We start from the raw sequence: 115,343 nt of genomic DNA, 5'->3' as shown, positions 1-115,343 counted from the left end.
TCTGCGGGGCGACCTCGGTCTCGGCCGCGGGGTCGGACTCGTAACTGCTGTAGTGGTACGGCGTCTTGGCCTCGAACTCCGCCGCGCAGGTGTCCACGGTCTTGTAGACCGGGTGGATGCCGAGGCGCCGCCGCAGGGCGCGCACCCCCTCCTCGCCGGCGAGTTCGGGTCGCAGCGCGGCGATCTGGCGATCGGACAGACCGCTGTGCTTGGCCGTGCGCAGCAGTTCCTCGTCGAGCACGGGTGCTTCGCGCAGCTCGGCCCACAGCGACACCAGCCCACCGATCTGGTCGACGAACCACGGGTCGACGCCGGAGGCCTCGGCCACCTGCTCGACCGTGGCGCCCTGCCGCAGCGCCTGTTCGATGTCGTAGATGCGGCCGTCGGTCGCCGTCCTCAGCCGCGTCAGGAGCTCGTCGACGGTGAGGTCGGGATCCTCGCCGGTCCAGAATCCGGCGCGGCCCGGGGTCTCCAGCGAGCGCATCACCTTGCCGAGCGCCTCGATGAAGTTGCGGCCCAACGACATTGCCTCACCGACGGACTTCATCGTGGTGGTCAGCGTCGGGTCGGCGCCGGGGAACTTCTCGAACGCGAACCGCGGCGCCTTGACCACCACGTAGTCCAGCGTGGGCTCGAAGCAGGCCGGGGTCTCCTTGGTGATGTCGTTGACGATCTCGTCGAGCGTGTATCCGATCGCCAACTTGGCGGCGATCTTGGCGATCGGAAAGCCGGTGGCCTTGGACGCCAGCGCGCTGGATCGCGAGACGCGCGGATTCATCTCGATGACGATGAGCCTGCCGTCGTGCGGGTTGATCGCGAACTGGATGTTGCAGCCGCCGGTGTCGACGCCGACCTCGCGCAGGATCGCGATGCCGAGATCGCGCATCGTCTGGTACTCGCGGTCGGTCAGCGTCATCGCGGGCGCGACGGTCACCGAGTCACCCGTGTGCACGCCCATCGGGTCGAAGTTCTCGATCGAACAGACCACCACCACGTTGTCGCGGTGGTCGCGCATCAGCTCGAGCTCGAATTCCTTCCAGCCGTAGATGGATTCCTCGATCAGCACGTTCGCACTCGGCGAGGCGGCCAGGCCGTCACCGGCCATCCGTTCGACGTCCTCGGCGCTGTAGGCCATGCCGGAGCCGAGCCCACCCATCGTGAACGACGGCCGGACCACGACGGGCAGGCCGAGGTCCTGCACGGTCTCCCGCACCTCGTCCATCGTGAAGCAGACCCGCGACTTCGCCGACTCGCCACCGACCTTGGCGACGATGTCCTTGAACTTCTGGCGGTCCTCGCCGCGCTGGATGGCCTCGAAGTCGGCGCCGATCATCTCGACGCCGTACTTCTCGAGCACACCGCCCTCGTACAGGGCGACCGCGGTGTTGAGCGCGGTCTGCCCGCCGAGGGTGGCCAGCACGGCGTCGATCTTGTTGCCGCGCTCGGCCTGCTGGGCGAAGATCTTCTCGACGAAGGCCGCGGTGATGGGCTCGACGTAGGTGTTGTCGGCGTATTCCGGGTCGGTCATGATGGTCGCCGGGTTGGAGTTCACCAGGCTCACCTGCAGGCCCTCGGCCCGCAGCACCCGGCAGGCCTGGGTCCCGGAATAGTCGAATTCGCAGGCCTGTCCGATCACGATCGGTCCCGACCCGATGACCAAGACGTGGTTGAGGTCTTCCCGACGCGGCATTACTTCCCCTCCCCCATCAGGTCGACGAACTGATCGAACAGATAGTTGGCGTCGTGCGGCCCCGCCGCCGCCTCGGGGTGGTACTGCACGGAGAACGCCCTTCCATCACGCAGTGCGATGCCCTCGACGACGCCGTCGTTGGCACAGGTGTGGCTGACGACGGCGCGGCCGAACGGCGTGTCGAACTCCTCGCCCGCTTCGCCCTCGAGCGCGAACCCGTGGTTCTGGGCCGTGATCGCGACGCGACGCGTGACGTGGTCGATGACCGGCACGTTGATGCCGCGGTGGCCGAAGGTCATCTTGTAGGTCGAGCGGCCCAGCGCACGCCCGAGGATCTGATTGCCGAAGCAGATGCCGAACAGCGGGATGCCCGCCGCGAGGACCTCCTGGGTCACCGCGACGACGTGGTCGGCGGTCGCCGGGTCACCGGGGCCGTTGGAGAGGAACACTCCGTCGGGCTGGAGTTCGGCGACCTGGTCGAACGTCGCGCTCGACGGCAACACGTGACTGCGGATGCCCCGCAGCGCGAAGTTCCTCGGCGTGTTGGTCTTGATGCCCAGATCCAGCGCCGCGACCGTGAAGCGTTGCTCGCCAACGGGTTCCACGACGTAGGCGGCCGTGGTGCTCACCTCGCCGGCGAGGTCGGCACCCAGCATCGAGGGCTGGGCGCGCACCCTGGCCAGCAGTTCGTCGACCTCGGCCAGCGCGTCACCGGAGAACACCCCGGCCTTCATCGACCCCACCGTGCGCAGGTGCCGCACGACGGCGCGGGTGTCGATGCCCGCGATGCCGACGATGCCCTGCCGGACCAGCTCGTCTTCCAGGCTGCCGGTGGAGCGCCAGTTCGAGGCGCGCGGCGACGGGTCGCGCACGGCGTACCCGGCGACCCAGATCTTGTCGCTGCGGCTCTCGCCGTCCTCACCGTTCCAGCCGGTGTTGCCGATCTGCGGCGCCGTCGCGACGACGATCTGCCCGTGGTAGCTCGGATCGGTGAGCGTCTCCTGGTAGCCGGACATGCCGGTGGAGAACACCGCCTCGCCCAGCGTCTGCCCCACCGCACCGAACGCGGTGCCGGTGAACACCCGTCCGTCGTCGAGGACCAGGACCGCCTTCTGCCCGCTCATACGGCCTCCTCCACCCAGTTGGCGAGTTCGCGACGATCGTCGCCGCGGAACCCGGTGTCGATCTCCGTGCCCGACGGCAGCCTCCAGCGGATCGCCAGGATGCCGTCGTGGGTCAGTGCCTTGCCGGCGATGCCGCGCTCCGTGCGGATCGCGGTGATGGACTCGTCGGGAATCCAGATGGGCCCAGCCCCGCTGCGCTGCAGCATGATTCCCTCGGGATAGCGGGTGAGCACCGCCTTGCACCGGAAGCCGAGGTCACCGACCGCGATGCGGTCCTGCCAGCTCGGCGCGAGCGTACTGCCCACGTAGAGGCCCTTGGTGGCCCCGACGATGGCCGGTCCGACGGTGTCCGGCAGCGGGGGCAGCGCGCCGATCAACGACGCCTGGCGCTGAGCCCGGTGCAGCCAGCCGCGCATCATCTGGCGGATGAAGAACGCGATCAGCAGGGCCACCACGGCCGCCATGACGAACGACGCGATCAGCGTGGGGGTGTTCACGAGTCCCCCCGGGTGGCCGCGCCCGCGCGCGCCGGTGAGATGCCGTCGCGCGCAGTGACCTTGCCGCGCAGCATCGTCAACGTCACGACGGCGGGCAGGGTCATCGCCTCGTAGGGCGTGTTGTCCGATCGGCTGGCGAGGTCGGCCCCGCTCACCGTCCACGTCCCATCGGGGTCGACGACGGTGAGGTTGGCCGGTTCGCCGACCTCGAGCGGCCTGCCGTGGTCGGGCAGTCCGACGATGCGGGCGGGCGCCTCGCTCATGACGCGGGCGACGTCGCGCCACGTCATCGCACCCGGCCGCACCATGGTCTCGACGACGACCGACAGCGCCGTCTGCAGGCCCAGCATGCCCGGCCGCGCGACGGCGAACTCGCAGGTCTTCTCGTGCGCGGCGTGGGGGGCGTGATCCGTGGCGACGCAGTCGATCACGCCGTCGGCGAGGGCCTGCCGCAGGGCCACCGCGTCACTGGCCTCGCGCAGCGGCGGGTTGACGCGGTTGCGTCCGTCGTAGGAGGAGAGCCGGGCGTCGTCGAGCAGCAGATGGTGCGGTGTCACTTCCGCGGTGATCGAAATGCCTTGCTCCTTGGCCCATCTGACGAGTTCGACGGTACCTGCGGTGGAGGCATGGCAGATGTGCACGCGCGCCCCGGCGTCGCGGGCGAGGATCGCGTCACGCGCGACGATCGACTCCTCGGCCGACCGCGGCCACCCCGCCAGTCCTAGCTTCGCCGCGTTCGGACCTTCGTGCGCAACGGCATTCACCGTGAGCCGGGGCTCCTCGGCGTGCTGGGCGATGAGGACGCCGAGGCCGCTCGCGTACTCCAGCGCCCGGCGCATGATCAGCGGATCGTCGACGCAGACCCCGTCGTCGGAGAACATCCGCACCCTGCCGACACCGGCGGCCATCAGGCCCATCTCGGTGAGCTGAGTGCCCTTGAGCCCCACGGTGACGGCGCCGACCGGATGCACGTCGACCAGCCCGACCTGCTGGCCGCGGTGCCACACGTGGTCGGTGACGACGGGGCTGTCGGCGACGGGGTCGGTGTTGGCCATCGCGAACACCGCGGTGTACCCGCCGAGAGCCGCTGCCGCAGAACCGGTTTCGATGTCCTCGGCGTATTCGCGGCCGGGCTCGCGCAGATGGGTGTGCAGGTCGACGAAGCCGGGCAGCAGGATCTTGCCGCGGGCGTCGATGGTCTCGGCGTCGTCCGGGCCGTCGAGATCGGGGCCGATGGCGGCGATCTGGCCGTCGTCGACCACCACGTCGACCGCGTCGCCCTCCCCGTAGAGCCGCACTCCCCTGATCAGGACCGTCACGCGTTCACCTCTGCACCCGAGCCGACGAGCAGATGGAACAGCACGGCCATCCGCACGTGGACACCATTGGAAACCTGTTGCAGCACAGCCGATTGCGGGGAGTCCGCGACCGACGACGCGATCTCCATGCCGCGGAGCATCGGCCCCGGATGCAGCACCACCCCGTGCGACGGCAGCAGCGCCGACCTCTTCTCGGAGAGCCCGTAGAGCACCGAGTACTCCCGCGCCGACGGAAAGAACCCGCCGTTCATGCGTTCGGCCTGCACGCGCAGCATCAGCACGGCGTCGGCGCCGGGGAGTTCGGCGTCGAGGTCGTGAGAGACCGTCACCGGCCAGTCGGCCACGCCCACGGGCAGCAGCGTCGGCGGCGCCACCAGCACCACCTCGGCGCCGAGGGTGGCCAGCAGCAGCACGTTGGAGCGTGCGACGCGGCTGTGCAGGACGTCGCCGACGATCAGCACGCGTCTGCCCTCGACCGAGCCGAGTCGCTGACGGATGGTCAGCGCGTCGAGCAACGCCTGCGTCGGGTGCTCGTGCGTGCCGTCACCGGCGTTGATCACGCTGGGCCCGCCGCCGCCGTCGACGCCCTCCCGCGTCCACTCCGCAAGCTGTTGTGCCGCACCGGAAGCCGGGTGCCGAATGATCAGCGCGTCGGCGCCGGCGGCGCGCAGGGTCAGCGCGGTGTCGCGCAGGGACTCCCCCTTCGCCACCGAGGAACCCGACGAGCTGACGTTGATGACGTCGGCGCTCATCCACTTGCCCGCCACCTCGAACGACACCCGGGTGCGGGTCGAGTTCTCGTAGAACATCGTGATGACGGTGCGTCCGCGCAGGGTGGGGAGCTTCTTGACCTCGCGGCCGAGCAGGGCCTGGCTGAATCTGTCCGCGTCGTCGAGGATCGCCGTCGCCTCGTCACGGGAGAGGTCGGCGGCGGACAGGAGGTGTCGGCTCATCGCTTCGGCCCCCCGTGGGAGGCGATCAAGACCCCGTCGCGGCCGTCGTGCTCGGTCAGCAGCACCTTGATGTTGTCGGTGCGCGAGGTGGGCACGTTCTTGCCCACGTAGTCGGCACGGAACGGCAGTTCGCGATGACCCCGGTCCACCAGCGCGGCCAGCTGCACGGCCCGCGGCCTGCCCTCGTCGCGGAGCGCGTCCAGGGCGGCGCGCACGGTGCGGCCCGAGTACAGCACGTCGTCGACGAGGACGACGATCGCGTCGTCGACGCCGCCCTCGGGGATCGACGTGTCGGCGAGCGGTCGGGGTGGCTTGAAGTTGAGGTCGTCGCGGTAGAGCGTGACGTCGAGGGCTCCGGCGAGCACGGGCACCGATGAGAACTCGGTGACGTGGCGGGCCAACCGCGCGGCCAGCGTGACCCCGCGGGTGGGGATGCCGAGCAGGACGACGCGCGGCGCATCGGCGCCGTCGAGCGCGGTCTTCTCGATGATCTGATGAGCGATGCGGGAGATGGTCCGGCTCACGTCTGCGGCGGACATCAATTCCCGGTCGGGGCTGGGAGCAGCCACGATTGATCCGGACCTCCTTCTCCGCCTCTCGGGACGGATCGTTAAAGGACGTCGAAACTTCCGCGGCAGCTTAGCACCCCGCGTCGGTCGTCGACCGCGCTGACTAGGCTGGCCCGGTGAACCTCGACGGCAATCAGGCGTCCATTCGCGAGGCCATCGACGCGGGCCTGCTGGCGGGCGCGGTGACGATGGTGTGGCAGGACGGCAAAGTCCTGCAGGTCAACGAACTCGGCCACCGCGACGTCCACGCCGGCCTGCCGATGCAGCGCGACACGATCTTCCGGATCGCGTCGATGACCAAGCCGGTGACCGTGGCCGCGGCGATGTCGATGGTCGAGGAGGGCGCGTTCGCGCTGACCGATCCGGTCACGCGGTGGCTGCCCGAGCTGGCCGACGTCCGCGTCCTGGCCGACCCGTCGGGGCCGCTGGACGCCACCGTGCCGCTGCGCAGGCCGATCACGTTCGACGATCTGATGACCCACCGCAGCGGGTTGGCGTACGCGTTCTCGGTGGGCCAACCGCTGAGCCGCGCGTACGGCGCGCTGAGATTCCGCCAGGACCAGGACCAGTGGCTGGCCGACGTGGCGAAGTTACCGCTGGCCCATCAGCCCGGCGAGCGGCTGACCTACAGCCACTCGACCGACGTCCTGGGCATCGCGCTGTCCAGGATCGCGGGCCAACCGCTGGCCGACGTGCTGGCGCAGCGCGTGCTCGGCCCACTGGGCATGTCCGACACCGGTTTCGCGGTGAGCCAGGAGGGTCGCCGACGCACGGCGACGATGTATCAGATCGACGAGACCGGCACGCTGCGCGACGACGTGATGGGTCCCGCCCCGGTGACGCTGCCGACGTTCTGCACGGGCGGGGCCGGGCTGTGGTCGACCGCCGACGACTACCTCGCCTTCGCCAGGATGCTGCTCGCCGGTGGCACGCTCGACGGCGTGCGGGTGCTGTCCGAGGAATCGGTGCGGCTGATGCGCACCGACCGGCTGACCCCCGAGCAGAAGACGTTCCCCTTCCTGGGCATGCCGTTCTGGCGGGGTCGCGGCTTCGGCCTGAACCTGTCGGTGGTGACTGAACCGGCGCAGTCGCGTCAGCTGTACGGCCCCGGCGGACTCGGCACGTTCAGCTGGCCCGGCGCCTACGGCACCTGGTGGCAGGCCGACCCGTCGGCCGACCTCGTCATGCTCTACCTCATCCAGAATCTGCCCGACCTCAGCTCGGACGCGGCCGCCGCGGCGGTGGCGGGCAACACGTCGCTGGCGAAGTTGCAGGCCGCGCAGCCCCGGTTCGTCCGTCGGACGTATCAGGCGCTCGATCTCTAGGCCGGCAGGCGCAGAGCCGCGTCCTGCGCCCGCACCACGGTGTCGATGCGCCCGAACCGGTCCCGCACGCGCTCGGTGACGCGGCTCCACTGCGCGCGGTCGTCGGCGTCGGCGGCGATCACCATGACGCGGTCGTAGGACTGCCCGTGCAGCACCGCGACCCCGTCGGCGGCATGCCGCACCACGACGGCGACGCGGCGTCCCTCGGCGAGCAGGCGCCGGGCGAGCGACTGGCCCGCCTCGGTGTCCCCGTCGAGCACGATGACGACATTGCCTGCGCTGGAAGCGGTTCCGTGGTTCATGACCACAGTCAACGCCGGTCACCTTGGTGCCCGATGTGCGCAGCCTTTCGAACGGCGAAGAATGCGCGACCCGACGGTCCCTGGGTCAGACGTCCTCGCCCGTGCCCCGGACGGCGGCCGCGGCCGCGCGGATCTGCGGCGTCACCAGCATGACCTGACCGAGCACGCCGTTGACGAAGCCCGGCGACTCGTCGGTCGACAGACTCTTGGCCAGTTCCACGGCCTCGTCGACGGCGACGGGTTCGGGGACGTCCTCGGCGTAGAGCAACTCCCACACCGCAACCCGCAGCACCGCACGGTCGACGGCGGGCAGGCGGTCCAGCGTCCACCCCTGCAGATGGGTGGAGATCAGGTCGTCGACATGGGCGGCGTGCTCGGTGACGCCGCGCGCAACGGTGACCGTGTACGGGTTGAGGGTCGACACCTCGGAGTCGCCCTGCGCCAACGTCGATCGGCCGTCGGCCACCTCGGCGGGGGTCAGCCCGCGCGCCTCGGCCTCGAACAGCAGGTCGACGGCCCGCTTGCGGGCCTGGTGGCGGCCCCGGTCGCCGCGACGGTCACTCATCCCGTCGCTCCGCTCGCCCCGGCACGTTCAGGCATTGACGCGACCGAGGTAACTCCCGTCGCGAGAGTCCACCTTCAGTTTGTCGCCGGTGTTGATGAACAGCGGCACGTTGATCTGCGCGCCCGTCTCCATGGTGGCGGGCTTGGTGCCCGCGCTTGAGCGATCGCCCTGCAGGCCCGGTTCGGTGCTGGCGACGAGCAATTCGACGGTGACGGGAAGCTCGATGTAGAGCGGCGCCCCGTCGTGGAACGCCACCTGGACCGGCATGCCCTCGAGCAGGAAGTTCGCCGCATCGCCGACGAGCGACTCGGGCAGCGCATGCTGCTCGTAGTCCTCGGCGTCCATGAACACGAAGTCGCTGCCGTCGCGGTACAGGTAGGTGGTGTCGCGGCGGTCGACGGTGGCGGTCTCCACCTTCACCCCGGCGTTGTAGGTCTTGTCGACGACCTTGCCGGACAGCACGTTCTTGAGCTTGGTGCGCACGAACGCGGGGCCCTTGCCCGGCTTGACGTGCTGGAATTCGGTGATCTGCCACAGTTGGCCGTCGATCTGCAGGACGAGCCCATTCTTGAAGTCGGCGGTCGATGCCACGGGGGTACTACTCCTAGCGTTCTAGAGAATCGCCAGTTCCTTCGGGAACCGGGTCAGCAACTCGGGTGCGGGTGCATCGTCACTGCCGACGACCAGCGTGTCCTCGATACGGACACCGCCGCGGCCGGGCAGATAGACACCGGGCTCCACGGTCACCGCAGAGCCAGCAAGCAGTGTACCGGCGGAGGACGCGCTGATCCCCGGCGCTTCGTGGATCTGCAGACCGACCCCGTGCCCAAGGCCGTGCCCGAAGTTCTCGGCCAGGCCCGCATCAGCGATGACCTGGCGCGACGCCCCGTCCACCCCGGACAGCGACACCCCCGGTGCGAGGGCTTCGCGGCCCAGCCGCTGGGCGGTCGCGACCAGGTCGTAGACGTCGCGCTGCCAGTCGGCGATGGGCGACAGCACGAACGTGCGCGTCATGTCGGAGTGGTATCCCGCGACCAGCGCCCCGAAGTCGATCTTGACGAAGTCCCCGGCGGCGAGCACGGCGTCGGTCGGGCGGTGATGCGGTATCGCGGAATGGGCGCCGGCGGCCACGATCGTCTCGAACGACACCCCGTCCGCGCCGTGGTCGAGCATCCTGGACTCCAGGTCGCGGCCGACCTCCCGCTCGGTCCGGCCCGGCCGCAGTCCGCCTGCGGCGACCAGGTCGGCCAGTGCGGCGTCGGCGGCCTCGCACGCCAGCCGCAGCAGGGCGATCTCACCGGCATCCTTGACCTCGCGCAGCGCCTCCACCAGCCCGGGTGCGGCGACCAGCTCGACGCCCTCGGCGGCCGCCACCAGACGGGCGTGACCGTCGACCGTCACGACGTGGCTCTCGAACCCCAGGCGCCGGACCCCGACGGCGGCCGCGGTGGCCGCCAGGTGCGGCCCGCAGGCGCGTTCAATGAGGAGCTCGGCGTCGGGCGACTGCTGCGCGGCCTGGGTCAGGTACCGACTGTCGGTCGCGAGCACCGGTGTGTCGTCGTCGGCGCGAATCAGCAGTGCGGCGTTCGAGCCGGTGAAACCGACGAGATAACGCACGTTGACCAGGTCCGTTATCAGGAGGGCGTCGAGCCCGGCCGCGACGAGTCTGCGACGCAGGCGCGCTCTACGCTGGGAAATCGTCACAGCGCATGACGGTACTCGCTACGCTGTGCCCCCATGAGCAAGTGGTTGCTGCGCGGACTGGTGTTCGCGGTGCTGATGGTCATCGTCCGGCTGCTGCAGGGGGCGTTGATCAACCTCTGGGAGAGCGGCGCCCTCGTGGTCAGCATCGTGCTCGTGGCGGTGTTCGCCATCGCGGCGTTCGTGTGGGGCCTGACCGACGGCCGCGCCGACGCCCGCGCCAATCCCGATCCGGACCGGCGCGGAGACCTCGCGATGACGTGGCTGCTCGGCGGTCTGTTCGCCGGCATCGTCAGCGGCTTCGTCGCGTGGTTCATCTCGCTGTTCTACGAGAACCTCTACGCCCAGGGCCTGCTCAACGAGGTGACGACGTTCGCGGCGTTCACCGCGCTCCTGATGTTCATCTTCGCCCTGGCCGGTGTCGCGCTGGGTCGCGCGCTGGTCGACCGCAAGGCCCCGCCCGTGCAGCGCCGCGGCGCGGAGGACGACGAGCGGGCCGACACCGACGTGTTCGCCGCCGTCGGCGGCCGGGACCGCACCGAGGACGAGCGTTCGGAGTCCGCGGAGGGCGCCGAGGCCGTCCGCAGCGAGTCCTTCACCTCGACGCCGACCCAGCCCCGCGAGGCCGAATCGGCCGGCTCGGAGCCCGCGACCGACCGGGGTCGCGAGCAGTCCTAGCCGCCGCCGGCGAGGTAGCGCAGCGCCAGCAGGTAGCCCTGCACGCCGAGCCCGACGATCACGCCGGTCGCCACTCCACTCAGATACGAGTGGTGCCGAAACTCTTCGCGCACATGGACGTTCGAGATGTGCACCTCGATCAACGGCGCGGTCAGTTCGGCGCAGGCATCGCGCAGGGCGACCGACGTGTGGGTCAGCGCGCCCGCGTTCAGCACCACCGGCTCCTTGGCGTCGGCGGCATCGTGCACCCACCCCAGCAGCTCCGCCTCGCTGTCGGTCTGGCGCACCACCACCGACAACCCCAGCTCCTTGGCCTCCCGCTCGATGAGCGTCACGAGGTCGTCGTGGGTGGTGCTCCCGTACACCTCGGGCTGACGTTTGCCGAGCCGACCGAGGTTGGGGCCGTTGAGGACGTTGACGGTGGTGCTCATCGCGTTCCGATCTCCGAGTAGGCGGCCATCAGCAGCGCCGGATCGGGGCCCTCCAGCCGGGCCGGCTTGGCCAGCCCGTCGAGCACCACGAACCGCAGCACGCCGGAGCGGGTCTTCTTGTCTCCGGCCATGTACTCGAGCAGCTGGGGCAGCGCGTCGGCGTCGTAGCTCACCGGCAGCCCGAGTGAGGTGAGGACGCTGCGGTGCCGGTCGGCGGTCTCGTCGTCGAGACGTCCGGCCAGCCTGCCCAGTTCGGCGGCGAAGACCAGGCCCACCGACACCGCCGCGCCGTGGCGCCAGCGGTAGCGCTCGCGGCGCTCGATGGCGTGGGCGAGCGTGTGGCCGTAGTTGAGGATCTCGCGCAGCTGCGATTCCTTCTCGTCGGCGGCGACGACCTCGGCCTTGACGACGACGGCGCGCCGGATCAGTTCGGGCAGCACCGCACCGGTGGGATCCAGCGCGGCCTGCGGGTCGGCCTCGATCATGTCCAGGATCATCGGGTCGGCGATGAAGCCCGCCTTCACGATCTCGGCCATGCCCGCCACGATCTCGTTGCGCGGCAACGACTCCAGCGTGGCGAGGTCGACGAACACGGCCAACGGCTGGTGGAACGCGCCGACGAGGTTCTTGCCGGCGTCGGTGTTGATGCCGGTCTTGCCGCCGACCGCGGCGTCCACCATGCCGAGCAGCGTCGTCGGCACGTGCACGACGTCGACGCCGCGCAGCCAGGTGGCGGCGGCGAACCCGGCGACGTCGGTGGCCGCTCCCCCGCCCAGACTCACCACGGCGTCCTGCCGACCGATTCCGATGCGGCCCAACACGTCCCAGATGAAGCCGACGACGGGCAGTTCCTTGCCGGCCTCGGCATCCGGGATCTCGATGCGGTGGGCGTCGATTCCCTTGTCCGCCAGGTGACTTCGGATCGCCTCGGCGGTCTGGTTGAGCACCGGCTGGTGCAGAATGGCCACGCGGTGACGGCCGTCGAGCACGCGGCCCAGGTCGTCGAGCAGACCCCGCCCGATGACCACCGGATAGGGCCGGTCGACGAGGACGTCGACGGTGACGGGTTCAGTCATTGCGGGCCTCCGCTCGCCGGGCCAGCGTCGCCGGGCTCGGCGGCGCGGCCGTGGTGGGTGCTGGGTTGAGGATGGTGGGCCCCCGGCGCCACGCCGGACGCCGACGGCGCCGCGCCGCGTGCCGGTCGGCGCTGCCGTTCTCCAGCCGCGCGACGATGTGGCGCACCACGGCACCGGGATTGCGGCGGTTGGTGTTGATGCGCACCGTCGCCACCTTCCGGTAGAGCGGAACGCGCTGCGTCATCAGCTCGCGATAGCGCTCCCCGGGATCGCCGCCGGCGAGCAGGGGCCGGGTGGTGTTGCCCGAGGTGCGCCGAATGCCTTCGGCGGCAGAGATTTCCAGGTAGACGACGGTGTGACCGGCCAGCGCCTCGCGCACCTCGGGGGTGGTGATGGCGCCGCCGCCGAGGGACACCACGCCGTCGTGTTCGGCGAGGGCCGCGCGCACCACCTCGGCCTCGATGCGGCGGAACTCCGCCTCACCGTCGACGAAGATGTCGGCGATGGTGCGGCCCGTGGTCTCGACGATCTTGGCGTCGGTGTCCAGGAGCGGCACGCCGAGAGCCTTGGCCAGGCGCCGCCCGATGGTGGACTTGCCCGATCCGGGCATCCCCACCAGCACGGCCCGCGGCGCCATCAGCCCGACGCCTGCCCGCCGGAACGCTTCGCGATGCCCGCCAGGTAGCCCTCGACGTTGGCCTTCGTCTCACCGAGGGAGTCGCCGCCGAACTTCTCCAGCGCTGCGCGCGCCAGCACCAGCGCCACCATGGTCTCGACGACCACGCCCGCGGCGGGCACGGCACAGACGTCCGAGCGCTGGTGGATGGCGACGGCCTCGGCACCGGTGCTCATGTCGACGGTCGCCAGCGCCCGCGGCACCGTCGAGATCGGCTTCATCGCGGCGCGCACGCGCAGCGCCTGACCGTTGGTCATGCCGCCTTCCAGACCGCCGGCGCGATTGGTCGAGCGCACGACGCCGTCCGGGCCGGGGTAGATCTCGTCGTGGGCGACGCTACCGCGGCGGCGCGCGGTCTCGAACCCGTCGCCGATCTCCACGCCCTTGATGGCCTGGATGCCCATGACCGCGGCCGCGAGCTGGCTGTCCAGCCGGTTGTCACCGCTGGTGAAGGAGCCCAGGCCGATGGGAAGGCCGTCGACGACGACCTCGACGATCCCGCCGAGGGTGTCGCCGTCCTTCTTGGCGGCCTCGATCTCGTCGATCATGAGCTGCTCGGTGTGCGCGTCGAAGGCGCGCACCGGGCTGTCGTCGATGCGGGCCAGATCACCCGGGCCCGGCGGCGGGCCGTCGTAGGGCGCGGAGGCCCCGATCGAGATGACGTGGGAGAGCACCTCGACGCCGAGCGCCTGGCGCAGGAACTCCCTGGCGACGGTCCCCGCCGCGACCCGGGCCGCGGTCTCGCGGGCACTGGCCCGCTCGAGCACCGGCCTCGCGTCGTCGAAGTCGTACTTGAGCATGCCGGCGTAGTCGGCGTGGCCCGGTCGGGGTCGGGTCAGGGGGGCGTTGCGGGCGCCGTCCAGTTCGGCCGGGTCGACCGGGTCGGCGGCCATCACCGTCTCCCACTTGGGCCACTCGGTGTTGCCGATCTCGATGGCGATGGGACCGCCGAGGGTGACGCCGTGGCGCACCCCCGCCAGCACGGTGACCTCGTCGGCCTCGAACTTCATCCTGGCGCCCCGGCCGTAGCCGAGCCGCCGGCGCCGCAACTGGTCGGCGATGTCGGCAGAGGTGATCTCGACGCCGGCCACCATGCCCTCGAGCATGGCCACCAGGGCGCGACCGTGGGATTCACCAGCTGTGGTCCATCGCAACACGCGTCCCATCTTCCCATGCGGCCCTCCACCTGACGTAATCCGTCGGGCGCGGCCACGCTAGGGCGCGGCGACGGCCAGGGCGACCGCGGCGACGGTTGCCGCGCACATCGACGGGCCGTGCGCGACCGGGCCGCGCCACCGGCACGTCGCGATGCCCCATAGCGCCGTCAGCAGCGGCGCCGCGACCGCGGCCAGCAGCCAGACCTCCACCCCGAAGGCGCCCGTCAGTCCGCCGACTCCGAGTGCCAGCTTGACGTCCCCGGCGCCCATGGCGGTCGGCGCGGCGAGGTGTACGACGAGGTAGGCGGCGGTCAGCGCGAGGGCTCCGAGCAACGCTTCGCCACCGCGTCCGACACTCGCGGCGATGATGAGCACCGCCAGCGCGCCCGGCAGGGTCAGCGCATTGGGCAGCCGCCGGTGCCTGACGTCGAAGACGGTGAGGGCGGCCAGCCAGCACAGCGCGCATGCCAGTGCCGCAGCCATGGCCGGAGTCTAGGTGCCGGCCAGCGCCGCGCTCATCACCTCTTTGGGCGCCGGGCACCCCGTGAACAGCTCGACCTGCGAGAAGGCCTGGTTCAGCAGCATCTGCAGACCGCCGATCACCCGGCCACCCGCGGCGACGACCGCGTCGGCGAGCGGCGTCGGCCAGGGATCGTAGATCGCGTCGAGCAGAACCGGTGCGGCGGTGAGGGTTTCGACGTGTCGGGCCGCCACGTCGGCCGGCAGCGTGCTGACGACGACGGCGACGCGCGGCACCGGCGTGCCCAATTCGACGAACCGCGTGCCGACGCCCAGGCGCGTGCCCAGCGCCAGCAGCGGCGCGGCCTTCGCCGCGTCTCGGGCGACGACGCAGACGTCCCGCACGCCCAGCTCGGCCAGCCCGGCGAGCGCGGCGGGGGCGGTACCGCCGGCGCCCAGCACCGCCGCGTCGTCCCCGGCGGTCACGACCGAGGCGAGCGCACCCGTCACCCCGTCGACGTCGGTGTTGTCGGCCAGCCAGCCCGTCGGCGTCCGCACCAGGGTGTTCGCCGACCCCACCTGCTCGGCCCTGGTGGTCCGCTCGTCGGCGACCTGCAGGGCGGCGAACTTGCCGGGCATCGTCACCGACAGTCCGACCCACTCGGGCCCCAAACCGCGTACCAGCGTGGGCAGTGCGGCGGCCTGGCACTCGATGCGCTCATAGGTCCAGTCGGTGAGCCCCAGTGCGCGGTAGGCCGCGAGATGCAGCTGGGGCGACCTCGAATGCGCGATGGGCGAACCGAGGACCGCGGCTTTGCGGAGCGTCATCGTGCGCTGTCGAGCACACCGTTTTTCCTGGCCAGATCGATGTTGGCCAGGTGCTGCTGATAGTCCCGGGTGAACAGCGTCGTGCCCTGCATGTCGACGGTGACGAAGAACAGCCAGTCCCCCGGCTCGGGATTCTCCGCGGCCACCATCGCGGGCTGACCGGGCGAGCAGATCGGTGTCGCCGGAAGCCCTTCGCGCAAATAGGTATTCCACGGGGTGTCGCGGCCACGGTCGGCGTCGGTGGTCGCGACCTCCTGGCGGTCCAGGGAGTAGTTGACCGTGGAGTCGAACTCCAGCTTGCGGTGATCGGGTGCGACGAGCCGGTTGTAGATGACCCTGCTCACCTTGCCGAAGTCCTGCGGCTTGGATTCGCGCTGGACCAGCGAGGCGACCACCAGCACCTGGTAGGGCGACAGGTTCTCGACGTTGCCCGTGGTCAACAGGCCGTTCTGCTCGTACTGCGTGGCACTGGCGCCGATGAGCGTGGAGAGGATGTCCTGCGCCGGCGCCGACGGGTCGACGTTCCAGGTGCCGGGGGCGATCAGACCCTCGAGGCGCCGATGGTCGGCGCCGAGCGCGGTGACCGGACCCAGCGCCCACGTCGGGACGGCGAGCGCCCGTGCGTCGGCCGCGCCTGCCGCCGCCTTGAGTTCGGCCGCGGTGACGCCGCACTGGCGGTGGTCGTCGAGGTCGACGCACGTCGCGTCGGCGATCAGCGAGAAGATGCCCTTCGTGACCGCGTTGGTCTTGACGTCGGCGATGTCGTCGAGCTGTCGGCCCTCCGGGATCACCAGCTTGCCAACGCGGTTCTGCGGGTCGGCGAGCCGGGACACGGCGTTGGCCGCCGAGATCTCGGTGCGGACGCGGTAGAAGCCGGGCTGAATCTGCGAGATCGCCGAGTTGCCCGCGGCCGCGGCGACGAAGGCCTGGGCCGTGGCGACCACGCCGCCGTTCTTCAGCGTGTCGCCGATGGCCGTCGTCGAGTCGCCACTGTGCACCTGGACGACGACGTCCTTGACCCCGTCGCCGTCGTAGTCATTCGGGTTGCCGAACATGCCGTGCAGCATGCGCGAGCCGAGGAACACCGCGCCCACCACCACCACGACGAGCGCCAGCACCGACAGGATGGTGAGGTTGCGACGTCGGCGGCGGTTGCGCCTGGCGCGGGCCCGCTGCGTGCGGCTCATGGTCCGGCGCGGCAGCCCGACCGCCTCCGGTTCGGTGCGCTCACGACCCCAGTTCTCAGCCATCGGCCGCTCCGCCGGTGTCGGCCAGCGCAGCCCGGCGCCGATCGAGCCACGTCTGCAGGATCCCGACCGCGGCGACCTGGTCCACCATCGCGCGCTGTCCCCTCGCCCGCACCCCCGCCTCGCGCAGCGAACGTTGCGCGGTCACCGTGGTCAACCGTTCGTCGGCGAGTCGCACCGGGACGGGAGCCAGGCGCGCGGACAGTGCGTCGGCGACGGCGATGGCGTCGATGGCGGAGGGACCGGTCCGGTCGGCCAGGGTCCTCGGCAGGCCGACCACCACCTCGACGACGTCCAGCTCGCCGGCGATCTGCGCTAGGCGCCGAATGTGCTTGCCGTTGACGCTCTTTCGATCTCTGGCCACCGTCTCGACGGGGGTGGCGAGAATGCCGTCGGGGTCACTCGTCGCCACGCCGATGCGCACGCTGCCGACGTCGACACCGAGCCGACGACCGCGCCCGGGATCGTCTCCGCCGGGCCGGTCCGGCTGACGGTCGTCGGTAGCGGACAACCGGGTCAGCCCTTGGCAATCTCGGCCAGCAACGCCGACAGTGCGGCGTCGACGTGGGCCGCCCCGCTGCCGGACCCCTGAGCGAGATCGGCCTTGCCCCCGCCCCGTCCGTGCAGCGTCGCGCCGAGCACCTTCACCAGATCGTTGGCGCTGAAGCCGAGATCCTGCGCCGCCGGGTTGACCGCGACGACGTAGGGCACCGCGTCGCTGCCCTCGACCGGGTCGGCGACGAGCGCGACGACGCCGGGTTCGGACCCGAGCTTGCCCTTGACGTCACCCACCAGGCTGCGGAGGTCTCCGGCCGAGACTCCCCCCGCCATGCGCTGCGCCACGACACGGACCCTACCGACCAGCTCGGCCCCGGCGGCGGCATTCGCCGCGGCGGCGCGCGCGTTCGCCAGCCGCGAGCGGTCCAGTTCCTTCTCGGCGACCCTGAGCCGCTCCACCAGGTTCGCCACCCGGGCGGGCACCTCGTCGGAGGGCACCTTGAGCGACGACGCGAGGCCGGCGAGCAGCGCACGTTCCTTGGCCAGGTACTTGAACGAGTCGAGGCCGACGTACGCCTCGACGCGGCGCACGCCCGAGCCGACCGAGGATTCGCCGAGGAGGGTCACCGGGCCGATCTGCGCCGAGTTGTGCACGTGCGTACCACCGCACAGCTCCAGCGAGAACGGCCCGCCGATCTCCACCAACCGGACGTCCTCCGGGTAGGCCTCGCCGAAGAGCGCCATCGCGCCCATCGCCTTGGCCTTCTCGAGCTTGGTGTACATGGTGTTCACCGCGTAGTCGGCCTGCACGGCCTCGTTGGTGACCACTTCGATCTGCTCGCGCTGCGCGTCGCTGAGCGCGCCCTGCCAGTTGAAGTCGAACCTCAGGTATCCGGGACGGTTCAGCGAGCCGGCCTGAACGGCGTTGGGGCCTAGCACCTGTCGCAGTGCGGCGTGCACCATGTGCGTCCCGGAGTGGCCCTGGGTGGCGCCGTGGCGCCAGGTGGGATCGACCGCCGCGACGACGGTGTCGCCCTCGACGAACTCACCGGACTCGACGGTGACGCGGTGCACGAACAGCGTCTTGGCGATCTTCTGGACGTCGGTGACGGCCGCCCGCGCCGCGCCGCTGGACCCGGTGCCGGTGATGGCGCCGACGTCGGCGATCTGGCCACCGGACTCCGCGTAGAGGGGGGTGCGGTCCAGCACCAGCTCGACGCGCTCCGCGGAGATGCCGGCGTCGTGCGCCACGACGGGTACCCGCTTGCCGTCGACGAAGATCCCGAGAATCGTTGCCTCGGAGGTCAATTCGTCGAACCCGGTGAACTCCGTGGGGCCCGCGTCGACCAGCTCGCGGTAGGCGGACAGATCGGCGTGGGCGTGCTTGCGCGCCGCGGCGTCGGCCTTGGCCCGCTGGCGCTGCTCGGCCATCAGGCCGCGGAAGCCCTCCTCGTCGACGGTCAGGCCGGTCTCCGCGGCCATCTCGAGGGTGAGCTCGATGGGGAAGCCGTAGGTGTCGTGCAGGGTGAACGCGTCGGTGCCCGACAGCACCGACGCCCCAGATGCCTTGGTGGCGTTGGCCGCATCGTCGAACAGGCGCGAGCCCGAGGCGAGCGTCCGGTTGAACGCCGTCTCCTCGGCGACCGCGATGCGGTTGATCCGGTCGAAGTCCGTCGCCAGCTCGGGGTAGGACGGCGCCATCGAGTCGCGAACGCTGGCCATCAGGTCACCGACGATGGGCGTGTCGATGCCCAGCAGCTTGGCCGAGCGGATGACGCGGCGCAGCAGCCGGCGTAGCACGTAACCGCGGCCGTCGTTGCCGGGGCTGACGCCATCGCCGATGATGATCGCCGCGGTGCGGCTGTGGTCGGCGATGATGCGGTAGCGGACGTCGTCAGCATGATTGCCGACGCCGTAGCCGCGCGGCGCGATGCCTGCGACCAGGTCGATGACGGGGCGCATCAGGTCGGTCTCGTAGACGTTGTCGACGCCCTGCAGCAGGCAGGCCACCCGCTCGACGCCCATGCCGGTGTCGATGTTCTGCCGGGGCAGCGGGCCGAGGATCTCGAAGTCGGACTTGCCGGTGCCCTCACCCCGTTCGTTCTGCATGAAGACGAGGTTCCAGATCTCGATGTAGCGGTCCTCGTTGGCCTCGGGCCCGCCGTCGACGCCGTACTCCGGACCGCGGTCGACGTAGATCTCCGAGGACGGGCCGCAGGGTCCGGGGATGCCCATCGACCAGTAGTTGTCGGCCATGCCGCGGCGCTGGATGCGCTCCAGCGGCAGCCCGGCCACCTCCTGCCACAGCGTGATGGCCTCGTCGTCGTCGAGATAGACCGTCGCCCAAAGCTTTTCGGGATCGAAGCCATAGCCGCCCTGATCCTGCGGGTTGGTCAGCAGCGTCCAGGCGAACTCGATGGCGCCCTTCTTGAAGTAGTCGCCGAAGGAGAAGTTGCCCGCCATCTGGAAGAAGGTGTTGTGCCGGGTGGTGATGCCGACTTCGTCGATGTCCGGGGTGCGAATGCACTTCTGCACGCTGGTCGCGCGGTCCCACGGCGGCTTCTGCTGGCCCAGGAAGTAGGGGACGAACTGGACCATGCCCGCGTTGACGAACAGCAGGTTCGGGTCGTCGAGGATGACCGATGCGCTGGGCACCTCGGCGTGGCCCGCCGTCACGAAGTGATCGAGGAAGCGCTTCCTGATCTCGTGTGTTTGCACGTGCTGTCGTCCTTAGGTGGTGTCGCGGGTCGCGTCGGGTGCTTTCTCGACCGCATAACAGTACCGGCCCGTCCCGCTGGCGCCGCATCGGCGCGGTGTCACCCGTCGAGGAAGCTGATGCGCACCGACCGCCGGGGGTTGTCCCTGTTCAGGTCGACCAACACGACGCTCTGCCAGGTGCCGAGCAGCGGCTCGCCGGCCATCACCGGGATGCTGACCGAGGGGGCCACCAGGCCGGGCAGGACGTGGTCGGCGCCATGCCCGGGCGACCCGTGCGCGTGCCGGTAACGGTCGTCGCGCGGCAGCAGGCGCTCCAGGGCGTCGACGAAGTCGGCGTCGGATCCGGCGCCCGTCTCGAGGATCGCCACCCCCGCCGTGGCGTGCGGCACGAAGACGTTGCACAACCCGTCCCCGCGGGAGGCGCAGAACTCGCGCACGGCGTCGGTGAGATCCACCGTGCGGCGTCGAGAGGTGTCCACGTCGATGAGCTCGGAGTTCATCCGACGAGGGTACGTCGCGAACGCCCGCAACCACTTTCGGCGGCGTTTAATTGACGGCCGCGTGGGTATTGCCATCGCAGCTCGAATGCATCTCCCACCTCGGATGAAAAGAGACACGGCAATGACTCCCACCGGCATCATCACCGCCATCATCGTCGGCGCCATCATCGGCCTGCTCGGGCGCCTCCTCGTGCCCGGCAAGCAGCCGATCGGTGCGCTCCTGACGATCCTGGTCGGCATCGTCTCGGCCTTCATCGGCACGTGGCTGGCCCACCAGCTGCACATCCCCACCGCCACCAAGGGCGTCGACTGGATGGAATTGCTCGTCCAGGTCGTCGTGGCCGCGCTCGGCGTCGCTCTCGTCGCGGGCGTGACCGGACGCCGCAGGACCGGAGCGCTGCGCCGCTAGCCGCAGCCCCACCGCACGCCCCCAGACTGCGGGCAGATCGCCTTTCTCGTCGAGATCGCGATCTGCCCGCAGTCTCGTCGTGGGGGGCTAGCGCTTCCTGCGCACGATCGCCCGCAACCGGTCCAGCCGGCCGGCTACCTCTCGCTCCGCCCCGTGGGTCGTCGGCCGGTAGTAGTCGACGCCGACGAGTTCGTCGGGCGCGTACTGCTGGGCCACGATGCCGTCGGGATCGTCGTGCGGATAGGAGTAGCCCTGCGCGTTGCCCAGCGCCGCCGCCCCCGAGTAGTGCCCGTCGCGCAGATGCGGCGGCACCAGACCCGCCTTGCCCGCCCTGATGTCCGCCATGGCGGCGCCCAGGGCGGTCGTCACCGCGTTGGACTTCGGCGCGGTCGCCAGGTGCACCGTCGCGTGGGCCAGCGTCAGCTGCCCCTCCGGCATGCCGATGAGTTGCACGGTCTGGGCGGCGGCCACCGCCGTCGGCAACGCCGTCGGGTCGGCCATGCCGACGTCCTCGCTCGCCAGGATGACGAGGCGGCGGGCGATGAACCTGGGGTCCTCCCCCGCGGTCAGCATGCGGGCCAGGTAGTGCAGGGCGGCGTCGACGTCGGAACCGCGGACGGACTTGATGAACGCGCTGACGACGTCGTAGTGCTGGTCGCCGTCGCGGTCGTAGCGCACCGCCGCCTTGTCCAGCGACTGCTCGATCACCCCGACGGTGACGTGCTCACCCGCCTCGGCCGCGACCTCCAGCGCGGTCAGCGCCCGCCGGGCATCGCCGGCGGCGAGTTGCACCAGCAGCTCGACGGCGTCGGGGTCGACGGTGACCGCGCCGTCGAGCCCGCGCGGGTCGGCGATCGCGCGCTCGACGACCGTGCGCACCGCATCAGCGCCGAGCGGTTGCAGCTGCAGGATCAGCGACCGCGACAGCAGCGGCGCGACGACCGAGAACGACGGGTTCTCCGTGGTCGCCGCGACCAGCAGGACGACGCGGTTCTCCACGGCCGCGAGGAGCGCGTCCTGCTGGGTCTTGGAGAACCGGTGCACCTCGTCGATGAACAGCACGGTCTGCTTGCCGTGCACCGCCGCCCGACGCGCCACGTCGATCACGGCGCGGACGTCCTTGACCCCCGCGGACAGCGCCGAGAGCGCCTCGAACCGGCGGCCGGTCGCCTGCGAGATGAGTGAGGCCAGCGTCGTCTTTCCGGTGCCGGGCGGGCCGTAGAGGATGACCGAGGCCGCGCCGGAACCGTCGACGAGGCGACGCAGCGGCGACCCGTCGCGCAAGAGGTGGTCCTGCCCGACGACTTCGTCCAGGCTTGCCGGGCGCATCCGGACGGCCAGCGGTGACGACGGACCGCCGCCGGGAATGCCTGCGCCGTCACCCGGTTCCGGAGTCATGTCGAACAGACCATCGGCCACGCGACAGGCATACCACGCGGCGGCGGCGTTCCTCGACTCTGCGCGCAGGGCGGCGATGGTCCACGGCTTCTCGCACTTTCGCGCCCTGGCCGCAGAGTCGAGGGCTAACCCGTCGTGACGAAGTCGATCAACTCCTCGACGCGACCGATGAGCGCGGGCTCGAGGTCGTTCCAGTCGCGCACCGTGCGTCGAATGCGTTGCCACGCCCTGGCGATGTCGGCCTGGTCGGCGTGCGGCCAGCCGAGCGCGGCGCAGATGCCATGCTTCCATTCGACGGTGCGCGGAATGACCGGCCACTGCGCGAGCCCGAGGCGTTCGGGCTTCACCGCCTGCCAGACGTCGACGAAGGGATGACCCACCACGAGGGTGTGCGCACCGCCGGGCCCCTTGGCGACCGCATCGGCGATCCGCGACTCCTTGGACCCGGTGACCAGATGGTCGACGAGGACGCCGAGCCGACGCTTCGGCCCAGGATCGAAGTCGGCCACGATCGCCGCGAGATCGTCGATGCCGCCGAGGTATTCGACGACGACGCCTTCGATGCGGAGGTCGGCGCCCCACACCTGCTCGACGAGCTCGGCGTCGTGGCGGCCCTCGACGTAGATGCGGCTCGCGCGTGCCGTCCTGGCGCGCGCACCCGTGACGGCGACCGATCCCGAGGCGGTGCGCGTCGCGGCCCTCGGCGCCTTCGCCTTCGGCGGTGTGAGGATCACCGGCTTGCCGTCCACCAGGTAGCCGGGGCCGACCGGGAACGGGCGGCGGTGACCGTCGAAGTCCTCGAGCTCCATGCGGCCGTATTCGACCCGCACGATCGCCCCGACGTATCCGGTCTGCACGTCCTCGACGACGAGGCCGAGGTCGGCGACCAGCTCGGTGGAACGAACGCGCCTGGCGGCGTGGGGGTCTCGGGCGAGGACGTCGGAGCCGTAGCGATCTTTCACGCCGACGAGCCTAGGAACGCCGGGCGCCGGACTCCACCGCCGCGCCGGGTCCGTGACCGATCGGTGACCCGACGGCGTCGACGTCCCTAGCCGCTGCCGCTGGCCGCCGCGAGTTTCGCCGGGTCGGAGGTGACCTCGTCGATGACGGTGTGGATGAACCGCATCTTCTCCAGCACCTTGGTGGGCAGCACGAACGGATACAGGTCGTCGTGGCCCATCGACCTGTTGACCATGTTGAGCGCCCAGGACAGCGGCAGCCACATCTCGATGATGGAGTCGAATCCGCTGGGCCCCAGGTTCCTTCGCTCGAAGGTCGCTGCCGCCGGGGCGAAGCTGAACGCCGCCGCGGTGTCGAGGGTGTCGCGGATGTGCAGGTAGTGGGCGAACGTCTCGGCCCAGTCCTCGGCGGGATGCATCGTGGCGTAGGAGGACACGTAGTCGCGCTCCCAGCCGGGGGGCGCACCCTCGCTGTAGTGCCGGTCCAGCGCCGCCTGGTAGTCGGCCTCGGCGTCGCCGAACAGCTCCTGCGCGCGCTCCTGGTACGCGGGGGCGGCGCCGACGAGACGGTAGTAGTAGTAATGCCCGATCTCGTGCCGGAAGTGGCCGAGCAGGGTGCGGTACGGCTCGGACATCGCGACCCGCAGCTGTTCGCGGTGGACGTCGTCGCCCTCGGCGAGGTCGAGGGTGATGACACCGTTCTCGTGGCCGGTGAAGACCTTCTCGTTCTCACTGGAGAGCAGGTCGAAGGCCAACCCGAAGTCGGGGTCCTCGTCGCGGCCCACGATCGGCAGCTTGAGGTCGACGAGCTCGACGATCAGCCGGCGCTTCGCCATCTCCGCGACCGCGAAGGCCGCCATGGCCGTCTTGTCCGCGTCGTTGGGCCGCGTCCGCGTCAGCGCGCACGACACGCACAGCTGCCGCACGGGCGCAACCTTGACCAGCCAATTGCATTCGGCCGCATGCAGATTGGCGCACAACTGGTATTCGCTGGCGTCGACGGCGCCGCCGTGTTCGCTCTCGGCGCCCTCGGCGATCACCAGGAACGCCATCGCCTCGAGGGAGAACCCGAGTTTGCTCTTGCAGCTCAGGCACACCGAGTTCTCGAACGCCAGGTGCTGGCCGCAGTTGGGGCAGATGAAGTCACGCACGGATCAGACCGCCTCGCAGCGGCGCGACGTCGACGGAGACGTCGATGGTGCTGCTCTCGGAGTCGGTGTAGATGATGCCGCGCAGCGGGGGGACGTCGGCGTAGTCGCGCCCGAAACCGACGACGACGTACCGCTCGTCGACGAGCGCGTCGTTGGTGGGATCGAAACCGAACCACTGATTCTGCGGCGTCCACACCGATGCCCAGGCGTGTGTCGCGTCAACCCCGACCATGCGTTCCCTTCCAGGAGGTGGGTCCGTCGCGAGGTAGCCCGAGACGTAGCTCGCGGCAAGACCGTTGGCACGCAGGCAGGCGATCGCCAGCCGCGCGAAATCCTGGCATACCCCCTCGCCTGCCGCCAAAACCTCGCTCACCTGCGTCGACACCGTCGTCGAGCCGGACCGGTAGGTGAAGTCGTGATGGATGCGGCGGTTCAGGTCGCGCAGCACCTCGATGAGCGGACGTTCCGGCGCGAAGCTGGGCGCCGCGTAGTCGCGCAGCGCGTCGGTGATCTCCGGTGGCTGCAGGTCGAGGGTGAACTCGACGGCGAGCGCGCCGTCGGTGCCGACGGGCCGCGAGATCTCCCACGGCGCCAGCGCGGACCCGCTGGCGTACCGGCTCGGCGGCGGCGGGTCGACCTCGACGATCGAATGGCTGGTGATGACGAGCTCCCTGTGCCGTTCCACGACGTGGAAGTAGGAGCTGACGTTGCCGTAGCCGTCGCGGCTCGTCGAGCTGTCCGCCGCCTCCGGCGAGATCACCAGCTCGTGGGACAGACACCTCTGCCTGGCGGAGTTGCGCGGCACGAGGAAGCCGCGGCCATAGGAGCTGGTGACGTCGTCGGAGTAGCGGTAGGTGGTCCGGTGGGTGATCTCGTAGGACCGCATGCCCGCCGCGGGGTCGTCGCTCACGACACCACCCGGCGCTCGTCGGGACCCCACAGCGGCTGCATGCCGCCGGGCAGTGACAGGTGGGTCGCGGTGATGACGCGGGACAGCTCCCGCAGGTCGGCGTGGATGCTGGTCAGCAGACCCTCGAGCTCGGCACGCCTGCCGTCGGTGACCTCCTCGAGGTCGGCGGGGTCGAGCCTGCGCAGCCGGGCGCCGACCTCCTCGATCAGGCGTTCGGGCCGCGTCGATCCCGACGACGACGGCAGCGTCTTGATGGCCACCCGCAGCCGCTCGAACTGATAGGCCAACGAACGTGGGTTCTCCTCGTCGAACAGCACCAGGTCGGCGACGGCGGCGACGCTCACCTTGCCCAGCGTGCGCCTGCGGTAGATCACCGACGATTCGCACGCCACCAGCGTCGACTCGGTGATGGTCTGCTCGGCGCCGGGGCTGCGGACCGCGGTGAGCGTCGCCCGCATCAGCGCCGTCAGCCAGATCCCCCGCTCGATGCGCTTGCCGATGTCCATGAGCGTCCAGCCGACGTCGCGCACCATCGACTCGGCGGCCACCCCCGACAGCGCCAGCATGCCGGCGAGCGTCTGACTGTGCGCGGCCGCCAGATAACCCTCACCCTCGGCGTTGGACTCCGGCGGCACGCCCGAGAAGTGCATCACCGCGCGGTCCACCCCTGCGAGCACCATCCAGGTGTCGTTGGACATCTGGTCGCGCACCGAGCGGGCGGCCAGCCCCAGCCGCTCCACCGACTGGGCGAGCGAGCCGGCGCGGTGCCGGTCGGCCGTCAGGGCCCACATCGTGGTGGGCGCTATCGCGATCATCTCCGCGTCGTCGCCTGCAGCGCCGGTGTCGGTTCCGGTGATGCGCCCCAGCGCGGCGAGCAGCACCGGCACGCACTCGCTGCCGGGCATGTCCTGGCGGTACCGGAATTCGTGATAGCGCTCCCTGGTGACGGTGAGCAACCGGGCCATGCTCTCCGCGCGTTCGGAGTAGCGACCGAGCCAGAACAGGTCGGACAGCACGCGCGGCGAACTGACCGCCCGCGTCGGACTGGGCGTGATCGCCGGGGGCAGGTCGACCGCGGGGGCAGGGGTCCGCTCGGCGACGGCCCGGCTCGGGGTGCGCACCCAAACGTCCTTGGCGGCAACGGTATTCATCTGATACGCGGCGTTGCCGGGGGCGAGGACGTAGCCGAGTCCGCCGACCATCGGCGCGTAGCCGCCGCGCTGGGCGACGGTGAACAGCCGCATGCCCGTGCTTCCCGGGGACAGGGCGGTGGACCCGTGACCCGTTGGCGCCGAGGCGAATTGGGGCAGATCCTGACCGATCCACTGCCAGGGATTGGCCCCGATGCGTCCCGCCAGCTCGTCGAGCTGGGCGGTGGACAGCGCCGGGCCCACCAGCGGATCGCCACCGCCGACCGGCCTGACGAGCAGCGAGTCGAGATGGGCGAGCAGGTGCGACCGTTCGACGTCGATGCCGCCCCAGTACATCGGCGCAGCGTTCAGCTGGAGTGTCTCACCGAGCAGTCGTTCGGCCAGCTCCGGCAGGAACCGTTGCACGCCAGGGCTTTCCAGGATTCCGCTGCCGAGGGTATTCACGACCGACACCGCGCCGCGGCGCAGCACCTCGACCAGGCCGACGACGCCGAGCCGCGAGTCGGCACGCAGGTCGAGGGGGTCGGCGAACGCGGCGTCGACCCGGCGCAGCACCACGTCGACGCGCTTGAGGGTGCCGAGCGAGCGCATCCACAGCGTGCCGTCTCGCACCACGAGGTCGGCGCTCTCGACGAGCGGGAAGCCCAGCACACTCGCGAGATAGGCCTGGTCGAACGCCGTCTCGGAGTGGATTCCCGGGCTGAGCACCACGACGACGGGCTGCTCGGCCGACTCGGGTGCGGCATCGATCAGCGCCAACCGCAGGGCTTGTGCCCACGGCGAGGCGGGTCGCGGGCTGATCCGCTCGTAGAGATCGGGGAACGCGTGCGCGACCACCCGGCGGTCGGCGAGCGCATAGCCCGCACCGGACGGCGCCTGCGTCCAGTCCCCGTTGACGAGGAACTCCCCGGAGGGGGCTCGACTCACGTCGCAGCCGTGCATGAACAGTTGGTGGCGGCCCGGCACCTGGATGCCGCGGGCCGCGCGGACGTAGCCGGGGTGGGCGAACACCAGCTGAGGGGGCAGCACCCCGCTGGTGATCGACTGGCGCGCGCCGTACAGGTCGGCGAGGACGGCGTCGAGGACCCGGGAGCGTTGCACCAGGCCGGATTCCAGGGTGTCCCAGTCCGCGGCGGAGATGAGCAGCGGCAGCGCATCGAGGTGCCATGGACCGGGCACCTGGGTGCCGTCGCGATGGGTGACGGCGTCATCGCTGCGCTGGCCGGGGACCGTGCGGCTGCTCGGCGGTTCGACCTGGACGAAGGAGATGCCGTCGTTGTCGACAAGGCCCCGGACCACCGAGCGCAGCCGCTCCAGCCCGTAACCGCCACGCTCCCCGACGCATTCGGCCAACTCCCGCCAGGCGGGCCTGACGTGGCCTGAGGGGTCCACGAACTCGTCGTAGTCGCTACCCCCAGCACCGCGCACGTCGAACAGCGGTGCCTGCGCGCGGGCGGCCCGGTACTGGGCCAGCAGGTCCTCGGCGCCGGGGCTGCCGATGGCGTCGGAGGGTTGGGCGGGAATGGGCTCCGGCGGGCCATTGACACGAAGGACCATCAGCGCAGGACGGTACGCACCCGGCGGAGATCCAGGATGCCCGGGGCACCGACGTCGGTCGACTGACGGGCCTGCTTCTCGCGGATGTCGGACATGTCCACCCGGCCCGGGGTGAATCCCGTTGCCTCGAACCGTCGTCCGCGCCGCGACTCCGCCTCGACGGCGTTGACCGGAGGGTGGTCGTAGGAGCGGCCGCCGGGGTGGGTCACGTGATAGGTGCACCCGCCGCGCGAGGTGCCGGTCGCGGTGTCGATCAACTCGAAGCGCAGTGGGCCGTCGACGGTGATGGAGGGGTGCAGCGCGCTCGGCGGCTGCCAGGCCCGGTAGCGCACGCCGCCGACCTGGACGTCGGGATTGTCGGTCGCCAGCAGCGGGATCGGGAAGCCGTTGGCCGTCACGACGTAGCGGTGCCGGTCGGCGCCGATGAGGCGCACCTGCAGCCGCTCCACCGAGGAGTCGACGTAGCGGGCGGTCCCGCCGGCCGTGGACTCCTCGCCGAGGACGTTCCACGGTTCGATGGCCCCGCGCAGTTCGATCTCGACCCCGTCGAACACCGCGGTGCCGATCCGCGGGAACCGGAATTCGGTGAACGGGTCGAGCCAGCTGGTCTCGAATCGCAGGCCGTGCGCCCGCAGATCGGCCGCGACGTCGGCGATGTCGTGAATGATGAAGTGCGGCAGCAGGTATCGGCCGTGCAGGTTCGCACCGTGGCGGATCAGTGGCGCCCGCAGGGGCTCGTCCCAGAACCGCGCGACCAGACAGCGCACCAGCAGGGACTGCACCATCGCCATCTGGTGGTGCGGCGGCATCTCGAAACCGCGCAGCTCCAGCAGGCCGAGGCGCCCGCGCGGGGCGTCCGGGTCGAACAGCTTGTCGATGCAGAACTCCGCACGGTGGGTGTTGCCGGTGATGTCGGTGAGGAGGTGCCGCAGGGCGCGGTCCACGATCCACGGCCGGGACGGGTCGGGCGTCGTGGAGGGCGCGCCCTCGTGCACGAGGCGGTCGATCTCGGCGAAGGCGATCTCCAGCTCGTAGAGCGCGTCGGTGCGGCCCTCGTCGACGCGCGGCGCCTGCGAGGTGGTGCCGATGAACCGGCCGGAGAACAGGTAGGACAGCGACGGGTGACGCTGCCAGTACGTGAGCATCGACACCAGCAGGTCGGGCCTGCGCAGCAGCGGCGACTCGGCCGCGGTGACGCCGCCGAGGGTGATGTGGTTGCCGCCGCCGGTGCCGCCGTGGGTGCCGTCGACGTCGAACGACTCGGTGGACAGCCGCGAGAGTCTGGCTTGCTCGTAGAGGGTTTCGAGTTGCGCGCGCTGTTCGGCGAAGCTCGTGGTGGGTGCGACGTTGACCTCGATCACCCCCGGGTCGGGGGTGACCGACATCGACACGAGGCGGGGGTCGGGCGGCGGGCCGTAGCCCTCGACGACGACCGGGCAGTCGGCCTTCGCCGCTGCCGCCTCGAGGCGGGCGACGAGATCGACGAAGTGATCGAGTTCCTCTGCCGGAGGCAGGAATACGTAGAGCAGCCCGTCGCGGACCTCGGCGACCATCGCGGTGATGGGCGCGCCCTCGGCGTCCTCGACGGCGGCGTCCCCCGGCTCGACGCCGGTGTCGAGTTCGCCGCGCGGCGCCAGCGGGTCGGCGGGATGCGACGGGCGCGGCGGCCGCCAGCTGATCGAGTCGAGCGGCAACCGCAGACCGGCCGGAGAGTCGCCGTCCAACAACACGATTCGACCCCGGCGCAGTCGCCAGTCGGCGCTCGCCCACCCGGCGTCGTCCTCGCGCCGGTGCAGCGGGAGGACGTAGGCCGCGGGCTCGACGACGGTGGCGTCGAGCCGGGCCAGCAGGGCGGCCCTGGCGTCGGGTCCGTCGGCCGCGAGGTCGTCCCCCTCGGCGACGGCGTGGCCGGCGGGCTGGCGGACGGCCGCGGCCAGTCGGCTGAGCGGATCCTCGTAGGCGGGCCGCACCTGCGTCGCGGGGAGTCCGAGCCCCGCGGCGAGCGCGCCGAGCACCTGCTGGGCGGCCTCCGGCGCGGCAGGCGCGGCCGGTGGGGCGGCCCAAGGATCGGCGAGCAGCGCGTCGTTGGTCCAGAGCGGCTGGCCGTCAGCCCGCCAGTGCAGCCCAATCTGCCAGCGCGGCAACGGTTCTCCGGGATACCACTTGCCCTGGTTGCGTTGCACCAGGCCCTGCGGTGCCCAGACCGCCTTGAGGCGCGCCGCCAGCACCGACGCGCGTTCGCGCTTGTGCGGTCCGTCGGCGTCGGTCGTCCACTCGGGATCGACCTGGTTGTCGATGGAGACGAACGTGGGCTCGCCGCCCATCGTCAAACGCACGTCACCGGCGGCCATCCTGGCGTCGACGGAGGCGCCGAGCTCGACGATGGAGTTCCACGCGGCCGGCGTGTAGGGCAGCGTGACCCGCGGATCCTCGTGGACGCGCGTGACGACGTTCGAGAACTCCAGCGTCGTCTCGCAGGGTTCGGTCGCGCCGGTGATCGGGGCCGCCGACGCCGGGTGCGGTGTCGCCGAGAGGGGAATGTGCCCCTCGCCCGCGAACAGCGCCGAGGTGGGGTCCAGACCGATCCAGCCCGCGCCGGGGATGTAGACCTCGGTCCAGGCGTGCAGGTCGGTGAAGTCGGCGATGGGCCCGGACGGCCCGCCGTCGAGGGCCTTGACGTCGGAGGTCAATTGGACGAGGTAACCCGAGACGAATCGGGCGGCCAGACCCAGCTGGCGCAGGATCGAGACCAGGAGCCACGCCGAGTCGCGGCAGGACCCGATCGCGGTTCGCAGGGTGTGGTCGGGGCTCTGCACACCGGGTTCCATGCGCACGCTGTACCCGACGTCGGCGTTGACGGCGCCGTTGAGCGCGACGAGGAAGTCGATGGTGCGGGTGCCGGGACGGACGAAGAAGTTCTGGACCCAGTCCGTGGTGAGCTCACCGGGGCCGCTGCCCTCACCGTCCTCGTCGACCGGGCGCAGATACGGCTTGAGGTCCTCCAACAGTGCCGTCGGGTACGTGAAGGGCCACGTCTCGGCGAAGTCCTCGATGAAGAAGTCGAAGGGGTTGATGACCTTCAGGTCGGCGATCAGCCCGACGGTGACGGTCAACTCGCGGGTGCGGTTGGGGAACACCAGCCGCGCCAGGAAGTTGCCGAAGGCGTCCTGCTGCCAGTTGACGAAGTGGTCGGCGGGCTCGACCTGCAGTGAGTAGGCCTCGATGGGAGTCCGCGAGTGCGGGGCCGGGCGCAGCCGTACGACGTGGGGGAACACCTTCACCAGTCGGTCGAACGTGTAACTGGTGCGATGCTCCAGCGCCACCTTGATGCCCATAGGCGTTGATCCCACCACACGGGACACCCACCCGCATGGGGCGGCAGGCCCGGTTGACCGCTACCGGGACGACCCGATCGGACGGATTCGACGCAAATGTGGGCGCTCCACACGAACCTGTTGTAAATTCACACCACCGATCCGAGTTCTCGGTGATGAGCTGGGAACCGACAGCTCGGTACTGTGAATTTTCCACACGACGAGAGGACCTGAGCGTGGACGCGAAGGCTCGTCGTCAGCGCATCGAGGAACGAGTGCGCGTGGACCGCGAGGTCGGCTACGCCGATCTGGCCGCCGAATACGACGTCTCGGAGATGACGATCCGGCGGGACGTGGAGGCACTGGAGGCGCTCGGCGTCGTGCGCCGGGTCGTGGGCGGCGCCATCGCCCTCACGGGCAAGGACGCCGAACCGTCGTTCGCGACGAGGGTCGCCGACGCCGCCGAGGAGAAGCGCCACATCGCCGACGCGGTCGCCGACCTCATCGGACCCGGCGAGACCCTCATCCTCGACTCGGGCAGCACCGCCCTCGCGGTCGCGCAGTCGCTGCGGGGTCGTCGGCTCGGCCTGACCGTCCTGACCCCCAGCGTGCTCGCCGCCCTCGAGCTGATCGACGAGGCCGACACCACCGTCGTCCTCACGGGCGGGGAGCTGCGGCCCGGCGAGCTCAGCCTCATCGGCCCCGCCGCCGAGGACACCCTCGCCCACTACAACTGCGACACGTTCGTGATGGGCGTGGCGGGCATCGACGGCAACCGCGGCATCTCGGACTACCACCAGGCCGACAGCCGGGTGAAACGCGCGGCCAGCCAGCGGGCCGACCGCGTCATCGTCGCCGCGGACCGCAGCAAGCTCGGCCGCGTCACCTTCACCAGCATCGCCGAGCTCGAGCAGATCCAGGTGATCGTCACCGACGGCGATCCGCAGCACCCGACGCTCGTCGCCGCGCGCGATGCGGGTGTCGACGTGGTGTGCGTGGCGGGCATCGAGACGACCCGCCGGGAGCAATCCCGATGAGCGCCCACACGATCGGCGTCGACGTCGGCACCACGGGAACCAAGACCGTGCTGTTCGACACCGATCGCGGCATCGTCGCCCAGGCATCGCGTGAGACCACCCTGCACTCCCCCGGCCCTGGCTTCGCCGAGGCCGACACCGGACAGTGGCACCGCAACGTGACGGAGTCGATTCGAGAAGTGTTGGGCACCAGCGGTATCGACGCCGGCTCGGTCGTCGCCGTGGCCGTGTCCGGCATGGTGCCCGCCGTCGTGCCGCTCGATGACCGCGGCCGCCCGCTGCGGCGCGCGATCCTGCAGAACGACGCCAGGGCGCACCTGGAGGTGTCCGAGCTGGCCGCGGCGCTGGCCGACGTCGACCTCGTCGCGATGACGGGTTCGGCGCTGACGCAGCAGTCCGTCGCACCCACCGCGGCGTGGCTGCGCACCCACGAGCCCGACGTCCACGCGCGCACCGCGCACTACGTCGGCTCCTATGACTGGGTGCTCACCGCGCTGGGCGCCGACGTCCACGTCGAGCACAACTGGGCGCTCGAGTCGGGGCTCTTCACCATCGACGGCGACGTCGCGGCGCCGGTCCTCGCGGCCGCGTCGCTGGATTCGGCCACCCTGGCCCCCGTGCACCGGCCCGGCACGCCGGTTGGCGAGATCAGTTCCGCCGCAGCCGAATCGACCGGGCTGCGGGCGGGCACCGCGCTCGTCGTGGGCGGCGCCGACCACGTCCTGTCGGCGTACGCGGCGGGGGTCAACGCACCGGGTGACGCGTTGGTCAAACTCGGCGGTGCCGGAGACATCCTGGTCGCCAGCGACGCCCGCGTCGTCGACGAACGGCTCTACCTCGACGCGCATCCCGTGCCGGGGCGCTGGCTGCCCAACGGCTGCATGGCGACCAGCGGCAGCCTGATCCGCTGGTTTCAGGCGCTCATCGGTGGCGTCGCGCTCACCGAGCTCGACGCCGAGGCCGCGACGTCGTCTCCTGCCGAGGTGTTGTGCCTGCCGTACTTCCTCGGCGAGAAGAGTCCCCTGCACGATCCCGACCTGCGCGGCGTGTTCGCCGGCATGCATCTCGGGCATGGCCGCGCCGATCTCTACCGGTCCGTGCTGGAGGCCATCGCCTTCGGCTTCCGGCATCACGTCGACGTCTTCACCGACATCGGCATCGCCCCCCGACGGGTGATGATCACCAACGGCGGATCGACGTCGACGCTGTGGAAGCAGATCCACGCCGACGTCCTCGGCATCGAGATGCGGCCCGTCCTCGGCCATCCCGGCGCCTCCCTCGGAGCAGCCGTGATCGCTGCGATAGGGGTTGGCGCACTGGACGATTGGTCCGACGCGACCCGGTTCGTGACCCTCGACCGGCCGGTCGTGCCCGACGCCGCCGCCCACGCGGTCTACGACGACGCCTACCGCGACTGGCAGGACCTGGCCCGCGCGGTGACGCCGACGTCGCACGCGATGGCGAGAAGGAACCGAGAAGGATCGACACGAGTGAAGGGAACTGTGCCGCAATGAAGTCGACACGAGAAGCGACGTCCCGGCGACGGCGGCCGTTCATCGCCGCGCCGATGATCGCGCTCCTGGCCGTCCTCGCACTGATCGTCAGTGCGTGCGCGGGTAGCGGCGGCCCCGAGCAGCCGACCGCGACGGGCAGCGGCAACGTCGCAAAGGACGTCTCGGGAACCGTCCGCATCCTGATGGAGAACGTCCCCGACTCCGACGTCGTGAAGTCCATGGTGCCGGACTTCAACAAGGACTACCCGAACGTCAAGGTCGACATCCAGACGCTGACCTACGACCAGATGCGCGACAAGTTGGTGTCCTCGTTTCAGTCGTCGTCACCGACCTACGACCTGGTGATCGTCGACAACCCCTGGATGGTGGACTTCGCGAAGGCAAAGTTCCTGCAGCCCTTGGACTCCCGCATCGACAGCACGCCGGACTACGACTACGCCGACTTCTTCAAGCCGCTGACCGACATCGCGACCGTCGACGGCGTGCGCTATGGCGTGCCGTTCTACAACTACGCCCTCGGATACCTCTACAACGCCGACGATCTCGCCGCGGCCAAGCTGGGGGTGCCGCAGAACCTCGATCAACTGGTCAGCACCTCCAAGGCGCTCAAGACCGGTGACCGCGCGGGCATCGCGATGCAGCCGCAGCGCGGATACAAGATCTTCGAGGAGTGGGGCAACTGGCTGTTCGCCGCGGGCGGCTCCATCTACGGCCCCGACGGCAAGCCGACGCTGAACACGCCGCAGGCCAAGCAGGCGTTGAACGCCTACATCGACACCTATCGGAGTGCCGCACCGTCCAACAGCCTGGACTGGGCGTTCGACGAGGCGTTCCGTTCGGTGTCCAGCGACCAGGCCGCGTCGATGATCAGCTACAACTGGAACCTGCCCGCACTCAACGCGCCCGGGTCGGGCCCGTCGGCGGGGAAGTATGAGCTGGCCCCCATTCCCGGCGGCAAGCAGGTGCTCGGTTCGTGGAGCTGGTCCATCCCGGCTAACTCCGGATCATCGGACGCCGCATGGGCATTCGCGTCCTGGCTGACGTCCAAGGCACATGACGTGCAGCGCGTGGAGAAGGGTGGCGCCGCGATCCGGCAGAGCACGCTCCAGAACCCCGCGGTGCTCGGCGGCCCCCTCGGCGCCGCCTACTACCGGACCGTCGAGCAGATGCTCGGCAACGCGGCGCCGCTGAGCCAGGGACCCAGTGGCGAGGAGATGATCCAGGCCGTCGGCACCGAGCTCAACGAGGCGGTCGCCGGCACCAAGAGCGTCGACGACGCCCTGGCCGCCGCCCAGGCCGCCGCCGAGAAGATCCAGGGCTAGCCCGTCCCCCCGGGGCTAGCCCCCACGAAGCCGACCACCCCACGAAAGGAGCGATGAGACCATGACGTTCAAGTACGGCATGGTCGCCCCCCTCGTCGCGCTGTTCGTCGGGGTGGTCGGCTTCCCCCTCGGCTACGCGTTCTACCTCAGCGTCACCGACTACCGGCTCACCAGCCGCGGCACGCCCAAGCTGGTGGGCGCGGACAACTACGTCGCCACGTTCGGCGACGCGGCGTTCTGGGAGGCGTTCGGCACGACCGCGCTGTTCGTCGGCGTCGCCGTCGGGTTGGAGCTGGTGATCGGGCTGGCCATCGCGCTGTCGCTCCAAAGACAACGCTGGGCAAGCGATCTCACGCGCTCCATGCTGCTGGCGCCGATGTTCATCACCCCGATCGCGGTGGGTCTGATCTTCCGGTTCCTGCTCAACGACCAGATCGGCGCCATCCCGCACGTCCTGCACGCTCTGGGCGTCGACTACGACTTCTTCGGGCCGGGCCGGGCGTTGTTCACCCTCGCCTTCATCGACGTGTGGCAGTGGACTCCGTTCATGGTGCTGCTGCTGCTCGCCGGTTTGGAGTCCATCCCGAAGGAACCGCTGGAGGCGGCGAAGGTCGACGGGGCGGGCGGCCTCTACGTGCTGCGGCGGGTGACGCTGCCCCTGCTGGCACCGGTGCTGGTGGTGGCCATCCTGCTGCGGTGTCTGGATGCGATGAAGGTGTTCGAGTACGTCTTCGCGACCACGCGAGGCGGCCCGGGCACCGAGACCCAGACCCTGCAGTACTTCGTGTACCAGACCGGGATTCAGTTCTTCCGGCTCGGCTCGGCGTCGTCGATGGCCTTCGTCGTCCTGCTGGTGGTGCTGACGATCATCGTCGTCGCATTCCGGCGGATGGACCGGGCGAGGCGGTCATGAGGAGCGCGAGGCTGCTGACGGCCTGCCGGGTGGCCCTGCTGTGGGCCGCGGCGATCTCGGTGCTGTTCCCGGTCGGCTGGATCGCGCTGGCCAGCTTCAAGCGGCCCGACCAGTTGAACGAGCCCTTCCTGCTGGTCTTCTCGCCCACGTTGGCGGCGTGGCGCAACGTGCTGTCCTCGGGAATCCTCGAGGCGGCCGGCCGCAGCGCGGTCGTCGCGCTCACGACCGTCGCCATCAGCGTGGTGGTGGGCAGCATGGGCGCCTACGCCATCGCCCGGTTCCGGGCCGGTGGCACGCTCACGCGGTTCGGCATGCTGGCCGCGCAGGTGTTGCCGCCCGCGGTGCTGGTGTTTCCGTTCCTGACGATGGCCTACGCCCTTCGCCTCAACGACACCCTGGTGCCCGTGATCTTCGCGCACCTGAGTTTCGTGCTGCCCGTGGTCACGTGGTTCCTGATCGGATTCTTCGAGGCCGTGCCCCGGTCGTTGGAGGAGCAGGCCCAGGTCGACGGGTTCACGCGCTTTCAGGCATTCCGGCTGGTCGTCCTACCCCAGGTGTACCCGGGGATGGGCGCGGCGGCCATCTTTGGGTTCACGCTGTCGTGGAACGATCTGTTCTACGGCCTGATCCTGGCTCCGGGCAAGGCGGCCATCCTCCCGGTCGCCATCGCCGGGTTCAACACGTTCCGCGGCGTGCAGATCGGCTCGATGAGCGCCGCCATCCTGATCGCCGTCGTCCCCGTCGTCGTCGCGAGCTTCTTCATCCAGCGCAAGCTGGTGCAGGGCATCAGCGGTGGCGCGGTGAAGTTCTAGAAGGTAGGTCACCAGACACTCATGGCCACAGTCAGATTCGCACACGTCACCAAGTCCTACGGGGCGACGTCGGTGGTGAGCGACCTCGATCTCGAACTGCCCGACGGGTCGTTCACCGTCCTCGTCGGACCGTCCGGATGCGGCAAGTCGACCTCGCTGCGCATGCTCGCGGGTCTGGAATCCGTCACCTCCGGGACGATCACGATCGGCGACCGCGACGTGACCGCCCTGCAGCCGCGCGATCGCGACGTGGCGATGGTCTTCCAGAACTACGCCCTGTACCCCCATCTCACCGTGCGGGAGAACATCGCCTTCCCGCTGCGCGCGGCCAAGGTGCCGCGCCACGAGGCACTCTCGCGCGCGGACGCCATCGCCGACTCCCTCGGCCTGTCGACGTTGGTGGCGCGCAAGCCGAAGGACCTCAGCGGCGGTCAGCAGCAGCGGGTCGCGATCGGACGGGCGATCATCCGCGAGCCGTCGGTCTTCCTGTTCGACGAACCGCTGAGCAACCTCGACGCCAAACTGCGCGTGGAGACGCGCACCGAGCTGCTGCAGATTCAGCGCCGGCTTGGCATCACCTGCCTCTACGTGACCCACGATCAGGAGGAGGCGATGACGCTGTCGGACCGCATGGTGGTGATGCGCGACGGGCGCCCCGCACAGGTCGGCACGCCGGTCGAGGTGTACGACGCCCCGGTCGACACCTTCGTCGCGTCGTTCGTGGGCAGCCCCAAGATGAACCTGCTCGACGCGGAGGTGCAGGGCGGAACCTGTACGCTGCCCAACGGTTTCGCGATCGACGTCGGACCCGTTGCGGCCAGGGGCAGCGTGACGCTCGGCGTGCGGCCCGACGATCTGGTGCCGACGCCGGCCGACGATGCCCGCGCCACCGTCACGCTCGTCGAGCTCCTCGGTCCGCGGGCGATCGTGACCGTCGACGCCGGCGGGACCGAGGTGACGAGCGTCGTCGAAGCCTCCCGCATGTCGGGCATCGCCGAGGGCGCCCGGGTCGCGCTGTCGGCCCGGCCCGGTGCCGCGCACCTCTTCGACGCACGAACGGGCCTTCGGCTCGACGGCCCCCAGCAGAGCATCGACGTTCAGAACGGAGTTCAGGCATGACGAAGACGGTCGTGGTCACCGGTGCGGGATCGGGCATCGGGCGGGCCATCGCAACCACGCTCGCCGAACGCGGGTGGCAGGTCGTGGTCACCGACATCGACGCTGCCGCAGCAGATCTCGTCGCTGCGGCGCTGCCGGCAGGCGACGGAGTCCGGCACGAGGCCACGGTGCTCGACGTCACCTCGGCCAGCGATGCGGCGACGGTCGCCTACGGCGTCACCGACCGGCTCGGCCTCGACGCGTGGGTCAGCAATGCCGGCATCTCCTTCATGCACCGCTTCCTCGACGCACCCATCGCGAAGTTCGACCAGACGATGGACGTCAACCTGAAGGGTGTGTTCGTCTGCGGGCAGGCCGCCGCGCGGGCGATGGTGCGCAGCAATACGGCCGGCGCGATCGTCAACACGGCGTCGATGGCGGGCAAGCAGGGTCGGGTGCCGTTCCTCGCCGACTACGTGGCGTCCAAGTTCGGCGTCGTCGGACTCACCCAGGCGATGGCCTACGAACTCGGCGAGCACGGCATCACCGTCAACTGCGTCTGCCCCGGGTACGTCGAAACCCCCATGCAGTCACGGGAACTGGAGTGGGAGGCGCAGCTGCGCGGCATCACCACCGAGGGCGTGCGGGCGATGATGCTCGACGACACCCCGCTGCGACGCCTCGAACGCCCCGAGGACGTCGCGAGGTCGGTGGCGTTCCTGCTGTCGGACGACGCCCGGTTCATCACCGGTGAGGCCCTGGCCGTCAATGGTGGCGCGTACATGGACTGACCGCCCGATCACCCTGCACCACAACGATCTTAGAAAGGCAATCACGTGACCACCACCTGGCTCGACGAGGTCTTCGCCGTCAGAAAACCCGTCATCGCCATGCTGCACCTGTCCGCCCTGCCGGGGGATCCCGGTTACGACAGCGCGGGCGGCATCGCCGCCGTCGTCGCCCGGGCCCGCGAGGAGCTCGACGAACTGCAGGCCGGTGGCGTCGACGGCGTGATGGTGTCCAACGAGTTCAGCCTGCCGTATCTCACCAAGACCGAACCGATCACGGCGATCACGATGGCCAGGATCATCGGTGAACTGCTGCCGGCGTTCGAGGTGCCCTACGGCGTGAACGTGCTGTGGGATGGGCGGGCGTCGATCGATCTGGCCGTCGCCACCGGCGCCTCCTTCGTGCGCGAGATCTTCACGGGCGTCTACGCCAGTGACTTCGGCTTGTGGGACACCAACATCGGCGAGGTGGCGCGCCACCGTGCGCGGGTCGGCGGCGCCGGTGTCAAGCTGTTCTTCAACGTCGTCCCGGAGTCGGCCACCTACCTTGCGGCGCGGGACCTCGCGGCCCTGACCCGCACGACGGTGTTCGCGACGCTGCCCGACGCGATCTGCGTCTCCGGCGCGACCGCCGGCGCCCCGACCGATGCCGAGGCGCTGCGCGTGGTGAAGTCCGCAGCGGGCGCGGTGCCCGTGTTCGTCAACACCGGGGTGCGTGCCGAGAACGTCGCCGCCCAGCTCGAGGTCGCCGACGGCGCAATCGTCGGCACCTACTTCAAGAAGGACGGCGTCTTCGAGAACCGGGCGGAGCGCTCCCGCGTGGCCGAGCTGATGGCGCAGGCGCGCGCGTTCCGCGAACGGCTCGGCTAGCGGCGTCGCGCGAGCCGCACCGCCAGCTCGTCGGGGCCGACCTCGTGGCCGTCGGCGCAGCGGATCTCGACGGTCGCCTCGGCGCCGCAGCCGAGGTGTGACAGCCGCAGCCGACTGTCGTCGAAATACCTTCTGCCCCATTCGAACATCGCCCACACGACGGGCATGAACGCCGTGCCCTCGTCGGTCAGCACGTACTCGTCGCGGCTGCGTTGTCCCGGCTCCTGGTAGGGCTGCTTGGCGAGCAGCCCGGCCTCGACGAGTTCGGACAGTCGCGCCGAGGTGGCCGCCTTGGTGATGCCCACCCGGCGGGCGAAGTCGTCGAACCGCGTCGTCCCGTAGTAGGCCTCGCGCATTATCAGCATCGCCGACTTCGTCCCGACGAGGCCCATCGTCTTCTCCACCGGGCAGTGCCCGACCGCGGACCAGGCGTCGCGGTCGGCGAGCGGTCCCTGCAGGACTGTCATGTACATCACTCCGCTGCTGGGTTGTTGGTAGTGAACCTAGGTGTTACATCTAAGTATAGATCGCAGTACTCAGCGACGAGTCACCGAGGAGAACATCATGTCCGTTTCCAAGGCCGCCTACGACGACCGCGACGCCGTCATCGTCAGCGCCGTCCGCACACCGGTCGGCAAGGGCAAGGCCAACGGTGCCCTGCACGACGTCCTGCCCGCCGACCTGCTGGCGCACAGCCTGCGCGAGGTCGTCGGCCGCGTCGGCGTGGATCCCAGCCAGGTCGACGACGTCATCGCCGGCGCCGTCAGCCAGGTGGGCGATCAGTCCGTCAACATCGCCCGCAACGCGCTGCTGGGCGCGGGCTACCCCGAGACCGTGCCGGGCACGACGGTGGATCGGCAGTGCGGTAGCAGCCAGCAGGCCATCAGCTTCGCCGCCCAGGGCGTCCTCGCCGGGTCCTACGACATCGTGGTGGCCGCCGGCGTCGAGTCGATGTCGCGGGTGCCGATGGGCTCCAACGTGCTGCCCGGCAGCGACCCCTTCGGCCGCGGCATGGCCGACCGCTACCCCGACGGCCTGGTGCCCCAGGGCATCAGCGCCGAGCTCATCGCCGCGAAGTGGGGACTGTCGCGCACCGAGCTCGACGAGTTCTCCGCCAACAGCCACGAGAAGGCCGCGCGTGCCACCAAGGAGGGTCTGTTCGACCACGAGCTGGCGCCCATCGCGGGCCTGACGCAGGACGAGATCATCCGCCCCGGAACGACCGTCGACACGCTGGCCGGCCTGCGGCCCGCGTTCTTCAACGAGGCGTACTCCGCGCGGTTCCCCCAGATCAACTGGGAGATCACGCCGGGCAACTCCTCCCCGCTGTCCGACGGTAGCGCCGCGGTCCTCATCACCAGCGGAGCCGCCGCGCGCAAGCTCGGTCTGCGACCGCTGGCGCGAATCCACACCATGACCGTCGTCGGCTCCGATCCGCTCTACATGCTGACCGGTGTCATCCCCGCCACCGAGAAGGTCCTGGCCCGTGCGGGTCTCAAGCTGTCGGACATCGACCTGTTCGAGGTCAACGAGGCGTTCGCCCCGGTCGTGCTGGCCTGGGCCCGCGACACCGGAGCCGATCTCGCCAAGACCAACGTCCACGGCGGCGCGATCGCCATCGGCCACCCGCTCGGCGCCTCGGGCGCCCGGATCATGACGACCATGGTCAACGCGCTCGAGCAGCGTGACGGCCGGTTCGCCCTGCAGACGATGTGCGAGGGCGGCGGCATGGCCAACGCCACGATCATCGAGCGCCTGTAGCGAGGCGCTTCGGGTACGGGCCGTGGGGCGGTAGTACGCACTTGGCTGTCGGCGATGGGTGTCCACGCCGGCCGTCATCATCTGATGACGCTCGTCAACAGATGATGACGGTGCCCGCGGTGAGCACGTCAGCCTCGGCTAGCGCTTCGTCAGCTCGAACAGCGGGATCGTCCGCGTGGTCTTGGCCTGATACTCGGCGAACACCGGCACCATTGCGGTGATCCTCGGGTACAGGGCGTCGCGCTCGTCGTCGGGCAACTCGGTGGCGGTGACGTCATAGGCCTCGGTGCCCACCTCGATGCGCGCGGCCGGGTGGGCTCGCAGGTTGTGCACCCACGCCGGATCCTTGGGGGCGCCCGCATAGGACCCGACGATCAGCATCCGGCCGTCGACGGTGAGGTACGCCAGCGGGGACAGCCGCGGCAGCCCCGACTTCGCGCCCGTGGTGTGGAGCAGGAGTAGCTTGCCGCCTTCGAAGGGCCCGCCGACGACGCCGCCGTTGGCGCGGAACTCCTCGACGATGCCGCGGTTGAAGTCGTCGAGAGCAGCCGTGTCGGACACCAGCTCGTCCTTGTCGATGTCTGTCATGTCCGTCACAAGTCGGCGCGCTCCGTGGAAATTCCGGCCGCGACGTCGGCGACCCGGCGCAGCTCGTCACGACCCGTCTGCACGGGCATGAGCAACAGGTCGGTCGCGCCGGCGTCGCGGTAGCGGGCCAGCCCCCGCGCAACGTGCTCCTCGCTGCCGATCAACGCGAGGTCGACGACGCTGCGCACACCCTCGCGGGCGTTGATGCGCTGGTAGGACGGCACCTGGTCATACATCGCCATGGTCTGCGCGGCCACGGCCCTGGCGCCGTCGACGTCGTCGGTGACGGCCACGCTCACCAACCCGAACACCCGCGGCGCCGGCCGGCCCGCCTCGTCGGCGGCCGTCGCGATCGTCGGCACGATGAACTCCTCCAGCGTGCGCGGACCCGCGTAGGGCAGCGTCCCGTCGGCGAGTTCGCCGGTCACCCGAAGGGTCTGCGGCCCCATCGCGGCCACGTACAGCGGGTAGGACGGCGCTGACGGCAGCGCGACCGGCATGACGTGGGGATCCACGGCGGTGACGTAGGTGGCGTGGACGTCCACGGTGCCGGTGTCGCGGACCCCGCGCAGGACGGTCAGGTACTCCCGAAGCCGTTGTGCCGCATGGTCGGTCGCGATGCCGAACGCGAGCTGCTCCAGCATCGCCACGCCTAGGCCGAGGCCGAGGCTGAAGCGCCCGCGGGCGGCGGACTGCGCGGTCTGGGCGGCCGCCGCGATGGTCAGCGGGTGGCGGGGGTTGATCGGCACCACCGACGTCCCGACCGCCAGGCCGGGCACCGCCGCCCCGATCACGGCTGCGACAGCGATCGCGTCGAGGTCGAGTTGCTGGCCGAGCCAGACCTGACGGACGCCCGCGTCGTAGGCCAGCGTGGCCTGCTCGACGGCATCGGCGACGACGTGCTCGGCGGAACGGTCGGGGGTGAGGAGGACTCCGGTGCTCATGGGTCCACCGTGCCCGCGCGAGGGCCGCCCGGTCCAAGGCCCGTTTCGCAACGGCACATGCCCGTCGGGCATCACGGCACGTCAACGGCTAGGCTGACGCCATGACCGAGCCCGTCGACACGGCCGTCGACCTCGACCTCCGGGTGGTCCGCTACTTCGTCGCCGTCGCGCAGCGGGGTCACTTCGGCCGCGCCGCCGCGGCGCTGCACATCACCCAGCCCTCGCTGAGCCGACAGATCCGCGGACTGGAGAAACGGCTCGGCACGCCGCTGCTGCTGCGCACGCCGCAGGGCAGCCACCTCACCGAGGCGGGCCGGACCTTTCTCACCCACGCCGAGTCGCTGCTCGGCATGGCGGCCACCGCGGCGGCGCACACCCGGGCCGCCGGCGCCCCGACGCGCATCACGGTCGGCTACACCACGAACCTCGTCGTCGCCGCCGCCGTCCGGGAGTTGCGCAGGCGCCGTCCCGACGCCGAGGTCTACGTGCGGCACCTGACGTGGAACGGCGCCCACCCGGCGCTCGTCGAGCACCTCGTCGACGTCGCGGTGACGCGCCTGCCGATTCCCACCGACGGCGTCGACGTCACGGTGCTGTACCGCGAACCCCGCGCGCTGCTGGTGTCCCGTCGGCACCGACTGGCCACCCGCGACGCCGTCGTGCTGGAGGACGTCGCCGGGGAGACCATGCCGCGGGTGAGCGACCCGGTGTGGGACAGCTACTGGCGCACCGGACCTCGGCCGCAGGGGTGGCAGGCGCCCGACGGTCCCGTCCTCGACGACGCCGCCGAGATGTTCGACTACATCGCCGAGAACGACGCGGTGCTCATCGTGCCCGCCGACAGCCGGGTCCCCGACCTGCAACCGGAGCTGACGACGGTCCCGCTGCACGGCGTCGAGCCGAGCGAGGTGGCGTTGGTCCGTCGCCACGGCGAGTCCACCGACCTGCTGACCGAATTCGCTTCCTGCGCTTCGGAATTCGTGAAGGCCGGCACGCCGAGCCCGCGACGTCGCTAGTCGGTCTTCGGCGTGGCGTCGATGCCGGACTCCTTGCGCTGCAGCGCGGTGATCGGCGCGGGCGCCTCGGTCAGCGGGTCGATGCCGCCGCCCGACTTCGGGAAGGCGATGACCTCGCGGATGGAGTCGACACCGGCGAGCAGCGCCGTGATGCGGTCCCAGCCGAACGCGATGCCGCCGTGCGGGGGTGCGCCAAAGGTGAACGCGTCCAACAGGAATCCGAACTTGTCCTGGGCTTCGTCGTGGTCGATGCCCATCATCGCGAACACCCGCTCCTGCACGTCGCGACGATAGATGCGCAGCGAGCCGCCCCCGATCTCGTTGCCGTTGCACACGATGTCGTAGGCGTTGGCCAGCGCGCTGCCCGGATCGGTGTCGAACGTGGCCTCCGACTCGGGCTGCGGCGCGGTGAACGCGTGGTGCACGGCCGTCCAGGCGCCCGACCCCACCGCGACGTCACCCGAGGCGGTCGCCTCGTCGGCCGGTTCGAACAGCGGCCAGTCCACGACCCAGGTGAACGCCCATGCGGTCGGGTCGATCATGTCCAGGCGCTTGGCGATCTCGATGCGCGTCGCCCCGAGCAGTGCCCGCGCGCCCTTCGCCGGTCCGGCGGCGAAGAACACGCAGTCCCCCGGTTTCGCACCCACGTGGGCGGCCAGGCCGTCGCGTTCGGCGTCCGACAGGTTCTTGGCGACGGGACCGCCGAGCGTGCCGTCCTCGGCGAGCAGCACGTAGGCCAGCCCCTTGTGGCCGCGCTGCTTGGCGAATTCCTGCCAACCGTCCAGCGTGCGACGCGGCTGCGACGCCCCGCCCGGCATGACGACGGCGCCCACGTGCGGCGCCTGAAACACGCGAAAGGTGGTGTCGGAGAAGTACTCCGTGCAGTCGACGAGCTCGAGGCCGAACCGCAGGTCGGGCTTGTCGGAACCGAACCGTCGCATCGCCTCGGCGTAGCTGATCCGCGGGATGGGGGTGGGCAGGTCGTAACCGACGAGCGCCCACACGGCCTTGAGCACCTCCTCGGACACCGACATGACGTCGTCGGCGTCGACAAAGCTCATCTCCATGTCGAGCTGGGTGAACTCGGGCTGGCGGTCCGCGCGGAAGTCCTCGTCGCGGTAGCAGCGAGCGATCTGGTAGTACCGCTCCATGCCCGCGACCATGAGCAGCTGCTTGAACAGCTGCGGGCTCTGCGGCAGCGCGTAGAACGAGCCGGGCCGAAGCCGCGCGGGCACCAGGAAGTCGCGCGCCCCCTCCGGCGTCGAGCGGGTCAGCGTGGGCGTCTCGATCTCCACGAAGTCGTGCGCGGCCAACACGCCCCTGGCGGCTGCATTGACCTTGGAGCGCAAGCGAATTGCGTGCCCGGGCCCTTCGCGGCGCAGGTCGAGGTAGCGGTACTTCAGGCGCGCCTCCTCCCCCGCGGTCTCGTCCAGCTGGAACGGCAGCGGTGCGCTCTCGCTCAGCACCGTCAGCGTCGTGGCGTCGACTTCGACGTCGCCCGTGGGGATGTCGGCGTTGGCGTTGCCCTCGGGCCGTGCCTCCACGACACCGGTGACGACGACGCAGAACTCGGCGCGCAGCCGGTGCGCCTGCGCCAGCACGTCGGCGTCGCGGAACACCACCTGCGAGACGCCGGACGCGTCGCGCAGGTCGATGAAGATCACCCCGCCGTGGTCGCGCCGACGGGCCACCCACCCTGCCAACGTGACCGTCTGGCCGGCATCGGTGGACCGCAACGAACCGGCGGCATGACTGCGCAACACGAAGACTCCCTGGGAATGGCCTGACGAGAGGACTGCCACAGTGTAGAGGTGGGGGTCCTGGCACTACGTTGGCGTCGGTGAGCGTCTCCATCGCGGTGGTCGGACCGGGTGCCATCGGGTCCACGACGGCCGCCCTCCTGCATGCCGCCGGTCATCGGGTCACCGTGTGCGGCGCACCCCTCGCGCGTCGACCGAGGTCAGGCCCGACCCCGACATCCTCGACGGCGAGCCGATCGTGCTGCCCGACCCGGTGCGCACCGACCCGGCGACGGTGCAGGGACCGGTCGACGTCGTGCTGCTCGCGGTCAAGGACACCCAGAACGAGGGTGCGGCGGCCTGGTTGGACCGGCTGTGCGACGCGGACACGATCGTCGGCGTGCTGCAGAACGGCGTCGAGCAGGTGCGACGCGTCGGTGCGTACTGCCCGAAGGCGACCGTGGTGCCATCGGCAGTCTGGTTCTCGGCGCAGTCGCAGCCCGAGGGATGGGTGCGGTTGCGGACGCCCGTGCGCCTCGTCGTGCCCGACGACGACGCCGCGCACCGGCTGGCCGACGTGCTGAGCGGTCCGTCGCTCACGGTGGAGTGCTCGCCGTCCTTCGTCGACGATGCGTGGCGCAAGCTGCTGACCAACGCCGTGGCCGGCCTCATGGTGCTGACGGGCCGCACGTCCGGCATGTTCCGCCGTGACGACGTCGCGGGCCTCGCGCGCGCCTATGCGGCGGAGGGCCTGGCCGTCGCCCGGGCCGAGGGCGCCCACCTCGCCGACGGCGTGGTCGACGACATCGTCGGCATGTTCGCCGGCATGCCCGAGGACCTGACGACCTCGATCCTGACCGACCGCCAACAGGGCAGGCCGCTGGAGTGGGACGTCCGCAACGGCGTCATCGCCCGCAAGGGCGCCGAGCACGGCGTTCCGACGCCGATCAGCGACCTGCTGGTGCCACTGCTCGCCGCGGCCAGCGACGGACCCGGCTGACCGCCCCGCTCAGTACAGCCCCTGCCAGGCCGAGCGCCTGACGCGGTCGGGGTCTGCCACGGTGTCGTCGCGCGCCGAACGGATCACGCGGGTGCGCCGGCGCTGCGCGTCGTACCGCGGCCACTCCTCGCCGAGCTGGTCGGTCGCGAAGTCGAGCCAGGTCCGCTGCATGCGCCTGCCGACCGCCGGCTGCACGCGCCTGCCCAGCGGGTGGATCTTGCGCCCCAGGTAGGACCCGTAGCTGTGCTGCACGTGGACGATCTCGCTGCCGTGCGTGGCGCCGAGGCCGAGCAGCCGCAGGCTCCACGCGGCGTGGTCGAAGCGGTAGGCGTACGTCGGCGCGTGCGCGGCATAGGCGTCGGTGAACGCCCACGTCGGCGCACCGAACATCGCGTCGGACCCAATGGCGACGAGCGCCCGCCTGCGGGGGAAGTCCGGGTAGGCGGCCAGCACCCGGTCCTTGGCGTCGGGGGCCGTCCTGGCGAAGAACGCGTCCACCCCCGGTTGCGTCGTGGGCAGCATCGGCGGCTTGCCCCATGCGAACATCGACGCCTCGTGGGTGTTGGTGCCGATGATCAACGGCGTCGGCGACACCGCCGCGACCCGGGCCGCATCGATCGGATGCCTCGGCAGCGAGTCGACGCCGTGGGTGAGTCCGTAGGCCAGCGTCGGCGTCTGCGCCGCGCTCTCGGCCTGGAGCTGACCGGCCGCGCGACGAAGTCGCCTCTGCGGCAACGACTTCAGATCACCGACGGGCACGCCGAGCCGGGCGACGAACTCGTGGGCCTGCCGCGCGCGGGTCTCGCGGTCGGCGATGAGGGGCAGCGCCGGGCTCTGCGCGATCGCGCGGGTGAACAGGCCGCGCGCCAGCGGGCTCGCCAGGAGTGCCAATACCGATGTGGCACCGGCAGATTCGCCGAAGACGGTGACGCGCTCGGGGTCTCCTCCGAAGGCACCGATGTTGTCGCGCACCCACTGCAGCGCCGCGATCTGGTCGCGCAGCGCGAGGTTGTCGTCGAACCCGGAGCCGAGGTCACCGAGTTCGAAGCCACCGAACACGCCCAGCCGGTAGGTCACGTTGACGACGACGACGTCACCGTTGCGTGCGAGCCTGCTGCCGTTGTAGAGCTGCAGCTGACCCGCGCCGTAGACGAAGGCGCCACCGGGAATCCACACCATCACCGGCAAAGCGGCCGTGGGATCCGGGGACCACACGGTGAGCGTCAGACAGGCCTCGTCGCGAATCTTGGGATCGTCGCGGCCGCCCCCGACGAACGACCGGCCCTGCGGTGGCAGCGGTCCGTGCTCGATCGCCTCCCGCACTCCCGGCCACGGCACCGGCGGGGAGGGCGCCAGGAAGCGCCGGTCGCCCAGAGGTTGCTCGGCGTAGGCGATCCCGCGCCAGACGGCGACGCCGCCCTCGGTGGTGCCCCGCACCGTTCCGTACCGGGTGTCCGCGACGGTGGGGTCGTCGACGGTTTCGCGCTGGGCGGCCACCGCACGAATCGTAGTGTGGAAAGCTGAACCCCGGCTTGCGCGGAGCCATCGGCGATGTCACGGACGGGGTGATGATGACCTTCAACGAAGGTATGCAGATCGACACGAGCACCACGTCGTCCAGCGGTGGTGGCGGAGGTGGCGGCCGGCTCGCGATCGGCGGTGGCGTCGGCGGTTTGCTCATCGTGGTCGTCGCCCTGTTCCTCGGCGTCGACCCGGGGACGGTGCTGCCCCAGGGCGGCACCGGCGCCGGCACCGGCCAGTACGGCGACCAGGGCACCAGCGCACCGGGATTCGACCTCAGCCGATGCAAGACCGGCGCGGACGCCAACGACATCGTCGAGTGCCGCGTGGTGGCGACGGGCAACTCGGTCGACGGCGTCTGGACGCAGCTGCTGCAGGGCTACACCCGGCCGCACGTGCGACTGTTCAAGGAGTCGGTGCAGACCGCCTGCGGTCCGGCCACCACCGACGTCGGACCCTTCTACTGCCCCGGTGACAAGACCGCCTACTTCGACACGTCGTTCTTCCAGGAGCTGGTCGACAAGTTCGGTTCCAGCGGTGGGCCACTGGCCCAGGAGTACGTCGTCGCGCACGAATTCGGCCACCACGTCCAGGACGTGCAGGGCACCATCGGGCGCGCCCAGCAGGGGCCCGGCGGCGCCGAGGGCAACAGCGTGCGCACCGAACTGCAGGCCGACTGCTATGCCGGAATCTGGGCGCACTACGCGTCGATCACCAAGCAGCAGGGCACCGACGTGACGTTCCTCAAGCCGCTGACCGATCAGGACATCGACGACGCGCTGTCGGCGGCGGCGTCGGTCGGCGACGACCGCATCCAGAAGTCGGCGACCGGCCGGGTCAACCCCGAGTCATGGACCCACGGCTCCTCCGCCGCCCGGCAGTACTGGTTCACCGAGGGCTACAAGACCGGTGACGTGAACCAGTGCGACACGTTCTCCGCACCCGACCTGCACGAGTAGCCCCGCCCGCGACCCCGAGCTACAGGCGGGACTGCTCGGCGATGGACGTGTCGGTGGTCCGCAGCGGCCGGATCAGCGCGTCCTGCGCGAACGAGGCCAGCAGCGCGCCATCCTCGGCGTGCACCGCGCCGCGGACGTAGGACATGCCCGCGCCCACCTGTGTGCTCTCGTGGCTGTAGAGCAGCCAGCCGGTCCAGCCGAACGGTTCGTGGAAGCTCACCGAGATGGTCATCGGGGCCGTCGACACGGTCAGGTGGGACTGCGCGGTGCCGATGCCCTCGTGCGCGCGCATGGTCGTCGAAATGCCAAGGTGCCCGGTGAAATACGCGACGAGCGCCTTGGCGACCTCGGGACGCTCGGGGATGGGGTCGTAGTGCAGCCACGCGTAGAGCTCGGGCGGCCCGACCTCGTCGGGACTGTTCACGTCGTGGACGTCGACGAGGCGCAGTTGGCGTCCGACCATCGGCATGTCCGCGGCGATCGCCTCGTCGGGCCCCGCCACGTCGGGCCGGGGCACGTGGTGGCGGATGACGTCGGCCGAGGGGACGTCGCACAGCACCGTCACGGTGATGCACCGCTTGCCGTTCTGCGTCGCGGAGATGACGGCCGTCGCGGTGGTCCGCCCCTCGGCGACGACGTCGACGGTCAGCTCGACCGGCGGCCCGACGACCACGGCGCGGGCGAACACGGCATGCGCCGACCGCACCGACTTGTCCGGAAAGCGCTTGCCCGCCGCGACGATCGCCTGCGCCAGCACCTGGGTGCCCTCGACGACCTGACGTTCGTCGGCGCCGGCGATGCCGGTGCGCCCGACGAAACCGTCTCCCTCGGGGCGCACGTCGAATAGGTCAAGGAGGTCCTCGACGGTCCACTCGGCCTGCTCGGATTCGATGGACACGAGCTCCCTCACTTCCATTGCTCGTCATGGATGACGTCTCGCGCGAACTCGGCGAGGGTGGTCGGTGGTGCGAAGTCGGAGAACCAGACGTAGAAGCGTTCGACGCCCTGGGCGGACAGCGCGCCGAAGTGTTCGACGAGTTCGGCGGCGTCGCCGCAGACCAGTCCGCTGCCCAGGTGGCCGAACCGACGGCTGGCCGTCTCCTGCACCGCGGCGCGGTCGGCCCCGTGCGCGACGAAGGCGACCATCTGCTGCAGCGATACCCGGACGCCGCCCACCGTCGGCAGCAGCGCGGGCAGCCGGTCGAGTTGGTGTGACGGCACGTTCCACCAGTCGGCGTGTCGGCGCACCAGTTCCATCGTCGTGCGCCCGGTTCCGCCCAGCGTCAACGGAATTGGGTGGGTGGGCCGCGGTTCCTGCACCACGCCGTCGGGGTTGCCGTGGCCCCAGTACTGACGGATCGACTCGATGCTGGTGGCGAGCCGGGCGGCCCGCGCCGCGGGTGCGTCACCGTCGGGCACGTCGAAACGGGCGAACTCCGCGGGCCAGGATCCCCAGCCGAGACCGAGCTCGAAGCGGCCGCCCGAGGCCGCCGACAGCGTGACGGCCTCCTTGGCGAGCACCGCCGGATGGCGAAACGCATCGCAGAGCACGAGATGACCGATGCGCAGCCGCTCGGTGTGGGCGGCGACCCAGGTGGCCACGGTCATGGCCGCCCAGATTCCCTGGTGCACGGCGCCCGGCGGTTCGAGGTGGTCGATGAAGGCGATGCCGTCGAATCCGGCGTCCTCCGCGGTGCGGGCGCGCTCCACGACGTCGGGAATCGCCAGGCGCACCTGCGGCAGGAACAGGAACCATTCGACCATCGACGCGAACCCTAACCGATGGTTCTACCCAAACGGTAATGGCGTTCTCATACGCACGCCGGTTCCGGCCCGCGGGAACGCTGCGGGCGGCGGGCCGCGGTCGCCGGTGAGCCGCGTCCGCGCTGTTCAGCGCCGGAGTGTTGCGGGCGCGGACCGACTGGTAACGTCATTACCACTTTCGATAATGCGACTCTCAGGAGCGGCCATGCCAGCACGCGGACTGACGTCCCACGGTCACCCGCACGTGATCTCGTGACCGCCGCCGCCAATCCCGAACAGGTCCTCTTCGCCTCCACCGCGTCGGCCTTCCTGGAGAAGGAGGCGTCGCTGCGCCGGGTTCGCGAATTGCACGCTGCCGCAACGTCGTTCGACGCCGACTGGTGGCAACGGGCGGCCGAGCTGGGCTGGGCCGGCCTGCTGGTGCCCGAGGAGCTCGGGGGCGGCAGTGTCTCCGGCGACGGCGTCGCCGACCTCGCGCTCGTCGCCGAACAGATCGGCAGGACCGTCGCACCGGGTCCCCTGCACCCGGTCAACACCGTACTGGCGGGCCTCGTCGACGCCGACGACGCCGAAACCCATTGCGCCACCATCGAAGCCATGGTGGCCGGTGAACTCGTCGCCTCGTGGGCGGTCTACGAACCCGGTCGAGTGTGGGCACCGGGGCACACGACCGTCATGGCCACCGCGACCGACGCGGGCTATCGCATCGACGGGGTCAAGGACCGCGTCGAGGCGGGCGCCCAGAGTGGCCTGTTCCTGGTCGTCGCCTCCTGCGAGGGGACCGTCCGACAGTTCCTGATCCCCGCCGATGCGCCCGGTGTCACCGTCGTCGAGCAGACGTCGATCGACCTGGTGAAGCGTTACGCCACAGTCACGTTCGACGGGGTTCGGGTCGACGCGGACGCCCTCGTCGGTTCCGCCGAACAGACGCCGGGGCTGATCGCACGGCAGAGTCAGATCGCGCAGATCCTGCAGTGCGCCGAGGTCGTCGGCATCCTCGACACCGTCCTGGCCATGACGATTCAGTGGGGGCGCGACCGGCACTCGTTCGGCCGGCCGCTGGGGTCCTACCAGGCGCTCAAGCACCGGTACGCGGACATGAAGATCTGGTTCGAGGCCTGCCGCGCGACGACCCGCGCAGCGGTCGCCGACGTGGCCGCGCGGGCACCGTCGGCCGAGATGTCGGTCAGCGTCGCGAAGTCCTACCTCGGCGAGCACGCGGCACCCATGGTGCAGCAGTGCATCCAACTGCACGGCGGCATCGGCGTCACGTGGGAGCACGACCTGCACCTGTTCCTGCGACGGGTCACGCTGTACCGCTCCATGTTCGGCACCCCCGAGGAACACAACCTGCGCGTCTACGACCTGAGCAACGAGGAGGCGGCCTCGTGACGAGCACGACGTCGGTACCGACCGGCACGCCGACCGAGACGGTGGCCGAGTTCGCCGCCCGCGCCCGCGCCTGGCTCGCGGAGAACATGCCGCGCATCGATCCCGCTCATCCCCCGCTCGCCGACCGCGGTGCGGAGGCCCCGTGGCTGCGCGCGCGCGAACTGCAGCAGAAGCTCTACGCCGGCGGGTTTGCCGGCATCTGCTTCCCGCGCGAGTACGGGGGGCTCGGGCTCCCCTACGCCTATCAGAAGGCGTTCGACCAGGAATCGCGCAATTACGAGATGCCGATCATCCTCAACACGCCCACCTTCACCATCTGTGCGGCGACGATCCTGGACACCGGGTCCGAGGACCAGAAGCGCCGGCACATCGCGGGCGCGATCCGCGGCGACGAGGTGCTGGTACAACTCCTCTCCGAGCCCAGCGGTGGATCCGACCTGGCCGGCGTCATCACCCGCGCCGAGCGTCGCGGGGACCGGTGGATCATCAACGGCGCCAAGACCTGGAGCACCAGCGCGTTCGCCGCCGACTACGGCCTGCTGCTCGCCAGGACCTCGTGGGACGTACCGAAGCACGAGGGCCTGACGATGTTCCTGGTGCCCATCGCGAGCCCCGGCATCACCATGCGGCGCATCCTGCAGGTCGACGGCGGCAACGAATTCTGCGAGGAGTTCTTCGACGACCTCGAACTCGGCGACGACGCCGTCGTGGGCGAGGTGAACGACGGCTGGGCAGTGGCGTCGCGGCAGATGTATCACGAACGCCGGGCCGTCGGCGGCGGCTCTGAATTCGCCAGCGGCCTGGGCGCCGAGGGCGACACCGACCAGGACGTCGACTATGCGGCGATCCTGGCGGCGACCGGCCAGGCCGACGACGTTCGCGCCAAGGAGATGGCCGGCCGCGCGCTGGTGCACCGGGCCGTTCAGGAGCAACTCGTCGACCACGTCTATCACGGCGTGCTCGACGGCTCGCTGCCCGCGGCGGCCGGGTCGATCATCCGGATCTCCCACGCCGAGACCATCCAGTTCGAGATCGACACGGTGGTGGCGCTCATCGGCAGCGCCGGTGTCGTCGACGACGGGTCGGGGCTGTCCCGCTACGGGGACCGCTTCCTGTCCCGGCAGACCGCGTCGCTGGGCGGCGGCACCAACGAGATCGCCCGCAACATCATCGGCGAACGCATCCTCGGGTTCCCCCGCGAATACGCCGCCGACCGCGGGGTGCCGTTCAACCAGGTGAAGCGCTAACCGGCTGCACCGTCGAGCTCGAAAGCCACAGTCTCAGAACAACGTTGGCTCCGACACGGCCGGCACCGAAGGTGGCGGCGCCGGTTGCAGTCCCCGGAACGACCGATGTTCACCGCTGAGACCGTGCCGCCTGAGCAGGGGCGCCGCCCGATCCCGCAACGCGTCCCGATAGCTCTCCGGCAGGTACGCCCCGCGCCGGTACAGCTGCCGGTACTCGCCCAGCAGTTCCGGATGCGACCGCGCCAGCCATCCCATGAACCAGCCGCGGGTGCTCCCGCGCAGGTGCAGACCGAACACCGTGGCACTGGTGGCGCCGGATGCCGCGATCTGCCCGAGTAGGTGGTCGAGATGTTCGACCGAGTCGGTCAGCATGGGCAGGATCGGGGCCACCATCACGTGACACTCCAGGCCCACGTCGCGGATCGCCCGGATCAGCTCGAGCCGGGCTCGCGGGGTCGGCGTGCCCGGCTCCACGTCCGCGTGCAGGTCCGGATCCCCCACCGCCAGCGACACCGCCACGCTGACGTCCACGGTGCGGCGGGCGTCACCGAGTAGGGCGAGATCGCGTCGCAGCAGCGTGCCCTTCGTGAGGATCGAGAACGGCGTTCCCGAATCGGCAAGGGCGCCAATGATTCCCGGCATCAGGGCGTAGCGACCCTCGGCGCGTTGATAGGGGTCGGTGTTGGTCCCGAGCGCTACGGCCTCGCGCGTCCACGATCGGCGGGCCACCTCACGGCGCAGCACGTCGACGACGTTGGTCTTCACCACCACCTGGGTGTCGAAGTCGGCACCGCTGTCGAAGTCGAGGTACTCGTGCGTCGGGCGCGCGAAGCAGTACCGGCACGCGTGACTACATCCGCGATATCCGTTGACGGTGAACCGAAATGGCAGCCGCGACGCGTCCGGCACCCGGTTCAGCGCCGACTTGCACAGGACTTCGTGGAACGTGATGCCCTCGAACTGCGGCGTGCGCACCGAGCGGACGAAACCGATGCGCTGCAGACCCGGGAGCGCCCCGTCGTCGACCCCGATGCCCTGACCGTCCCACCGCATGACCCATGCGAACATACGTTCGATTGATTTGTCAATCCTCGAGACTCGACGATCTTTAGTGAGATCGGTGAGCGTTTGTGCAGTAGACTTCCGGGCGGGTGTAAGACACATCCGCTCCTGATGAAAGAAGTAAAAAGGTATGGCACAGGGAACTGTGAAATGGTTCAACAGCGAAAAGGGCTTCGGCTTCATCGCCCCCGACGACGGCTCCCCGGATGTCTTCGTCCACTACTCTGAGATCCAAGGCGGCGGCTACCGCTCGCTGGAAGAGGCTCAGCGGGTTCAGTTCGATGTCGGACAAGGTGCGAAGGGCCCCCAGGCCACTGGCGTTACCGCGATCTAAGAACTTCACGAGCTATGGGCTGGCACGGTGAAAACCGTGCCAGCCCATAGTTCTTTCTAGGCCTGGATACGAGCGGGGCGTCGCCTCGGCCGTATTCGCCGTCAGCTCAACCGAATTGGCCGCCCTAGCCCGCCGTCACCACTGACCGAGCTGGCACTGCAGGTTGTAGGGCGCGTCCTGCTGCGTGGCGATCTGACCGTCGACGGTGATGTCGCAGTGCGGGTTCGGCGCCGCGCGCATGCCGTGCGTCGTGCTACTCACGGTCAGGATCGCCCACTGCGGATCGGCGAGCGTGGTGTCGAACGTCCACGGCACGCCCCCGGCCAACGTGATCGACTCCTTCTTGAGATAGGCGTACGAGTCGGCGTTGTAGGCCTCCTTGTTGGGAGGCTGATTCACCAGGTAGTAGAGGTCGAAGTCGGCGTCACCCTGCGAGACGAGCGTGTATCGCACCTGATGAGCGGGGGCGGGGGCGGGATCGGCATGGGACGTGGCCGGGCCGGCCAGCCCTGCAGCGCACACCAGCGCCGCCACTCCGAGAGACGCCCCGATCTTGTTGGTCGCATGTCGCATGAAGGTCACATCGTCGCACGGTACCCGAACGTTACGCGGCGCCCAGGTCCACCGAGAGCGGTCTAGAGCTCCAGCAGCACCGTGACGGGCCCGTCGTTGACGAGTTCGACCGACATGTCGGCACCGAAGACACCGGTCTGCACGTGTGCGCCCAACCCGCGCAGCGCGTCGCCGAAGGCCGTGACCAGAGGCTCGGCCACGGCTCGGGGCGCGGCCGCATTCCACGACGGTCGCCTGCCCTTCGCGGTGTTGGCATACAGCGTGAATTGACTGACGACCAGGATGGGCGCGGCGACGTCGGCCGCGGCGAGTTCACCGTCGAGAATCCGCAGCTGCCAGAGCTTTTCGGCCATCCGCCGAGCGGTGTCGGCATCGTCGTCGTGGGTCACGCCGACGAGCGCCAGCAGGCCCTGCCCGGCGGGCGCGATCTGACCAACGACGTCGCCGTCGACGACGACCCGCGCCGACGTCACCCGCTGTACGAGTACCCGCATGCTCAGACGAGGCGGGCGAGGACGTCCGCGACGACCGCGTCGGCCGCCACGTCGACCTGCTCCCCCGTGCCGAGCTCCTTGACCCCGACGGTCCCCGCCTCGACGTCGCGGTCACCGGCGACCAGCGCGATCCGCGCACCCGAGCGGTCGGCCGCCCGCATGGCGCCCTTGAGCCCGCGGTCGCCGTAGGCGAGGTCGACGCGCACGCCCGCCGCCCGCAGCGCGCCCGCCAGCGGCAGCAGCGCCGCCTTGGCCAGATCACCCAGCGGCACGCAGAACACGTCGACGCGCGCGGCCTCGCCGACCTGTTTGCCCTCGGCCCGCAGCGCGAGCACCGTCCGGTCGACACCGAGGCCGAACCCGATGCCCGACAGATCCTGGCCGCCCAGTTGCTTCATGAGTCCGTCGTAGCGGCCACCGCCGCCGATCCCCGACTGCGCACCGAGACCGTCGTGCACGAACTCGAACGTGGTCTTGGTGTAGTAGTCCAGCCCGCGCACCATGCGCGGGTTGATCACGTAGGGCACCCCGAGGGCGTCGAGGTTCGCCAACACGGTGTCGAAGTGTTCCTTCGCACCCTCGGACAGGTGGTCGAGCATCAGCGGCGCGTCGGCGGTCATCTCGCGCACGTGCGGACGCTTGTCGTCGAGCACCCGCAGCGGGTTGATCTCGGCCCGCCGGCGGGTGTCCTCGTCGAGATCGAGCCCGAAGAGGAACTCCTGCAACAACTCTCGGTACTGCGGTCGGCTCGTCTCGTCGCCGAGGGACGTGAGCTCCAGGCGGAAGCCGGTCAGTCCCAGCGACCGGAAGCCCTCGTCGGCGATCGCGATGACCTCGGCGTCCAGCGCCGGGTCGTCGACACCGATCGCCTCGACGCCGACCTGCTGTAGCTGCCGGTAGCGGCCGGCCTGCGGGCGCTCGTAGCGGAAGAATGGACCCGAGTAGCGCAACTTCACCGGCAGGGCGCCGCGGTCCAGCCCGTGCTCGATGACCGCGCGCATAACGCCCGCCGTGCCCTCCGGCCGCAGCGTCACCGACCGCTCGCCGCGATCGGCGAAGGTGTACATCTCCTTGCTGACGACGTCGGTCGACTCGCCGACGCCGCGGGCGAACAAGGCGGTGTCCTCGAATATCGGCAACTCGATGTGGGAGTAGCCGGCCCGGGCGACGGCGTCGAGCAGGCCGTCGCGGACGGCAACGAACTGCGCCGAGTCCGGCGGCAGGTAGTCGGGGACGCCCTTGGGCGCCTGAAAGTCACTCACGACAGTCCTTCGAGGAATGGGTTGGTACGGCGTTCGGCGCCGATCGTGGTCTTCGGGCCGTGCCCAGGAAGTACCACGGTGTCGTCGTCGAGCACCAACAGTTTGTTCACGATCGAGGTGAGCAGGTCGCGCCCACTGCCGCCGAACAGATCGGTCCGGCCGATCGACTGCTTGAACAGGGTGTCACCGGTGAAGGCCAACTCGCTGGTCTCTCCCGTCGCTTCGCCCGCCCAGTCCGGACCGGGGCTCACCCGGAAGACGACCGAACCCTTGGTGTGCCCGGGGGTGTGGTCGACGGTCACCGTGACGCCGCCGAGTTCCACCTTGTCACCGTCGCGATCCAGCTCGACCACCTGACGCGGTTCCCGGAACATGGCCCCGACCGCGAGCTGGGCGAGCCGGGGGCCCAGGCCCACGATGGGGTCGGTCAGCATGAAGCGGTCCTCGGGATGGATGAAGGTGGGGCAGCCGTAGGTGTCGGCGACCTTCTGCGCCGACCACATGTGGTCGATGTGACCGTGGGTCAGCAACACCGCGGCCGGAGTGAGGCGATGCTCGTCGAGAATTCGGCGCAGCGGGGCCAGGGCGCGCTGGCCGGGATCGACGACGATCGCGTCGGCGCCCTGCTTGGTAGCGAGCACGTAGCAGTTGCACTGCAGCACGCCCGCCGGAAACCCCGTGATCAACACGTCGACCAGTTTCCCATCCACGCCATTCGCGGGTCGCGGCACCTCGTCTCAGCCGCTGCTGGCACACTCGGTGCCGATCGACGAATACGAGGAGGACCACGCGGTGCCGACCAACGAACAGCGGCGAGAGACGGCCAAGCGGAAACTGGAGCGCCAGCTGGAGCGTCGCGCCGCCCAGGAGCGCAAGCGTCGGCTCCTCACCATCATCGGGTCCGTCGTGGGCGTCGTGGTGGTCATCGGCGCCGTCGTCGCGACGGTCGTCCTGACCAACAAGACCCCCGGTCCGAACGCCGCGGCCGACACCCCGACCTCCTCGGCCGAGGCGTCACCGTCCTCCCCGCCGGCCGGTGGCGGCCTGCCGCCGTTCGTCGCCCCCGCCGACCTTGGCGCGAATTGCCAGTACCCCGCCGCCGAGCCCGCGAGCAAGAAGAACAACCCGCCGCGCACCGGGAAGGTGCCGACGACGCCCGGCGAGATCAGCGCCAGCATGTCGACGTCCGCGGGCAACATCGGGCTGCAGCTCGACAACGCGAAGGCGCCGTGCACGGTCAACAGCTTCGCCAGCCTCGCCCAGCAGGGCTACTTCAACGACACCCCCTGCCACCGCCTGACGACGTCGCCGGGCCTGGCCGTCCTGCAGTGCGGTGACCCGACCGGCAAGGGCACCGGCGGCCCCGGCTACGGCTTCGCCAACGAGTACCCGACCAACCAGTACCGGCCCGACGACCCGGCCCTGCAGCAGCCCGTGGTGTACCCGCGCGGCACGCTGGCCATGGCCAACACCGGCGCCCCCGGCTCCAACGGCAGCCAATTCTTCCTGGTGTACAAGGACTCTCAGCTGCCGCCGAACTACACGGCCTTCGGCAAGATCGACGCGACGGGCCTGGCGACGCTGGACAAGATCGCCGCGGCCGGGGTCGTCCCCAGCGACCGCGGCACCGACGACGGCGCACCCAAGATGCCGGTCCAGATCAAGTCCATCCAGCTGGACTGATCGCCGGACCCGCCGCCGTCTCGTGAGCATGCCCCCGCCGCCCTACGGGCAATACCCGCCGGGCCCGCCGGGGTACCCGCCCTATCCCGCGCCGCCACCGGCCAGGAACGGTCTGGCCATCGCGTCGCTGGTGTGCGCGTTCCTGTTCTTCCCGCTGGGCATCGTGCTCGGTCACCTGTCGCTGTCGCGGAACCGGGGCAACCGCACCAGCGGCGACGGCCTCGCGATTGCGGGGCTGGTGGTCGGCTATGCGATCGCCACGCTGACGGCCATCGCGGTGATCGTCACCGTCGGCCTCGGCGCGTTGGGGATCGCCATGGACGCTGACGCCGGTCGATCGAACTCGGCGGCACCCGACACTGCCGTGCCCCGGACCACCACCCCGCTGCCGGCGTTCGCGCCGCCCGCCGGTCTCGGCGCGAACTGCCAGTACCCCGCGTCGACGGAACCGGCCAGCAAGTCGGTCAACCCCCCGCGCACCGGACGCGTTCCGACCACGCCTGCCACGGTCGACGCGACGATCGACACCGCCGCGGGCGCCGTCGGCCTCACCCTCGCCAACGGGATGTCGCCGTGCACCGTCAACAACTTCGTCAGCCTCGCTCAGCAGGGCTTCTACGATGCGACCCGGTGTCACCGGCTGACGACGTCGAGCACGCTGCGGGTGTTGCAGTGCGGCGATCCCACCGGGCTGGGCACCGGCGGACCCGGCTACCGCTTCCCCAACGAGTACCCGACGAATCAGTACCGCCTCGCCGACCCCGGCCTGGAGGCGCCGGTAGTGTACCCGCGAGGCACGCTGGCCATGGCGAACGGCGGCCCCGGCACCAACGGCAGTCAGTTCTTCGTGGTCTACGGCGACTCGCAGCTACCGCCGACGTACACCGTCTTCGGCACGGTCGACGAGACGGGCCTCGCCGTGGTGGACGCGATCGCCAGGGCGGGCGTCAAGGACGGCAGCGACGACGGCGCACCCGCGACCGACGCGACGATCACGTCGGTCCGCCTCGACTGAGCATCGTGGCGACGGACGCTAGATCACGCGGCCGACGTCACCCGGTAGACGTCGTAGACGCCTTCGACGTTGCGCACCACGTTCAGCACGTGGCCGAGGTGCTTGGGGTCGCCCATCTCAAAGGTGAAGCGGCTGATCGCCACCCGGTCGTTGGAGGTCGCGACCGACGCGGACAGGATGTTGACCTTCTCGTCGGCCAGCACGCGCGTCACGTCCGACAGCAGCCGGTGCCGGTCGAGGGCCTCCACCTGGATCGCCACCAGGAACACCGATGACGGCGACGGTGCCCACTTCACGTCGATGATGCGTTCGGACTGTTCCTGCAGCGACGTGGCATTCGTGCAGTCGGTGCGGTGCACGCTGACTCCCCCGCCGCGCGTGACGAAGCCCATGATGATGTCGCCGGGCACCGGCGTGCAGCACTTGGCGAGCTTGCACAGCACCCCGGGCGCACCGGGCACCGCGACGCCGACGTCGTCACTGGTGCGCTGGCGCACCGGCATGGTCGCCGGCGTCGACCGCTCGGCGATCTCGTTCTCGGCCTCGTCGTCGCCACCGAGTTGCGCGACCAGGCGCTGTACGACGTGGCGCGCCGAGACGTGTCCCTCACCCACCGCGGTGTACAGCGACGACACGTCGACGTAGCGCAGCTCGCGCGCCAGCGCCGCCATGGACTCGCCATTCATCAAGCGCTGCAAGGGAAGTCCGCCACGCCGCACCTCGCGGGCGATCGAGTCCTTGCCCGACTCGAGGGCTTCCTCGCGCCGCTCCTTCGCGAACCACTGCCGGATCTTGGCCTTCGCGCGCGGAGACACGACGAACGTCTGCCAGTCCCGCGACGGGCCCGCGTTGATGGCCTTGGAGGTGAACACCTCGACGACTTCACCGTTTTCGAGCTTGCGCTCCAGCGCGACCAACCGGCCGTTGACCCGGGCCCCGATGCAGCGGTGCCCGACCTCGGTGTGCACGGCGTAGGCGAAGTCGACGGGCGTAGACCCCGTCGGCAGGGTCACGACGTCACCCTTGGGCGTGAAGACGAAGATCTCCTGCACCGCGAGGTCGTAGCGCAGCGACTCGAGGAACTCACCGGGGTCGGCGGCCTCCCGCTGCCAGTCCAGCAGCTGCCGCATCCAGGCCATGTCGTCGAGTTCGGCGGCGGCGTTGTTGGCGGGAATCCCGTTGCGGCCCTTGGACTCCTTGTAGCGCCAGTGCGCCGCGATGCCGTACTCGGCGGTGCGGTGCATCTCGCGGGTCCGGATCTGGACCTCCAGCGGCTTGCCCTCGGGACCGACGACGGTGGTGTGCAGCGACTGGTAGACCCCGTACCGAGGCTGGGCGATGTAGTCCTTGAACCGGCCCGCCATCGGCTGCCACAGCGAGTGCACCGCACCGACCGCGGCGTAGCAGTCCCGAATCTCGTCGCACAGGATGCGCACGCCCACCAGGTCGTGAATCTCGTCGAAGTCGCGGCCCTTGACGATCATCTTCTGGTAGATCGACCAGTAGTGCTTGGGCCGTCCCTCGACGGTCGCGTTGATCTTCGACGCGGTCACCGTATTGGCGATCTCGGCGCGCACCTTGGCGAGGTAGGTGTCGCGCGACGGCGCCCGGTCGGCGACCAACCGCACGATCTCCTCGTACTTCTTGGGGTGCAGAATCGCGAACGACAGGTCCTCGAGCTCCCACTTGACCGTCGCCATGCCGAGGCGGTGGGCAAGGGGCGCAATGACTTCCAGCGTCTCGCGGGCCTTGCGCGCCTGCTTCTCCGGCGGCAGGAAGCGCATCGTGCGCATGTTGTGCAACCGGTCGGCCACCTTGATGACCAGCACCCGGGGATCGCGCGCCATCGCGATGATCATCTTGCGGATGGTCTCGCCCTCCGCGGCGTTGCCGAGCACGACCTTGTCGAGCTTGGTGACGCCGTCGACCAGATGGCCCACCTCGACGCCGAAGTCGGCGGTCAGCGCCTCCAGCGTGTAGCCGGTGTCCTCGACGGTGTCGTGCAGCAGCGCGGCCACCAGGGTGGTGGTGTCCATGCCGAGTTCGGCGAGGATGTTCGCCACCGCCAGCGGATGGGTGATGTACGGGTCACCGGAGCGGCGCATCTGATCGGCATGGCGCGTCTCGGCCACCTCGTACGCGCGCTGCAGGATGGCCAGGTCGGCCTTCGGATAGACCTCGCGGTGCACCGCCACCAGCGGTTCGAGGACGGGGTTGACGGCGCTGCGCTGCGACGTCATCCGCCGGGCGAGGCGGGCGCGGACGCGGCGCGACGCACTGGAGGACGTCTTGACGGTCTCGGGTGCGGCCTGATCGGGGGTGATGACCGGCATCGGCTGTGTCTGCGTCAGCGCCTGGTCGTCGGCCACGACCCCACCTCCTCGCCCACTCGGTATCCGTCGAGGATATCCCTCAGACCACGTACAGGGTGCTGACCGGCAGGTCCGGCAGCTTCGCCCGGCCGCCCAGCGCCGCCAGCTCCAACACGACGGCCGCTGCCGTCACCGTCGCACCGCCGATGCGCAGCAGCTTGGCCGCGGCGGCCATCGTTCCTCCCGTGGCCAAGACGTCGTCGACCAGCAGAACGCGCAACCCCGCCAGATCCATTCCGTCGGCCGGGATCTCGAGGGTCGCGGTGCCGTACTCCAGCGCATAGGTCTCGGCGTGCACGGGTGGCGGCAGCTTCCCGCCCTTGCGCACCGCCAGCACCCCGGTGCCCAGCCGCGTCGCGACCGCGGCGCCGAGCAGGAAGCCGCGGGCGTCGATGCCGGCCACCAGGTCCACGTGGTCGGCGACCGCGGCGAGGGCGTCCGTCACGACCGCCAACCCGCGCGCGTCGGCGAGTACCGGCGTGAGGTCCTTGAATTGGATGCCGGGTTCGGGGAAGTCGGGCACCTCGCGCATGAGCGACCGAATGATCGCGGCGACGTCGGGTGCGTCGCTGGACGGCCCGCTCATCTGGCCAGCGTCCAACGGTCCATGTTCCAGCCCGCGCCCCAGCGGGTGGGGTTACTACTCACCGCGGACATCTTGGTCGACGTGATGAGCGTGCGCTGCTGACGGTAGAGCGGAAGGGTGGGCATGTCGCCCCACAGTACGGGGGCGCCCTCACCGAGCAACCGGGCGAGCTCCTTGGGGTCCGACGTCACGGCCAGCGCGCCGATGACACCGTCGATCTCCTCGTTCGCATACCCGGACAGGTTGTTGCCATTGCCGCTGAACAGGTCGTAGGCATCCATCGCGGACGACCCCGAGGAGCCGCTGCCCGCCGCTCCCCCCGTGCTGGCCAGCAGGGCGTCGATCTGGTTGTCGCGCAACGCCTGTGGGCCCGTCTGCTCGGTCGCCACGTCCTGCACGGTGATGCCCGCGGGCTGGCACGCCTTGGCGATGGCGCCCACCGTCGCGGCGAGCCGCGCATTGGGACTTTGGTAGCCCACCCGTACGGTCAGCGGCTTGGCGCCGATCGCGTCGCGCGCCGCGGCCGGATTGGACGTGCTGAACTGGCCGCCCTCGGCGGCGCTCTCGGCGGCGGTGATCGAATCCTCGACGGTCGCGTTGAGCCGACCGTTGGCGATCGGCACGCCGACGTTCTGCGCGATGAGGTCACGCGGCGTGCACAGCGCCACCGCCCGGCGGGCCGCAGGGTTCAGCAGCGGCCCACTCGGCGCGAAGATGAGTTGCTCGACGCCCGCCGACGGGCTGTCGGAGCGGGTGTAGCCATCGGGCAGGGTCAGCGGCCCCGACGAGCCTGCCGAGATGTCGACGACGTCGTAGGTGCCCGCCCGCACGCGGTCCTGCACGTCGGCGCTGCGGGGCCAGACGACGATCTTGGCGGTCACGGGTTTGGCGCCCCACCACCTGTCGTTGGCGACGAGGACCACGCCGCCGTCGCCGCGCACCGAGTCGAGCTTGTACGGGCCCGACGACGGGAAGTGCTTGAGGTCCACGTTCGGGGCGAGGTCCCACGTCGTGTTCCACAGCTGCGCGATCCGCGCGATCGTCGGCAGGTCACCCGCCTGCAGCGCCGTCGTCACCGCGGCGTCGCCGGCGCCGAGTTCGTCGGCGATGACGTGCGACGGCATCATCGCCGTGGCGGCGAACAGCTGTCCGAAGTCGACGAAACCCCGGTCCTGGGCGAACGAGACCCTGGCCTTCTTCTGGCCCGGCGCACAGTCGACCGACGCGATGTCGCCGTACCCGGCGCGGCTCGCCGCGTCGAAGCCCGGGAAGCGACCCGACTGCGCGGCCCACGCCAGCACCATGTCGTCGCACGTCACCGGCTTGCCGTCGGAGTACACCGCGGCGTCGCTGATCTGATAGTCGAGCACCAGCGGCGCGCGGCCGACCACGGCGATGGTGCCGAAGTCGTGGTCGCCGACGACCTGCCCCTCCGGACCGTGGTAGTCGAACCCCGTCAGCACCCGGGCGAACGCCTGCGGACCGGCCGACGCCGCCCCGACCACCGTGTTGACGTTGTAGGTGACCAGCGGCCCGTCGACGGCGTAGTCGATCTCGTCGGCGGGCCCGCGCGAACACCCGGCCAGCGCGATCACTCCGACCAGACAGCTCGTGACCGCGACGAGGGCGGCCCGCCAGGGCGGGGCTGTCATCCGGCCTACCGCCTGGTGTTCCGCTTACCCGACGGTCTCCCGGTGGGACGGATCGGCTTGGCGCCGGGGATCGGCTTCTCCGGTGCGGGGGTGGACGCCAGCGGCCGCGCCACGCTCGCCGTCGCCGCTACCTTCTCCGGCTCGACCTCGCCCTCGGTGACCACCTCGGCACCGGCCTTGGCCGTCGCGCCCTTGCGCCGGTTGGTGACGCGACGGGTGTGCGCGCGCACCAGGTCGGTGCGTTCCCGCATGGCGACGAGCAGGGGCGTCGCGAAGAAGATCGACGAGTACGTCCCGACGATGACGCCGACGAGCTGCACCAGCGCCAGGTCCTGCAGCGTGCCGACCCCGAGCAGCCACACCGCGACGACGATCAGCGCGAGGATCGGCAGCACCGAGATGAGGCTGGTGTTGATGGATCGCATGAACGTCTGGTTGATCGCGAGGTTGGCCTGCTCGGCGAACGTCCGCCGGGCGGTGTGCTCGAACCCGTGCACGTTCTCCTCGACCTTGTCGAACACGATGACCGTGTCGTAGAGCGAGAAGCCCAGGATCGTCAGCAGACCGATGACGGTCGCGGGAGTGACCTCGAAGCCGACGACCGAGTAGACGCCCGCGGTGGTCAACAGGTCGAACACCAGGGCGGCCAACGCCGCCGCCGCCATGTACCGCTCGTAGCGAATGGCGATGTAGGCGACGACCAGCACCAGGAACACGACCAGCGCGATGAGGGCCTTCTGGGTGATCTGCCCACCCCAGGTCTGCGACACCGCCGAGTCACTGATGGCCTGGGCGCTCGGCTGGCCGTCGGCGCCCTTCGGCTGGAACGCGTCGAACAGCGCCGTCCGCAACTTCTCGGTATCGGGGTTGCTCAGCGTCTCGGCACGGATCTGGATGGTCGCCGAACCGCCGTTGCCGACCTGGACCACCGACTCGGGAGCCTTGCCGAGGGTCTTCGAGAAGACGTCCTCCACCTGGCGGGTCGAGACCTGCCCGTGGGCGCCCGACGCGGGCAGGGCCACCTGGGTGCCGCCGGCGAAGTCGATGCCGAAGGTGAAGCCGCGCAGCAGGATGCTGACGAGCGCGATCAGGATGATCGCACCGCTGATGCCGAACCACAGCTTGCGCTTGCCGACGACGTCGAATGCTCCGGTACCGGTGTACAGCCGGACGAAGAAGCCGTGTCGCGGCGCATTCGCCGTCGACGTGCCCATCTCCTCGGCGGTCGTCGCGTCGTCGAGTTCGACTGCGCCAGAACTGACTTCGTCGGCAGCGTTCGATTCATGCTTGGCCATGTCCTACCTCGCTCCCGGTGACGTGGCGGCGGCCCGGCGTTCGCGCGCGATCTGCTGCACGGCGCCGAGACCGTTGAACCTGGGCTTGGACAGCGTGGCCGACTTCGACGACAGGTACACCAGTGGCCACGTCACCAGGAACACCACGACGACGTCGAGGATGGTCGTGAGTCCGAGCGTGAACGCGAAGCCCTTCACCTGACCGATGGCAAGCACGTAGAGCACCGCCGCGGCGAGGAAGCTGACCGCGTTGCCCGACAGGATCGTCTTGCGGGCCCGCGCCCAGCCGCGTGGCACCGCCGACCGGAAGGAGCGGCCCTCCCGGATCTCGTCCTTGATGCGTTCGAAGAACACCACGAACGAGTCGGCCGTGGTGCCGATGCCGATGATCAGACCCGCGATGCCCGCCAGGTCCAGGGTGTAGCCGATGTACCTGCCGAGCAGCACCAGGATCGCGAAGACCATGGCGCCGGAGGCCACCAGGGACAGCGCGGTCAGCAGACCGAGCACCCGGTAGTAGAGCAGTGAGTACAGCAGCACCAGCGCCAGACCGATGCCACCGGCGATCAGGCCCGCCTTCAGCGACGCCAATCCCAGTGTCGCCGAGACGGTTTGGGCTTCAGACGACTCGAACGACAGCGGCAGCGAGCCGTACTTCAGGACGTTGGCGAGCTGGCGCGCCGACTCCTGGGTGAAGTTGCCGGTGATCTGCGTGCGACCGCCGGGGATGGCTTCGTTGATCTGCGGGGCGCTGACCACCTGCGAGTCGAGGGTGAACGCCGTCTGCGTGCCGACGTTGGCGGCGGTGAAGTTCGCCCAGACGTCCGCGCCCTGGCTCTTGAACTCCAGATCGACGACGTACTGACCGCGCTGTTGGTCCAGCCCGGAGGAGGCGCTCTTGATCTGCTCGCCGCTGATGATCGACTTGTCGAGCAGGTAGACCGTCTTGTGGTCCTGCGAGCAGGTCACCAGCGGCAGGTTCGGGTCGTCGTTGCCGGCGAGGACGTCCTCGTCGTTGCACCGCGTCGCCTGGAACTGCAGGGCGAGCAGCTGAATCTGCTGATCGGTGCTCTGGCGCAGGGCCTTCTCGTCGGCGATGCGCTGCGCCAGATCGGCGCGCTTGTTCGGCGGTCCCGGCGCGGGCGTTGGCGCGGGCGCAGGTGGCGCACCGGGAGCCGGAGCGGGTGCGGGACCGGGCGTCGGCGCCGGCTCCTGCGGGAAGGGCCGTGGCTGCGGCGCCGGTTCTCCGGCAGGCGGTGCGGGTGCTCCCGCGGGCGGCGCGGGTTCTCCGGCGGGCGGCGCCGCGGGGGCGGGCCCACCGGGGGCCGGGGCCTCACCGGGCACGCCCGGCGCGATCGGCGCCTGCGGTTCCGCGGGGGCGATGGGCGGCAGGCCGGGCGCGCCGGCGGCACCACCCGGTGCGCCGCCGGGCTGTTGACCGGCCTGGCCCTGGGCGCCCGCGGGGATGGCGTGAATCACCGGCCGGATGTACAGCCGCGCGGTCTGTCCGAGGTTGCGGGCCTCGTTTCCGTCGTTGCCCGGCACGGTGATGACGAGGTTGTCGCCGTCGACGACCACTTCGGAGCCCGAGACGCCGAGACCGTCGACGCGGGAGCTGATGATCTCCTGCGCCTGGGCCAGTGCTTCACGCGACGGCGGCGAGCCGTCCGGGGTGCGGGCGGTCAGGGTGACCCGGGTGCCGCCCTGGAGATCGATTCCCAGCTTGGGCTTGGCGTGCCCGTCCCCCGTCAGGAACACCAGCAGATAGGCACCGATGAGCAGAACGAGGAATAGCGTCAGATAGCGGTAGGGATGCACCGGCGCCGAAGGCGATGCCACGTTCTTGGTTCTCCTCAGATTGGTACGTCAACCCGCAAAGAGTACGTGGTTGCGATGGGTGTTCGGCCGTCAGTCTTTGGTGAGCCGGTTCGGATCGCTCCGGACCTCGGTCCCCAGGCTGGGCTGCTCGAGCTCGTGGGCCGACGTGCCCTGCTCGACGTCGTCGTCCTCGTACTCGTCGTCGTCCTCGTCGTCGTCGAGGTCGTCGGACACCTTCTCCTTGACCGCCAGCTTGAGCATGCTGACGACGACGCCGGGGGCGATCTCGACGTCCACCCTGGAGTTCGAGACGCCGGTGATGGTGCCGAAGAGCCCGGCGGTCGTCATGATCTCGTCGCCGACGGTCAGCGATTCGTGCAGGTCGATGGTCGCCTGCATGGCCTTCTTCTGGCGGCGCGAGGAGAAGAACATGAACGCGCCCATGATGATGATGAGGGGGAGGAACAACGACAATTGGCCCATGTCAAAACGCTGTCTTTCGTGTCGGTGGTGCGGTCTGTGCGCCCGGACGGTGCGATCACGCGGCGGACTCGTCTGCGACCAGTGTGCCATCCGCCCCGCCGGACTCCGACCTCCCTCGTCCCAGGTCCCGGCCGTTAGCGCGACTAATGGTCCGCGAACGACCGCCCAGTGGAGCGGCTGAACAGTACATCCCCGGTTGCACGTCGATGCTCCCGAGGTTTCCCCGGGCGTCGTCGGCCGCGGCGACTAGGCTGACCCGCGAAGCCGTCGCAGGAACGGACCGGCGTCCCCAGCCATCCCCGTGCAGGAGTCATGACGTGACCACCATCGAACAGAGCCGCCACCTCGCCACCGCCATCCCCGGCCCCAAGTCCACGGCCCTGATGGACCGCAAGACCGGCGCGGTCGCCCGCGGCGTCGGCACCACCATGCCGGTGTTCGCGGCGCGGGCCGGCGGCGGCATCGTCGAGGACGTCGACGGCAACCGCCTCATCGACCTCGGTTCCGGCATCGCTGTCACCACGATCGGCAACGCCTCCCCCCGCGTCGTGCTGGCCGTCGGCGCCCAGGCCGCCGAGTTCACCCACACCTGTTTCACCGTCACCCCCTACGAGGGGTATGTCGCCGTCTGCGAGCACCTCAACCGACTGACCCCGGTGCTCGGCGAGAAGCGGTCCGCCCTGTTCAACTCCGGCGCCGAAGCGGTCGAGAACTCCGTCAAGATCGCCCGCGCCCACACCGGCAAGCAGGCCGTGGTCGCGTTCGACCACGGCTACCACGGGCGCACCAATCTGACGATGGCGCTGACCGCGAAGTCGATGCCCTACAAGCACGGTTTCGGCCCCTTCGCCCCCGAGATCTACCGCGCGCCGATGTCCTACCCGTTCCGCGACGCGGAGTTCGGCAAGGAACTCGCCACCGACGGCGAGCTGGCCGCCCAGCGCGCGCTCACGGTCATCGACAAGCAGATCGGTGCGGCCAACCTGGCGGCACTCGTCATCGAGCCGATCCAGGGCGAGGGCGGGTTCATCGTCCCCGCCGAGGGCTTCCTGCCGACGCTGCTGGACTGGTGCCGCAAGAACGACGTGGTGTTCATCGCCGACGAGGTGCAGACCGGCTTCGCGAGGACCGGCGCCATGTTCGCCTGCGAGCACGAGGGCATCGATCCCGACCTCATCGTCACGGCCAAGGGCATCGCCGACGGACTGCCGCTGGCCGCCGTCACCGGACGCGCGGACATCATGGACTCCCCGCACGTGGGCGGGCTCGGCGGAACGTACGGCGGCAACCCGGTCGCCTGCGCCGCGGCACTGGCGACGATCGAGACCATCGAATCCGAGGGCATGGTCGCCCGCGCCCGCGAGATCGAAACGCTCATGAAGGGGCGGCTGGGCCGCATGCAGGCCGACGACGATCGCATCGGCGACGTTCGCGGTCGGGGTGCGATGATCGCCGTCGAACTGGTCAAGTCGGGGACGACCGAACCCGACGGCGAGCTGACCAAGGCACTGTCGGCGGGCGCTCACGCCGCCGGCGTCATCGTCCTGACGTGCGGCACGTTCGGCAACGTCCTGCGCTTCCTGCCGCCGCTGACGTCGACCGACGAGTTGCTCGAAGAAGGTCTCGACGTATTGGCGCTGGTCCTCAAGGACCTCTGACTAGCGGGCCGCCGGCGTCGGATCCTCGTGCCTGCGACCCAGCCGCTGGTGCCACGGACGCTTCGGGCGCTCGGGTTCGCCGACGGCGGTCGTGTCGAGGCGGCGCGTCGGCCCCGTGGCGGGTTCGGACACCGCGGCTGTTTGCACGGTCGCGCCCTCGATCCGGTCGTCGCGCCGTTCCTCGGCCACCCGCTGCGCGTAACCGACGTCGCGGATGCTGCGCACCGAGAGGCGGCCGAGCGCCATCGCGCCGAAGAACACGATGAGCGCGCCGAGTCCGTAGAAGTAGGTCAGCTCCAGCCAGGCCGCCTTCGTGTCGGTCGGCGCGACGGGTCCGCCGATCTGGCCGATCGTCAGCGTGGTGGCGACCACCCGGCCGACGACGAACCATGCGCCCGCGACGACGCTGAGCCAGCCGCCCAGCATTGCGGCCGCCCGGTTGCCCGAGCGCACCAGCACCAGGCCGCCGATCACGGCCACCGCGCCGGGTAGCACCTCCAGCCAGCCGCGGGCCGCGCTCCACGCCGACCCCTGCGCCGGGTTGTAGGCGAAGTCGAACGCCGGTCCGACGAACGGGATCAGGGCGCCCCACAGCCCCAGCAGCATCACCAGGAGGCCGCTGGCGGCGCCCCTACTCCGTGGGATCCGCATCCTGCCCCCGCTGACGCGTTCCGGGTGAGTTACCTGAGTCATGACGGCCTCCTCGATTCCGCACCGGAGTACCCGTTCCGACCTGCGGGCAACCGCCGCCCGCGACGACGTCAGGGCTCGAAGAGACCTGGCTGACCGAGGCCGGTCGCCCCGGCCGGCGGGGTCATGCCCAGATGCGTCCACGCCTGCGCGGTGGCCACCCGACCCCGCGGCGTGCGGGCAATCATGCCCGCGCGCACGAGGAACGGCTCGCACACCTCCTCCACGGTGGTGGCCTCCTCACCGACGGCCACGGCCAGCGTCGAGACCCCGACGGGTCCCCCGCCGAAGCTCTTCGTCAGCGCCGACAGTACGGCCCGGTCGAGGCGGTCCAGGCCCAGCTCGTCGACGTCGTAGACCGCCAGCGCCGCCTTGGCGATGTCGCGGGTGATGACACCGTCGGCCCGCACCTCGGCGTAGTCGCGCACGCGCCTCAGCAACCGGTTCGCGATGCGGGGCGTACCACGGGACCGGCGCGCGATCTCCGCGCCGGCGTCGGGTTCGACCGCGATGCCGAGGATGCCGGCCGAGCGGGCCAGCACCCGTTCCAGTTCGGCCGGCTCATAGAAGTCCATGTGGGCGGTGAAGCCGAAGCGGTCGCGCAGCGGCCCGGTCAGCGCGCCCGACCGCGTCGTCGCGCCGACCAGCGTGAACGGGGCGACCTCCAGCGGGATCGACGTCGCGCCGGGGCCCTTGCCCACGACCACGTCGACGCGGAAGTCCTCCATCGCGAGGTAGAGCATCTCCTCGGCGGGCCTGGCGATGCGGTGGATCTCGTCGATGAACAGCACGTCGTGCTCGACCAGGTTGGACAGCATCGCCGCCAGATCGCCGGCCCGCTCCAGCGCCGGTCCCGACGTGAGGCGCAGCGACGTGCCGAGTTCGGCGGCGATGATCATCGCCAGCGACGTCTTCCCCAGCCCCGGCGGACCCGAGAGCAGGATGTGATCCGGCGTGCCGCCGCGGTTCTTGGCACCCTCGAGGACCAATTGGAGCTGCTCGCGGACCCGCGGCTGACCGATGAACTCGCTCAGCGACCGCGGCCGCAGGCTGGCGTCGACGTCGCCCTCGCCCACCGTCAGTGCGGCGGAGACCTCGCGGTCGGAGGTGTCCTCGAGGTCGTCGGAGTCGAAGCGGCCCATCTCCTACTTCTTTCCCAGCATGGACAGGGCGGCGCGCAGCGCGCTGGAGGTGCTGGCGTCGGCGTCGTCGGCGAGCACGCGGTCGGTGGCCTCCTCGGCCTGCTTGGCCGCGAAGCCAAGGCCGACGAGGGCTTCCACGACCAACCCGCGCACCGCGTGGCCGGCGACCCCGGCGGCGCCGCTGGAGGACGCCGTCGTCCCGATCTTGTCCCGCAGTTCGAGCACCAGTCGCTCGGCGCCCCGCTTGCCGATGCCGGGCACCCGGGTCAACGCCGTCACGTCGCCGTCGGCCAGGGCCTGGCGCAGCGCCTGCGCGTCGTACACGGCCAGGGTGGCCAGCCCGATCTTCGGCCCTACGCCCGACACGGACAGCAGGGTCGTGAACAGGTCGCGGGACTCGGCGTCGGCGAACCCGTAGAGCGTCATCGAGTCCTCGCGCACGATCATCGCGGTGATCAGTCGGGCCTCGGCACCGCGGCGCAGCGTGGCCAGCGTCGTGGGCGTCGTCATGACCTTGTATCCGACGCCGGCGGCCTCGATGACCGCATGGTCGAGGGCGATGTCGAGCACCTCGCCGCGCACCGAGGCGATCACGTCGCGGCCTTCAGCTTGGCCCGGTAGGCGCGGCGCTGCTCGGCGGCCATGGCCTCGGCCTTGGCCATCCTGGCGATCATCGGCGCCCGCCAGCAGTGGCAGATGGCGAGGGCCAGCGCGTCCGCCGCGTCCGCCGGAGTCGGCTTCGCTTGCAGCGCAAGGATTCTCGTCACCATCTCGGTAACCTGGGCCTTGTCGGCGCGGCCGTTGCCGGTCACCGCCGCCTTCACCTCGCTGGGGGTGTGGAAGTACACGTCGATGTCGCGCCGGGCGGCCGCGAGCGCGATGACGCCACCGGCCTGCGCGGTCCCCATCGCGGTGTTCGCGTTCTGGTTGGCGAAGACGCGCTCGATGGCCAGGACGTCTGGGTGGTGGGTGTCCAGCCAATGCTCGACGGTGTCGCTGATGGCCAGCAGGCGATGTTGCAGCGGGTGGTCCGAGGGCGTGCGAACGACGTCGACGTCGAGTGCGATCACCTGGCGTCCGCGGCCGCTCTCGATCACCGAGAGACCGCACCGCGTCAGCCCGGGATCGACGCCCATCACCCGCACTGCGACTCCTCGACCACGACACTCCCGACTCCCGAACAGCTGTTCGATACCCTAACGCGGGCCGGGCCGGGTCCTGGGTAGGGACACGCCCCCGCTCGACCAACCCGAAGCGACCGCCCGCGAGATCGGTGCGTTCCTGACGGCACGTAGCGTGGCGGGATGACCGTCAACGACTCATCGAAGCGCGTCGTCATCGCCGGCGGGCACGGCAAGATCGCCCTTATCCTGGAGCGGCTGCTCGCCGACCGCGGGGACTCCGTTGCCGGCCTCATCCGCAACCCCGACCAGACCGAGGATCTGCGCAGCGCGGGCGCCGAGGCGATCGTCCTGGACCTGGAGAAGGCGACCGTCGACGAGGTCGCCGAGCGGCTCGGCGGCGCCGATGCGGTCGTGTTCGCGGCGGGCGCGGGCCCCGGCAGCGGGGTCGACAGGAAGACGACCGTGGACCGCGACGCGGCGATCCTGCTCGCCGACGCCGCCGAGGCCGCGGGCGTGACCCGCTACCTCATGGTGTCGGCGATCGGCGCCGACGGCCCGCCGCCGGAGGGGTCCGACGAGGTCTTCGTCGCCTACCTGCGCGCCAAGGCCGCAGCGGATGCGGCGGTGCTGGCCAAGCCTGCGTTGCACGCGACGATCGTGCGGCCCGGACACCTGACCGACGAGCCCGGCACCGGACGGGTCCGCGTCGCCGACTCGACCGGCAGCGGAAGCATTCCGCGGGCCGACGTCGCCGCGATGCTGGTCGCCCTGCTCGACGCACCGGCGACCAGCGGCGTCACCTTCGAACTGATCTCCGGTGACACCACGATCGCCGAGGCGGTCTCGGTGTTGAGCGGCTAATCCTCGTCGAGTTGGGCCGCGACGTCGTCGGGGATGTCGACGTTGGTCCAGACGTCCTGCACGTCGTCGCTGTCCTCGAGGGCGTCGACCAGCTTGAGCACCTTGCGGGCACCCTCGAGGTCGACCGGCACGCTGACCGACGGCTGGAAGTTGGCGTCGGCGGAGTCGTATTCGATGCCCGCGTCCTGCAGGGCCGCCCGCACCGCCGTCAGATCGGTCGGCTCGGAGATGACTTCGAAGGTGTCGCCGAGGTCGTGGACGTCCTCGGCGCCCGCCTCGAGCACCGCGGTCAGCACGTCGTCCTCGGTCAGACCGTTCTTCTCGAGCGTGACGACGCCCTTGCGCGTGAAGAGGTAGGACACCGATCCCGGGTCGGCCATGTTGCCGCCGTTGCGGGTCATGGCGATGCGCACTTCGCTGGCCGCACGGTTCTTGTTGTCCGTCAGGCACTCGATGAGGACCGCGACGCCGTTGGGCCCGTAGCCCTCGTAGGTGATGGGCTGCCAGTCGGCGCCACCGGCCTCTTCACCGGCACCGCGCTTGCGGGCGCGCTCGATGTTGTCGTTGGGAACCGACGTCTTCTTGGCCTTCTGGATGGCGTCGTACAGCGTCGGGTTGCCGCTGGGGTCACCGCCACCGGTGCGCGCGGCGACCTCGATGTTCTTGATCAGGCGGGCGAACTCCTTGCCACGGCGCGCGTCCTTGACGGCCTTCTGGTGCTTGGTGGTGGCCCACTTGGAATGGCCGCTCATGCAGGTCCTACCTCTTCTTCTCTACTGCGAAGTCCGATCGACCAGTCTACGTGGGCCCACCGGGTGAGTGAATCCGGCGCGGGTTACAGGGACTCGACGAACATCCGGTGCACGCGGCGGTCGCCCGTCATCTCCGGGTGGAACGCGGTCGCCAGCGTCCTGCCCTGCCGCACCGCGACCGGATGGCCGGCAGCGCGGGCCAACACCTCGACCGACGGGCCGACCCGCTCGACCCACGGCGCCCTGATGAAGACCGCGTGCACCGAACCGTCGAGCCCGTCGAAGGCGACGTCCTCCTCGAAGGAGTCGACCTGGCGGCCAAAGGCATTGCGCCGCACCGTCATGTCGATGCCGCCCAGCGGCAGGGCCTCGCGACCGGGGACGCCGGCGTCGGCGATCTCGGTCGCGAGCAGGATCATGCCGGCGCACGACCCGTAGGCGGGCATGCCGCCGGCGAGCCGCTCGCGCAGCGGGTCCAGCAGCTCGAACTCGCGCAGCAGCTTGCTCATGGCCGTCGACTCACCGCCGGGAAGAACGAGGGCGTCCACGGCGTCCAACTCCGAACGCCGCCGCACGGTGACGGCCTGCGCCCCGGCTTCGGTCAGGGCCGCCAGGTGTTCGCGGGTATCTCCTTGCAGCGCAAGGACTCCGACGCGCGGGCTCACGTCGCGGACGGGGTGAAGTTCCGCTGATAGCGGGTCAACCCCTCCTGCATGACCGAGGCCACCATCTCGCCGTACTGATTGAACAGCTTGCCCTCCGTCAGGGAGCGGCCGCCGCACGCCGACGGCGAGGACTGGTCGTAGAGCAGCCACTCGTCGGCGCGGAACGGGCGCATGAACCACATCGCGTGATCCAGCGACGCGACCATCAGGTGCTTGCGCTCGTCGGGGTGATTCACCTGTGCCGATCCCAGCAGCGTCAGATCGCTCAGATAGGCGAGCGCGCAGATGTGCAGCACCGGGTCGTCGGGCAGCGGGTCGGTGTGCCTGAACCACACCTGCTGCTGAGATGCCTTGCCCGGCACCACTTTCAGCTCATCGCGCGGCACGATGCGGACGTCCCACTCCGCGAACTGCGCGAATCCGGCGTCGTCGAATGCACCCCCGGAGCGGAAGCCGGGTAGGTCGTCGGGCGGCGGTGCGGCGGGCATGGCGTCCTGGTGCTCGATGCCGCTCTGGTCGGTCTGGAACGACGCCGACATCGAGAAGATGGTCTCGCCGTGCTGCACGGCGTTGACGCGGCGCGTCGCGAACGACCCGCCGTCGCGCAGCCGCTCCACCAGGTAGACCGTCGGCGCCCTGGCGTCACCGGGCCGCAGGAAGTAGCCGTGCAGGGAGTGCACCTGGTAGCGCGGCTCCACCGTGCGGACGGCCGACACCAGCGACTGCCCGGCGACGTGACCACCGAAGGTGCGCTGCATGAAGCCGGACTCCGGGCTGAACACCCCGCCGCGGTAGATGTTGACCTCGAGCTGCTCGAGCCCGAGGATCTCCTCGATCGACATGCCGGTAGTTTCTACCAGCCGCGTTCGGCCAGCCGGTGCGGCTGCGCGATGTCCTCCACGTTGATGCCGACCATGGCCTCGCCGAGCCCGCGCGACACCTTGGCCAGCACGTCGGGGTCGTCGTAGAAGGTGGTCGCCTTCACGATGGCGGCCGCCCGGGCCGCCGGATCGCCGGACTTGAAGATGCCCGAGCCGACGAACACGCCCTCGGCGCCGAGCTGCATCATCATCGCCGCGTCGGCGGGGGTCGCGATGCCGCCCGCGGTGAACAGCGTCACCGGCAGCTTGCCGGCCCGCGCAACCTCGGCCACCAGCTCGTAGGGCGCCTGCAATTCCTTTGCGGCGACGAACAATTCGTCCTCCGACAGCGACGTGAGCCGACGGATCTCGCCGCCGATCCTGCGCATGTGGGTCGTCGCGTTGGACACGTCACCGGTGCCGGCCTCGCCCTTGGAGCGGATCATGGCCGCGCCCTCGGTCAGCCGCCGCAGCGCCTCGCCCAGATTGGTCGCACCGCAGACGAACGGCACGGTGAACTTCCACTTGTCGATGTGGTTGGCGTAGTCGGCGGGCGTGAGCACCTCGGACTCGTCGACGTAGTCGACCCCGAGGCTCTGCAGGATCTGCGCCTCCACGAAGTGCCCGATGCGGGCCTTGGCCATCACCGGAATGGTGACCGCTTCGATGATGCCCTCGATCATGTCGGGGTCACTCATCCGCGAGACCCCACCCTGGGCCCGGATGTCGGCGGGCACGCGCTCCAGGGCCATCACCGCGACCGCGCCGGCGCCCTCGGCGATGCGCGCCTGCTCGGGCGTGACGACGTCCATGATGACGCCACCCTTGAGCATCTCGGCCATCCCGCGCTTGACGCGCGCGGTGCCAGTCTGCGAATTCTCACCGAAACTCACGGCAATCTCCTCCACATCAGTACGAAAGCAGTCTAGTGGCCGGGCCAAATCGAATGAATTCGCAGTTGGCCCCGCGGTCAGCGGATCGACTGGAGCTCGCGGGTCGACCCGCTCGATCCTGGCGCGACCAGCGCATTGGCCTCGGCCAGGAGTTCGCCGAGCTGCAGCGGGTAGACCGTCTCGCCGCGGTCGGCCAGCTCGGCGATCGTCTGCTCGTCACACCATCGGTGGCCGTGGATCGTGCGCGTCTCCAGTGCGGTGAAGCCCGCCGTGGACGGCTCGAACCGCTGCGTGCGGTAGACGAAGAAGATCTCCTCGCTGAAGATGACCGACCCGTTGAAGTCGAACACCGCCTCGCGCTTCCACACCGGGCCCACCAGGTCGGCGGCGCTGACGCGCAGCCCCGTCTCCTCGGCGAGCTCGCGCACGGCCGCCTCGGCCAGGGACTCACCGGGTTCCACGGCGCCCCCGACGGTGAACCACCAGCGCGGCGCGGACGCGCTCGCCGGGTCGGACCCGCAGAACAGCAGCACGTGGCCGAGTTCGTCGAGCAGCACGATCCGGGCCGAGGTGCGCTGGTGCACCCGCTGCCCGGCCGCCCGTTGCGCCCCACTCTCGACGATCTCGAAATACGTGGGCATGGACGCCGTTCCGCCGAGGTGCAGCCACCGCACCAGCGGTCGTTCGCGCAACGCGAGGGTGTCGCGCACGGCGTCGTTGTGGAACCGGCGGCCCAGCAGCACGCGCGCCTGCGCGTCCGCCAGCTCCGCGACCAGCGCCACGGGCAGCGACAGCGGATCCACCGCGGCCAGCGCGGTCGACAGCTCGTTCTCCGCGGCCTCGCGGGCGCTGCGCGGGGCCCGTTCGGCGGCGTCGGCCAGTGCGGCCAGCCGCCTGCCCGCGGCGGTGTTGCCGTAGGCGTCGGTGGCGACGGCGCGGGCGACCACGGCGCGGCGGGCGAGGATGCCGTCGAGGGCCTGCCAGGACAGGTCGTACCTGACGTGCAGGCGGTCGAGTCGGTGAGCGGTCTGGAACGCCCAGATGCCACCGACCACCAGGACCGCCGCCAGCAGGGCGAGCGCCACCACGACGAGCCACCCGATCACGCCGGCTCCCCCGCCGCTTCCCTGCGCCGGCCGGTGGCCTTGCGCACCCGCCTGGTCTCCTTGGTCGCCTCGCCGACGATCCGCACCTTGGTGCCTGCGCCCGCGACCGTCTCGTAGACGCGCAGGATCTCGCGGCCGACCACCGACCAGTCGTAGCGGCGCACCGCGGTGGTCGCCGCCTCGACGTAGCGCCTGCGGGCGGCGTCGTCGGTGAGCACCTCGATCAGCGCCGCGGCCAGCGCGTCGGCGTCGTCGACGGCCACCAGCCGCCCGGCCGCGCCATCCTGCAGCACGCGGCGAAAGGCGTCCAGGTCGCTGGCCACGACGGCCGTGCCCGCGGCCATGGCCTCGACGAGCACGATGCCGAAGCTCTCCCCTCCCGTGTTCGGCGCACAGTAGACGTCGGCACTGGCCATCGCCGACGCCTTCTCCGCGTCGTCGACGAGCCCGAGGAAGCGCAGATGGCCGGCCAACTCGCCCGCCTCCCGCGTCAACTCCTCCTCGTCACCGCGCCCGACGACGAGGACCTGCACGTCCGGCAGCGCCGCGACGAGGGCGGGCAACGCTCGCAGCAGGACGGCCATGCCCTTGCGCGGCTCGTCGAAGCGACCGAGGAACAGCACCGTGCGCCCCGGCCGCGGATAGCCGTCGAGCGGGGGCGCCGCGGCGAACGACGCGACGTCGACGCCGTTGGGGATCTCGACCGCATCCGATCCGAGCGCCTCCATCTGCCACCGCCGGGCCAGATCGGACACCGCGATGCGGCCCACGATCTTCTCGTGCCACGGCCGCAGGATGCCCTGAAACACGCTGAGCGTCAACGACTTCGTGGTCGAGGTGTGGAACGTCGCCACGATCGGACCCTCGGCGATCATCAGCGCCAGCATCGACAGGCTCGGCGCGTTGGGCTCGTGCAGGTGCAGGACGTCGAAGTCGCCGTCGCTCAACCACTTCTTGACCTTGCGGTGGGTGGCGGGGCCGAACCGCAGCCGGGCCACCGAACCGTTGTACGGGATCGGCACCGCCTTGCCGCCGGAGACGACGTAGTCGGGCAGCACGGCCTCGGGTGACGACGGGGCCAGCACGCTGACCTCGTGCCCGTAGCCGCGCATCACCTCGGCCAACTGCAGGACGTGTGCCTGCACGCCGCCGGGGACGTCGAACGAGTACGGGCACACCATCCCGATCCGCATGGCGCTCACCCACCCGTGATTCGGACGCGGCGTTCCTCGGACAGATCGGCGATCCACTGGGGCTGCAGCATGTGCCAGTCGGCGGGGTGCGCCCCGATGTTCGCGCCGAACCTGTCCGCCAGCGCCTGCGTGATCTCCCCGACGTCACCGCTGGAGAGGTCCAGCGGCGCGCCAATGTCGGTCACGGCGACGTCGGGTTCGTAGTAGGAATGCACCGGCAGCAGCGCCGCGCCCGTCGCCAGCGCCAGCTTGGCGGGCCCCGCGGGCAGCATCGTCGGCTCGCCGAACAGGTCGACGGGGACGCCGGAGGTCGTCAGGTCACGGTCGGACATGAGGCAGACCAGACCGTTGCCGCGGAGCCGTTCGACGAGCACCTCGAACGGCGGTCGGGCCCCTCCCGTCAGCGGCAGCACCTCGAAGCCCAGGCTTTCGCGGTAGTCGAGGAACCGCCGATACAGCGACTCCGGCTTGAGCCGCTCGGCCACCGTCGTGAACCGGCCGTGGGTGTTGGTGAGCCACACCCCCGACATGTCCCAGTTGCCGCTGTGGGGCAACGCCAGGACCGCACCCCGGCCCCGTGCGAGCGCCTCCGCCACGTGCGCACCGCCGATGACCGCCGCGTCGAGACGGCGGGCGAGCTCCTGGTGATCCATCGAGGGCAACCGGAACGCCTCCCGCCAGTAGCGTGCGTAGGACGCCAGCGAAGCACGGATCAGGCTGTCCGGCACGTCCTTCGGGGGGACGCCGACGACGCGGGCGAGGTTCTTGCGCAGCTGTTCGGGCCCCCCGCCCCGCGCGGCGTACCGGGCGCCTGCCTCGAAGGCGTTGCGCGCGGCGAACTCCGGCATCGCCCGCACGACGCGCCACCCGGCGGCGTAGCCGAGGTCGGTCAGCTGACCGCCGAGCGGAACCCGGACGCCACGGACCCTCGGCAGGCCCGCCGACGGCGTGCTCACGGCCCGCTCGCTTCCTCTGCGGCATCGGAGGGCGGCGTGGTGCGCAACGGCTCGGTCGCACCCGGCGACGTACGCACCGAGTACAACCGCTGACCCAGCGTCACCAGGCTCGCCACGGCCAGCACCCACATCGCGACGGGCAGCAGCCACGGCACGTGCAGGAACGACACGCCGGACAGGCCCGCGCCCACCAGCACGATGATCAGGCGCTCGGGCCGTTCGATGAACCCGCCGTCGCCCTTGAGCCCGTTGGCCTCGGCCCTGGCCTTGACGTAGGAGATGACCTGGGAGGTCACCAGCGAGATCATCGTGGCGATCACCAAATGCGCGCTGTGCATTCCGAACGCCGCCCACCAGAGCAGCCCGCAGAACACCGCGCCGTCGGCGATCCGGTCGCACGTCGCGTCGAGCACGCCCCCGAAGGCGGTGCTGAATCCGCGTTCGCGCGCCATCGCACCGTCGAGCATGTCGGCGAGCACGAAGACGAACACCGAGAACGCGCCCCACCACAGCTGTCCGCGCGGGAACAGCACCAGCGCCGCCACCACGGTGCCCGCGGTCCCCAGGATCGTGATGCCGTCGGGCGTCAGCCCCATCCGCAGCGACACCCTCGCCACCGGGCGGCTCACCTTGGTGTAGGCCGCCCTGGTGAGCAGGTAGAAGTCGCTCACGACTGCGCTGCCCACTCGGTGGCGAGCAGCTGCCGAGTGTCGCGGAGCAGCTGAGGGATGACCTTCGAGTCGCCGATGATCGTGATGAAGTTCGCATCCCCGCCCCATCGCGGCACGACGTGCAGGTGCAGGTGCTCGGCGAGGCTGCCGCCCGCCGAGTGGCCGAGGTTGAGGCCGACGTTGAAGCCGTGCGGCCGCGACACGGCCTTCATGACGCGAATCGCCTTCTGCGCGAACGACATCAGCTCGGCGCTCTCGGCGTCGGTGAGGTCCTCCAGCTCGGAGACCCGGCGGTAGGGCACCACCATGAGGTGACCGGGGTTGTACGGGTAGAGGTTCAGCACGGCGTAGACGAGCTCGCCGCGGGCGACGACGAGCCCGTCCTCGTCGGTCATCGTCGGGATGTCGCTGAACGGTTCCGACGACGCCGCCGAGCCCTCGCCGCCGGAGACCTTGGCCTCGGCGATGTAGTTCATCCGGTGCGGCGTCCACAGCCGTTGCAGGTGGTCGGGATCACCGACTCCGCGGTCGGTGATCGTCTGCCGGGGCTCCTCGGTCACACCGTGACCAATTCGGCTGTGGGAGCGGCGTTCTCGCGACGATTGATCCAGTCGACGATGGCTGCGACCGCGTCGTCGCGGTGCACGCCGTTGATCTGGGTGCGGTCACCGAAGCGGAAGCTGACGGCGCCGGCATCGACGTCGCGGTCCCCGGCGAGCAACATGAACGGCACCTTCTGGTTGGTCTGGGTGACGATCTTCTTGGCCATACGGTCGTCGCTGGCGTCGACCTCGACCCGGATGCCGTGCGACTTCAGTTGCTTCGCAACGTCTTCGAGGTATTCCACGTGCGCGTCGGCGACGGGAATGCCGACCACCTGAACCGGGGCCAGCCACGCCGGGAACGCCCCGGCGTAGTGCTCGGTGAGGATGCCGAAGAACCGCTCGATCGATCCGAACAGGGCCCGGTGGATCATCACCGGGCGTTGCCTACTGCCGTCGGCGGCGGTGTACTCAAGCTCGAAGCGCTCGGGGAAGTTGAAGTCGAGCTGGATGGTCGACATCTGCCAGCTGCGGCCCAGCGCATCGCGGGCCTGTACCGAGATCTTGGGTCCGTAGAACGCCGCGCCACCGGGATCGGGCACCAGCTCGAGCCCCGACTCGGCGGCCACCTCGGCGAGGGTGTTCGTCGCCTCCTCCCAGATCTCGTCGGACCCCACGAACTTCTTCGGATCCTTCGTGGAGAGCTCGAGGTAGAAGTCGTCGAGGCCGTAGTCGCCCAGCAGGTCGATGATGAACCGCAGCAGCGAGGTCAGCTCGTCGCGCATCTGGTCGCGGGTGCAGAAGATGTGGGCGTCGTCCATGGTGAGGCCGCGGACGCGGGTCAACCCGTGCACGACGCCGGACTTCTCGTAGCGGTACACCGCGCCGAACTCGAAGGCGCGCAACGGAAGTTCACGGTAGGACCGTCCGCGCGCCCGGTAGATGAGACAGTGCATCGGGCAGTTCATCGGCTTGAGGTAGTAGTCCTGGCCGGGCTTGCGCACCGAGCCGTCCTCGTTGAACTCGGCGTCGATGTGCATCGGCGGGAACATGCCGTCGGCATACCAGTCGAGATGTCCGGAGGTGTGGAACAGCTGCGCCTTGGTGATGTGCGGGGTGTTGACGAACTCGTAGCCGGCCTCGATGTGCTTGCGGCGGGAGTAGTCCTCGAGTTCGCGCCGGATGATGCCGCCCTTGGGGTGGAACACCGGTAGGCCGGAACCGATTTCGTCGGGGAAGCTGAACAGATCCAGTTCGGCGCCCAGCTTGCGGTGATCGCGACGAGCCGCTTCCTCGAGTAGCTCGAGGTGGCGGTCGAGGGCCTCCTGCGACTCCCACGCGGTGCCGTAGATGCGCTGCAGGCTGGCGTTCTCCTGGTCACCCCGCCAGTAGGCGGCCGAGCTGCGGGTGAGCTTGAACGCGGGGATGTACCGCGTGGTGGGGATGTGCGGGCCGCGGCACAGGTCACCCCAAATGCGTTCGCGGGTGCGCGGATTGAGGTTGTCGTAGGCCGTCAGCTCGTCGCCGCCGACCTCCATGACGTCCGCGTCACCGGACTTGTCGTCGATGAGTTCGAGCTTGTACGGCTCGTCGGCGAGCTCGGCGCGGGCCTCGTCCTTGGAGTGGTAGACGCGGCGGTCGAAGAGCTGGCCGTCCTTGACGATCTTCTGCATGCGCTTCTCGAGCGCCGCGAGGTCCTCTGGAGTGAACGCCCGCGGGACGTCGAAGTCGTAGTAGAAGCCGTCGGTGATGGGCGGCCCGATGCCGAGCTTGGCCTCGGGGAACAGCTCCTGCACCGCCTGGGCCAGCACGTGGGCCGCCGAGTGCCGGATGACGCTGCGGCCGTCCTCGGTGTCGGCCGCGACCGGGGTCACCTCGGCGTCGGCGTCCGGGGTCCAGGACAGGTCGCGCAACCGGCCCTCGGCGTCGCGCACGACGACGATGGCGTCGGAGGCCCCCCGGCCCGGCAGCTCCGCCCCGCGCACCGCCGCACCCGCGGTGGTCCCGGCAGCGACCCGGATCGGGGCTGCTGGGGCGATGCTGGCGGCGGCGGTCATCGGGGGGTCTCCTAGCGGGGCGTGGGCGACGGGGGTGCGGGGATGAACGCGACCATGCTATCGGGGCGGGTCCTCAGGACCCCAGCCCGATCGGACTCTTCATCCAGGGTTGCTCGATGCCGAGCAGGCCCGCGGCGAAGCCGACGGCTCCCAGCAGCCAGAGCGTGACCGCGACGACGGCCGCGGTGAGCACGAACCCGACGGCCTTGATGGCTGGGCCCTGCGCGGTGAACCAGTCCATGAACCGGTCGTAGTGCCCGCGTGTCCACGTTAGGAGCCGGTGCGCCCATTCGAATTCCGACGCGAGGATCGCCAGCCCGATGAACACGATCGCCCAGCCGGGCCCCGGGTAGGGGATGGCGACGATGCCGAGGCCGAGCACGACGAGGCCGACGACACCCACGCCGATGCGGTAGGCCAGGTCGAGGGTCGGCCGCGCGCGCAGCGAGTCGCGCCAGCGCGCCCACCGGTGCCTGGCCTGGCGCAACCGGCTCACGGCTGTCCCGGCAGGAGCTTGAGGAACAGCGCGTTGGCCTCGCACAGCACGGTGTCACCGTCCAGCAGCCGGCCCGTCACGAAGATCTTGCGACCCTCGACGCGATCGATGCCTGCATCCACCAGCAACTCCTTCTCCACCAGGGCGATCTTGCGATAGTCGACGTGCAGGAAGGCGGTGCGCTGGCGGGTGCTGCCGCTGAGCTTGAACGCGGCGAAGCCGAGCAGCGAATCGAAGAGCAACGCCAGTGCGCCACCGTGCACGGCGCCGTTGCGGCCGAGGTGGAATCGACGGAACCGGGCGGTGCCCCCGACCCGGCCCGCCTCGGTGATGGTGAGGTCGACCGGGACCTGCATGATGTTGCCCCGATTGGGCAGGTCCATCCGGCGGCCCGACGGGGAGTGCCACTCGTCGGCCTCGTACGGGGCCAGCAACCGGTTGACGTCCTCGATCAGATCGGCGGCATGCGTCACGACGTCGTCGGGCGCGTCCGCGCTGCGGGCCAGGTCCTGCAGCGTGCGGACCGCCTCCACGAAGCGGCCGTAGTCGGGTCCGCCGCGCTGCGTCGGCACGGGCGGATTGAATCCACCGCCGGACTGCGGGTCGTCTGCGTCGGTGGCCACCCGCCCACCGTATTGCCCGCGCCGGCGCCCGGCGTGCCCCGGTCCTCACCTGGCATGGTGTGACGGTGCGACTGAGTGACCTCGCGGCCCTGCCCTTCACCTACTCCGAGCTGGGCGCGACGGCGGGGCCTCCCCCGAAGGGCTACCACCACCTGCACGCCTCGGCCGTCATCGGCCACGGCCGGGACCGCTACGAGCAGGCGGCCGACGCGGTGATGCGGTGGGGCATGCTGCGCGGCGCGGGTCTGCGCGTCGAGGCGACCACCGAGGTCGCGGCAGTCGGGTCCGAGGTCATCGTGGGGATCGGTCCCGTGCGGGCGCCGTGCCGGGTGGTCTACGTCGTCGACGAACCCGACCGCCGCGGCTTCGCCTACGGAACGTTGCCCGGCCACGCCGAGATCGGCGAGGAGCTGTTCGCGGTGCGGTTCGACCCCACGGCGGGGGCCGTGATCGCCGAGGTCACCGCCTTCTCCCGGCACGGCACGTGGTGGAGCCGACTCGCGGGCCCGTTCACGACGGGGATGCAGCGGCTGATCAGCACGCGGTACCTGAAGGCGCTGTAGCCGGCGCCGTCACTGCTAGCACAGTGCTAGCATAGTGCGACATGAGGACCCTCTACCTGCGCAACGTGCCCGACGACGTGGTCTCCCGGTTGGAACTCCTGGCCGCACGCGAACGCATGTCGGTAGCCGCACTCGCGGTGCGCGAGCTGGAGCAGGCGTCGCGTCGCGTCGATGCCCCCGAACTGTTGGGCGCGCTACCGGATCTGGGCGTGGGCACCGAACTCCTCGTCGAGGACCTCGAGGCCGGGCGACGCGAACGGTGATCGTGGTCGACGCCTCGACCGCCATCTCCGCGCTGCTCAACGACGGGCCTGCCCGCAGGACTCTGGCCGCCGAGTCGCTCCACGCACCCCATCTGATCGACTGCGAGGTCGCGCACGCGCTGAGAAGACAGGTGCAGGCCGGTCGGATCACCGCAGCCGACGGTCACCGCGCACTCCTGACGTGGCAGCGTCTCGGCGTCATGCGCTACCCGGTTCACGGCCTGCTGGGGAGGATCTGGGACCTGCGCGACAGCCTCACCGCCTACGACGCGAGTTACGTGGCGGTCGCCGAGAGCCTCGATTGCACGCTCGTCACCGCGGACCGTCGCCTGAGTCGCGCTGCCGGGCTGCGATGTCCGGTCAGCGTCGTTCCCGGCTAGCCCCCGGGTCAGGCGCTGCCTGCGCTGCCGTGGGAGGTGCTGCCCGTCCCGCCCGCACCCGGACGCCCGTTGCTGCCCGTCGCGCCGTGGCCCGCGTTGCCGCCGTTGCCGCCGATGCCTGCGGTCCCGCCGATGGCGTTGCCGCCGTTCCCGCCGTAGCCGCCGGGCGCCACGATCCCGCCATGGTTGCCGTTGCCGCCGTTGCCGCCGCGCGCGACGCCTCCCGCGGTGGCGTTGCCGCCGGCGCCACCGGTGCCACCGTTGCCGGTCAGGCCGCCGCTGCCGCCGTCGCCGCCACGGCCGCCGGTGGCGTTGCCGCCCGTGGAGGTGGCGTTGCCGCCGCGACCTCCGGTGCCGCCGGTGCCCGAACCGGCTGACGTGCCACCCCGGCCGCCGTTGCCACCGGCCGCCAGCCCCGAGGTCGTCGCGGCGTTGCCGCCGTTGCCCGCGTTGCCTGCGTTCCCGATGACGGAGTTGCCGCCGTCACCGCCGTTGCCCCCGATGGCCCCGGTGGTGCCGTCGAGCGCCGAACCGCCGGCACCGCCGCTGCCGCCGGTCCCGAAATCGGCTCCGGCACCGCCGTTTCCGCCGTTTCCGGCAATGCCGCCGGCTGCGGCCCGTCCGCCGTTGCCCCCGGCTCCCCCGTTGCCGGCGAGGGAGGCGCCCGCCCCTCCGGTGCCGCCGTCGCCCCCGATGGTGGAACTGCCGCCCGCGCCGCCATTGCCGAACATGGTCGCGGCTGCACCGCCCGCGCCGCCGTTGCCCGAGATGCTGGATCCCCCGTTGCCGCCACTGCCGGCGATCGCGCCGCCGCTCCCGCCGAAGCCGCCGTCGCCCGACACGCTCGAGCCACCATTGCCGCCGTTGCCAAGAAGCGCGCCACCATTGCCGCCGTTACCGCCGGCCTGCCCGGCCAGCGTGGTGGCGCCACCGTCGCCTCCCCTGCCGACGAGACCGGCATTGCCGCCGTTGGCACCCGCCCCGCCGGCGCCGCCGTTGCCGTAGAACAGCCCGCCGTTGCCGCCCGCGACCCCGGGGTCGACGCCCGCCGCGCCGTTGCCGAACAGCAGGCCGCCGTTCTGGCCGGGGAGCACTCCGTCGCCGATGAGCAGTCCGCCGGGTCCGATCAGGCCGAGGAACGCTCCGGTGGACGTGAACAGTCCGACGGCCGGGGTCGCGGTCACGGCCGCACGCGGCGACGGCGATCCGAAGAGTTGCGCGACCGCCGCTCGGTTGACCGCGCGCACGGTCGGCGAATGACCAAGGGACACAGGCTCATTGGTGACAGCCGAACGCACGTCGACCGACGTCGCCGACGACGGCCCGCCGCCACCGGACCCGGGATCGCGCACCGAGACGACGACGGGCACGAGCACGGCGTTCTCGGCGCCTCCGCCGCCGGTCGCGAACCGGGACGGCCCACTCTGCGGGGCCACGGCCGAACCCGACGGAACCGGCAGCGCCGCCAGCGCGACCGACCGCTGCGGCGACGCGGCGCCGGACGGTGTCGTCGGCGTGGCCAACACACCACCCGTGATCATGGTCCCGGCTACCGCAGCGGCCAGCACCGCCGCGCCGACGTGCCCTTTGAGCTGCCCCATGCGTCGACCCTTCTCAGCTTTGCCATCCGATGTCGAGCAACATGCCCCCGCAGGGCTGGGCCACACCTGTCGCCGCCTGGGGGAAATATGACGAAACGGCCCGGGCGAGCCGATCAGCCAAAACTGATAAGTTGCACCTGATGAGTTCGCACCGGACGTCCACCGTCGATCGCGACGCGGTCGCGCGCGCTCTATTCGTCAGCATGGGCCTGCTGCGCCGACGGTTGCGCGCCTCGGGGTCCCCCGGCGAACTCACGTTCCCCGAAGTCGCCGCGGTCGCGCGGCTCCAGCGCAATGGTCCGGCCACCTCGGCCGAACTCGCCCGGCTCGAGCAGATCAGCCCGCAGTCCATGGGGGCCACGCTCGCCGGTCTCGAAGAGCGCCAGCTCGTCCGGCGCAGTGCCGATCCCCACGACGGTCGGCGCGTCGTCATGTCGGTCACCGAGCGCGGCGCGCGGGTGATGGAGCGGCGGCGCGACGTCCGGGTCGAGCAGATCGCCGCGGCGCTCGACGGATTCACCGATGCCGAGCTCCACTGTCTCCTCGCCGCGACGCCGCTCATCCAGCGGCTGGCCGACGGGCTGTAGATGCAGGTCTCCGCGCCGCCCGCCGCCAAGGCCGACCGCTACCGCTGGGTCGTCCTGACCAACACCACCGCCGCGGTGTTCATGTCGGCGCTCGACGGGTCGATCGTCATCATCTCGCTGCCCGCCATCTTCCGCGGCATCCACCTCGACCCGCTCGCGCCCTCGAACATCGGCTACCTGCTGTGGATGATCATGGGCTACCGGTTGGTGCAGTCCGTGCTCGTCGTCTCCCTGGGCCGCCTCGGTGACATGTTCGGCCGGGTCAAGATCTACAACTTCGGCTTCACCGTCTTCACGATCGCGTCGATCCTGCTCTCGTTCGACCCGTTCGCGGGCGGTCGCGCCGCGCTCTGGCTGATCGGCTGGCGGGTATTGCAGGCGGCGGGCGGGTCGATGCTGACCGCGAACTCGGCGGCCATCCTCACCGATGCCTTCCCGGCCGAGCGCCGGGGGTTCGCCCTCGGCTTCAACCAGGTGGCCGCGCTCGCCGGGCAGTTCATCGGCCTGGTGGCGGGCGGGTTGCTGGCGGCGTGGGACTGGCGGGCGGTGTTCTGGGTCAACGTGCCCGTGGGCATCTTCGGGACCATCTGGGCCTACCGCAAACTGCGCGAACCCGCGGGCGGCCGCCATCCCGGACGCATCGACTGGTGGGGCAACCTCACCTTCGCGATCGGTCTGAGCGCGATCCTCGTCGCCATCACCATGGGGTTGCAGCCGCACGGAGGGCATCCCACCGGGTGGCAGAACCCCGTCGTGCTGATCATCCTGGCCGCGGGCGTCCTGCTGCTGGTCGCGTTCGTGGTCGTCGAGTCCCGGGTCGTCGAGCCGATGGTGGCCCTGGCCCTGTTCAGGAACCGCGCGTTCGCCGCGGGCAATGCGGCCACGTTGGCGTCGTCGCTGGCGCAGGGCGGTCTGCAGTTCATCCTCATCATCTGGCTGCAGGGCATCTGGCTGCCGCTGCACGGCTACGACTACGACCAGACGCCACTGTGGGCGGGCATCTTCCTGTTGCCGCTGACGGTGGGCTTCCTGCTGTCCGGCCCGCTGGCGGGCACGATGTCGGACCGCTTCGGCACCCGCGGCATCGCCACCTCGGGGATGCTGCTGTTCGGGGCGACGTTCGTGGGGTTGCTCCTGCTGCCGATCGACTTTCCGTACTGGGCGTTCGCGCTCCTGATCGCCGTCAACGGCATCGGCAGCGGGATGTTCTCGGCGCCGAACACGTCGGCGATCATGAGCAGCGTCCCGTCCGCGCAGCGCGGCGTCGCCTCGGGGATGCGCGCGACGTTCCAGAACTCGGGCACCGCACTGTCGATCGGGGTGTTCTTCTCCCTGATGGTCGCGGGTCTGTCCGCCCGGCTGCCCGCGGCGATGTCGAGCGGCCTCATCCAGCAGGGCGTGCCCGCGGGCGTCGCGCACGACGTCGGTGCGCTGCCCCCGGTCGCCACGCTGTTCTCCGCGGTGCTCGGGGTCAACCCGCTGGAACACCTGCTGGCCCCGAGTGGCATGCTCGCGGCGCTGCCCGCGGCGAACCAGCAGACCCTCACCGGACGCGAATTCTTCCCGCATCTGATCGCCGCGCCGTTCGAGCACGGCCTCGCGGTGGTGTTCGTCGCCTCGGCGATCCTGGCGGTGCTGGCGGCCGTGGCGTCGTCGCTGCGAGGGTCGACGCGCTAGTCGCGCCGCGGCTTGGTCAATCTGAACCGGTCGACGGCCTCGAGCGCGCCGTGCAGACCGGTGACGGCGTAGTAGGTCGCGTCGATCGTCGTCTGCGCTCCCGGTCCGGTCCCGGGGTCCACCGAGAACGCTACGAAGCCATAGGGATTGACGCGATCACGGAACGCCGACCACGGCGCGGCCTCGGCGACGTAGACGGGCCGCCGCTGGCCGGTCTCGGGGTCTCGGGCGCCGACCCCGGTCAGGACCTTGCAGTGCGCGTCGGCGAAGAGCAGACCGTTCGTCGGAATCGACGTGCCCCCGCCACCGATCACCAGATGCACGGTGCCCTTGGTGGTGTCGACGAGGTCGATCCCTGAGTCGACGGGGATCGGCGTCCTGGTGTCGGTGGGCAGGGCGCCCCGCAGCGGATGGGACCGCTCGTAGTGGTGTTCGTGTCCGCACACCACCAGATCGACGCCGTACCGGTCGAACAGCGGCAGCCACTCCTCGCGGATCGCCAGATCGGCGCCGTTGGCGTCGGCGGTGGAGATTGCCGTCTGGTGCATGCAGACCACGATCCAGTCGATGGATGAATCCCGTTGCGCAGCAGCCAGTTCGGCTTCCAGAAAGCGGCGCTGCGCTCCCCCGGAATAACCCCGAACGTAGGAGTTCCCGCCGTCCTGGTAGCAGATGTCGTCGTTGTTGAGGCTGATCACCCTGACCGCGCCCGCGGTGAAGGCGTACCAGAGTCCGCGCAACTCCTCGTCGGACTTCGAGTCCGGCAGGGCGAAGTAGGCCTGATAGGCGCCGAACCCGACGGGGCCGTTGCCGAGCTCGTTCTCGTGGTTGCCTGCGGCGGGCATCCACGGCCGGTGGCGCGCGGAGCGACTGGTGTCGTCGAACCAGTCCGACCAGGCCCGAATCCGATCGGCGGCGAGGTTCGCGTAGCAGAGGTCGCCGTTGACGAGGTTGAACAGCGGCGCGATGCGTTCGATGCCGCTCGTCACGTCGCCTGCGGCCGGCGAACCGCGATGGTCATTGGTGAAGGAATTCGACCCGGCAGGCGTCGACACGCTCGGCGTGGACTGGTCGCCGAAGCTGGTGAAGGTGAAGGCGCTCCTGCCGCGGGGCGCGGTCCGGAAGACCCCCAGCTCGGGTGTCGCACCGTCGTGCACGGCGGCGTAGACGTAGTCGGTGTCGGGCGTCAGCTTGGTCAGCCGTGCGTGGTTGACCCGAATCTCGGTGCCCGACTTGGCGTCCCGATACGTCACCGGATCCGCCTGCGACGTCGCGCCGAAGCCGCCCAGAGGAGTGCCGTAGAGCACGCGCGGATTGCGCACGGCGTCGGACGTATGCCAGGACACCACGACCTCGGTGGCGGCGTCGCCACCGAACTGCAGGTGCAGACCGGACACCGGCGGTGCGTCACCGTGGCTGCGTGCGGGCCAGTCGGCGGCGGGGGCGATGGGTCTCGCGGTCAGGGCGGCGACGCCCGCTGCCCCCACGGCGACGCCGCCGGCCGCCGACAGCAGACCCGCACCGATCGCGGTCCTGCGGCTGATCACCGCGCGGTCGGTGCCGGCGTCCTCGGGGCTGTCGTCCACGGTTCGTTGCTACCGCTGGTGAGCGAACGGCAGGTGAACACGGCCGCGGCGCGCCGCGCCGGGCGGTGCACTCGGGCGCAAGGGATACTGATCCCATGGCTGACGACGTGCCCGATCTCAACGTGCTCGGCGGTCCCCTCGACGCGTGCGGCAACGATCCGGTCACCGGCTTCCATCGCGACGGTTGCTGCTCGACCGGACCGCAGGACGTCGGCCTGCACACCATCTGCGCGGTCGTGACGAGTGAGTTCCTCGAACACCAACGCACCATCGGCAACGACCTCACGACGCCCATGCCGCACTACCGGTTCCCCGGCCTCGTCCCCGGTGACCGCTGGTGCGTCACGGCGGCCAACTGGCTCCGCGCGCAGCGCGACGGGCACGCGGCGCCGGTCGTGCTGGCCGCCAGCCACGAGCGCACCCTGGACGTGGTGCCGCTGGAGATCCTGCGACAGCACGCCGTCGACGTGCCCGACGACCTCGCCGGGCTCTGACGAAGCCACTGCGCTCGTTGGCATCACGCTGCGCCGATCTCTTCGACGGTGCGTGCTCACCCTCGACACTGGGCGCATGACCTGCGCCGACGGGCCCGAATGCCCGTGATGGGCGATCATGGGAGAGCGCACGCACACCGTCTGGATCCGCGGCACCGGAATGACGCTCGGACCACGCGGCGTTGTCCTGGGGACCGCGAACGAAAGTGAGTGCCACCGTGTCCGGTAGCCGCACCAGACTCCACCTCGCCGTAGCCCTCGACGGGACGGGATGGCATCCCGCGTCGTGGCGTGAACCCGAGGCCCGTCCCACCGAGTTGCTGACGCCGGGGTACTGGACCGACCTCGTCGGCGAGGCCGAACGCGGCCTGCTCGACGCCGTCACGTTCGAGGACGGGTTGACGCTGCAGTTCGACAACCCGCTGCGCGCCGACGAGCGGACCGACCGCGTGCGGGGCCGCCTCGACGCCGTCCTCATCGCCGCGCGGGTCGCCCCCACCACCCGCCACATCGGTCTGATCCCGACGGTGATCGTCACGCACACCGAACCGTTCCACGCGTCCAAGGCCATCGCGACGCTCGACTACGTCAGCTCCGGCCGGGCCGGGGTCCGCGTCCAGGTCACGGCGAGTCAGGAGGCTGCCCGTCACTTCGGTCGCCGCAGCGTGCCCGACGACGCGGGTGAGCTGTTCACCGAGGCGGCCGACTACGTCGAGGTCACCCGTCGCCTCTGGGACAGCTGGGAGGACGACGCGGAGATCCGCGACGTGTCCACCGGGAGGTTCATCGACCGGAACAAGCTGCACTACGTGGACTTTCAGGGCGCCTACTTCTCGGTCAAGGGTCCCTCGATCACCCCGAGACCGCCGCAGGGCCAACCGATCGTCGCGGCGCTCGGCCACGGCGCCCCCGCCTACGGTCTGATCGCCTCGAGCACCGACGTGGGCTTCGTGACCCCGCACGGGGCGGCCGACACCACGGCCATCGTCGACGACATCGCGGCCCGCCGGGGCAGCGGGACACCGGTGCGGGTGCTCGCCGACCTGGTCGTGTTCCTCGGCGACACCGCCGAGGCGGCGCGAGCCCGACGGGAGCGGCTCGACGAGTGGCTCGGTCGCCAATACATCAGTGACGCAGAGGTATTCGTCGGAACGCCGACCGAGCTGGCCGACCTCGTCGAGGAATGGCACGCGGCCGGCGCGTACGGTTTCCGGCTGCGGCCCGCCACGCTGCCGCACGATCTGCGGCAGATCACCGAGGGCCTGGTGCCAGAACTGCAGTCGCGCGGCCTGTTCCACACCTCCTACGACACGACGACCCTGCGCGAGGCGTTGGGTCTAGCGCGCCCGGCCAATCGCTACTCGACCCTCGCAACCACCTAGGAACGCGTATGTCCAAGCCCGTCAAGCAGATTCATCTCGCGGCGCACTTTCCCGGCGTCAACAACACGACCGTCTGGAGCGATCCGGCGTCGGGCAGTCACATCGACTTCGCGTCGTTCGTACACTTCGCCCAGACCGCCGAGCGCGGGAAGTTCGACTTCATGTTCCTCGCCGAGGGTCTGCGCCTGCGCGAGCAGAACGGCCTCATCTACGACCTCGACGTCGTGGGCCGGCCCGACACGTTCACCGTGTTGGCCGCCCTTGCGGCCGTGACGGACCGGCTCGGGCTGACGGGCACCATCAACTCCACCTTCAACGAGCCCTACGAAGTCGCCCGACAGTTCGCCTCACTCGATCACCTATCCGGAGGCCGGGCCGCCTGGAACGTCGTGACGTCGTGGGATGCGTTCACGGGTGAGAACTTTCGGCGCGGCGGCTTCCTGGCGGAGGATCAGCGCTACGAGCGCGCCGAGAGCTTCCTCGACGCGGCGCACACGCTCTTCGACTCCTGGCACGGTGACGAGATCGTCGCCGACAAGCAGACCGGCACCTTCCTGAGCGATCCGACCGCGGGTAAGTTCTCCTACTCCAACGCGCACTTCGACATCGGCGGCCGCTTCAACGTGCCCCGCAGCCCACAGGGCAGGCCCGTCATCTTCCAGGCGGGCGACTCCGATCGCGGCCGCGAATTCGCCGCTGCCGCAGCCGATGCCATCTTCTCCCGCCACGGCACGCTGGAGGACGGCCAGGCGTTCTACGCCGACGTCAAGGGCCGGCTGCCCAAGTACGGCAGGCAGCGCGATCAGCTGCTGATCCTGCCGGCCGCGACGTTCGTCCTCGGCGACACCGACGCCGAGGCGGCCGAGCTCGCCCAGCAGGTCCGCCTGGCCCAGGTGTCACCGCAGACCGCCATCAAGTTCCTCGAACAGCTGTGGAACCGCGACCTGTCCGATCACGACCCCGACGGCCCGCTGCCCGCGATCGACCCGCTCGTCGGGGAGAACACGATCTCCCGCGGCCGGGCCAGCGTGCGGATGCACCGGGACCCGATCGCCGTCGCGAACGAGTGGCGCGCGAAGGCACAGGCCCAGAACCTGACGACCCGCGAGCTCATCGTGGAGGTCACCGGTCGCCAGAACTTCATCGGCTCGGCCGCGACGATCGCCGCGCGGATCGACGAGCTGGTCCAGGCCGACGCCAGCGACGGCTTCATCCTGGTGCCGCACGTGACGCCGGGCGGCCTGGACCCGTTCGTCGACCAGGTGGTGCCGCTCCTGCAGGAGCGCGGGGTGTTCCGCACCGACTACGAGGGCACGACCCTGCGCGACCACCTCGGCCTGGCCAGTCCCGACCGAGCCGGAGCGGCCGCCCGGGCCGGGTGAGTCAGGCGCCCTCGGCGAACACCCGGGTGCGCTCGCGCGCCGACATCGCGCCCCAGACGCCGTAGGTCTCGCCGACGGTGAGCGCGTACTCCCGGCAGCGCAGCAGCACGGGGCACCGACGGCAGATCTGCTTGGCCTGCTCCTCGCGCGCACGCAGCCCCGACCGGCCGGCGTCCTCGGGGAAGAAGACCTCCGGCGCTGCCCGCCGGCAGCTGCCTCGCGATTGCCACGTCCAGTCCTCGAGCAGCGGGCGTGGCGCCGACGGTGAAGGATTCACTGCGGGATTCACTGGGAACTCTCCCCTCCTCGGTTCAGTCGTCGTGCAGCATCACCGTTCTCGATGAACCGAACCGTGACCAGACATTGACTCTGCGTGAACCGAGGGCTCGCGGTTTACCATCGGGGCTTTGCCGGACCGAAGCGAGGACATTGCCGTGCAGATCGACACCACACCCTCGTCCACGGTGGCCGCCACGCACGGACCGCCGTTCCGCGCGGCGCTCGTGGTCGGCGCGCTCGGCGTCGTCTTCGGCGACATCGGCACCAGCCCCATCTACACGCTGCAGACCCTGTTCGACCCCAGCGATCCCCATCCCGTGCCGATCAGCGTCGACAACGTCTACGGTCTGGTCTCGCTGATCTTCTGGTCGGTGATGATCGTCGTCACCCTGACCTACATCACCCTGGTGATGCGCGCCGACAACGACGGCGAGGGCGGCATCATGGCGCTGATCACGATGCTCAAGCACGGCGCAGGCAACCGCGGTAGGCGCACCGCGACGACGCTGGCCGCCGTCGGCCTGTTCGGAGCGGCGCTGTTCTTCGGCGACAGCATGATCACGCCCGCGATCTCGGTGCTGTCGGCCGTCGAGGGCATCAAGGTGGTCACCGCCGACCTGGAGCACTGGATCGTGCCCATCACGGCGGTCATCATCGTGGCGCTGTTCATGGTGCAGCGACATGGCACCGCGAAGGTGGGCCGCTTGTTCGGTCCGGTGATGATGCTGTGGTTCATCTCGATCGGCGCCTGCGGCGTCAAGGGCATCCTCGGCCATCCGGAGATCCTCAAGGCGCTCTCGCCGACCTACGCGCTGTCATTCGTCTTCGGACACTTTCACATTGCGTTCTTCGCGCTGGCGGCCGTGGTCCTCGCGGTCACCGGCGCCGAGGCCCTCTACGCCGACATGGGCCACTTCGGTCGGCGGCCGATCACCCTGGCGTGGCTGTTCGTGGTCCTCCCGGCCTGCGTGCTGAACTACTTCGGGCAGGGCGCGCTCATCCTCGGCGATCAGAGCTTGGTGAGCGCGCCGTTCTTCCTCCTGATCCCGCACTGGGCCCGGCTGCCCATGGTCCTGTTGGCCACCGCGGCGACCATCATCGCGTCGCAGGCCGTCATCACCGGGGCGTTCTCGGTGGCGGCCCAGGCGGCGAAACTCGGTCTGCTCCCCCGGCTCAGGATCATCCACACCTCGGCGTCGGCCTACGGTCAGGTCTACGTGCCGGCGATCAACTGGATGCTGATGGTGTCGGTCCTGATCCTGGTGTTCGCCTTCGAGAGCTCGGCCAAGCTGGCCTACGCCTACGGCATGGCCGTCATCGGGACCATCACCATCGTCACCCTGCTGTTCTTCTATCTGGCCAGGACGCGGTGGGGGACGCCGCTGTGGATGGTCGTGATCGGCGGCGGCGCCCTGCTGACGGTGGATCTGCTGTTCCTGGCGGCCAACCTCACCAAGCTGGTGCACGGCGCGTGGCTGCCGCTGCTGATCGCGGTGACGGCGTGGACGGTCATGATGACGTGGGAGCGCGGCCGCAAGCTGGTGACGGCGGCCCGCGACGCCGCCGAGGGCCCGCTGCGCGAGTTCGTCGACGGGCTCTCGACCTGTGACCCGCCGTTGACGCGGGTTCCCGGCACCGGGGTCTTCCTCAACCGCGGCAACCGGACCGCCCCCCTGGCCATGCGCGCGAACGTCGAGCACAACCACACCAGGCACGAGCACGTCGTCATCCTCGCCGTGGAGACCATGCCCGTCCCCCGGGTGCCGGAGGCCGAGCGGCTGGAGGTCGACGAGCTCGGCTTCGCCAGCGACGGCATCATCCACGTGACGGCGAAGTTCGGCTACATGGAGCCGTCCGACGTGCCGCAGGCGCTGCGGCTACTGGACCCGTCGCAGACCGAGGGCGAGCTCGACATCGACGAGGCGTCGTACTTCCTGTCGAAGCTGGAGCTCGATCCCAGCCCGGAACCGACCATGGCGCAGTGGCGCAAGAGCCTGTTCATCGCGACGTCGTACCTCACCTCGGATGCGACGGACTTCTTCCACCTGCCCCGCGACCGGACGGTGATCATGGGGTCGCGCATCGAGTTCTAGGGTCGGCGGCGCCCGCGCCGGGGGTCCGCAGGATGGCCGGGCGCCACCGCTGGGGCAGCCGCCACAGCACTGCGGCGGCGACCGCGACGGTGCCGAGCGCACCGCCGGCCAGGACGACGACGGGAGCCGTCCGAAAGACGTTCTCCAACACCATGTACGCACCGAAGAGCAGGAAGAGCGCGGCCGCGACGATCTGAATGAGACGCTCGGGCAGGTGCCTTCCGGCGACCGCACCGACCACGATGGCAAGCCCGTCGGCGACCACCATGCCGAGTGTGGAGCCGATCCACACGCCCACCCAATCGTGTTCTGCGGCAAGGGTTATCGTCGCAAGCATGGTCTTGTCGCCGAGCTCGGCCAGCAGGAAGGCCGAGAACACGACGAAGAACGCGGGCGCGGTGGCCTTCTCGGTGCGCGAGGCCTCGTCGTCGGACAGCGAATCACCCCGCAGCGTCCAGAGGGCGAAGAACACGAACATGGCACCCGCGATCACGCCGAGCAGATGGGTCGGCAGCGCGGCGCCGAGATAGTGACCGATCGCTACCGACAGCACGTGCACGGCGGTCGTGGCGACGGTGATCGCGGCGAGCACGACCCACCAGCGGTAGCGCAGCGCGAACATCATGGCCACCAGCTGCGTCTTGTCGCCCATCTCGGCGATGAAGATGACGGCGAAGCTCAGAAGGACGGCGGCGAGCACCCGGGACTCCTCGGTCGGGAGGCAAGGGGCCACTCCCCTTCGCCGCCCCCAAGGTACCGGGCACGCGCCCTGCTGGCAACTGGCGAGGATCCGAATTGGCAATGCGCACAATAAGTTTGGGTACCACGGCGACGATTCTTCGGGTGCCCTGAAGCGACCGCGCCGCGTCCCCGAATCCGCGGGGACGCAGCGCCGCGCTGGGGCTGCCGCGACCCATGTGGCTGCTGTGGCGACGGGCCCGCGACACACCCCCCGTCGGCACCCGCTGCGGCGCTCCACGTCCCCTGCGTGCCCTATCTTGGACCGTCGACCGACGTTGGAGGAGAGGAGGCGATCACGTGGACGACGACACCGCGACGACGGCTACCCAACTCCTCGAACTGAACCGCGGCATCCAGGGCTCCCCCACCCTGCGACTGCTGGCCACCCTGAATCTGGGCACGTACGCGACACTCATGGAACGCCACCTCAGCGGCGGTGTGGTCCCCGAGACCGAGCTCGTCGTGCGCCTCGAACGTGACCTCGAGGAGCTGGGCGGTCCCGGCGGCGAGCAGTCCGGGCTCGGCCTCATCAAGTCCTGGGCGAGTCAGGGCTGGCTGCACCGGGTGGCCGACCAGCGCTCGGGGGTCGAGCGCAACCTGTGCCACCTGACGCAGGACGCGCGTCGTGCGCTGGACTTCCTGCGCGGGATGCGCCGCCAGGACAGCATCGCCACCGGCGGCTCGATCACCGGCATCGCGTCGCGGCTCAAACAGGTCGCCCTGCGCGTCGGCAACGACCCCGAGCGCATCCGCGAGGGCATCGAGGCCGAGATCGCGGCGTTGCGCGCCGAGCTGGACGCGCTCGACGAGGGGGCCCGCGAACCCGCCTCCGACGCCGACCTCACCGACGCCTACGACGAGGCCCGCGCCATCGCCCTGCAGATGGAGCGGCTCATCACCGACATCGGCCAGTACGGCACGATGATCGAACAGGCCACCGCGGCCCTGGACGAACCGATCGACTCCAACCTCGAGTACCGCGACCGCCAGCGCCAGATGTACGCCGACTACCAGGCCGCCTGGGACTCCCGCGGCCGCGACTCCCACCGCGCCTTCCTGCGCATGATCAACGACCCCGACCAGCGCGCCCAGTTCGAGGCCGACGTGGCCGCCGTCGCCGAGGCACTGCCCGCTCTCGATCCGGCGCTGCGCCGGGTGATGGCCGGGTTCTTCGAACTGGTCGGCCACCAGATCGACGAGGTCGAGCGCATCCAGCAGCGCTGCGCCCAGCGGGTCAAGCGCTTCACCGCGTTCGGCACCCTCGAACAGAGCCGCGGCGTCGCCCGCCAGCTCAACGAGGCCATCGGTGCGGCCCGCGCACTCCTGAAGACCTCGCTGACCGACTCGCGCCTCGACATCGAACTACCGCTGGCCAGGCACGCGTTCACCTCGGTCGGCGCGCTGAGCTTCCGGATCGGCGAGCTGTCCCATCCCCGGCCCGCCGAGGCCGCCGGTGGCGAGGTCGACCTCACCAGCTTCGCCGCGCTCACCACCCAGGTCGACGCCCCCGCGATGTCGGACATGATCAACGCCGCGATCGTCGACGGCCCGCTGTCGCTGCCCGATGCGGTGCGGCTGGTGTCGAACGAGGGGCACGGCGCCTACCTCGGTCACGTCATCGTGCTGTGGTCCTGGGCGCTCAAACAACCCGGCGACCAACCCGCGCCATCGGTCACCGTCCGCTTCCAGTCTCTGGATGGACGCGACCGCGAAATGGAGGTTCCGCGCCTGATGTTCACCACGCCGGTCTCGACGCTGCTGGGAGCCTCCGCGTGAGCCCGGAGCCCTCCGCCGACGACTACGCGGCGCTGTCCGCGCTGCCCCAGGTCGACCAGACGGCCCGCGCGCCGCAGCAGCGGCGGCCCCGGTTCGACGGCGACGTCAGCGAGCTGCCCGACCGTGCGTGCTGGGCCCTGCAGCAGCTGCTCACCCGTCGCTACCTGAGCGCGGAGGCCGACCGCGACGTCTACGCGTGGGTGCTGGAGTACCGCGCGCAGCTGTCGGTGCGGCTGTCCGAACTGGACCTGCTGCTGCACGTCGTCGAGGGCGCGGACGTCGCGTTCGTCGAGCAGGCCCGCTACGAGTCGGCGCGCGGGGTGAAGCTGCTGCGCCGCGAGCCGCTGGGCACCTACGACTCGATCCTCGCGCTGCACCTCGCGCAGATGATGCGGGCCTCCGGGGACCAGACGGTGCTCATCAGCCGCGACGAGGTGCACGCGCTGTTCGCCGGGGTGCTCAACGACGTCGACCGCGACGTGGTGACGTTCACCGCGCGCATCGACGGCGCGATCGCCCGCCTCGCCGCACTGGAGATCCTGCGCAGGAGTCGCGACGACGAGGACAGCTACACCGTCAGCCCGGTCATCAGCGCGGTGATGACGGCCTCGGTCATCACCGAGTTGCAGCAGCAGTTCGAGCTGCTGCAGGGCGGCGTGCCGCAGGAGAACGACGAACGGGAAGTGACGGTCGATGCCTGAGCAGTTCCACCTGTCCCGGCTGCAGGTCATCAACTGGGGCGTGTTCGACGGCTACCACAGCATCCCGTTCAGCGAGGGCGGCGCACTGATCGCCGGCGCCTCGGGCAGCGGCAAATCCTCACTGCTGGATGCCATTTCACTTGGGTTCCTCCCCTTCAACCGCAGGAACTTCAACGCCTCGGGCGACAACTCGGCCGCCGGGTCCAGCGCGGGCCGCCGCACGGTCGACAAGTACGTGCGCGGCGCCTGGGGCCAGCGCAGCGACGGCGGTTCCAGCAAGGTCATGTACCTGCGCGGCGAGGGGGCCGCCTGGTCCGCCGTCGCCGTCACCTACACCAGTGACACCGGTCGGGCCGTGACCGGCCTGGTGCTCAAGTGGCTCACCGGCGAGTCCCGGTCGGACTCCTCCAGCCGGTTCGTCCTGGCCGACGGCGACAAGGACGTCGAGGACGTCTGCAACCGGTGGGCCTCCGGCCGGTTCGACGCAGGCGTGTTCAAGGAGGACGACTGGCGGTTCTCCACCAAGGTGGAGTCGCAGTACCTCGCCCAGCTCTACGCCACGATCGGCATCCGCGCCTCCGACGCCGCCCAGCAGCTGCTGGGAAAGGCCAAGTCGCTCAAGAGCGTTGGTGGCCTGGAGCAGTTCGTGCGGGAGTTCATGCTCGACGAGCCGAGCAGCCTGACCCGGTTGCCCGAGGCGCTCAAGCAGATCGACCCGCTGGTCGACGCGCGCGAGCTGCTCGCCGTCGCCCAGCGCAAGCGCAAGATCCTCGGCGACATCGAGAAGATCCAGCAGCGCTACGGCTCGGAGTCCTCCGACCTCGGCATCATCGACCTCGTCGACCAGCCGATGGTGCGGGCCTACACCGACCACGTCCGGCTGGCGCAGTGCCCGACCCAGATTGCCTCGCTCGACGCGACGATCGACCAGCTCGGCAACGAGTACGAAGACGTCACCCGGCAGCTGAATCTGGCCAAGGCCGAAGGGGATTCGCTCAACGCCCAGATCAGCGGGTCCAGTGCGAGCATCGGGCCGCTGCAGTCGCAGGTGGCCGGCGCCGAGGCGCAGGCCGAGGAGGTGTCGCGCCGACGCGCCGGGTACGAGGCGCTGCTGACCGCCCAGCAGCTCGACGTGCCCGACACCGCCGACGAGTTCTGGAACCTGCGCGAGGAACTCACCACCACGGCGACCGAACTGCTGGCCAAACTCGACCGCGGGCGGGAGGCCTCCACCGACGCCGAGTACGCCCAGAAGGTCGCGAGGATCGCGCGCGACGACGCGGCCAAGGAACTCAAGCGCGTCGAGCACGTGGGTTCGGCCCTGCCCGAGTTCGCCATCGTGATGCGCGAGAACATCTGTGCCGCAATCGGAATCGATGCCGGTGAGCTCCCCTACGTCGCCGAGCTGATGGATCTGCGGCCCGAGCACAGCCGCTGGCGGGTCGCCGTGGAGAAGGTGCTGCGCGGCGTGGGTCTGCGGCTGCTGGTCCCCGACGACCACTACGCGGCGGTGCTGCGCTTCGTCAACGAGACCAACATGGGCGGCCGGCTCCAGCTGCATCACGTCCGCGCGTCCTTCCTGGGCGGCGTGCCCGCCGAGGCCGACCCGAACACGTTGGCGGGCAAGCTCTTCGTGGTCGATCCGGCCCACGTCTGTGCCGCCGAGGCCGCCGACGTCGTCGCCACCGCGGGTGAACACGTCTGCGTCGACGGCCCCGACCTGTTCCCCCGCTTCCGGCGGGCGGTCACCGACACCGGTCTGTACAAGGACTCCGACCGGCTGGCCATCAAGGACGACCGTCGGGCGCTGCGCCAGTCCGACTTCATCTATCAGGGCGACGTCGCCGCCAAGGTCGACGCGCTCACCGTCGACCTCGCCGCCGCCGAGGACGCCTACCAGCAGGCCCGCCGCGCCGCCGACGACATCGCGGCACAGCGCCAGCGGTGGCGGGACCGGGCGGCGGCCTGCCGGGCCATTTGCGAGCAGTACCCGCAATGGAGCCAGATCGACACCGAGACCGCCGACGGACACGCCGACCGGTTGCGCGAGCAGTTCGAGCTGCTGCTCGCCGACCACCCCGACATCGAGGCGCTCAACGCCCGAGCGGATCAGTGCTGGGAGGAGATTCAGACCCTGATGACCCGTCGCGGCGCGATCCAGACGCGCCGCGACGAGCTCGACGGGCGGCGCACCCGGCTGCTCGAGCTGCAGGAGCGGCTGACACCGGCGTTCGTGTCCGAGCCGCTGACCGACCTGCTGAACCGCTACGCCGGCGACGTCCCCGTCACCCTCGAGCTGCTCAACCCCGAGCCGCACCGGGAGGCGGTGTTCACCGCGATCCGTCGCGAACGCGAACAGCTCAGGGAGAGCCGCAGGCGCTCCTACGACGAGCTGGCCCGCATCCTCAACACCTTCGACACGGCGTTCCCCGACGCCGTCCCCAACGACAGCGACGTGTTCGACGAACGCGTGCATGACTACGTCGCGCTGTGTCGCCACATCGACGAGCGGGAGCTGCCCGAGGCCTACGAACGGATGATGCGGCTGGTCACCGAGCAGGCCCCCGACGCCATCCTCACCCTGCACCGGGTCGCCGAGCAGGAGGCCAGGCGGATCAGCGAGCAGATCGCGCGCGTCAACACCGGGCTGGGCTCGGTGGAGTTCAACCACGGCACCCGGCTGACGCTGCGCGCCACCCCCCGCAGTCTGACCGCGGTCGCAGAGTTGACCGAGATCGTGCGGGCCATCTCGCGGCGCATCGCCGAGGTCGGGCTCGGCGACAAGCAGGCGATCCTGGATCAGTACGCCGACATCCTGCGGCTGCGCAACCGGTTGGCGTCCACCGCGCCGGAGGACCGGGCCTGGACCCGCGACGCCCTGGACGTCCGCAATCGGTTCACCTTCGACTGCGCGGAGTGGGACGTCAGCAGCGAGGAGCTGATCCGCACCCATAGCAACGCCGGTGACAACTCGGGCGGCGAGCAGGAGAAGCTCATGGCGTTCTGCCTCGCGGGCGCGCTGAGCTTCAACCTGGCCAGCCCCGACAGCACCGACAACACACCGGTGTTCGCGCAGCTGATGCTCGACGAGGCGTTCTCGAAGTCAGACCCGCAGTTCGCGCAGCAGGCGCTGCAGGCGTTCCGCAAGTTCGGCTTCCAGCTCGTCATCGTCGCGACGGTGCAGAACGCCACCACGATCCAGCCCTACATCGACAGCGTGGTGATGGTCTCGAAGAAGGAGGCCATCGGCCGCAATGCCCGACCGGTCGCGACCGTGACGAGCAAGACGATCTCCGACTTCACGGCGCTGCGCCGCGAGATGTCGGCGTCCGCCGCCGCGGCCCGGGTGCCCACCCCGGTGTGACCCGTCCGAAGCGCTCGGCCGCGCGATGATCTAGTGTCCCGTCGAGTGGACCCACGGTCATCGCACGCATCGGGCCCCGCCCGCGTCGTCGTCGTCGGCGGCGGATTCAGCGGAGCGATGAGCGCCGTGAACGTCGCCCGGCTCAGCGCCGAACCGCTGCACGTGACCGTCGTCAACGGGGCGCATCCCGTCGGGCGGGGCGTCGCCTACGGGTTGCGGCGGCCCGAGTACCTCCTCAACGTGGCGGCCCGGAACATGTCGGCATTCCCCGACGAGCCGGAGCACTTCCTCGAGTGGCTGCGCACCCGTTCGGAGTTCGAGTCGACGCCGGAAGTCGAACTGCGCGAACGGTTCATCTCCCGTCAGATCTACGGCGACTACCTGCGCGCCATCGTGCAGCACCACCTGCAGAGCCCCGGGGCCATGACGCCCGTCAGCGCACAGACCATCGTCGGCGACGTCCTAGACGTGGAGCCGCTGGACTCCGGCGGGCTGGTGCACCTCGCGGACGGGACGACGCTGCGCGCGGACCGCGTCGTGCTGGCCACCGGTAACGAGGCGCCCAACCCGCTGCCCGGCGCCGAGGCGCTTACCGATCACCGGGCCTGGGTCGGCAACCCCTGGCACGCGTGGGAGGACCGGCTGCCGGGGCCCGACGGCAACGTCGTCATCCTCGGCACCGGGCTGTCGGCCGTCGACGCGATCATCACGCTGCGCACCCTGGGATGGCTGGGCAGCATCGACGCCGTGTCGCGGCACGGCTGGTTCCCACATGCGCACTTCCGCGGCATCGAGTATCCCGAATTCCCGCCCCCGGGAGTCGATCTCGCCACGCTGGGCCTCGACGCGCTGCGGGCGTTGGTGGAGACGCACTGCGCGCTGCTGCACGAGCGCAACGCCAACCCGGCGATCATCGTCGACAAGCTGCGCCCGCACACCCAGCGCATCTGGAACGGATTCGACCGGCAGGACCGCCTGACGTTCGCCACCGAGCATGCGGCCCGGTGGAACGTGTTCCGGCACCGCATCGCCCCCGACATCGCCGCCCAGATCACCAGCTCGCAGCTGACCGGCCAACTGCGGGTGCACGCCCAGCGCATCGAGGAACTGACGGCGGCGGGTTCCGATCGCATCCGGGTGCGGCTGGCCGACGGGCGCACGCTCGATGCGGACCTGGTGATCAACGCGACCGGACCCGCGACGCGGTTCACCGCCACGCGCTCGGCGCTCTTGCAGAATCTGTTGCGCCGCGGCCTGATTGCGCCCGACGACACCGACATGGGTGTCCGCGTCGACCCGGACCACACCGTCGTCGACGCCGCCGGCGAGCGGTCGGATCTGCTTCTCGCCCTCGGTCCGATGCTGCGCGGCACGTACTGGGAGACGATCGCCGTTCCGGAGTTGCGGGTGCAGGCCCGCCGGGTGGCGGAGACGCTGCTCGGCAGCAGCCGGATGGACCTCGACGAGGGCCAGCTGCTGCTGGAGTACATGATCTGATCGCGGGACTTCGGCTCACCGTGCGCCGAACCCGTGGACTGGCGCGATGGCGCCGCCGGACGTTCGACGATGTTTCGAGCGGGTCGCGACGGGTACCTTGGAGTTTGCCGCCAAGGCGCTGAGAGGACGTGTTGCTCATGGTGGGGGCGCTGTGGAGCTACGTCACCGACCATCAGGCACAGTTGCTCTTCGACTCCTACCAACACGTCAGCGCGGTCGTCCAAAGCGTGCTCATCGCGACCGTCGTCGGCGTCGCCATCGGCGTGCTCAGCTACCGCAGCCGGCTGGCTTCCGAGCTCGCCACGGCGACGTCGAGCGTCATCCTGACCGTGCCGGCCTTCGCCCTCCTCGGCCTGCTCATCCCGCTGTTCGGGCTCGGCGTTATCCCCAGCGTCACGGCCCTGGTGCTGTACTCGCTGCTGCCGATCATCAGGAACACCATCGTCGGCCTCAACGCGCTCGACCCCGCCCTGACCGACGCCGCCCGCGGTATCGGCATGGGCCGGCTGGCCACCCTGGCCCGCGTCGAACTGCGATTGGTCTGGCCGTCGATCCTGTCGGCGATGCGACTCAGCACGCAGATGTCGATGGGCGTCCTCGCCATCGCCGCCTACGTGAAGGGCCCGGGGCTCGGCAACCTCATCTTCGCCGGGCTCGCCAGGGTCGGCAGCCCGACCGCGCTGCCGATGGCGCTGATCGGCACGCTGCTGATCGTCGTGCTCGCCTTGGTCCTCGACGCCGCCCTCGTCCTGCTCGGCCGACTCACTACGTCGAAAGGCATTCGGTGACAACGACTTCTGACGGTAGCGGGCCCAGCGGCGTCCGCATCCGGCTCGACCACGTGTCCAAGGTGTATCCCGGGTCCCATCAGCCGGCCGTCGACGACGTCTCGCTGGACATCCCCGCGGGCGAGGTCGTCGTCTTCGTCGGACCGTCCGGGTGCGGCAAGACCACGACGATGCGCATGATCAACCGGCTCAGCGAGCCGACGTCGGGCAAGATCCTCATCGGCGACCAGGACGCCCTCTCCATCAAGCCCACGGAGCTGAGGCGCTCCATCGGCTACTCGATTCAACAGGCGGGCCTGTTCCCGCACATGACGATTCGGCAGAACGTCGGCCTCGTGCCCGGCCTGCTGAAGTGGGACCGCAGGAAGATCGCCGACCGCGTGGACGAGCTGCTCGACCTCGTCGGCCTCGAACCGGGACAGTATGCCGACCGATATCCGCGCCAGCTCTCCGGCGGGCAGCAGCAGCGCGTCGGCGTGGCCCGGGCGCTGGCCGCCGATCCCCCGGTGCTGCTGATGGACGAGCCGTTCGGTGCGGTCGACCCCATCACCAGGAGCTCGCTACAGGACGAATTGCTGCGCCTGCAGGCCGAATTGGGCAAGACCATCGTCTTCGTGACCCACGACTTCGGCGAGGCGGTCAAGCTGGGCGATCGCATCGCCGTGCTGGGGCCCAGGTCCGCCGTGCTGCAGTACGACACCCCCCAGGTCATCCTCGCCAACCCCGCCGACGACACGGTCGCGGGCTTCGTCGGCTCGGGGGCCTCCCTGCGCCAACTCGGGCTGCTGCGGGTCGAGGACGTCGCACTGCGCGAGCACCCCGCGGTGCACGTCGACGACTCCGTCGAGGTGGCGCGACATGCGTTGGCAGGCACCCCGTTCGACTGGGTCGTGGTGCTGGACTCCAAGGACCGCCCGGTGAGCTGGGTGCGCGAGCGCGCCCTCGCCCACGCCTCCGACCTCCGCAGCGTCGCCGAGCATCTCGACGTCGTCAGCACCCAGTCCACGCTCGAGGACGCGCTCGAAGCCATCCTGGCCGAGAGCCACGCGTCGGCCGTCGTCGCCGGCCCCGGCAGCCGTTACGCGGGCGTCGTCACCCTCGAGACACTCATCGAGGCCGTCACGAAGGTGCGCGCCGACGCCCACTCGGAGGACCGTTCGGCGTGAGCACCGCCGTCGACGCCCCGGCCGGGGGCACCACGCGGGCGGACCGACTTCGGCTGCTGATCCAGCCGGTGCTGGTGCTGATCGTCGCTGCGGCCGTGCTCCTCTGGGCGTTCGACCGCGATCTCACCGCCACCCAGAAGGAGAACGTCAACGCCGCCAACGTCGGCCTGTTGATCTGGCAGCATCTGCTAATCACCGCGACCGTGACGGTCATCGTGCTGGCGGTCGGGGTTCCGCTCGGCGTCCTCGTGACGCGGCCGGGGGCTCGACGGTTGCGGCCGTTGGTGATCGGCGTCGCGAACGTCGGCCAGGCCGCACCCGCCATCGGTCTGCTGGTGTTGCTGTTCCTGCTGACCGCGACGACCGGCTTCTGGATCGGCGTGCTGCCAATCGCGCTGTACTCCCTGCTGCCGGTGCTCTCCAGCACGATCCTGGGTATCGACGAAGTGGACGACGCGCTGGTCGACGCGGGCCGCGGACAGGGGCTGTCGAAGCGCTCCCTGCTGTTGAGAGTCGAACTGCCGCTTGCCGTTCCGTACATCCTGGCGGGCCTGCGCACGTCGCTGGTGCTGGCCGTCGGAACGGCGACCCTGTCGTTCCTCGTCAACGCGGGCGGCCTGGGCATCCTCATCGACACCGGATACAAGCTGCAGGACGACGTCACGCTGATCCTCGGCAGTGTGCTCGCCGTGTGCCTGGCCCTGCTCGTCGACTGGCTCGGTGGCCTTGCCGAGTTCTACCTGGGCCCCAAGGGACTTCGATGAGGCGCTCCATCCTGCGGTTCGTGATGGCCACCGCACTGGTCGCCTGTGTCGCGGCGTGCGGCCTCGGCTCCGGCGGCGGCCTGCCGCTGCGCGTGGGCCCCGGGTCGATCAAGCCCACCCCGGGACTGCAGGGTGTGCGCATCACGGTGGGCTCCAAGGAGTACACCGAGCAGGTCATCCTCGGCTACATCCTGGAGTACACGCTGTCCGCCGCCGGCGCCGACGTGCGCGACCTGACCGGCATCGTCGGATCCCGCAGCACCCGCGGCGCCCAGCTGTCCAACCAGGTCGACGTCGCCTACGAGTTCACCGGCAATGCCTGGATCAACTACCTCGGCCACGAGACGCCGATCGCGGACACCCGCAGGCAGTTCGAGGCCGTCCGGGATGCCGATCTCAAGGCCAACGACATGGTGTGGCTCGAGCCGGGCCCCATGGACGACACCTACGCGCTGGCCGCGAGCAAGGCCGTCGTCCAGCGGACCGGCGTCCACACGCTGTCCCAGTACGCCGAGTTGGTGAAACGCAACCCCGCTGCCGCCAAGACGTGCGTGGACACCGAATTCCGCGCCCGCCAGGACGGCTTCCCCGGCATGGCGGCGGCGTACGGATTCGACCCCGCGCGGGCCCAGACCCCCATCCTGCAGGTCGGCATCATCTACCAGGCGACCGCCGACGCCACCCAGTGCGACTTCGGCGAGGTGTTCACCACCGACGGCCGGATCGCGGCCCTGGACCTGACGGTCCTGCAGGACGACAAGCAGTTCTTCGCGCACTACAACCCGTCGGTGACGATGAAACGTGCCTTCTCCCAAGCACATCCGCAGATCGCCGACGTCACGGCGCCCGTGACGGCCGCGCTCACCAATGACGTCATCATCGAGCTCAACAAGCGGGTCGACGTCGACGGCAAGGATCCCAGCATCGTGGCGCGCGACTGGATGGTCAGCCGCGGGTTCATCACCGCCGGGTAGGGCCTTGCGTTCAGCTCGACGCAAACCCTGTGGCACGGCAGTCGGGTCGGGCACCATCGGTGCCACCCTAACGATGACCCGAAGGGCAGCGACGTGACCCGACCGCGGTTGATCCTCAACGCGTTCACCATGAACACCGCCACCCACGTGTCCTACGGATCGTGGCGCAACCCCGAGACACGCAGTGTCGAATTCGACCAGCTGGACGTGTGGGTCGAACTAGTCAAGCTGTTGGAACGCGGCACGTTCGACTCGGTGTTCTTCGCCGACGTCGTGGGCGTCTACGACGACTACCGCGGCGGTTGGGACACCTATCTGCGCGAGGGCCTGCAGATCCCGAACCACGACCCCTCGGCGATCGTGTCCGCGCTCGCGCTGTCGACCGAGCATCTCGGCCTGGTGATCACCAGCTCCGTGCTGCAGGATCATCCATTCTCGTTCGCGCGCAAGATCTCCACCCTCGATCACGCGTCACGGGGGCGCATTGGCTGGAACGTCGTGACCAGTGCGCTGAAGAACTCGGCCCGCAACTTCGGGCTGGCGGAGCGCGAGGAGCACGACGCCAGATACGAGTGGGCCGAGGAGTACACCGAGGTCGTCTACAAGCTGTGGGAGGGCTCCTGGGACGACGGTGCGCTCATACGCGATCGCGCCAGGGGCGTACACGCCGACCCCGACCGCGTGCACAAGATCAACCACCTCGGAAAGCGCTACTCGGTCGAGGGTCCACACCTCAGCTTTCCGTCGCCGCAGCGCACCCCCGTGCTGTTCCAGGCCGGAACGTCAACGGCAGGACGATCTTTCGCGGCTCGCCACGCCGAGGGCGTGTTCATCAACGCCGCGTCCCCCGCGGGCGCCCGCGCCGTCATCGCCGATACCAGGGACCGCGCGGTCGCAACGGGCCGACGCCGCGACGACGTCAAGTTCTTCCAGGGCATGTCCTTCGTCGTCGGGTCCACCGAGGACGAGGCGAGGCGGCGGGCCGCCGAGCTCGACGAGTTCCTCAGCGTCGACGGCCTCATCGCGCACCGCAGCGGTGGCATCGGCATCGACTTCGGCGGCCTCGATCACGACACCCCGATCGGCGATCTGGCTGCCGACGTGCAGGGCACCCGCAGCACGATCGAATCCCTGATCGCCGCAGCGCCGCCCGGCACGAATCCTACCATCGCCGACCTGATCCGCCAGCAGCAGGAGTCCACCCGCATCGTCGGGACACCCGAACAGATCGCCGACGTCCTGCAGGAGTGGCAGGACGCCGGCATCGACGGCCTCAACATCCGGTACATCACCACCCCGGGCAGTTTCGAGGACTTCATCGATCACGTCGTGCCCGAACTCCGGTCCCGGGGGCTCGCGCAGTCGGAGTATGCCGCGGGGACCTTGCGGGACAAGCTGTTCGGAGCAGGGCCTGAGCTACCCGCCCGCCATCCGGCCCGGCAGTGGCGGGGAAGGTTCACCCCGACCGCCGTCGCCTAACGGCGCGCCCACTCCTCGGCGAGCAGCTCGAAGGAGCGTACGCGGTCGGCGTGGTCGTGCGTGATGGTCGTGACGACGAGTTCGTCGGCGGCGGTGGCGTCGCGCAGCAGCTCGAGCTGGTCGACGACCTGCGTTGCGGTACCGACGAATTGGGTTGCGATGCGGTCGGCGACCAGCGCGCGGTCGGCGTCGCTCCACACGTGTCGGCGCGCCTCGTCCGACGTCGGGAACGGGATCGCCCCCTCGGCGGTGCGGATGCTGCGCACCCACGGCCCGTAGCCCTCGGCCAGCTCGCGGGCGGTGGCCTCGTCGTCGGCGACGACGACGTCGGCCGACACCGCGACGTGGGGCCTCGCCAGGCTCGCCGACGGCCGGAACGCCTCGCGGTAGGCATGCACGGCCTCCAGGACGCGGGCCGGGGCGACGTGATAGTTGGCCGCGAAGCGCAATCCGTTGCGGCCGGCCACGAGGGCGCTCTCCCCGCCGCTGCTGCCGAGGATCCAGACGTCGAGACCGGCGCCCCGCCCCGGCTCGACATGGGCCCGTTCGCCGACCTCGGACCGGTAGGTGTCGGCGATCAGCGCTAGCACGTCCTCGACCAGCTCGGCGTAGTTCTGCGGTGTGGCGTTGGGCAATTGGAGCAGGGCCTTCTGCATCGCGATGCGGGGGGACGTCAGCATCGGCGTCGGGTCGAAGGGGGGCGGGATCGGCAATCCGTTCGGCGCGCGGCCGTCGACGACGGGCGAGGGCCCGCCCGACGACGGCGACGGTGCGACGGGCCTGCCGCCGGACCGCCCGAGGCCGAGGTCGAACCGGCCGGGATACCGCGCGTCGAGCAGACCGAACTCCTCTACCGCTGACAGCGCCGTGCGATGGCCCATCTGCAGAGCCCCCGACCCCAGCCGGATCGTGGACGTCTCGGCGGCCGCCCAGGCGAGCAGGACGGCCGGCGACGTTCCCGCCACCCCGGGATTGAGGTGGTGTTCGGCGAACCAGTACCGCGAGTAGCCCAGTCGTTCGGCTCGCGTGGCGAGATCGAGGCTGTTGCTTATCGCCTGGGCCGCCGTCGCACCCGACGAGACCGGCACCAGGTCGAGTACTGCCAACGGGGTCGCGCTCATGACTCCATCGACGCTATCGGCCGTGGGCGCGGCCGTCGGAGCTCATCGACCTCGTCGGCAACGGTCCGGCCCGCCATCGGCCGGTTCGTGCCGCAGCCCTTCGAATCTGGCCGAGCCGAAAGGGGCTACCCGACGCCTCTGACCGCTCCGGCCATCGAATCCCTGCGAGCACAACGGCTGCGCCGCGGCGGTGCGGTGAGGTTGGATGACCCCATGAGCGAACACACCTATCGAGTGGTGGAAATCGTCGGCACGTCCCCCGAGGGCGTCGACGCGGCCATCCGCAACGGCATCAGCCGAGCCTCTCAAACCCTGCGCGAACTCGACTGGTTCGAGGTGCAGTCGGTCCGGGGCGAGCTGAAAGATGGTGCGGTAGCGCATTTCCAGGTCTCGCTGAAGGTCGGGTTCCGGCTCGAATAACTTGCTCACCCATCGAGCAGCTGGGCCGCCTCGACGATGTCCTGCGGGGTGATGGTGCGCCGCCCGCGCAGTGTCTCCAGGGCCCGTTCGACCAGAGTCGCAGTGAGCCAGGGATAGTCGTCGAACACCATGGCGCACGCCGCGAGTGCGGGCCGGTCGGCGATGGAGAAGAAGTCCGGCCAGTACTCGCGGGCCCGGTAGGACGCCATGCCCGCGGCACCACGTGCCGCCTCGCTACCGCCACTGGAGAGTTCGGCGTAGACCTCGGTGGCCTCGTCGTCACCCATGACGTCGCGCATCCATTCGAACGGGCCGAGATTGGTCATTCGAGACTCCCTTGCCTCGCCGTCGCACCGCTTGCGATGTCCGCCGGGTTCGACGCTAGCGAGGCCGCGCGCGGCTGCCGACAGTACGAATCGTTCTGATTCCAGGGGGCGTTGGGATCTACAGCAGGGCGTCGTCGACCAGGTCCTCGAGCTCCCTGCCCTTGGTCTCGGGACCGAGCAGGTAGCCGATGACCGTCAGCACCCAGATGCCGCTGAGGGCGAGGAACGGCGCCTGTAACCCGTAGTGGGCCATGCCCCAACCGATGACGGTCGGAGCGGCCACCGAGACCAGGCGCCCCCCGCCGACCGCGATGCCGAAACCGCTGCCGCGCACAGCGGTTGGGAAGAGTTCGGCGATGTAGGTGTCGCCGACACCCCAGAGCCAGCCCAGCGTTGCGATGGAGATCGCTCCGACGATCAGGTAGTCGGAGCGTGAGTCCGCGGTGACCGCCAGCACCGTCGAGACGGTCTCGATCAGGGCGCCCAGGATGGCCGAGGGCCGCCGTCCGAGCCAGTCGGCCAGCGCAGTGCCGACGAAGACGAACACGGCCTGCAGCAGGAAGAACACCAGCGCATACCTGATGGCCTCGGTCGAGGTCGCATGGAACCGCTGCACCAGGTACGTCGTCAGGAACAGCGTCATGCCCCAGTAGCCAACGGCGTTGGCGGTGTAGACGAGCCATCCGACGGCCACCCGGCGGCGCGCCCCCGGGAGGTGCCACAGCGCGGCGGGTCGCTGCGTCGTGGTCTGCACCGCGGTGTAGCGGTGGGACTCGGTGATGCCCTGGCGGACGAGGAACAGGATGACCGCGGGCACGATCGCGACGAGAAACGATGCCTGCCAACCGAATCGCGGCACCAGGAGCAGGGCCACGCCGGCCGCCAGCACGTAACCCAGTGAGAACAGCGAGAAGATCACTCCGCCGACGCCGATGGCTCGGGTCTTCGCGGGCCACACCTCGGCGGTGTAGGGCGCGCCGACGGCGAGCTCCCCGGCGCCGCCGACCCCGGTCAGAAACCGCAGCCCGGTGAAGGCCGCGACGTTGGTGGTGAGCCCGGCGGCCGCGGTGGTGATGCCGTAGAGCAGGATCGACGCCCCCAGCGTGGTCTTGCGGCCCCACCGATCGGCGGCCAGCCCGAAGCCGACCGTCCCGATCGTGTAGCCGAGCAGGAAGATCGAGCCGATGTAGCCGGCCTGTGCGTCGGTGATGTGCAGGGTCTTCTTGATCTCGGGCAGCACCAAGCCGTAGACGTTTACCGCGTAGGAGTCGAAGCCGTACCCCAGGCCCGCGGTCACCGCGACGAAGAGCGCCTGCCGGAAGGCGGGCGCTCTGGTCTCGACAGACGTGATCACCTTGCCACGGTAGGGAAACACCTGCGACGACAGAACGGTCGCGATCCCCGTGATTCGAAGGGTGGCAGTCGGTGACTTGGCATGGGGGGGTGACACTTTCGGGGCCTAAGCCGGGGTTGTCCCCAGGCGGTGATCCATCCACAGGGTCGAGGATTGGTGCTGTCGGGGGTCGATGGGACGCCATAGACTCGAACACGTGTTCGACACTCTGGTGACCACGGCGCTCTGCGCGCAGGGACCCGCCGCCGTCGAACTGTGGACCCGCGTGGAGAACGCCGCCTGCGCACACCGCCTGCACGCCATGCGGACCATGCTCGAGGCCGCCATGTCCGCCGACGGATCGGTTGACCGCGACCAATGGTGCATCGACAACTGGAGTGCGGTGTGCGCCCACATCGGCGCCGCCCAACGCCTCACCACCCGCTCGGTGTCGGCGACCCTGCTCGTCGCCCTGGCGCTGCGTGAACGCTTCCCCCGCCTGGAGGCCCTGTTCACCGACGGACGCCTGAGTTATCCGATCGTGCGGCTGATCACCACCCGCGCCTCGGCGGTCATCGACCCCGCCGTCTGGGACGCCCTCGACATCGCCCTGAGCGAACGGTTCACCAGCACCGACTACCCCACCTCGCTCTACCGCGCGCAGAAGGCCATCGACGCCGAGATCTGGCGCCTGGACCCCGCCGCGGTGCACCGCACCCAGACCCGTGCGCAGGGCCGCCGGGTGGACGTCACCATCGACGACGAGACCGGCATCGCCCAGCTCTATGCCAGCCTGTTCGCCACCGACGGCGCCGCCTTCACCACCCGCCTGGACGCCCTGGCCGACACCGTGTGCCCGCAGGACCCGCGCACCAAGGACCAACTACGCTCCGAAGCCATCGGGGCGCTGTCCTACGGCCAGGACCGCCTGGCGTGCCTGTGCCAACGCCCCGACTGCGAAGCGTTCCTGCGCCCACCGTCGACCGGGGTCGTCATCCACCTCATCGCCCACCCCGACACCATCACCGGGGACGGCCCCTCTGGTCTGCCGCCGGTGGTGCCCCCGGTTGACGGGGCCCGCGGTGCCGACGACGGTGGTGCACCGGCGGGCCCCTTCGCAGACGTCGAGCCCGAACTCGAGGACGCCACCGACGACGTGCCCGACGCTGACGTCGAGCCCGAGGACGCCGCGGTCGACGTCGACACCGATGATGCGTTTGCAGAGCCGAATTGGGCGATGGAGACCGAGCCCACATCCGCCGACCACCGCGCCGACGCACCCGCCGATCCGGACGCCGACGGCGACGCTACGGTCGACGCCGAAACCGATTCGGCATCAACGGAATCGGACTCAACGGTCGAGGACCAGTCCACCCTCGCGGACCGTCCTACCGCAGAATCAACCGACCAGGGCGACGTTGGCTCCGGCGCCGAGTTCACCGCCACGGAAGGCGTCACCGATACGGACGACGTCGCCACCGACGCCACGGGCGACTGCGACGTCGCCGACACCACCGTCGACGACACCACGGACGACATCGACGGGGACGCAGGCATCCACGACCTCGACGGGGACGCAGCCACCGACGGCGGGGACGAAGCGAACGACGCTGCCGCGGACACCGACAATGCCGACGCCGCACCCGAACCCACAACCCCCGACCCCACCACCGTCGCCGAGCTCGCCCCACGCACCCCCATCCCGTTCATCACCCCCGAACAGGAATGCGCCGGCCTCGACGGGGTAGCGCCCCCGCTCTACGACAAACCACTCACCCAACTCACCTGGGCCGAACTCTTCCACCCCCGACCAAGCCCCCAACACCTCAGCAGCCTGCCCCCCGCCACCCTCCTCGACGGCGCCCACCTCAGCGGCACCGTGCTACCCGGAGCCATCGCCCGCCGCGCCGCCACCGGCGCCAGGATCTCGATCATCGTGCACCCCGGCCAAGCACCCCCCGAACCGCACTACCGCCCCTCACCCACACTCGCCGACTTCATCCGCTGCCGCGACCAAACATGCCGCTACCCCGGCTGCACCAAACCAGCCAGCACCACCGACATCGACCACACCATCCCCTACCCCTACGGGCCGACCGCTGCCTCCAACCTCAAATGCCTCTGCCGTGAACATCATTTGCTCAAAACCTTCTGGAACGGCTGGCACGACCGCCAACTCCCCGACGGCACCGTCATCTGGACCACCCCCGACGGACGCACCCACACCACCCGACCCGGCAG

108 protein-coding genes and 1 pseudogene (2 of these 109 only partly in view) are annotated in these 115,343 nt (G+C 70.2%); 42 read left to right on the top strand and 67 right to left on the bottom strand.

The annotated features are described in order from the left end of the window. The 6 genes in view from carB to pyrR are tightly spaced (each overlapping or abutting the next) and all read right to left on the bottom strand, a layout consistent with a single transcriptional unit that may run on beyond the window. Positions 1-1,690 carry the 5' portion of a carbamoyl-phosphate synthase large subunit gene (carB, locus tag G6N60_RS12645; RefSeq protein ID WP_163737386.1) on the bottom strand. Its footprint begins 1,664 nt before the window's first position, so 1,690 of the gene's 3,354 nt are visible here — the first part of the coding sequence; its start codon is at positions 1,688-1,690; the stop codon falls past the left edge of the window. Continuing rightward, complete coding sequence (gene carA / locus G6N60_RS12640) at positions 1,690-2,814, bottom strand: glutamine-hydrolyzing carbamoyl-phosphate synthase small subunit (protein WP_163737382.1); 1,125 nt, start codon at positions 2,812-2,814, stop codon at positions 1,690-1,692. Before carA ends, carB begins: the two co-directional genes overlap by 1 nt. Next, a complete protein-coding gene (locus tag G6N60_RS12635) occupies positions 2,811-3,311 on the bottom strand; it encodes a PH-like domain-containing protein (RefSeq protein WP_163737379.1) in 501 nt (166 codons plus the stop codon). The genes carA and G6N60_RS12635 overlap by 4 nt, the downstream gene beginning before the upstream one ends. Continuing rightward, positions 3,308-4,630: a dihydroorotase gene (locus tag G6N60_RS12630; RefSeq protein WP_163737376.1), complete on the bottom strand. Its 1,323-nt coding sequence runs from the start codon at positions 4,628-4,630 to the stop codon at positions 3,308-3,310. The genes G6N60_RS12635 and G6N60_RS12630 overlap by 4 nt, the downstream gene beginning before the upstream one ends. After that, entirely contained in the window at positions 4,627-5,583 is a 957-nt protein-coding gene (locus G6N60_RS12625; RefSeq protein WP_163737373.1) for an aspartate carbamoyltransferase catalytic subunit, read from the bottom strand. Before G6N60_RS12625 ends, G6N60_RS12630 begins: the two co-directional genes overlap by 4 nt. Next, positions 5,580-6,152 carry a bifunctional pyr operon transcriptional regulator/uracil phosphoribosyltransferase PyrR gene (gene pyrR, locus G6N60_RS12620; RefSeq protein ID WP_163737370.1) on the bottom strand — a complete coding sequence of 191 codons (573 nt, stop codon included), beginning with the start codon at positions 6,150-6,152 and terminating at the stop codon, positions 5,580-5,582. Before pyrR ends, G6N60_RS12625 begins: the two co-directional genes overlap by 4 nt. A gap of 116 nt (positions 6,153-6,268) precedes the next feature. Here pyrR and G6N60_RS12615 point away from each other — a divergent pair, with 116 nt between their 5' ends. Then, positions 6,269-7,477 carry a serine hydrolase domain-containing protein gene (locus G6N60_RS12615; RefSeq protein ID WP_163737367.1) on the top strand — a complete coding sequence of 403 codons (1,209 nt, stop codon included), beginning with the start codon at positions 6,269-6,271 and terminating at the stop codon, positions 7,475-7,477. Here G6N60_RS12615 and G6N60_RS12610 read toward each other — a convergent pair. The 4 genes from G6N60_RS12610 to G6N60_RS12595 form a co-directional block, all read right to left on the bottom strand. After that, positions 7,474-7,779, bottom strand: a complete 306-nt coding sequence (locus G6N60_RS12610) for an SDR family NAD(P)-dependent oxidoreductase (RefSeq protein ID WP_163737364.1) — start codon at positions 7,777-7,779, stop codon at positions 7,474-7,476. The two genes, G6N60_RS12615 and G6N60_RS12610, sit on opposite strands and share 4 nt — an antisense overlap. Positions 7,780-7,864: 85 nt before the next feature. Continuing rightward, positions 7,865-8,344, bottom strand: coding sequence for a transcription antitermination factor NusB (gene nusB / locus G6N60_RS12605; RefSeq protein ID WP_163737361.1), 480 nt, complete (start codon positions 8,342-8,344; stop codon positions 7,865-7,867). 27 nt (positions 8,345-8,371) lie between these two features. Beyond that, on the bottom strand, positions 8,372-8,935 hold the full coding sequence (gene efp, locus G6N60_RS12600; RefSeq protein WP_163737358.1) for an elongation factor P: 564 nt from the start codon (positions 8,933-8,935) through the stop codon (positions 8,372-8,374). A 21-nt stretch (positions 8,936-8,956) separates the two neighbouring features. Then, the gene (locus G6N60_RS12595) at positions 8,957-10,048 is read right to left on the bottom strand and encodes an aminopeptidase P family protein (protein WP_163737355.1); all 1,092 of its coding nucleotides are present in this window, start codon (positions 10,046-10,048) and stop codon (positions 8,957-8,959) included. A gap of 33 nt (positions 10,049-10,081) precedes the next feature. Between G6N60_RS12595 and G6N60_RS12590 the strand changes: the two genes are divergently transcribed. Further along, positions 10,082-10,723 carry a B-4DMT family transporter gene (locus G6N60_RS12590; RefSeq protein ID WP_170312558.1) on the top strand — a complete coding sequence of 214 codons (642 nt, stop codon included), beginning with the start codon at positions 10,082-10,084 and terminating at the stop codon, positions 10,721-10,723. Here the strand turns inward: G6N60_RS12590 and aroQ are convergent. From aroQ to G6N60_RS12540, 10 genes are all read right to left on the bottom strand, one after another. Continuing rightward, the gene (aroQ, locus tag G6N60_RS12585; RefSeq protein WP_163737353.1) at positions 10,720-11,154 is read right to left on the bottom strand and encodes a type II 3-dehydroquinate dehydratase; all 435 of its coding nucleotides are present in this window, start codon (positions 11,152-11,154) and stop codon (positions 10,720-10,722) included. The two genes, G6N60_RS12590 and aroQ, sit on opposite strands and share 4 nt — an antisense overlap. Next, positions 11,151-12,230, bottom strand: a complete 1,080-nt coding sequence (aroB, locus tag G6N60_RS12580) for a 3-dehydroquinate synthase (protein ID WP_163737349.1) — start codon at positions 12,228-12,230, stop codon at positions 11,151-11,153. Before aroB ends, aroQ begins: the two co-directional genes overlap by 4 nt. Further along, positions 12,223-12,867 carry a shikimate kinase gene (locus G6N60_RS12575; RefSeq protein ID WP_163737347.1) on the bottom strand — a complete coding sequence of 215 codons (645 nt, stop codon included), beginning with the start codon at positions 12,865-12,867 and terminating at the stop codon, positions 12,223-12,225. The genes aroB and G6N60_RS12575 overlap by 8 nt, the downstream gene beginning before the upstream one ends. Continuing rightward, positions 12,867-14,063: a chorismate synthase gene (gene aroC / locus G6N60_RS12570; protein WP_163737342.1), complete on the bottom strand. Its 1,197-nt coding sequence runs from the start codon at positions 14,061-14,063 to the stop codon at positions 12,867-12,869. The genes G6N60_RS12575 and aroC overlap by 1 nt, the downstream gene beginning before the upstream one ends. Before the next feature lie 57 nt (positions 14,064-14,120). Further along, a complete protein-coding gene (locus tag G6N60_RS12565; RefSeq protein WP_163737339.1) occupies positions 14,121-14,546 on the bottom strand; it encodes an A24 family peptidase in 426 nt (141 codons plus the stop codon). Positions 14,547-14,555: 9 nt separating this feature from the next. Next, positions 14,556-15,350: a shikimate dehydrogenase gene (locus G6N60_RS12560; RefSeq protein ID WP_163737336.1), complete on the bottom strand. Its 795-nt coding sequence runs from the start codon at positions 15,348-15,350 to the stop codon at positions 14,556-14,558. Beyond that, positions 15,347-16,600: an endolytic transglycosylase MltG gene (locus tag G6N60_RS12555; RefSeq protein ID WP_163737333.1), complete on the bottom strand. Its 1,254-nt coding sequence runs from the start codon at positions 16,598-16,600 to the stop codon at positions 15,347-15,349. Before G6N60_RS12555 ends, G6N60_RS12560 begins: the two co-directional genes overlap by 4 nt. After that, the gene (gene ruvX, locus G6N60_RS12550; RefSeq protein ID WP_163737330.1) at positions 16,593-17,108 is read right to left on the bottom strand and encodes a Holliday junction resolvase RuvX; all 516 of its coding nucleotides are present in this window, start codon (positions 17,106-17,108) and stop codon (positions 16,593-16,595) included. Before ruvX ends, G6N60_RS12555 begins: the two co-directional genes overlap by 8 nt. A 5-nt stretch (positions 17,109-17,113) precedes the next feature. Next, positions 17,114-19,813, bottom strand: a complete 2,700-nt coding sequence (gene alaS / locus G6N60_RS12545) for an alanine--tRNA ligase (RefSeq protein WP_163737327.1) — start codon at positions 19,811-19,813, stop codon at positions 17,114-17,116. A 98-nt stretch (positions 19,814-19,911) separates the two neighbouring features. Beyond that, on the bottom strand, positions 19,912-20,313 hold the full coding sequence (locus G6N60_RS12540) for a secondary thiamine-phosphate synthase enzyme YjbQ (RefSeq protein WP_163737324.1): 402 nt from the start codon (positions 20,311-20,313) through the stop codon (positions 19,912-19,914). A 121-nt stretch (positions 20,314-20,434) separates the two neighbouring features. On the opposite strand from G6N60_RS12540, the gene G6N60_RS12535 reads away from it, so the two are divergent. After that, a complete protein-coding gene (locus G6N60_RS12535; RefSeq protein ID WP_163737322.1) occupies positions 20,435-20,722 on the top strand; it encodes a GlsB/YeaQ/YmgE family stress response membrane protein in 288 nt (95 codons plus the stop codon). Positions 20,723-20,809: 87 nt separating this feature from the next. On the opposite strand, the gene G6N60_RS12530 is transcribed toward G6N60_RS12535, so the two are convergent. The 6 genes from G6N60_RS12530 to G6N60_RS12505 form a co-directional block, all read right to left on the bottom strand. Then, a complete protein-coding gene (locus tag G6N60_RS12530; protein WP_163737319.1) occupies positions 20,810-22,141 on the bottom strand; it encodes a replication-associated recombination protein A in 1,332 nt (443 codons plus the stop codon). Positions 22,142-22,245: 104 nt separating this feature from the next. Continuing rightward, positions 22,246-23,082, bottom strand: a complete 837-nt coding sequence (locus tag G6N60_RS12525; protein ID WP_163737316.1) for a DUF3097 domain-containing protein — start codon at positions 23,080-23,082, stop codon at positions 22,246-22,248. Between the two features lie 86 nt (positions 23,083-23,168). Then, positions 23,169-24,230, bottom strand: a complete 1,062-nt coding sequence (locus tag G6N60_RS12520; RefSeq protein ID WP_163737314.1) for a zinc-binding metallopeptidase family protein — start codon at positions 24,228-24,230, stop codon at positions 23,169-23,171. Continuing rightward, entirely contained in the window at positions 24,223-25,116 is an 894-nt protein-coding gene (locus tag G6N60_RS12515) for a transglutaminase family protein (RefSeq protein WP_163743869.1), read from the bottom strand. Before G6N60_RS12515 ends, G6N60_RS12520 begins: the two co-directional genes overlap by 8 nt. A gap of 20 nt (positions 25,117-25,136) precedes the next feature. Further along, complete coding sequence (locus G6N60_RS12510; RefSeq protein WP_163737311.1) at positions 25,137-27,848, bottom strand: circularly permuted type 2 ATP-grasp protein; 2,712 nt, start codon at positions 27,846-27,848, stop codon at positions 25,137-25,139. Continuing rightward, positions 27,848-31,183: a transglutaminase family protein gene (locus tag G6N60_RS12505; RefSeq protein WP_163737308.1), complete on the bottom strand. Its 3,336-nt coding sequence runs from the start codon at positions 31,181-31,183 to the stop codon at positions 27,848-27,850. The genes G6N60_RS12510 and G6N60_RS12505 overlap by 1 nt, the downstream gene beginning before the upstream one ends. A gap of 155 nt (positions 31,184-31,338) precedes the next feature. Between G6N60_RS12505 and G6N60_RS12500 the strand changes: the two genes are divergently transcribed. From G6N60_RS12500 to G6N60_RS12465, 8 genes are all read left to right on the top strand, one after another. Further along, complete coding sequence (locus G6N60_RS12500; RefSeq protein WP_163737304.1) at positions 31,339-32,199, top strand: DeoR/GlpR family DNA-binding transcription regulator; 861 nt, start codon at positions 31,339-31,341, stop codon at positions 32,197-32,199. Then, the gene (locus G6N60_RS12495; RefSeq protein WP_163737302.1) at positions 32,196-33,713 is read left to right on the top strand and encodes an FGGY-family carbohydrate kinase; all 1,518 of its coding nucleotides are present in this window, start codon (positions 32,196-32,198) and stop codon (positions 33,711-33,713) included. Before G6N60_RS12500 ends, G6N60_RS12495 begins: the two co-directional genes overlap by 4 nt. Next, positions 33,710-35,035: an ABC transporter substrate-binding protein gene (locus G6N60_RS12490; protein WP_163737299.1), complete on the top strand. Its 1,326-nt coding sequence runs from the start codon at positions 33,710-33,712 to the stop codon at positions 35,033-35,035. Before G6N60_RS12495 ends, G6N60_RS12490 begins: the two co-directional genes overlap by 4 nt. A 61-nt stretch (positions 35,036-35,096) precedes the next feature. Beyond that, positions 35,097-35,948: a carbohydrate ABC transporter permease gene (locus G6N60_RS12485; RefSeq protein ID WP_163737296.1), complete on the top strand. Its 852-nt coding sequence runs from the start codon at positions 35,097-35,099 to the stop codon at positions 35,946-35,948. Continuing rightward, positions 35,945-36,760 carry a carbohydrate ABC transporter permease gene (locus G6N60_RS12480; protein ID WP_163737293.1) on the top strand — a complete coding sequence of 272 codons (816 nt, stop codon included), beginning with the start codon at positions 35,945-35,947 and terminating at the stop codon, positions 36,758-36,760. Before G6N60_RS12485 ends, G6N60_RS12480 begins: the two co-directional genes overlap by 4 nt. 21 nt (positions 36,761-36,781) lie before the next feature. Continuing rightward, the gene (locus G6N60_RS12475; protein ID WP_163737290.1) at positions 36,782-37,879 is read left to right on the top strand and encodes an ABC transporter ATP-binding protein; all 1,098 of its coding nucleotides are present in this window, start codon (positions 36,782-36,784) and stop codon (positions 37,877-37,879) included. After that, positions 37,876-38,649 carry an SDR family NAD(P)-dependent oxidoreductase gene (locus tag G6N60_RS12470; RefSeq protein WP_163737287.1) on the top strand — a complete coding sequence of 258 codons (774 nt, stop codon included), beginning with the start codon at positions 37,876-37,878 and terminating at the stop codon, positions 38,647-38,649. Before G6N60_RS12475 ends, G6N60_RS12470 begins: the two co-directional genes overlap by 4 nt. A 45-nt stretch (positions 38,650-38,694) precedes the next feature. Continuing rightward, a complete protein-coding gene (locus tag G6N60_RS12465) occupies positions 38,695-39,516 on the top strand; it encodes a BtpA/SgcQ family protein (RefSeq protein ID WP_163737283.1) in 822 nt (273 codons plus the stop codon). Here the strand turns inward: G6N60_RS12465 and G6N60_RS12460 are convergent. Then, a complete protein-coding gene (locus G6N60_RS12460; protein WP_163737280.1) occupies positions 39,513-39,983 on the bottom strand; it encodes a winged helix-turn-helix transcriptional regulator in 471 nt (156 codons plus the stop codon). The two genes, G6N60_RS12465 and G6N60_RS12460, sit on opposite strands and share 4 nt — an antisense overlap. A 97-nt stretch (positions 39,984-40,080) precedes the next feature. Between G6N60_RS12460 and G6N60_RS12455 the strand changes: the two genes are divergently transcribed. Then, complete coding sequence (locus G6N60_RS12455; protein ID WP_163737277.1) at positions 40,081-41,277, top strand: thiolase family protein; 1,197 nt, start codon at positions 40,081-40,083, stop codon at positions 41,275-41,277. Between the two features lie 138 nt (positions 41,278-41,415). Here G6N60_RS12455 and G6N60_RS12450 read toward each other — a convergent pair whose 3' ends face one another. Together G6N60_RS12450 and G6N60_RS12445 are read right to left on the bottom strand one after the other, a co-directional pair. Next, complete coding sequence (locus G6N60_RS12450) at positions 41,416-41,865, bottom strand: nitroreductase family deazaflavin-dependent oxidoreductase (RefSeq protein ID WP_163737274.1); 450 nt, start codon at positions 41,863-41,865, stop codon at positions 41,416-41,418. A 5-nt stretch (positions 41,866-41,870) separates the two neighbouring features. Beyond that, complete coding sequence (locus tag G6N60_RS12445) at positions 41,871-42,809, bottom strand: TIGR03564 family F420-dependent LLM class oxidoreductase (protein ID WP_163737271.1); 939 nt, start codon at positions 42,807-42,809, stop codon at positions 41,871-41,873. A gap of 101 nt (positions 42,810-42,910) precedes the next feature. On the opposite strand from G6N60_RS12445, the gene G6N60_RS12440 reads away from it, so the two are divergent. After that, the gene (locus tag G6N60_RS12440; protein ID WP_163737268.1) at positions 42,911-43,825 is read left to right on the top strand and encodes a LysR family transcriptional regulator; all 915 of its coding nucleotides are present in this window, start codon (positions 42,911-42,913) and stop codon (positions 43,823-43,825) included. Here G6N60_RS12440 and aspS read toward each other — a convergent pair. Then, positions 43,822-45,588: an aspartate--tRNA ligase gene (gene aspS / locus G6N60_RS12435; RefSeq protein ID WP_163737265.1), complete on the bottom strand. Its 1,767-nt coding sequence runs from the start codon at positions 45,586-45,588 to the stop codon at positions 43,822-43,824. The two genes, G6N60_RS12440 and aspS, sit on opposite strands and share 4 nt — an antisense overlap. A 77-nt stretch (positions 45,589-45,665) precedes the next feature. Here aspS and G6N60_RS12430 point away from each other — a divergent pair. Then, positions 45,666-46,564: pseudogene (locus tag G6N60_RS12430) on the top strand (oxidoreductase). A gap of 9 nt (positions 46,565-46,573) precedes the next feature. On the opposite strand, the gene G6N60_RS12425 reads toward G6N60_RS12430, so the two are convergent. Beyond that, the gene (locus G6N60_RS12425; protein ID WP_163737262.1) at positions 46,574-48,061 is read right to left on the bottom strand and encodes a carboxylesterase/lipase family protein; all 1,488 of its coding nucleotides are present in this window, start codon (positions 48,059-48,061) and stop codon (positions 46,574-46,576) included. Positions 48,062-48,135: 74 nt separating this feature from the next. Here G6N60_RS12425 and ypfJ point away from each other — a divergent pair, with 74 nt between their 5' ends. Then, positions 48,136-49,044: a KPN_02809 family neutral zinc metallopeptidase gene (gene ypfJ, locus G6N60_RS12420; protein WP_163743867.1), complete on the top strand. Its 909-nt coding sequence runs from the start codon at positions 48,136-48,138 to the stop codon at positions 49,042-49,044. Between the two features lie 19 nt (positions 49,045-49,063). Here ypfJ and G6N60_RS12415 read toward each other — a convergent pair whose 3' ends face one another. Beyond that, entirely contained in the window at positions 49,064-49,942 is an 879-nt protein-coding gene (locus G6N60_RS12415; RefSeq protein WP_263992618.1) for an acyl-CoA thioesterase, read from the bottom strand. Positions 49,943-49,950: 8 nt separating this feature from the next. Continuing rightward, entirely contained in the window at positions 49,951-50,808 is an 858-nt protein-coding gene (locus tag G6N60_RS12410) for an LLM class flavin-dependent oxidoreductase (protein ID WP_163737256.1), read from the bottom strand. 252 nt (positions 50,809-51,060) lie between these two features. Here G6N60_RS12410 and G6N60_RS12405 point away from each other — a divergent pair, with 252 nt between their 5' ends. Both G6N60_RS12405 and G6N60_RS12400 read left to right on the top strand, forming a co-directional pair. After that, positions 51,061-52,200: an acyl-CoA dehydrogenase family protein gene (locus G6N60_RS12405; RefSeq protein WP_163737253.1), complete on the top strand. Its 1,140-nt coding sequence runs from the start codon at positions 51,061-51,063 to the stop codon at positions 52,198-52,200. Beyond that, the gene (locus G6N60_RS12400) at positions 52,197-53,447 is read left to right on the top strand and encodes an acyl-CoA dehydrogenase family protein (RefSeq protein ID WP_163737250.1); all 1,251 of its coding nucleotides are present in this window, start codon (positions 52,197-52,199) and stop codon (positions 53,445-53,447) included. Before G6N60_RS12405 ends, G6N60_RS12400 begins: the two co-directional genes overlap by 4 nt. A 33-nt stretch (positions 53,448-53,480) precedes the next feature. Here the strand turns inward: G6N60_RS12400 and G6N60_RS12395 are convergent, their stop codons facing one another. Further along, on the bottom strand, positions 53,481-54,500 hold the full coding sequence (locus G6N60_RS12395) for an Rv2578c family radical SAM protein (RefSeq protein ID WP_163743865.1): 1,020 nt from the start codon (positions 54,498-54,500) through the stop codon (positions 53,481-53,483). Positions 54,501-54,639: 139 nt separating this feature from the next. On the opposite strand from G6N60_RS12395, the gene G6N60_RS12390 reads away from it, so the two are divergent. Further along, positions 54,640-54,843 (top strand): cold-shock protein, encoded by a 204-nt coding sequence (locus G6N60_RS12390; RefSeq protein ID WP_056548397.1) that lies wholly within the window; start codon positions 54,640-54,642, stop codon positions 54,841-54,843. A gap of 135 nt (positions 54,844-54,978) precedes the next feature. On the opposite strand, the gene G6N60_RS12385 is transcribed toward G6N60_RS12390, so the two are convergent. From G6N60_RS12385 to G6N60_RS12370, 4 genes are all read right to left on the bottom strand, one after another. After that, entirely contained in the window at positions 54,979-55,416 is a 438-nt protein-coding gene (locus tag G6N60_RS12385; protein ID WP_179969785.1) for an Rv2576c family protein, read from the bottom strand. Between the two features lie 62 nt (positions 55,417-55,478). Then, positions 55,479-55,910 carry a D-aminoacyl-tRNA deacylase gene (dtd, locus tag G6N60_RS12380; protein WP_163737244.1) on the bottom strand — a complete coding sequence of 144 codons (432 nt, stop codon included), beginning with the start codon at positions 55,908-55,910 and terminating at the stop codon, positions 55,479-55,481. A gap of 2 nt (positions 55,911-55,912) precedes the next feature. Next, the gene (hisS, locus tag G6N60_RS12375) at positions 55,913-57,172 is read right to left on the bottom strand and encodes a histidine--tRNA ligase (RefSeq protein ID WP_163737241.1); all 1,260 of its coding nucleotides are present in this window, start codon (positions 57,170-57,172) and stop codon (positions 55,913-55,915) included. Then, the gene (locus G6N60_RS12370; RefSeq protein WP_163743863.1) at positions 57,169-57,861 is read right to left on the bottom strand and encodes an MBL fold metallo-hydrolase; all 693 of its coding nucleotides are present in this window, start codon (positions 57,859-57,861) and stop codon (positions 57,169-57,171) included. Before G6N60_RS12370 ends, hisS begins: the two co-directional genes overlap by 4 nt. 103 nt (positions 57,862-57,964) lie before the next feature. On the opposite strand from G6N60_RS12370, the gene G6N60_RS12365 reads away from it, so the two are divergent. Then, positions 57,965-58,855 carry a peptidylprolyl isomerase gene (locus G6N60_RS12365; protein WP_163743861.1) on the top strand — a complete coding sequence of 297 codons (891 nt, stop codon included), beginning with the start codon at positions 57,965-57,967 and terminating at the stop codon, positions 58,853-58,855. Positions 58,856-58,883: 28 nt separating this feature from the next. After that, positions 58,884-59,870: a peptidylprolyl isomerase gene (locus tag G6N60_RS12360; protein WP_163737238.1), complete on the top strand. Its 987-nt coding sequence runs from the start codon at positions 58,884-58,886 to the stop codon at positions 59,868-59,870. 23 nt (positions 59,871-59,893) lie between these two features. On the opposite strand, the gene G6N60_RS12355 is transcribed toward G6N60_RS12360, so the two are convergent. The 6 genes from G6N60_RS12355 to yajC form a co-directional block, all read right to left on the bottom strand. Next, positions 59,894-62,203, bottom strand: a complete 2,310-nt coding sequence (locus G6N60_RS12355) for a RelA/SpoT family protein (protein WP_246241239.1) — start codon at positions 62,201-62,203, stop codon at positions 59,894-59,896. A gap of 79 nt (positions 62,204-62,282) precedes the next feature. Next, the gene (locus G6N60_RS12350) at positions 62,283-62,828 is read right to left on the bottom strand and encodes an adenine phosphoribosyltransferase (RefSeq protein ID WP_163737232.1); all 546 of its coding nucleotides are present in this window, start codon (positions 62,826-62,828) and stop codon (positions 62,283-62,285) included. Beyond that, positions 62,825-64,480, bottom strand: coding sequence for an ABC transporter substrate-binding protein (locus tag G6N60_RS12345; RefSeq protein ID WP_163737229.1), 1,656 nt, complete (start codon positions 64,478-64,480; stop codon positions 62,825-62,827). The genes G6N60_RS12350 and G6N60_RS12345 overlap by 4 nt, the downstream gene beginning before the upstream one ends. 5 nt (positions 64,481-64,485) lie before the next feature. Next, complete coding sequence (secF, locus tag G6N60_RS12340; RefSeq protein WP_163737227.1) at positions 64,486-65,775, bottom strand: protein translocase subunit SecF; 1,290 nt, start codon at positions 65,773-65,775, stop codon at positions 64,486-64,488. 3 nt (positions 65,776-65,778) lie between these two features. After that, on the bottom strand, positions 65,779-67,614 hold the full coding sequence (gene secD, locus G6N60_RS12335) for a protein translocase subunit SecD (protein ID WP_163737224.1): 1,836 nt from the start codon (positions 67,612-67,614) through the stop codon (positions 65,779-65,781). 69 nt (positions 67,615-67,683) lie between these two features. Further along, positions 67,684-68,076, bottom strand: a complete 393-nt coding sequence (yajC, locus tag G6N60_RS12330; protein ID WP_163737221.1) for a preprotein translocase subunit YajC — start codon at positions 68,074-68,076, stop codon at positions 67,684-67,686. A 317-nt stretch (positions 68,077-68,393) separates the two neighbouring features. Here yajC and gabT point away from each other — a divergent pair, with 317 nt between their 5' ends. After that, the gene (gene gabT / locus G6N60_RS12325) at positions 68,394-69,734 is read left to right on the top strand and encodes a 4-aminobutyrate--2-oxoglutarate transaminase (protein WP_163737218.1); all 1,341 of its coding nucleotides are present in this window, start codon (positions 68,394-68,396) and stop codon (positions 69,732-69,734) included. On the opposite strand, the gene G6N60_RS12320 is transcribed toward gabT, so the two are convergent. The 4 genes from G6N60_RS12320 to ruvC form a co-directional block, all read right to left on the bottom strand. Next, positions 69,735-70,427, bottom strand: a complete 693-nt coding sequence (locus tag G6N60_RS12320; protein WP_246240610.1) for a hypothetical protein — start codon at positions 70,425-70,427, stop codon at positions 69,735-69,737. 68 nt (positions 70,428-70,495) lie between these two features. Continuing rightward, entirely contained in the window at positions 70,496-71,566 is a 1,071-nt protein-coding gene (gene ruvB, locus G6N60_RS12315; RefSeq protein ID WP_163737215.1) for a Holliday junction branch migration DNA helicase RuvB, read from the bottom strand. A 3-nt stretch (positions 71,567-71,569) separates the two neighbouring features. After that, positions 71,570-72,160 carry a Holliday junction branch migration protein RuvA gene (gene ruvA / locus G6N60_RS12310; protein ID WP_163737212.1) on the bottom strand — a complete coding sequence of 197 codons (591 nt, stop codon included), beginning with the start codon at positions 72,158-72,160 and terminating at the stop codon, positions 71,570-71,572. Next, positions 72,157-72,711 (bottom strand): crossover junction endodeoxyribonuclease RuvC, encoded by a 555-nt coding sequence (ruvC, locus tag G6N60_RS12305; protein WP_163737209.1) that lies wholly within the window; start codon positions 72,709-72,711, stop codon positions 72,157-72,159. Before ruvC ends, ruvA begins: the two co-directional genes overlap by 4 nt. A gap of 159 nt (positions 72,712-72,870) precedes the next feature. Between ruvC and G6N60_RS12300 the strand changes: the two genes are divergently transcribed. Next, the gene (locus tag G6N60_RS12300) at positions 72,871-73,551 is read left to right on the top strand and encodes an NAD(P)H-binding protein (RefSeq protein ID WP_163737206.1); all 681 of its coding nucleotides are present in this window, start codon (positions 72,871-72,873) and stop codon (positions 73,549-73,551) included. Here G6N60_RS12300 and G6N60_RS12295 read toward each other — a convergent pair. The 12 genes from G6N60_RS12295 to G6N60_RS12240 form a co-directional block, all read right to left on the bottom strand. Then, positions 73,548-74,303, bottom strand: coding sequence for a YebC/PmpR family DNA-binding transcriptional regulator (locus G6N60_RS12295; RefSeq protein ID WP_163737203.1), 756 nt, complete (start codon positions 74,301-74,303; stop codon positions 73,548-73,550). The genes G6N60_RS12300 and G6N60_RS12295 overlap by 4 nt on opposite strands. A gap of 83 nt (positions 74,304-74,386) precedes the next feature. Beyond that, a complete protein-coding gene (pdxT, locus tag G6N60_RS12290; RefSeq protein WP_163737201.1) occupies positions 74,387-74,968 on the bottom strand; it encodes a pyridoxal 5'-phosphate synthase glutaminase subunit PdxT in 582 nt (193 codons plus the stop codon). Further along, positions 74,965-75,810: an acyl-CoA thioesterase II gene (tesB, locus tag G6N60_RS12285; RefSeq protein ID WP_163737198.1), complete on the bottom strand. Its 846-nt coding sequence runs from the start codon at positions 75,808-75,810 to the stop codon at positions 74,965-74,967. The genes pdxT and tesB overlap by 4 nt, the downstream gene beginning before the upstream one ends. Before the next feature lie 11 nt (positions 75,811-75,821). Beyond that, a complete protein-coding gene (gene pdxS / locus G6N60_RS12280; protein ID WP_443678358.1) occupies positions 75,822-76,727 on the bottom strand; it encodes a pyridoxal 5'-phosphate synthase lyase subunit PdxS in 906 nt (301 codons plus the stop codon). 71 nt (positions 76,728-76,798) lie between these two features. Then, the gene (locus tag G6N60_RS12275) at positions 76,799-77,824 is read right to left on the bottom strand and encodes an NUDIX hydrolase (RefSeq protein ID WP_179969784.1); all 1,026 of its coding nucleotides are present in this window, start codon (positions 77,822-77,824) and stop codon (positions 76,799-76,801) included. After that, positions 77,824-79,020 (bottom strand): glycosyltransferase family 4 protein, encoded by a 1,197-nt coding sequence (locus G6N60_RS12270; RefSeq protein WP_163743859.1) that lies wholly within the window; start codon positions 79,018-79,020, stop codon positions 77,824-77,826. Before G6N60_RS12270 ends, G6N60_RS12275 begins: the two co-directional genes overlap by 1 nt. Before the next feature lie 5 nt (positions 79,021-79,025). Then, positions 79,026-79,976, bottom strand: a complete 951-nt coding sequence (locus tag G6N60_RS12265) for a phosphatidylinositol mannoside acyltransferase (protein ID WP_163737187.1) — start codon at positions 79,974-79,976, stop codon at positions 79,026-79,028. Beyond that, positions 79,973-80,647 (bottom strand): phosphatidylinositol phosphate synthase, encoded by a 675-nt coding sequence (pgsA, locus tag G6N60_RS12260; RefSeq protein WP_163737184.1) that lies wholly within the window; start codon positions 80,645-80,647, stop codon positions 79,973-79,975. Before pgsA ends, G6N60_RS12265 begins: the two co-directional genes overlap by 4 nt. Further along, the gene (locus tag G6N60_RS12255) at positions 80,644-81,207 is read right to left on the bottom strand and encodes an ATP adenylyltransferase (RefSeq protein ID WP_163737181.1); all 564 of its coding nucleotides are present in this window, start codon (positions 81,205-81,207) and stop codon (positions 80,644-80,646) included. The genes pgsA and G6N60_RS12255 overlap by 4 nt, the downstream gene beginning before the upstream one ends. Beyond that, on the bottom strand, positions 81,204-83,246 hold the full coding sequence (gene thrS / locus G6N60_RS12250; RefSeq protein WP_163737177.1) for a threonine--tRNA ligase: 2,043 nt from the start codon (positions 83,244-83,246) through the stop codon (positions 81,204-81,206). Before thrS ends, G6N60_RS12255 begins: the two co-directional genes overlap by 4 nt. A 73-nt stretch (positions 83,247-83,319) precedes the next feature. Continuing rightward, the gene (locus G6N60_RS12245; RefSeq protein ID WP_163737173.1) at positions 83,320-83,742 is read right to left on the bottom strand and encodes a TIGR02611 family protein; all 423 of its coding nucleotides are present in this window, start codon (positions 83,740-83,742) and stop codon (positions 83,320-83,322) included. Next, complete coding sequence (locus G6N60_RS12240; protein WP_163737170.1) at positions 83,739-84,365, bottom strand: PaaI family thioesterase; 627 nt, start codon at positions 84,363-84,365, stop codon at positions 83,739-83,741. Before G6N60_RS12240 ends, G6N60_RS12245 begins: the two co-directional genes overlap by 4 nt. A gap of 65 nt (positions 84,366-84,430) precedes the next feature. Between G6N60_RS12240 and G6N60_RS12235 the strand changes: the two genes are divergently transcribed. The 3 genes from G6N60_RS12235 to G6N60_RS12225 are packed head-to-tail and all read left to right on the top strand — an operon-like array spanning position 84,431 to position 85,571. Then, positions 84,431-84,928, top strand: coding sequence for a DUF1990 domain-containing protein (locus G6N60_RS12235; RefSeq protein ID WP_163737167.1), 498 nt, complete (start codon positions 84,431-84,433; stop codon positions 84,926-84,928). 41 nt (positions 84,929-84,969) lie between these two features. Continuing rightward, a complete protein-coding gene (locus tag G6N60_RS12230; protein ID WP_163737164.1) occupies positions 84,970-85,191 on the top strand; it encodes an antitoxin in 222 nt (73 codons plus the stop codon). Beyond that, the gene (locus G6N60_RS12225; protein ID WP_163737161.1) at positions 85,188-85,571 is read left to right on the top strand and encodes a type II toxin-antitoxin system VapC family toxin; all 384 of its coding nucleotides are present in this window, start codon (positions 85,188-85,190) and stop codon (positions 85,569-85,571) included. The genes G6N60_RS12230 and G6N60_RS12225 overlap by 4 nt, the downstream gene beginning before the upstream one ends. Positions 85,572-85,579: 8 nt before the next feature. On the opposite strand, the gene G6N60_RS12220 is transcribed toward G6N60_RS12225, so the two are convergent. Next, entirely contained in the window at positions 85,580-87,172 is a 1,593-nt protein-coding gene (locus tag G6N60_RS12220) for a hypothetical protein (protein ID WP_163737157.1), read from the bottom strand. A gap of 140 nt (positions 87,173-87,312) precedes the next feature. Between G6N60_RS12220 and G6N60_RS12215 the strand changes: the two genes are divergently transcribed. Both G6N60_RS12215 and G6N60_RS12210 read left to right on the top strand, forming a co-directional pair. Further along, the gene (locus G6N60_RS12215) at positions 87,313-87,759 is read left to right on the top strand and encodes a MarR family winged helix-turn-helix transcriptional regulator (RefSeq protein WP_163737154.1); all 447 of its coding nucleotides are present in this window, start codon (positions 87,313-87,315) and stop codon (positions 87,757-87,759) included. Next, positions 87,760-89,436, top strand: coding sequence for an MFS transporter (locus G6N60_RS12210; protein WP_163737151.1), 1,677 nt, complete (start codon positions 87,760-87,762; stop codon positions 89,434-89,436). Here the strand turns inward: G6N60_RS12210 and G6N60_RS12205 are convergent. Then, complete coding sequence (locus tag G6N60_RS12205) at positions 89,433-91,022, bottom strand: purple acid phosphatase family protein (protein ID WP_163737148.1); 1,590 nt, start codon at positions 91,020-91,022, stop codon at positions 89,433-89,435. The two genes, G6N60_RS12210 and G6N60_RS12205, sit on opposite strands and share 4 nt — an antisense overlap. 107 nt (positions 91,023-91,129) lie before the next feature. Between G6N60_RS12205 and G6N60_RS12200 the strand changes: the two genes are divergently transcribed. From G6N60_RS12200 to G6N60_RS12190, 3 genes are all read left to right on the top strand, one after another. Then, positions 91,130-91,516, top strand: coding sequence for a DUF2237 family protein (locus G6N60_RS12200; protein ID WP_163743857.1), 387 nt, complete (start codon positions 91,130-91,132; stop codon positions 91,514-91,516). Between the two features lie 206 nt (positions 91,517-91,722). Then, positions 91,723-92,898: an LLM class flavin-dependent oxidoreductase gene (locus tag G6N60_RS12195; RefSeq protein ID WP_246240604.1), complete on the top strand. Its 1,176-nt coding sequence runs from the start codon at positions 91,723-91,725 to the stop codon at positions 92,896-92,898. Between the two features lie 8 nt (positions 92,899-92,906). Continuing rightward, positions 92,907-94,280 carry an NtaA/DmoA family FMN-dependent monooxygenase gene (locus G6N60_RS12190; RefSeq protein ID WP_163737145.1) on the top strand — a complete coding sequence of 458 codons (1,374 nt, stop codon included), beginning with the start codon at positions 92,907-92,909 and terminating at the stop codon, positions 94,278-94,280. Position 94,281: 1 nt separating this feature from the next. Here the strand turns inward: G6N60_RS12190 and G6N60_RS12185 are convergent, their stop codons facing one another. Next, positions 94,282-94,557 carry a WhiB family transcriptional regulator gene (locus tag G6N60_RS12185; protein WP_163737140.1) on the bottom strand — a complete coding sequence of 92 codons (276 nt, stop codon included), beginning with the start codon at positions 94,555-94,557 and terminating at the stop codon, positions 94,282-94,284. A gap of 187 nt (positions 94,558-94,744) precedes the next feature. Between G6N60_RS12185 and G6N60_RS12180 the strand changes: the two genes are divergently transcribed. After that, positions 94,745-96,652, top strand: coding sequence for a potassium transporter Kup (locus tag G6N60_RS12180; protein ID WP_246241234.1), 1,908 nt, complete (start codon positions 94,745-94,747; stop codon positions 96,650-96,652). Here G6N60_RS12180 and G6N60_RS12175 read toward each other — a convergent pair. After that, a complete protein-coding gene (locus G6N60_RS12175) occupies positions 96,627-97,352 on the bottom strand; it encodes a TMEM165/GDT1 family protein (protein WP_163737137.1) in 726 nt (241 codons plus the stop codon). The two genes, G6N60_RS12180 and G6N60_RS12175, sit on opposite strands and share 26 nt — an antisense overlap. A 338-nt stretch (positions 97,353-97,690) precedes the next feature. Between G6N60_RS12175 and G6N60_RS12170 the strand changes: the two genes are divergently transcribed. From G6N60_RS12170 to G6N60_RS12130, 9 genes are all read left to right on the top strand, one after another. Then, on the top strand, positions 97,691-99,169 hold the full coding sequence (locus G6N60_RS12170) for a DUF3375 domain-containing protein (protein WP_246240601.1): 1,479 nt from the start codon (positions 97,691-97,693) through the stop codon (positions 99,167-99,169). Continuing rightward, complete coding sequence (locus G6N60_RS12165; protein WP_163737132.1) at positions 99,166-99,870, top strand: DUF4194 domain-containing protein; 705 nt, start codon at positions 99,166-99,168, stop codon at positions 99,868-99,870. The genes G6N60_RS12170 and G6N60_RS12165 overlap by 4 nt, the downstream gene beginning before the upstream one ends. Next, complete coding sequence (locus G6N60_RS12160) at positions 99,863-103,234, top strand: ATP-binding protein (protein WP_163737128.1); 3,372 nt, start codon at positions 99,863-99,865, stop codon at positions 103,232-103,234. The genes G6N60_RS12165 and G6N60_RS12160 overlap by 8 nt, the downstream gene beginning before the upstream one ends. A gap of 45 nt (positions 103,235-103,279) precedes the next feature. Next, positions 103,280-104,731, top strand: a complete 1,452-nt coding sequence (locus tag G6N60_RS12155) for an FAD/NAD(P)-binding protein (RefSeq protein ID WP_246240599.1) — start codon at positions 103,280-103,282, stop codon at positions 104,729-104,731. Positions 104,732-104,871: 140 nt separating this feature from the next. Then, on the top strand, positions 104,872-105,519 hold the full coding sequence (locus G6N60_RS12150) for an ABC transporter permease (protein WP_163743848.1): 648 nt from the start codon (positions 104,872-104,874) through the stop codon (positions 105,517-105,519). Continuing rightward, complete coding sequence (locus tag G6N60_RS12145) at positions 105,516-106,685, top strand: betaine/proline/choline family ABC transporter ATP-binding protein (protein WP_163737125.1); 1,170 nt, start codon at positions 105,516-105,518, stop codon at positions 106,683-106,685. The genes G6N60_RS12150 and G6N60_RS12145 overlap by 4 nt, the downstream gene beginning before the upstream one ends. Further along, complete coding sequence (locus G6N60_RS12140) at positions 106,682-107,449, top strand: ABC transporter permease (RefSeq protein WP_163737122.1); 768 nt, start codon at positions 106,682-106,684, stop codon at positions 107,447-107,449. The genes G6N60_RS12145 and G6N60_RS12140 overlap by 4 nt, the downstream gene beginning before the upstream one ends. Further along, entirely contained in the window at positions 107,446-108,423 is a 978-nt protein-coding gene (locus G6N60_RS12135) for a glycine betaine ABC transporter substrate-binding protein (protein ID WP_163737119.1), read from the top strand. The genes G6N60_RS12140 and G6N60_RS12135 overlap by 4 nt, the downstream gene beginning before the upstream one ends. Positions 108,424-108,516: 93 nt before the next feature. Next, positions 108,517-109,902: an LLM class flavin-dependent oxidoreductase gene (locus G6N60_RS12130; RefSeq protein ID WP_246240596.1), complete on the top strand. Its 1,386-nt coding sequence runs from the start codon at positions 108,517-108,519 to the stop codon at positions 109,900-109,902. Here the strand turns inward: G6N60_RS12130 and G6N60_RS12125 are convergent. Continuing rightward, the gene (locus G6N60_RS12125; protein WP_163737116.1) at positions 109,899-111,023 is read right to left on the bottom strand and encodes an LLM class flavin-dependent oxidoreductase; all 1,125 of its coding nucleotides are present in this window, start codon (positions 111,021-111,023) and stop codon (positions 109,899-109,901) included. The two genes, G6N60_RS12130 and G6N60_RS12125, sit on opposite strands and share 4 nt — an antisense overlap. Positions 111,024-111,236: 213 nt before the next feature. Here G6N60_RS12125 and G6N60_RS12120 point away from each other — a divergent pair, with 213 nt between their 5' ends. Continuing rightward, positions 111,237-111,443 (top strand): dodecin, encoded by a 207-nt coding sequence (locus G6N60_RS12120; protein ID WP_163737113.1) that lies wholly within the window; start codon positions 111,237-111,239, stop codon positions 111,441-111,443. 5 nt (positions 111,444-111,448) lie between these two features. On the opposite strand, the gene G6N60_RS12115 is transcribed toward G6N60_RS12120, so the two are convergent. Further along, complete coding sequence (locus G6N60_RS12115; protein ID WP_163737111.1) at positions 111,449-111,769, bottom strand: histone H3 family protein; 321 nt, start codon at positions 111,767-111,769, stop codon at positions 111,449-111,451. 118 nt (positions 111,770-111,887) lie between these two features. Further along, positions 111,888-113,123, bottom strand: coding sequence for an MFS transporter (locus G6N60_RS12110; protein ID WP_246240594.1), 1,236 nt, complete (start codon positions 113,121-113,123; stop codon positions 111,888-111,890). A gap of 196 nt (positions 113,124-113,319) precedes the next feature. Here G6N60_RS12110 and G6N60_RS12105 point away from each other — a divergent pair, with 196 nt between their 5' ends. Next, on the top strand, positions 113,320-115,343 hold the 5' portion of the coding sequence (locus G6N60_RS12105) for an HNH endonuclease signature motif containing protein (protein ID WP_163737105.1). The gene runs 256 nt beyond the window's last position; only the first 2,024 of its 2,280 coding nucleotides appear in the window; its start codon is at positions 113,320-113,322; its stop codon lies off the right edge, out of view.

Origin of the sequence: Mycolicibacterium madagascariense (assembly GCF_010729665.1) — a bacterium.
GTDB lineage: Bacteria > Actinomycetota > Actinomycetes > Mycobacteriales > Mycobacteriaceae > Mycobacterium > Mycobacterium madagascariense.
Note: the sequence above shows the minus strand (reverse complement) of the source record. Positions and strands in the feature narration are given on the sequence as shown.

Bases quoted from the DNA above. Each gene is read 5' to 3' on its own strand.
- G6N60_RS12560 (WP_163737336.1), bottom strand. From the start codon at position 15,350: ATGACGCTCCGCAAAGCCGCGGTCCTCGGTTCGCCCATCGCGCATTCG.
- aroQ (WP_163737353.1), bottom strand. From the start codon at position 11,154: ATGAGCACCACCGTCAACGTCCTCAACGGCCCCAACCTCGGTCGGCTC.
- G6N60_RS12125 (WP_163737116.1), bottom strand. From the start codon at position 111,023: ATGAGCGCGACCCCGTTGGCAGTACTCGACCTGGTGCCGGTCTCGTCG.
- G6N60_RS12440 (WP_163737268.1), top strand. From the start codon at position 42,911: ATGACCGAGCCCGTCGACACGGCCGTCGACCTCGACCTCCGGGTGGTC.
- thrS (WP_163737177.1), bottom strand. From the start codon at position 83,246: ATGACCGCCGCCGCCAGCATCGCCCCAGCAGCCCCGATCCGGGTCGCT.
- G6N60_RS12575 (WP_163737347.1), bottom strand. From the start codon at position 12,867: ATGGCGCCGCGGGCCGTGCTGGTGGGGATGCCCGGATCGGGCAAGTCC.
- nusB (WP_163737361.1), bottom strand. From the start codon at position 8,344: ATGAGTGACCGTCGCGGCGACCGGGGCCGCCACCAGGCCCGCAAGCGG.
- G6N60_RS12495 (WP_163737302.1), top strand. From the start codon at position 32,196: ATGAGCGCCCACACGATCGGCGTCGACGTCGGCACCACGGGAACCAAG.
- carA (WP_163737382.1), bottom strand. From the start codon at position 2,814: ATGAGCGGGCAGAAGGCGGTCCTGGTCCTCGACGACGGACGGGTGTTC.
- G6N60_RS12230 (WP_163737164.1), top strand. From the start codon at position 84,970: ATGAGGACCCTCTACCTGCGCAACGTGCCCGACGACGTGGTCTCCCGG.
- G6N60_RS12390 (WP_056548397.1), top strand. From the start codon at position 54,640: ATGGCACAGGGAACTGTGAAATGGTTCAACAGCGAAAAGGGCTTCGGC.
- G6N60_RS12270 (WP_163743859.1), bottom strand. From the start codon at position 79,020: ATGCGGATCGGGATGGTGTGCCCGTACTCGTTCGACGTCCCCGGCGGC.
- G6N60_RS12410 (WP_163737256.1), bottom strand. From the start codon at position 50,808: ATGGTCGAATGGTTCCTGTTCCTGCCGCAGGTGCGCCTGGCGATTCCC.
- G6N60_RS12360 (WP_163737238.1), top strand. From the start codon at position 58,884: ATGCCCCCGCCGCCCTACGGGCAATACCCGCCGGGCCCGCCGGGGTAC.
- ruvB (WP_163737215.1), bottom strand. From the start codon at position 71,566: ATGGGCCGCTTCGACTCCGACGACCTCGAGGACACCTCCGACCGCGAG.
- G6N60_RS12555 (WP_163737333.1), bottom strand. From the start codon at position 16,600: ATGGCTGAGAACTGGGGTCGTGAGCGCACCGAACCGGAGGCGGTCGGG.
- G6N60_RS12480 (WP_163737293.1), top strand. From the start codon at position 35,945: ATGAGGAGCGCGAGGCTGCTGACGGCCTGCCGGGTGGCCCTGCTGTGG.
- ypfJ (WP_163743867.1), top strand. From the start codon at position 48,136: ATGACCTTCAACGAAGGTATGCAGATCGACACGAGCACCACGTCGTCC.
- G6N60_RS12450 (WP_163737274.1), bottom strand. From the start codon at position 41,865: ATGACAGACATCGACAAGGACGAGCTGGTGTCCGACACGGCTGCTCTC.
- secF (WP_163737227.1), bottom strand. From the start codon at position 65,775: ATGGCCAAGCATGAATCGAACGCTGCCGACGAAGTCAGTTCTGGCGCA.
- G6N60_RS12515 (WP_163743869.1), bottom strand. From the start codon at position 25,116: ATGCGGTCCTACGAGATCACCCACCGGACCACCTACCGCTACTCCGAC.
- G6N60_RS12470 (WP_163737287.1), top strand. From the start codon at position 37,876: ATGACGAAGACGGTCGTGGTCACCGGTGCGGGATCGGGCATCGGGCGG.
- yajC (WP_163737221.1), bottom strand. From the start codon at position 68,076: ATGGGCCAATTGTCGTTGTTCCTCCCCCTCATCATCATCATGGGCGCG.
- G6N60_RS12190 (WP_163737145.1), top strand. From the start codon at position 92,907: ATGTCCAAGCCCGTCAAGCAGATTCATCTCGCGGCGCACTTTCCCGGC.
- G6N60_RS12210 (WP_163737151.1), top strand. From the start codon at position 87,760: ATGCAGGTCTCCGCGCCGCCCGCCGCCAAGGCCGACCGCTACCGCTGG.
- G6N60_RS12295 (WP_163737203.1), bottom strand. From the start codon at position 74,303: ATGAGCGGCCATTCCAAGTGGGCCACCACCAAGCACCAGAAGGCCGTC.
- aroB (WP_163737349.1), bottom strand. From the start codon at position 12,230: ATGACTGAACCCGTCACCGTCGACGTCCTCGTCGACCGGCCCTATCCG.
- G6N60_RS12610 (WP_163737364.1), bottom strand. From the start codon at position 7,779: ATGAACCACGGAACCGCTTCCAGCGCAGGCAATGTCGTCATCGTGCTC.
- G6N60_RS12590 (WP_170312558.1), top strand. From the start codon at position 10,082: ATGAGCAAGTGGTTGCTGCGCGGACTGGTGTTCGCGGTGCTGATGGTC.
- G6N60_RS12485 (WP_163737296.1), top strand. From the start codon at position 35,097: ATGACGTTCAAGTACGGCATGGTCGCCCCCCTCGTCGCGCTGTTCGTC.
- G6N60_RS12115 (WP_163737111.1), bottom strand. From the start codon at position 111,769: ATGACCAATCTCGGCCCGTTCGAATGGATGCGCGACGTCATGGGTGAC.
- G6N60_RS12215 (WP_163737154.1), top strand. From the start codon at position 87,313: ATGAGTTCGCACCGGACGTCCACCGTCGATCGCGACGCGGTCGCGCGC.
- G6N60_RS12455 (WP_163737277.1), top strand. From the start codon at position 40,081: ATGTCCGTTTCCAAGGCCGCCTACGACGACCGCGACGCCGTCATCGTC.
- G6N60_RS12350 (WP_163737232.1), bottom strand. From the start codon at position 62,828: ATGAGCGGGCCGTCCAGCGACGCACCCGACGTCGCCGCGATCATTCGG.
- G6N60_RS12565 (WP_163737339.1), bottom strand. From the start codon at position 14,546: ATGGCTGCGGCACTGGCATGCGCGCTGTGCTGGCTGGCCGCCCTCACC.
- G6N60_RS12160 (WP_163737128.1), top strand. From the start codon at position 99,863: ATGCCTGAGCAGTTCCACCTGTCCCGGCTGCAGGTCATCAACTGGGGC.
- G6N60_RS12510 (WP_163737311.1), bottom strand. From the start codon at position 27,848: ATGGTCCTTCGTGTCAATGGCCCGCCGGAGCCCATTCCCGCCCAACCC.
- G6N60_RS12385 (WP_179969785.1), bottom strand. From the start codon at position 55,416: ATGCGACATGCGACCAACAAGATCGGGGCGTCTCTCGGAGTGGCGGCG.
- G6N60_RS12475 (WP_163737290.1), top strand. From the start codon at position 36,782: ATGGCCACAGTCAGATTCGCACACGTCACCAAGTCCTACGGGGCGACG.
- dtd (WP_163737244.1), bottom strand. From the start codon at position 55,910: ATGCGGGTACTCGTACAGCGGGTGACGTCGGCGCGGGTCGTCGTCGAC.
- G6N60_RS12320 (WP_246240610.1), bottom strand. From the start codon at position 70,427: ATGACTCAGGTAACTCACCCGGAACGCGTCAGCGGGGGCAGGATGCGG.
- tesB (WP_163737198.1), bottom strand. From the start codon at position 75,810: ATGTCGATCGAGGAGATCCTCGGGCTCGAGCAGCTCGAGGTCAACATC.
- G6N60_RS12460 (WP_163737280.1), bottom strand. From the start codon at position 39,983: ATGACAGTCCTGCAGGGACCGCTCGCCGACCGCGACGCCTGGTCCGCG.
- G6N60_RS12500 (WP_163737304.1), top strand. From the start codon at position 31,339: ATGAGCTGGGAACCGACAGCTCGGTACTGTGAATTTTCCACACGACGA.
- G6N60_RS12355 (WP_246241239.1), bottom strand. From the start codon at position 62,203: ATGCCGGTCATCACCCCCGATCAGGCCGCACCCGAGACCGTCAAGACG.
- G6N60_RS12300 (WP_163737206.1), top strand. From the start codon at position 72,871: ATGACCGTCAACGACTCATCGAAGCGCGTCGTCATCGCCGGCGGGCAC.
- G6N60_RS12345 (WP_163737229.1), bottom strand. From the start codon at position 64,480: ATGACAGCCCCGCCCTGGCGGGCCGCCCTCGTCGCGGTCACGAGCTGT.
- G6N60_RS12490 (WP_163737299.1), top strand. From the start codon at position 33,710: ATGAAGTCGACACGAGAAGCGACGTCCCGGCGACGGCGGCCGTTCATC.
- G6N60_RS12505 (WP_163737308.1), bottom strand. From the start codon at position 31,183: ATGGGCATCAAGGTGGCGCTGGAGCATCGCACCAGTTACACGTTCGAC.
- G6N60_RS12540 (WP_163737324.1), bottom strand. From the start codon at position 20,313: ATGAACTCCGAGCTCATCGACGTGGACACCTCTCGACGCCGCACGGTG.
- G6N60_RS12395 (WP_163743865.1), bottom strand. From the start codon at position 54,500: ATGCGGTGGGACGGTCAGGGCATCGGGGTCGACGACGGGGCGCTCCCG.
- G6N60_RS12120 (WP_163737113.1), top strand. From the start codon at position 111,237: ATGAGCGAACACACCTATCGAGTGGTGGAAATCGTCGGCACGTCCCCC.
- G6N60_RS12535 (WP_163737322.1), top strand. From the start codon at position 20,435: ATGACTCCCACCGGCATCATCACCGCCATCATCGTCGGCGCCATCATC.
- G6N60_RS12220 (WP_163737157.1), bottom strand. From the start codon at position 87,172: ATGGGGCAGCTCAAAGGGCACGTCGGCGCGGCGGTGCTGGCCGCTGCG.
- G6N60_RS12445 (WP_163737271.1), bottom strand. From the start codon at position 42,809: ATGAGCACCGGAGTCCTCCTCACCCCCGACCGTTCCGCCGAGCACGTC.
- G6N60_RS12625 (WP_163737373.1), bottom strand. From the start codon at position 5,583: ATGAGCCGACACCTCCTGTCCGCCGCCGACCTCTCCCGTGACGAGGCG.
- G6N60_RS12135 (WP_163737119.1), top strand. From the start codon at position 107,446: ATGAGGCGCTCCATCCTGCGGTTCGTGATGGCCACCGCACTGGTCGCC.